The sequence below is a fragment of the Micromonospora sp. NPDC051006 genome, assembly GCF_044456245.1.
Lineage (GTDB): Bacteria > Actinomycetota > Actinomycetes > Mycobacteriales > Micromonosporaceae > Micromonospora.
In genome coordinates this window covers 1-113,427 of the sequence record NZ_JBITFP010000008.1, presented here as the reverse complement: position 1 = coordinate 113,427, position 113,427 = coordinate 1, and the positions used below count along the sequence as shown (strand labels likewise).

Annotated in this window: 100 protein-coding genes (1 of these 100 only partly in view); 62 read left to right on the top strand and 38 right to left on the bottom strand. The window is 74.0% G+C overall.

Annotated features, from left to right (window positions below; all coding sequences use genetic code 11):
• From shbA to ACIBBA_RS15645, 4 genes are all read left to right on the top strand, one after another.
• On the top strand, window positions 1–168 hold the 3' portion of the coding sequence (gene shbA, locus ACIBBA_RS15660) for an RNA polymerase sigma factor ShbA (protein WP_350870258.1). Its footprint begins 405 nt before the window's first position; the window shows 168 of its 573 coding nt (coding positions 406–573); the start codon falls outside the window, past its left edge; its stop codon occupies window positions 166–168.
• Complete coding sequence (locus ACIBBA_RS15655) at window positions 165–1,349, top strand: anti-sigma-D factor RsdA (protein ID WP_396697684.1); 1,185 nt, start codon at window positions 165–167, stop codon at window positions 1,347–1,349. The genes shbA and ACIBBA_RS15655 overlap by 4 nt, the downstream gene beginning before the upstream one ends.
• Before the next feature lie 138 nt (window positions 1,350–1,487).
• Window positions 1,488–1,895 (top strand): ChaB family protein, encoded by a 408-nt coding sequence (locus ACIBBA_RS15650; RefSeq protein ID WP_350871118.1) that lies wholly within the window; start codon window positions 1,488–1,490, stop codon window positions 1,893–1,895.
• A 160-nt stretch (window positions 1,896–2,055) separates the two neighbouring features.
• Complete coding sequence (locus ACIBBA_RS15645; protein WP_396697682.1) at window positions 2,056–2,472, top strand: nuclear transport factor 2 family protein; 417 nt, start codon at window positions 2,056–2,058, stop codon at window positions 2,470–2,472.
• 12 nt (window positions 2,473–2,484) lie between these two features.
• Here the strand turns inward: ACIBBA_RS15645 and ACIBBA_RS15640 are convergent, their stop codons facing one another.
• Entirely contained in the window at window positions 2,485–4,644 is a 2,160-nt protein-coding gene (locus tag ACIBBA_RS15640) for a glycogen debranching N-terminal domain-containing protein (protein WP_396697680.1), read from the bottom strand.
• 173 nt (window positions 4,645–4,817) lie between these two features.
• Here ACIBBA_RS15640 and ACIBBA_RS15635 point away from each other — a divergent pair, with 173 nt between their 5' ends.
• The 3 genes from ACIBBA_RS15635 to ACIBBA_RS15625 all read left to right on the top strand — a co-directional run bounded on the left by ACIBBA_RS15635 (window position 4,818) and on the right by ACIBBA_RS15625 (window position 7,173).
• Window positions 4,818–5,138: a hypothetical protein gene (locus ACIBBA_RS15635; RefSeq protein WP_396697678.1), complete on the top strand. Its 321-nt coding sequence runs from the start codon at window positions 4,818–4,820 to the stop codon at window positions 5,136–5,138.
• The gene (locus ACIBBA_RS15630; protein ID WP_396697676.1) at window positions 5,132–5,422 is read left to right on the top strand and encodes a hypothetical protein; all 291 of its coding nucleotides are present in this window, start codon (window positions 5,132–5,134) and stop codon (window positions 5,420–5,422) included. The genes ACIBBA_RS15635 and ACIBBA_RS15630 overlap by 7 nt, the downstream gene beginning before the upstream one ends.
• A 173-nt stretch (window positions 5,423–5,595) precedes the next feature.
• Window positions 5,596–7,173 carry a Na+/H+ antiporter gene (locus ACIBBA_RS15625; protein ID WP_396697674.1) on the top strand — a complete coding sequence of 526 codons (1,578 nt, stop codon included), beginning with the start codon at window positions 5,596–5,598 and terminating at the stop codon, window positions 7,171–7,173.
• A gap of 115 nt (window positions 7,174–7,288) precedes the next feature.
• On the opposite strand, the gene ACIBBA_RS15620 is transcribed toward ACIBBA_RS15625, so the two are convergent.
• Entirely contained in the window at window positions 7,289–9,340 is a 2,052-nt protein-coding gene (locus ACIBBA_RS15620) for a glycosyl hydrolase family 28-related protein (RefSeq protein ID WP_396697672.1), read from the bottom strand.
• A 72-nt stretch (window positions 9,341–9,412) separates the two neighbouring features.
• Complete coding sequence (locus ACIBBA_RS15615) at window positions 9,413–11,791, bottom strand: discoidin domain-containing protein (RefSeq protein ID WP_396697670.1); 2,379 nt, start codon at window positions 11,789–11,791, stop codon at window positions 9,413–9,415.
• A gap of 191 nt (window positions 11,792–11,982) precedes the next feature.
• Here ACIBBA_RS15615 and ACIBBA_RS15610 point away from each other — a divergent pair, with 191 nt between their 5' ends.
• A complete protein-coding gene (locus ACIBBA_RS15610) occupies window positions 11,983–13,173 on the top strand; it encodes a low temperature requirement protein A (RefSeq protein ID WP_396697668.1) in 1,191 nt (396 codons plus the stop codon).
• A gap of 60 nt (window positions 13,174–13,233) precedes the next feature.
• On the opposite strand, the gene ACIBBA_RS15605 is transcribed toward ACIBBA_RS15610, so the two are convergent.
• Window positions 13,234–14,418: a low temperature requirement protein A gene (locus tag ACIBBA_RS15605; RefSeq protein WP_396697666.1), complete on the bottom strand. Its 1,185-nt coding sequence runs from the start codon at window positions 14,416–14,418 to the stop codon at window positions 13,234–13,236.
• Between the two features lie 316 nt (window positions 14,419–14,734).
• Here ACIBBA_RS15605 and ACIBBA_RS15600 point away from each other — a divergent pair, with 316 nt between their 5' ends.
• The 11 genes from ACIBBA_RS15600 to ACIBBA_RS15550 all read left to right on the top strand — a co-directional run bounded on the left by ACIBBA_RS15600 (window position 14,735) and on the right by ACIBBA_RS15550 (window position 28,418).
• Window positions 14,735–16,933 (top strand): hypothetical protein, encoded by a 2,199-nt coding sequence (locus tag ACIBBA_RS15600; protein WP_396697664.1) that lies wholly within the window; start codon window positions 14,735–14,737, stop codon window positions 16,931–16,933.
• Between the two features lie 105 nt (window positions 16,934–17,038).
• Window positions 17,039–17,773 (top strand): YqjF family protein, encoded by a 735-nt coding sequence (locus ACIBBA_RS15595; RefSeq protein ID WP_396697662.1) that lies wholly within the window; start codon window positions 17,039–17,041, stop codon window positions 17,771–17,773.
• Window positions 17,774–17,929: 156 nt separating this feature from the next.
• Window positions 17,930–18,832, top strand: coding sequence for an alpha/beta hydrolase family protein (locus tag ACIBBA_RS15590; RefSeq protein WP_396697660.1), 903 nt, complete (start codon window positions 17,930–17,932; stop codon window positions 18,830–18,832).
• A 135-nt stretch (window positions 18,833–18,967) separates the two neighbouring features.
• Entirely contained in the window at window positions 18,968–19,753 is a 786-nt protein-coding gene (locus ACIBBA_RS15585; RefSeq protein ID WP_396697658.1) for an ABC transporter ATP-binding protein, read from the top strand.
• A gap of 76 nt (window positions 19,754–19,829) precedes the next feature.
• Complete coding sequence (locus ACIBBA_RS15580) at window positions 19,830–20,552, top strand: ABC transporter ATP-binding protein (protein ID WP_396697656.1); 723 nt, start codon at window positions 19,830–19,832, stop codon at window positions 20,550–20,552.
• A gap of 20 nt (window positions 20,553–20,572) precedes the next feature.
• The gene (locus tag ACIBBA_RS15575) at window positions 20,573–21,451 is read left to right on the top strand and encodes a branched-chain amino acid ABC transporter permease (RefSeq protein ID WP_396697654.1); all 879 of its coding nucleotides are present in this window, start codon (window positions 20,573–20,575) and stop codon (window positions 21,449–21,451) included.
• Entirely contained in the window at window positions 21,448–22,560 is a 1,113-nt protein-coding gene (locus ACIBBA_RS15570) for a branched-chain amino acid ABC transporter permease (RefSeq protein WP_396697652.1), read from the top strand. Before ACIBBA_RS15575 ends, ACIBBA_RS15570 begins: the two co-directional genes overlap by 4 nt.
• 71 nt (window positions 22,561–22,631) lie before the next feature.
• Entirely contained in the window at window positions 22,632–23,912 is a 1,281-nt protein-coding gene (locus ACIBBA_RS15565) for an ABC transporter substrate-binding protein (RefSeq protein WP_396697650.1), read from the top strand.
• 203 nt (window positions 23,913–24,115) lie between these two features.
• On the top strand, window positions 24,116–24,991 hold the full coding sequence (locus ACIBBA_RS15560) for an SDR family oxidoreductase (RefSeq protein ID WP_396697648.1): 876 nt from the start codon (window positions 24,116–24,118) through the stop codon (window positions 24,989–24,991).
• A 14-nt stretch (window positions 24,992–25,005) separates the two neighbouring features.
• Window positions 25,006–25,614 carry a TetR/AcrR family transcriptional regulator gene (locus ACIBBA_RS15555; protein ID WP_396697646.1) on the top strand — a complete coding sequence of 203 codons (609 nt, stop codon included), beginning with the start codon at window positions 25,006–25,008 and terminating at the stop codon, window positions 25,612–25,614.
• A gap of 68 nt (window positions 25,615–25,682) precedes the next feature.
• A complete protein-coding gene (locus tag ACIBBA_RS15550) occupies window positions 25,683–28,418 on the top strand; it encodes an AAA family ATPase (RefSeq protein ID WP_396697644.1) in 2,736 nt (911 codons plus the stop codon).
• Between the two features lie 122 nt (window positions 28,419–28,540).
• Here the strand turns inward: ACIBBA_RS15550 and ACIBBA_RS15545 are convergent, their stop codons facing one another.
• From ACIBBA_RS15545 to ACIBBA_RS15530, 4 genes are all read right to left on the bottom strand, one after another.
• Window positions 28,541–29,149, bottom strand: a complete 609-nt coding sequence (locus ACIBBA_RS15545; protein WP_396697642.1) for a hypothetical protein — start codon at window positions 29,147–29,149, stop codon at window positions 28,541–28,543.
• A gap of 774 nt (window positions 29,150–29,923) precedes the next feature.
• Window positions 29,924–31,009: an alcohol dehydrogenase catalytic domain-containing protein gene (locus ACIBBA_RS15540; RefSeq protein WP_396697640.1), complete on the bottom strand. Its 1,086-nt coding sequence runs from the start codon at window positions 31,007–31,009 to the stop codon at window positions 29,924–29,926.
• The gene (locus ACIBBA_RS15535; protein WP_396697638.1) at window positions 31,006–32,424 is read right to left on the bottom strand and encodes an aldehyde dehydrogenase family protein; all 1,419 of its coding nucleotides are present in this window, start codon (window positions 32,422–32,424) and stop codon (window positions 31,006–31,008) included. Before ACIBBA_RS15535 ends, ACIBBA_RS15540 begins: the two co-directional genes overlap by 4 nt.
• A gap of 46 nt (window positions 32,425–32,470) precedes the next feature.
• Entirely contained in the window at window positions 32,471–33,136 is a 666-nt protein-coding gene (locus ACIBBA_RS15530; RefSeq protein ID WP_396697636.1) for a TetR/AcrR family transcriptional regulator, read from the bottom strand.
• 143 nt (window positions 33,137–33,279) lie between these two features.
• Between ACIBBA_RS15530 and ACIBBA_RS15525 the strand changes: the two genes are divergently transcribed.
• The 4 genes from ACIBBA_RS15525 to ACIBBA_RS15510 are packed head-to-tail and all read left to right on the top strand — an operon-like array spanning window position 33,280 to window position 37,632.
• Window positions 33,280–34,428: an acyl-CoA dehydrogenase family protein gene (locus ACIBBA_RS15525; RefSeq protein WP_396697634.1), complete on the top strand. Its 1,149-nt coding sequence runs from the start codon at window positions 33,280–33,282 to the stop codon at window positions 34,426–34,428.
• Between the two features lie 26 nt (window positions 34,429–34,454).
• Window positions 34,455–35,627, top strand: coding sequence for an acyl-CoA dehydrogenase family protein (locus tag ACIBBA_RS15520; protein WP_396697632.1), 1,173 nt, complete (start codon window positions 34,455–34,457; stop codon window positions 35,625–35,627).
• Window positions 35,624–36,088 (top strand): MaoC family dehydratase, encoded by a 465-nt coding sequence (locus ACIBBA_RS15515; RefSeq protein ID WP_396697630.1) that lies wholly within the window; start codon window positions 35,624–35,626, stop codon window positions 36,086–36,088. Before ACIBBA_RS15520 ends, ACIBBA_RS15515 begins: the two co-directional genes overlap by 4 nt.
• Window positions 36,085–37,632, top strand: a complete 1,548-nt coding sequence (locus tag ACIBBA_RS15510; RefSeq protein WP_396697628.1) for a long-chain fatty acid--CoA ligase — start codon at window positions 36,085–36,087, stop codon at window positions 37,630–37,632. The genes ACIBBA_RS15515 and ACIBBA_RS15510 overlap by 4 nt, the downstream gene beginning before the upstream one ends.
• Before the next feature lie 54 nt (window positions 37,633–37,686).
• Here ACIBBA_RS15510 and ACIBBA_RS15505 read toward each other — a convergent pair whose 3' ends face one another.
• Window positions 37,687–37,953 (bottom strand): hypothetical protein, encoded by a 267-nt coding sequence (locus ACIBBA_RS15505; RefSeq protein ID WP_396697626.1) that lies wholly within the window; start codon window positions 37,951–37,953, stop codon window positions 37,687–37,689.
• Window positions 37,954–38,083: 130 nt separating this feature from the next.
• Between ACIBBA_RS15505 and ACIBBA_RS15500 the strand changes: the two genes are divergently transcribed.
• From ACIBBA_RS15500 to ACIBBA_RS15485, 4 genes are all read left to right on the top strand, one after another.
• Window positions 38,084–38,860: a DNA-formamidopyrimidine glycosylase family protein gene (locus tag ACIBBA_RS15500; RefSeq protein ID WP_396697624.1), complete on the top strand. Its 777-nt coding sequence runs from the start codon at window positions 38,084–38,086 to the stop codon at window positions 38,858–38,860.
• 85 nt (window positions 38,861–38,945) lie between these two features.
• Window positions 38,946–39,284, top strand: coding sequence for a PadR family transcriptional regulator (locus tag ACIBBA_RS15495; RefSeq protein ID WP_357057593.1), 339 nt, complete (start codon window positions 38,946–38,948; stop codon window positions 39,282–39,284).
• Window positions 39,281–40,108 (top strand): ATP-binding cassette domain-containing protein, encoded by an 828-nt coding sequence (locus ACIBBA_RS15490; RefSeq protein WP_396697622.1) that lies wholly within the window; start codon window positions 39,281–39,283, stop codon window positions 40,106–40,108. Before ACIBBA_RS15495 ends, ACIBBA_RS15490 begins: the two co-directional genes overlap by 4 nt.
• A complete protein-coding gene (locus ACIBBA_RS15485; RefSeq protein ID WP_396697620.1) occupies window positions 40,105–40,788 on the top strand; it encodes a hypothetical protein in 684 nt (227 codons plus the stop codon). Before ACIBBA_RS15490 ends, ACIBBA_RS15485 begins: the two co-directional genes overlap by 4 nt.
• Here the strand turns inward: ACIBBA_RS15485 and ACIBBA_RS15480 are convergent.
• The 4 genes from ACIBBA_RS15480 to ACIBBA_RS15465 all read right to left on the bottom strand — a co-directional run bounded on the left by ACIBBA_RS15480 (window position 40,785) and on the right by ACIBBA_RS15465 (window position 45,059).
• Window positions 40,785–42,005, bottom strand: coding sequence for an RNA polymerase sigma factor (locus ACIBBA_RS15480; protein ID WP_396697618.1), 1,221 nt, complete (start codon window positions 42,003–42,005; stop codon window positions 40,785–40,787). The genes ACIBBA_RS15485 and ACIBBA_RS15480 overlap by 4 nt on opposite strands.
• Before the next feature lie 4 nt (window positions 42,006–42,009).
• The gene (locus ACIBBA_RS15475; protein WP_357057601.1) at window positions 42,010–42,345 is read right to left on the bottom strand and encodes a YciI family protein; all 336 of its coding nucleotides are present in this window, start codon (window positions 42,343–42,345) and stop codon (window positions 42,010–42,012) included.
• Between the two features lie 117 nt (window positions 42,346–42,462).
• Window positions 42,463–44,217 carry a sulfatase gene (locus tag ACIBBA_RS15470; protein ID WP_396697616.1) on the bottom strand — a complete coding sequence of 585 codons (1,755 nt, stop codon included), beginning with the start codon at window positions 44,215–44,217 and terminating at the stop codon, window positions 42,463–42,465.
• The gene (locus ACIBBA_RS15465; protein WP_396697614.1) at window positions 44,217–45,059 is read right to left on the bottom strand and encodes a CDP-alcohol phosphatidyltransferase family protein; all 843 of its coding nucleotides are present in this window, start codon (window positions 45,057–45,059) and stop codon (window positions 44,217–44,219) included. Before ACIBBA_RS15465 ends, ACIBBA_RS15470 begins: the two co-directional genes overlap by 1 nt.
• Window positions 45,060–45,150: 91 nt before the next feature.
• Here ACIBBA_RS15465 and ACIBBA_RS15460 point away from each other — a divergent pair, with 91 nt between their 5' ends.
• The 8 genes from ACIBBA_RS15460 (at window position 45,151) to ACIBBA_RS15425 (ending at window position 56,895) form a co-directional block, all read left to right on the top strand.
• Window positions 45,151–46,131, top strand: a complete 981-nt coding sequence (locus ACIBBA_RS15460; RefSeq protein WP_396697612.1) for a zinc-binding alcohol dehydrogenase — start codon at window positions 45,151–45,153, stop codon at window positions 46,129–46,131.
• Between the two features lie 3 nt (window positions 46,132–46,134).
• Window positions 46,135–46,533 carry a 6-carboxytetrahydropterin synthase gene (locus tag ACIBBA_RS15455; protein WP_350870191.1) on the top strand — a complete coding sequence of 133 codons (399 nt, stop codon included), beginning with the start codon at window positions 46,135–46,137 and terminating at the stop codon, window positions 46,531–46,533.
• A 180-nt stretch (window positions 46,534–46,713) separates the two neighbouring features.
• Window positions 46,714–47,757 (top strand): glycosyltransferase family 4 protein, encoded by a 1,044-nt coding sequence (locus tag ACIBBA_RS15450; protein ID WP_396697610.1) that lies wholly within the window; start codon window positions 46,714–46,716, stop codon window positions 47,755–47,757.
• Window positions 47,754–48,572, top strand: coding sequence for a class I SAM-dependent methyltransferase (locus tag ACIBBA_RS15445; protein WP_396697608.1), 819 nt, complete (start codon window positions 47,754–47,756; stop codon window positions 48,570–48,572). Before ACIBBA_RS15450 ends, ACIBBA_RS15445 begins: the two co-directional genes overlap by 4 nt.
• 67 nt (window positions 48,573–48,639) lie before the next feature.
• Window positions 48,640–49,593 carry a YbhN family protein gene (locus tag ACIBBA_RS15440; protein WP_396697606.1) on the top strand — a complete coding sequence of 318 codons (954 nt, stop codon included), beginning with the start codon at window positions 48,640–48,642 and terminating at the stop codon, window positions 49,591–49,593.
• A 63-nt stretch (window positions 49,594–49,656) separates the two neighbouring features.
• Entirely contained in the window at window positions 49,657–50,310 is a 654-nt protein-coding gene (gene ribA / locus ACIBBA_RS15435) for a GTP cyclohydrolase II (RefSeq protein ID WP_396697604.1), read from the top strand.
• Between the two features lie 11 nt (window positions 50,311–50,321).
• Window positions 50,322–51,011, top strand: coding sequence for a RibD family protein (locus ACIBBA_RS15430; protein ID WP_396697916.1), 690 nt, complete (start codon window positions 50,322–50,324; stop codon window positions 51,009–51,011).
• Window positions 51,012–51,273: 262 nt separating this feature from the next.
• On the top strand, window positions 51,274–56,895 hold the full coding sequence (locus tag ACIBBA_RS15425) for a GH92 family glycosyl hydrolase (protein WP_396697602.1): 5,622 nt from the start codon (window positions 51,274–51,276) through the stop codon (window positions 56,893–56,895).
• A gap of 76 nt (window positions 56,896–56,971) precedes the next feature.
• Here the strand turns inward: ACIBBA_RS15425 and ACIBBA_RS15420 are convergent, their stop codons facing one another.
• The 3 genes from ACIBBA_RS15420 to ACIBBA_RS15410 form a co-directional block, all read right to left on the bottom strand.
• A complete protein-coding gene (locus ACIBBA_RS15420; protein ID WP_396697600.1) occupies window positions 56,972–58,072 on the bottom strand; it encodes an L-dopachrome tautomerase-related protein in 1,101 nt (366 codons plus the stop codon).
• A gap of 274 nt (window positions 58,073–58,346) precedes the next feature.
• Window positions 58,347–58,850, bottom strand: coding sequence for a hypothetical protein (locus ACIBBA_RS15415; protein WP_396697597.1), 504 nt, complete (start codon window positions 58,848–58,850; stop codon window positions 58,347–58,349).
• Window positions 58,843–60,171 (bottom strand): molybdopterin-dependent oxidoreductase, encoded by a 1,329-nt coding sequence (locus tag ACIBBA_RS15410; RefSeq protein ID WP_396697914.1) that lies wholly within the window; start codon window positions 60,169–60,171, stop codon window positions 58,843–58,845. The genes ACIBBA_RS15415 and ACIBBA_RS15410 overlap by 8 nt, the downstream gene beginning before the upstream one ends.
• A gap of 292 nt (window positions 60,172–60,463) precedes the next feature.
• Between ACIBBA_RS15410 and ACIBBA_RS15405 the strand changes: the two genes are divergently transcribed.
• On the top strand, window positions 60,464–61,525 hold the full coding sequence (locus ACIBBA_RS15405) for an NAD-dependent epimerase/dehydratase family protein (protein WP_396697595.1): 1,062 nt from the start codon (window positions 60,464–60,466) through the stop codon (window positions 61,523–61,525).
• A gap of 204 nt (window positions 61,526–61,729) precedes the next feature.
• On the opposite strand, the gene ACIBBA_RS15400 is transcribed toward ACIBBA_RS15405, so the two are convergent.
• A complete protein-coding gene (locus tag ACIBBA_RS15400) occupies window positions 61,730–63,166 on the bottom strand; it encodes a hypothetical protein (RefSeq protein WP_396697593.1) in 1,437 nt (478 codons plus the stop codon).
• 145 nt (window positions 63,167–63,311) lie between these two features.
• On the opposite strand from ACIBBA_RS15400, the gene ACIBBA_RS15395 reads away from it, so the two are divergent.
• The 3 genes from ACIBBA_RS15395 to ACIBBA_RS15385 are packed head-to-tail and all read left to right on the top strand — an operon-like array spanning window position 63,312 to window position 65,334.
• Window positions 63,312–64,010, top strand: coding sequence for a glycosyltransferase family 2 protein (locus tag ACIBBA_RS15395; protein WP_396697591.1), 699 nt, complete (start codon window positions 63,312–63,314; stop codon window positions 64,008–64,010).
• Complete coding sequence (locus ACIBBA_RS15390) at window positions 64,007–64,687, top strand: DUF2064 domain-containing protein (protein ID WP_396697589.1); 681 nt, start codon at window positions 64,007–64,009, stop codon at window positions 64,685–64,687. Before ACIBBA_RS15395 ends, ACIBBA_RS15390 begins: the two co-directional genes overlap by 4 nt.
• Window positions 64,684–65,334 (top strand): class I SAM-dependent methyltransferase, encoded by a 651-nt coding sequence (locus ACIBBA_RS15385; protein WP_396697587.1) that lies wholly within the window; start codon window positions 64,684–64,686, stop codon window positions 65,332–65,334. Before ACIBBA_RS15390 ends, ACIBBA_RS15385 begins: the two co-directional genes overlap by 4 nt.
• 59 nt (window positions 65,335–65,393) lie before the next feature.
• On the opposite strand, the gene ACIBBA_RS15380 is transcribed toward ACIBBA_RS15385, so the two are convergent.
• The gene (locus ACIBBA_RS15380; RefSeq protein ID WP_396697585.1) at window positions 65,394–66,413 is read right to left on the bottom strand and encodes a sensor histidine kinase; all 1,020 of its coding nucleotides are present in this window, start codon (window positions 66,411–66,413) and stop codon (window positions 65,394–65,396) included.
• Entirely contained in the window at window positions 66,406–67,098 is a 693-nt protein-coding gene (locus ACIBBA_RS15375; RefSeq protein WP_396697583.1) for a response regulator transcription factor, read from the bottom strand. The genes ACIBBA_RS15380 and ACIBBA_RS15375 overlap by 8 nt, the downstream gene beginning before the upstream one ends.
• A gap of 165 nt (window positions 67,099–67,263) precedes the next feature.
• Here ACIBBA_RS15375 and ACIBBA_RS15370 point away from each other — a divergent pair, with 165 nt between their 5' ends.
• Window positions 67,264–70,269 carry an Hsp70 family protein gene (locus ACIBBA_RS15370; RefSeq protein ID WP_396697580.1) on the top strand — a complete coding sequence of 1,002 codons (3,006 nt, stop codon included), beginning with the start codon at window positions 67,264–67,266 and terminating at the stop codon, window positions 70,267–70,269.
• Between the two features lie 23 nt (window positions 70,270–70,292).
• On the opposite strand, the gene ACIBBA_RS15365 is transcribed toward ACIBBA_RS15370, so the two are convergent.
• Both ACIBBA_RS15365 and ACIBBA_RS15360 read right to left on the bottom strand, forming a co-directional pair.
• The gene (locus ACIBBA_RS15365; protein WP_396697578.1) at window positions 70,293–70,730 is read right to left on the bottom strand and encodes a VOC family protein; all 438 of its coding nucleotides are present in this window, start codon (window positions 70,728–70,730) and stop codon (window positions 70,293–70,295) included.
• Window position 70,731: 1 nt separating this feature from the next.
• Entirely contained in the window at window positions 70,732–71,316 is a 585-nt protein-coding gene (locus ACIBBA_RS15360; protein WP_396697576.1) for a DinB family protein, read from the bottom strand.
• A 61-nt stretch (window positions 71,317–71,377) separates the two neighbouring features.
• Between ACIBBA_RS15360 and ACIBBA_RS15355 the strand changes: the two genes are divergently transcribed.
• The gene (locus ACIBBA_RS15355) at window positions 71,378–72,337 is read left to right on the top strand and encodes a helix-turn-helix transcriptional regulator (protein WP_396697574.1); all 960 of its coding nucleotides are present in this window, start codon (window positions 71,378–71,380) and stop codon (window positions 72,335–72,337) included.
• Here ACIBBA_RS15355 and ACIBBA_RS15350 read toward each other — a convergent pair.
• The 4 genes from ACIBBA_RS15350 to ACIBBA_RS15335 are packed head-to-tail and all read right to left on the bottom strand — an operon-like array spanning window position 72,334 to window position 77,551.
• The gene (locus ACIBBA_RS15350) at window positions 72,334–74,430 is read right to left on the bottom strand and encodes an alpha-galactosidase (protein WP_396697572.1); all 2,097 of its coding nucleotides are present in this window, start codon (window positions 74,428–74,430) and stop codon (window positions 72,334–72,336) included. The genes ACIBBA_RS15355 and ACIBBA_RS15350 overlap by 4 nt on opposite strands.
• 55 nt (window positions 74,431–74,485) lie before the next feature.
• A complete protein-coding gene (locus tag ACIBBA_RS15345; protein WP_396697570.1) occupies window positions 74,486–75,310 on the bottom strand; it encodes a carbohydrate ABC transporter permease in 825 nt (274 codons plus the stop codon).
• A complete protein-coding gene (locus ACIBBA_RS15340; RefSeq protein ID WP_396697568.1) occupies window positions 75,307–76,251 on the bottom strand; it encodes a carbohydrate ABC transporter permease in 945 nt (314 codons plus the stop codon). Before ACIBBA_RS15340 ends, ACIBBA_RS15345 begins: the two co-directional genes overlap by 4 nt.
• A 1-nt stretch (window position 76,252) precedes the next feature.
• A complete protein-coding gene (locus ACIBBA_RS15335) occupies window positions 76,253–77,551 on the bottom strand; it encodes an ABC transporter substrate-binding protein (RefSeq protein WP_396697565.1) in 1,299 nt (432 codons plus the stop codon).
• Window positions 77,552–77,696: 145 nt separating this feature from the next.
• On the opposite strand from ACIBBA_RS15335, the gene ACIBBA_RS15330 reads away from it, so the two are divergent.
• The 10 genes from ACIBBA_RS15330 to ACIBBA_RS15285 all read left to right on the top strand — a co-directional run bounded on the left by ACIBBA_RS15330 (window position 77,697) and on the right by ACIBBA_RS15285 (window position 86,078).
• Window positions 77,697–78,455 carry an SDR family NAD(P)-dependent oxidoreductase gene (locus tag ACIBBA_RS15330; RefSeq protein ID WP_396697563.1) on the top strand — a complete coding sequence of 253 codons (759 nt, stop codon included), beginning with the start codon at window positions 77,697–77,699 and terminating at the stop codon, window positions 78,453–78,455.
• 36 nt (window positions 78,456–78,491) lie between these two features.
• Window positions 78,492–79,202 (top strand): FadR/GntR family transcriptional regulator, encoded by a 711-nt coding sequence (locus ACIBBA_RS15325; protein WP_396697561.1) that lies wholly within the window; start codon window positions 78,492–78,494, stop codon window positions 79,200–79,202.
• A complete protein-coding gene (gene dgoD / locus ACIBBA_RS15320; protein ID WP_396697559.1) occupies window positions 79,199–80,344 on the top strand; it encodes a galactonate dehydratase in 1,146 nt (381 codons plus the stop codon). Before ACIBBA_RS15325 ends, dgoD begins: the two co-directional genes overlap by 4 nt.
• On the top strand, window positions 80,338–81,285 hold the full coding sequence (locus ACIBBA_RS15315) for a hypothetical protein (protein ID WP_396697557.1): 948 nt from the start codon (window positions 80,338–80,340) through the stop codon (window positions 81,283–81,285). The genes dgoD and ACIBBA_RS15315 overlap by 7 nt, the downstream gene beginning before the upstream one ends.
• Complete coding sequence (locus ACIBBA_RS15310) at window positions 81,282–81,902, top strand: bifunctional 4-hydroxy-2-oxoglutarate aldolase/2-dehydro-3-deoxy-phosphogluconate aldolase (RefSeq protein ID WP_396697555.1); 621 nt, start codon at window positions 81,282–81,284, stop codon at window positions 81,900–81,902. The genes ACIBBA_RS15315 and ACIBBA_RS15310 overlap by 4 nt, the downstream gene beginning before the upstream one ends.
• Window positions 81,899–82,834, top strand: coding sequence for a sugar kinase (locus ACIBBA_RS15305; RefSeq protein ID WP_396697553.1), 936 nt, complete (start codon window positions 81,899–81,901; stop codon window positions 82,832–82,834). The genes ACIBBA_RS15310 and ACIBBA_RS15305 overlap by 4 nt, the downstream gene beginning before the upstream one ends.
• Before the next feature lie 57 nt (window positions 82,835–82,891).
• Window positions 82,892–83,773: an SMP-30/gluconolactonase/LRE family protein gene (locus ACIBBA_RS15300; protein ID WP_396697551.1), complete on the top strand. Its 882-nt coding sequence runs from the start codon at window positions 82,892–82,894 to the stop codon at window positions 83,771–83,773.
• Window positions 83,770–84,342, top strand: coding sequence for a nucleosidase (locus tag ACIBBA_RS15295; protein ID WP_396697549.1), 573 nt, complete (start codon window positions 83,770–83,772; stop codon window positions 84,340–84,342). The genes ACIBBA_RS15300 and ACIBBA_RS15295 overlap by 4 nt, the downstream gene beginning before the upstream one ends.
• Window positions 84,339–85,169 (top strand): metallophosphoesterase family protein, encoded by an 831-nt coding sequence (locus ACIBBA_RS15290; RefSeq protein WP_396697547.1) that lies wholly within the window; start codon window positions 84,339–84,341, stop codon window positions 85,167–85,169. The genes ACIBBA_RS15295 and ACIBBA_RS15290 overlap by 4 nt, the downstream gene beginning before the upstream one ends.
• Window positions 85,170–85,235: 66 nt before the next feature.
• Entirely contained in the window at window positions 85,236–86,078 is an 843-nt protein-coding gene (locus ACIBBA_RS15285) for a S1 family peptidase (RefSeq protein WP_396697546.1), read from the top strand.
• Between the two features lie 139 nt (window positions 86,079–86,217).
• On the opposite strand, the gene ACIBBA_RS15280 is transcribed toward ACIBBA_RS15285, so the two are convergent.
• The 4 genes from ACIBBA_RS15280 to ACIBBA_RS15265 form a co-directional block, all read right to left on the bottom strand.
• On the bottom strand, window positions 86,218–88,287 hold the full coding sequence (locus ACIBBA_RS15280) for a penicillin acylase family protein (protein ID WP_396697544.1): 2,070 nt from the start codon (window positions 88,285–88,287) through the stop codon (window positions 86,218–86,220).
• Window positions 88,284–89,072, bottom strand: coding sequence for an ABC transporter ATP-binding protein (locus ACIBBA_RS15275; protein ID WP_350871111.1), 789 nt, complete (start codon window positions 89,070–89,072; stop codon window positions 88,284–88,286). The genes ACIBBA_RS15280 and ACIBBA_RS15275 overlap by 4 nt, the downstream gene beginning before the upstream one ends.
• A 62-nt stretch (window positions 89,073–89,134) precedes the next feature.
• Window positions 89,135–90,163 carry a FecCD family ABC transporter permease gene (locus ACIBBA_RS15270; protein ID WP_396697542.1) on the bottom strand — a complete coding sequence of 343 codons (1,029 nt, stop codon included), beginning with the start codon at window positions 90,161–90,163 and terminating at the stop codon, window positions 89,135–89,137.
• On the bottom strand, window positions 90,160–91,260 hold the full coding sequence (locus ACIBBA_RS15265) for a FecCD family ABC transporter permease (RefSeq protein ID WP_396697912.1): 1,101 nt from the start codon (window positions 91,258–91,260) through the stop codon (window positions 90,160–90,162). Before ACIBBA_RS15265 ends, ACIBBA_RS15270 begins: the two co-directional genes overlap by 4 nt.
• Before the next feature lie 70 nt (window positions 91,261–91,330).
• On the opposite strand from ACIBBA_RS15265, the gene ACIBBA_RS15260 reads away from it, so the two are divergent.
• From ACIBBA_RS15260 to ACIBBA_RS15235, 6 genes are all read left to right on the top strand, one after another.
• The gene (locus ACIBBA_RS15260; protein WP_396697540.1) at window positions 91,331–92,362 is read left to right on the top strand and encodes an ABC transporter substrate-binding protein; all 1,032 of its coding nucleotides are present in this window, start codon (window positions 91,331–91,333) and stop codon (window positions 92,360–92,362) included.
• Window positions 92,362–93,213, top strand: a complete 852-nt coding sequence (locus tag ACIBBA_RS15255) for a siderophore-interacting protein (protein ID WP_396697538.1) — start codon at window positions 92,362–92,364, stop codon at window positions 93,211–93,213. Before ACIBBA_RS15260 ends, ACIBBA_RS15255 begins: the two co-directional genes overlap by 1 nt.
• Window positions 93,214–93,317: 104 nt before the next feature.
• Window positions 93,318–94,856 (top strand): pyridoxal phosphate-dependent decarboxylase family protein, encoded by a 1,539-nt coding sequence (locus tag ACIBBA_RS15250; RefSeq protein ID WP_396697536.1) that lies wholly within the window; start codon window positions 93,318–93,320, stop codon window positions 94,854–94,856.
• 35 nt (window positions 94,857–94,891) lie between these two features.
• Window positions 94,892–96,181 (top strand): lysine N(6)-hydroxylase/L-ornithine N(5)-oxygenase family protein, encoded by a 1,290-nt coding sequence (locus ACIBBA_RS15245; RefSeq protein WP_396697534.1) that lies wholly within the window; start codon window positions 94,892–94,894, stop codon window positions 96,179–96,181.
• Entirely contained in the window at window positions 96,178–96,762 is a 585-nt protein-coding gene (locus tag ACIBBA_RS15240; RefSeq protein WP_396697533.1) for a GNAT family N-acetyltransferase, read from the top strand. The genes ACIBBA_RS15245 and ACIBBA_RS15240 overlap by 4 nt, the downstream gene beginning before the upstream one ends.
• Window positions 96,759–98,576 carry an IucA/IucC family protein gene (locus ACIBBA_RS15235; protein WP_396697531.1) on the top strand — a complete coding sequence of 606 codons (1,818 nt, stop codon included), beginning with the start codon at window positions 96,759–96,761 and terminating at the stop codon, window positions 98,574–98,576. Before ACIBBA_RS15240 ends, ACIBBA_RS15235 begins: the two co-directional genes overlap by 4 nt.
• Window positions 98,577–98,682: 106 nt before the next feature.
• On the opposite strand, the gene ACIBBA_RS15230 is transcribed toward ACIBBA_RS15235, so the two are convergent.
• The 3 genes from ACIBBA_RS15230 to ACIBBA_RS15220 all read right to left on the bottom strand — a co-directional run bounded on the left by ACIBBA_RS15230 (window position 98,683) and on the right by ACIBBA_RS15220 (window position 101,993).
• Window positions 98,683–99,168, bottom strand: a complete 486-nt coding sequence (locus tag ACIBBA_RS15230; RefSeq protein WP_396697529.1) for a GNAT family N-acetyltransferase — start codon at window positions 99,166–99,168, stop codon at window positions 98,683–98,685.
• Between the two features lie 75 nt (window positions 99,169–99,243).
• On the bottom strand, window positions 99,244–100,260 hold the full coding sequence (locus ACIBBA_RS15225; protein WP_396697527.1) for a phosphotransferase family protein: 1,017 nt from the start codon (window positions 100,258–100,260) through the stop codon (window positions 99,244–99,246).
• 179 nt (window positions 100,261–100,439) lie between these two features.
• Window positions 100,440–101,993 carry an NAD(P)/FAD-dependent oxidoreductase gene (locus ACIBBA_RS15220; protein WP_396697525.1) on the bottom strand — a complete coding sequence of 518 codons (1,554 nt, stop codon included), beginning with the start codon at window positions 101,991–101,993 and terminating at the stop codon, window positions 100,440–100,442.
• A 198-nt stretch (window positions 101,994–102,191) separates the two neighbouring features.
• Between ACIBBA_RS15220 and ACIBBA_RS15215 the strand changes: the two genes are divergently transcribed.
• The 4 genes from ACIBBA_RS15215 to ACIBBA_RS15200 all read left to right on the top strand — a co-directional run bounded on the left by ACIBBA_RS15215 (window position 102,192) and on the right by ACIBBA_RS15200 (window position 107,126).
• Entirely contained in the window at window positions 102,192–103,439 is a 1,248-nt protein-coding gene (locus ACIBBA_RS15215) for a hypothetical protein (protein ID WP_396697523.1), read from the top strand.
• A gap of 52 nt (window positions 103,440–103,491) precedes the next feature.
• Window positions 103,492–103,884: a hypothetical protein gene (locus ACIBBA_RS15210; RefSeq protein WP_396697521.1), complete on the top strand. Its 393-nt coding sequence runs from the start codon at window positions 103,492–103,494 to the stop codon at window positions 103,882–103,884.
• Window positions 103,884–106,379 (top strand): DUF4132 domain-containing protein, encoded by a 2,496-nt coding sequence (locus tag ACIBBA_RS15205; RefSeq protein WP_396697519.1) that lies wholly within the window; start codon window positions 103,884–103,886, stop codon window positions 106,377–106,379. Before ACIBBA_RS15210 ends, ACIBBA_RS15205 begins: the two co-directional genes overlap by 1 nt.
• Before the next feature lie 120 nt (window positions 106,380–106,499).
• Window positions 106,500–107,126: a GNAT family N-acetyltransferase gene (locus tag ACIBBA_RS15200; protein ID WP_396697517.1), complete on the top strand. Its 627-nt coding sequence runs from the start codon at window positions 106,500–106,502 to the stop codon at window positions 107,124–107,126.
• Here ACIBBA_RS15200 and ACIBBA_RS15195 read toward each other — a convergent pair.
• A complete protein-coding gene (locus ACIBBA_RS15195; protein WP_396697515.1) occupies window positions 107,097–107,678 on the bottom strand; it encodes a TOPRIM nucleotidyl transferase/hydrolase domain-containing protein in 582 nt (193 codons plus the stop codon). The two genes, ACIBBA_RS15200 and ACIBBA_RS15195, sit on opposite strands and share 30 nt — an antisense overlap.
• 122 nt (window positions 107,679–107,800) lie before the next feature.
• Entirely contained in the window at window positions 107,801–109,315 is a 1,515-nt protein-coding gene (locus ACIBBA_RS15190) for a chitinase (protein WP_396697910.1), read from the bottom strand.
• A gap of 158 nt (window positions 109,316–109,473) precedes the next feature.
• Here ACIBBA_RS15190 and ACIBBA_RS15185 point away from each other — a divergent pair, with 158 nt between their 5' ends.
• Window positions 109,474–109,872, top strand: a complete 399-nt coding sequence (locus ACIBBA_RS15185) for a type II toxin-antitoxin system Phd/YefM family antitoxin (protein WP_396697513.1) — start codon at window positions 109,474–109,476, stop codon at window positions 109,870–109,872.
• A gap of 212 nt (window positions 109,873–110,084) precedes the next feature.
• Here the strand turns inward: ACIBBA_RS15185 and ACIBBA_RS15180 are convergent, their stop codons facing one another.
• The 4 genes from ACIBBA_RS15180 to ACIBBA_RS15165 are packed head-to-tail and all read right to left on the bottom strand — an operon-like array spanning window position 110,085 to window position 113,195.
• On the bottom strand, window positions 110,085–111,152 hold the full coding sequence (locus ACIBBA_RS15180) for an ABC transporter ATP-binding protein (RefSeq protein ID WP_396697511.1): 1,068 nt from the start codon (window positions 111,150–111,152) through the stop codon (window positions 110,085–110,087).
• Window positions 111,149–111,988, bottom strand: a complete 840-nt coding sequence (locus ACIBBA_RS15175; RefSeq protein WP_396697509.1) for an ABC transporter permease — start codon at window positions 111,986–111,988, stop codon at window positions 111,149–111,151. Before ACIBBA_RS15175 ends, ACIBBA_RS15180 begins: the two co-directional genes overlap by 4 nt.
• Complete coding sequence (gene modA / locus ACIBBA_RS15170) at window positions 111,985–112,773, bottom strand: molybdate ABC transporter substrate-binding protein (protein WP_396697507.1); 789 nt, start codon at window positions 112,771–112,773, stop codon at window positions 111,985–111,987. The genes ACIBBA_RS15175 and modA overlap by 4 nt, the downstream gene beginning before the upstream one ends.
• The gene (locus ACIBBA_RS15165) at window positions 112,770–113,195 is read right to left on the bottom strand and encodes a molybdopterin-binding protein (protein WP_396697505.1); all 426 of its coding nucleotides are present in this window, start codon (window positions 113,193–113,195) and stop codon (window positions 112,770–112,772) included. Before ACIBBA_RS15165 ends, modA begins: the two co-directional genes overlap by 4 nt.
• Between the last annotated feature and the right edge of the window lie 232 nt (window positions 113,196–113,427).

Genomic DNA, 113,427 nt, shown 5'->3' with positions numbered 1-113,427 from the left:
GCGACCCACCGGGAGATCCTGGTCCTGCGCCTCGCGGTCGGCATGACGGCGGACGAAGTCGGTACGGTGCTGGGCATGACCGGAGGTGCCGTCCGGCTCGCCCAGCACCGCGCCCTCACTCGACTGCGCGCCCTCGCCGGCGACACTTTCGCCCGGGTGATCCTGTGACGACCGAGCTGCCACCGCCCCAGCCGCAGGACCCGGTGCTGCGCGACGACCAGCTTCTCGATGCGATCAGCCGTGGCGAGCCGGTCCCGTCCGAGCATCCGGTCGACGACCCGATCGCCGCGTTACTGCACCGCTGGCACTCCGAGGTGGAGGCCCAGGCGCGGCAACTCGACGCGGTCGGGGACCGGGTCCCCGGCCCGGCGCCGACTGCCGGGCCACCGCCTGCCCAGGTGCCGGCGGAAGGCGCCGGTGCCCGCCGGCCGGTGCCCACCCGGCCGGGTCGGGCGGGTCGGCCCCCTGCCGCCCGGCCCGTCGGCGCGCCCGGTCGACGGCGGCGCGTCACGGCGGCCGGCGTGGCCCTGGCCCTGGTCGGCGTCGCCGGCGGGCTGTGGCTCGGTGCTGTCCGCGCCGAGCCCGGCGGGCTGCTCTGGCCGGTCACCAGGCTGGTCTACGCCGACCGTGCCGAGTCCCTGGCCACCGAGCGGGAGATCGGCCGGGCGATCGAGCAGGCGCGGCGGGACCTCACCGACGGCCGGCATGCCGAGGCCCGCGAACACCTGGAACGGGCCGCGGCGCTGCTGGGCACGATCGGCGACGGCGACGCCGCGGCCCGGCTGCGAAGTGAACTCGACGACCTGCGGCGTCACCTGCCGCCCGTGGTGCCGGCCGATCCGACGCAGCCCGGTCCGCGGGCCGTGACCGACGTGCCCGCATCGTCCGTCCCTCAGCCGCCCACGTCGACCGGCCAGGACACCGGCGCAGCCGATCCCGCTCCGGCCAGCACTCCGGCGCAACCGGAATCCGAGGACCGGCCCGCCAACCCGAGCGGCCGGACGCCGGCCCCGGCGGACCGCATCCCGCCCCACCCGACGCCGGCGAACCGGCCCGCTGACCCGAGCGGCCGGACGCGGGCCCCCGCGCCGCCCGCCCCCGCGCCGCCCGCCCCCGCGCCGCCCGCCCCCGGGCAGGACCGGCCCCGGGAGCCGGCGGCGGAAACCGGTCCGCACCCGCCTCGGAACCCGCGGCCGCCCGGCACGATCCCGCCGCCCCGCAGCGCCGGCGCGCCGCCCGCCGGCGCACCGCGGGCGGACCCGCCCCGCTCAGGACCCGACGGCCACGAACTCGGCGGCCACGAACTCGGCGGTCGGGACGAGCGGACCGGCCGCCCCCGGGCCTCCTGACTCCGGCGGCGGACAGGCGCGGAGCGGGCGGCCCGACGGCATCCGCTGGCGTACCCCGACGGTGGCGGGGTACCCGTCCCGGGACGACGCCGCCCGAGGAGGTACGCCGTGCCGGACAAGCACGAGCAGGCCGAAGAGATGCGTGACGACGTGCCGTCGACCGTCGCCCGCTCCGACGACAAGGCGGTACGGACCTACAAGAAGACGCTCGAGTCGGCCGAGGAGACCTACGGCGACGGCGAGCGGGCCCACCGGACCGCGTACGCCTCGCTGAAGCACACCCACGAGAAGGTCGGCGACCACTGGGAGCCGAAGGAGCGTCCCGGGCCGTCCGATCCGCAGGCCGCGTTGGGCGGCCCCGCCTCCCGGTCCCGCCCCCGGGAGACGGCGCAGGGGGTGGACGCCAACGCGAGCAAGGAGCACCTCGACGAGGTGGCGCGGCGGGTCGGTGTCGCGCGACCGGAGGAGTTGGCGAAGGGCGACCTGGTACAGGCGATCGAGAAGGCGAACGCGCGCGCGACCGCACGGGCCCGGCGACGACGCTGACCCCGGGCGGGACCGCCGGTCCTGGCCGGGCGGTACACCGCGCTGCGCTGACCCGGCCTCGGCCGGCCGGCGCCGCCGATAAAGTGGCGGTGAGGCACCGGACGGCACGGGGCGGGGCGGTGCGATCGCCATGGTCGCAACCCGCGGAGAGGTGGGCGCCATGACGTCGAGCCGGGACATCGTCACCCGAGCCTTCGCGGACTGGTCCGCCGGCACCGGCGAGATCAGCGACATCTTCGCCCCTGACATGCGGTGGGAAGTGGTCGGCCACTCGGTGGTGGCGGGCACCTACCAGAGCGCCGACGAGTTCCTCACCCAGGCGATGCGGCCGTTCAACGCGCGGTTCGACGCGAACGCCCCGTACCGGCCGGTGGCCCTCCGGGCGATCTACGAGGACGCCGACGCGAACACCGTCATCGCGGTGTTCGACGGCGCGGGCGTCACCGTCACCGGCTCGACGTACGAGAACACCTACGCCTGGTTCCTGACCTTCCGCGACGGCAAGGTGGTCGACGCGACGGCCTTCTTCGACAGCCTGGCCTTCAACGAGCTCTGGAAGATCCCGCCGGCCGGCTGACGCGGGCGGCGCTCAGCCGGCCTCCCGGACGGAGGATCGGGTGCCGTCGGCGTCCAGGTCCCAACGGCGGCCGAAGGCCGGGCTTCCGGCCAACCGGATCCAGCCGAGCGATTCCGGTATGTGCGGGTCGAGGACCAGCTGGCCGTCGACGGCGTCGAGCCCGAGCAACGTACGCAGGAAGAGCAGCGGCGCCCCACTCGCCCAGGCCTGCGGGTTGCAGGCGGTGGGGTAGGGGACCGGTTGCCGGCCGAACGCCCGGTCGTAGCCGGAGAGGGCCTCGGGCAACCGGTGCTCGGAGTAGGCGGACGCCTCCAACATCGCGGTGACGATCCGGACCGCGTCGTCGCGGTGGCCGTAGCGGGCGAGGCCGGCGGCGATGAGGGAGTTGTCGTGCGGCCAGACCGTGCCGAGGTGGTATCCGATCGGGTTGTAGCCGTGGTCGCTGGTGGAGAGGGTGCGCACCCCCCATCCGGAGAACATCTCATCGGACATCAGCTGGGCGGCCAGCACGTCGGCCCGCTCCTGCGGGACGATGCCGCTCCACAGCAGGTGTCCCATGTTCGAGGTCATCGAGTCGATCGGGCGTCCGTCGCCGTCCAGGCCGATCGCGTAGTAGCCGCCCCGCTCCGGAATCCAGAAGTCCCGGTTGAACCGCTCCCGCAGCGCCGCCGCCTCCGTCCGGAGCCGCGCGGCCATCGCCGGGTCCTGCCAGGGGCCGTCGGCGAGCTCCGCCATCCGCAGCTTGGCGTCGTAGGTGTAGCCCTGCGTCTCGCAGGTCGCGATGGGCAGCGCCGGGATGGTGCCGTCGGCGAACTGTACGCCGTCGCGCGAGTCCCGCCAGCACTGGTTGCCCAACCCCTGCGAGGAGCGGGTCGCATAGCCGACGTAACCGTTGCCGTGCAGGTCGCCGAACTCGTCGATCCAGCGCAGTGCCGCCTCGGCGTTCGGTCGCAGCTTGCAGATCAGCTCGTCGTCGCGGGTCCAGCGCCAGTACTCGGAGAGCAGCACCAGCCAGAGCCCGGTGGTGTCGGCGCCGCCGTAGTAGGGCTGGTAGGGCTTCATGCCGAGTTGGGTCAGCTCCCCGGTGCGGTACTCGTGGAAGATCTTTCCCGGTTCCCGGTCGGTGAAGTCGTGGGTCTCACGGGCCTGGTGCGCGGCGAGCACCACCAACGCGCCCCGCGCGACCTGCGGGCCGAACGCCACGGTCTGGTACGAGGTGATCAGGGTGTCCCGGCCGAAGACGGTCATGAACCAGGGCAGCCCCGCCGCCAGCAGGACCACCGGCTCGCCGTGGATCCGCTTCTCGATCCGCATCGACACCAGGTCGGCGGCGGACTTCTGGTAAGCCGCGACCAGCCGGTCGGACGCGCTCTCCAGCATCGGCACCGTCGCCAGCCAGCGGCTGGACGGGTCCGCGGCGTCCCGCTCGAAGACGTCGCCGAAGCTGCGCGGCACCGGCTCGAAGTCCTCGTCTCCGCAGCGCAGGGGCACCCGCAGTTCGCAACGCCAGGCCTGGCCGCGGGAGAGCCGCAGGTGCCAGATGAGCGCGTCGCCGTCGACCTCGTCCGCGGCCGGGTCGGCCGCCACCCGTACCGCGGCGGCGTAGTCGCCGTTGCGGTAGGCGAAGCGGAGCGTCGACCCGTCCGCCTCGTGGTTCCGGGTGATCTCCGGGGTCCGGTCCCGCCCGGACTCCTTGATCTCGAACAGGTCGGCGAAGTCGGTGCCGACGTCGAGGCGCAGCCGGAGTTCGACCGGGTCGGCGCCGAAGTAGCGCAGCTCGATCCGCTCGTACATGCCGTCGCCGACGAAGCGTTGCCGACGGATTCCCACCCGGTTCGCCGGCAGGCCGAGCCGCTCGGAGTTGGCGAGGAAGAAGGCGGCCGAGAACGGGTCGACCGTTCCGGACCCGAGCACGAGCAGCGGCGCGTCGTTGATGCTGAGTTCCCACCGGTCGAGGAAGCGGGTGTCGTCGTGCAGCAGCCCGCCGATCGAACCCTTCGGCACGTCGCCCCGGGCGTTGGAGAACATGAAGGTCCGGCCCTCGAGCACGCCGACGGTGTTCGGCCCCAGCTCCGGCGGCAGGTCCCGGCAGACACCGCTGTGGGTCAGCAGCTCGCCGTCCTCCTCCGGCCACGGCTGAGCCGGGGTGCGTCGTCGTTCCGTAGCCGTCACGTACACCTCCAGCCGACGAACCGGACATGCCGTCACCGTCGATCAGCCTATGTGGCGCGGGCCGGACGCCGTGGTGGCATCGACCAACATGGGTGGGATCGGCGCCGGGATCAGCCATAGATCAAGGTCGATTACTTTGGTACCGTCGGCGGGTACCGACTCGGGGAGGTCAAATGCACCGTCGGAAAGCCTCGTCCGTCGCCGTTCTCGCGGTCGCCGCTCTGGCGGCCCCGCTCTCCGCCGGCGTCGCGCACGCCGACCCGGTGGTGCCCCGGCACGCCGTGGTCGTCTGCCAGAGCGCGAGCTTCTATGCCAACTACGACTCGGCCGGCGGCCCGCACGGGCTGAAGCGGGTGCTGGAGTACGGCAACAAGATCGGCCACACTCCCGGCGCCCACCCCGTCTACAACGGCTGGGCGGCAGCCTTCGACTTCGGCCCCAACGACTGGGGCTACCTGCGCATCGAGTGCATCGGAGGGTACGACTCGTGGTGAGACTGCTCCGGCGCGCCGGCGCCGTCTGCGCCGCCGCGGTGCTCGCGACCGCCGCCGCTCCGACCGGACCGGCACAGGCGGCCAACGGCACGATCGGCGAGCGGGAGACCGTCTGCGCGGCTGACCTGTTCGTCCGCACCGAGCCGAACGGCGCCTGGATGGGCACGCTGTACCGCGGCCAGACCTTCCTCGTCGAGGGCCCGCGCAGCGGCGGCTACGTGTACGGCTTCGCCTACGGACACATCAACCGCCGCGGCTGGGTCCAGGACGGCTGGTTCTGCTGAGGGCGCCGTCCCCCGCGCGCCGCGCCGGGCCCGTCCCGGCCCCGCCATCGATCCCGCCCCCGCCGCGCGGCTGAGCCCGTTCCGCCTCCGCGACCCGCCGACAGCCGCGACAGTGGAGTTGGCTGCGGGCAGGCCGCCAGGGCGACGGCGGGGGGTGCGACGTGAGAGGGGACGTGGCAGCGCTCGTGCTGCTCGTGGTGCTGGGCGCCACCGTGCTCGTCGGCACCACCATCGGGGGGCGTTACCGCGTCGCGCCACCGGTCCTGCTCATCGGCATGGGGGCGCTGCTGGCCCTCATCCCACCGCTGTCACACGTGGTGCTCAGCCCCGAGGTCGTGCTGGTGCTCTTCCTGCCGGCGATCCTCTACCGGGAGGCCCTGACCACCAGCCTGCGGGAGATCCGCAACAACCTCGTGGTCATCGCGCTGCTCGCCGTGGTGCTGGTGGGGCTCACGATGTTCACCGTGTCGCTGGCCGCCCAGGCGCTCGGCGTCAATCCCGCGGCGGCCTGGGTGCTCGGTGCGGTGCTGGCGCCGACCGACGCCGCCGCGGTCTCCGGTCTCGCGAAGCGGATGCCCCGCCGGCTGCTGACCACCCTGCACGCGGAGAGCCTCATCAACGACGGCACGGCGCTGGTGCTCTTCGCCGTCACGGTCGGCCTGCTCGCCGGCGGCGCCGTGCCGGGGCCGCTCGACCTCCTTGGAGAGATCAGCCTCTCCTTCGTCGGTGGCATCGCCGCCGGGCTGGCGGTCAGCCTCATCGTGGTGCTGGTGCGCCGGCACATCGACGACCCGCTGCGGGAGGGCGCGCTGAGCGTCCTCACGCCGTTCGCCGCCTTCCTGCTCGCCGAGGCCGCCCACGCCAGCGGGGTGCTGGCTGTGGTGGTGGCCGGTCTGGTGCTCGCGTACGCGGGCCCGCGGGTGATCCGGGCCCGGTCCCGGGTGCTGGCCCTCGGGTTCTGGGACCTCTCCACGTTCATGATCAACGGTGGGCTGTTCGTGCTGCTCGGAATGCAGATCCCCCGCGCGGTCCGCAGCGTCACCAGCGTCTCGACCCAACGCGCGCTGGTCATCGCGCTGGTGGTCACGCTCGTGGTGGTGGCGACCCGGCTGGCCTGGGTGTGGTTCACCCCGTACCTGTTCCGGCTCTTCTACCGCGGTGAGTCGCAGCGCGAGAACCGGCTGTCCTGGCGGGTGCGGACCGTGGCCGGCTGGTCCGGCTTCCGCGGCGCGGTCTCCCTCGCCGCAGCGCTGGCGGTGCCGCTGGCCATGACGAACGGCCGACCCGTCGAGGAGCGAGACCTGATCATCTTCTGCACCGCGGTGGCGATCCTGTCGATCATGCTGGTCCAGGGCACCACCCTGCCGCTGCTGGTTCGCTGGGCCGGCCTGACCGGCGACCAGCAGCGCGTCGACGAGGTGCGACTGGCCCGGATAAGGGCGGGCAAGGTGAGCCTCGCGGCGCTGCCGGAGGTGGCCAACGAGATCGGCGCCGGGGAGGACGTGGTCAGCCGGGTACGGACCGACTACGAGGCGCTGCTCGACGACATCCGCGCCGCGGAGCAGGAGGAGGGGGCGCCGCGGGCCCGCGAGGTGGAGCGGCAGCTGCGGCTCGGTCTGCTCGAACGCAAACGTCGCGAGATCACCCGGATGCGCGACGCGAACGAGATCGACGACGTGGTGCTGCGCGATCTGCAGGCGGTCCTGGACATCGAGGAGATCCGGCTGCTGGGCCCGGAGGCGCCGGACTAGTGCGCGGGCGCCGTCATGCGCGGCGGCGATCATGCAGTTGTGGTGGGGGACGCAGGTGTGAACCACTGCGTACCGGGCACCACAACTGCATGATCGACCGGGGTTGGGGTCTGGTTTACCAGGTGGTTGGTGGGGGTGGGGGGATGACCGGGGGGCGGTCGTCGCAGGTGATGGTGTTCGGCAGCTGCCAGTCGGCGAGCCAACCCCCGTCGTTACCGCCGAGGTCGTTCAGGCTGAACTCCGAGCCGGCCGGGGTGAAGTGGAACGACCCGCAGTTGTTGACCCCGACCGCGCCCACGTGCCGGGCGTCCACGTTCTCGAAGGACGCCGAGCCGGCCGAGCGGGCGCTCACCACCGACGTGCCGGTGCCGTCGACCCGGATGTCGCGGAAGTGCACGTTGCTGATCGAGTAGAGGTCCTTCACCGACCACTCGCTGACCAGCATGATCGCGTTGTAGGTGCTGTCCAGGTAGGTGTCGCCGACCACCTCGATCCGCGCGTCGATGCTGCGGTCGAGCGCGTAGAGCCAGATGGCGCCGAGGCCGATGTTCCAGTTCAGCTCGTACGTGCCGGCGCGGGCCGTGGTGTTGCCGGTGATCCACAGATGCCCGGTGAACGGCTCCGCCCCGAACCGGGAGCCGACCTGGATGGCGCTGCCCTCGCGGACCGGGTCGGCGATCAGGTTGTTCGAGACGGTGTTGTCCGTGCCGCCGTAGATCGCGATGCCGTTGGCCAGCACCGGCGACTGCACGGTGTTGCGGTCGAAGGTGTTGCGCGCGTTCGCCGTCGCCTCCGACCACATGGCCAGCCCGTCGTCGCCGGTGTTGCGGACGAAGTTCTGTGCCACCCGCGAGTCGGTGACGCCGGTGTGGAAGTTCAACGCGTCCGCGATCTGGTCGACGATGATGTTGTTGGTGACGCGCACGTTGCGCATCGGGCCGTCGAACCAGATCCCGACCTTGGTGTGCCGGATGTGCAGCCCGTCGATGGTGGAGTCGCTCATCGCGCCGCCGACGCCGTTGACCTGGTCGGTGTCGATCCGCTCCCGGACGTCGCCCTCGATGGCGAAGCCGGAGAGGTGCACGTTGCGGCTGCCGCCGTCAGCGGCGTCCTTGCCGTAGAAGCCGACGCCGGTGTGCACCGAGCCGTCCGGCGCCGGGGCGGGCAGCGTCACCTCACGGCCCTTGATGACGGTGTACCAGTTGCCGGCGCCCTCGATCCGTACGTCGTCGACGATGATGTGCCGGTTGACCTGGAAGGTGCCGGGCGGCAGGTAGACGCTCAACCCGGTGCGCTTGGCGAAGGCGATGGCCCGTTCGATCGCCGGGGCCGAGTCCCGGCGTCCGGTGGGGTCGGCGCCGAAGGCCAGCACGTTCGCGGCGAGCAACCGGACGCGCGGCGGGGCGACCAGTTCGGAGTCGAGCAGGTCGATCACCGTCCACGCGGCGTTGCTGCCCGCCGGCGCGGTGAGCCGGATCCGGTCGCCCGCACGGTAGGTGCGGTCGAGCAGCAGTCGCTGCTCGTCGTAGAAGTGGCTGGGCCGGAACGGCGTGGGGATGCTCGGGTACGGGGTGGTGGCGGCGGGCACGCAGGAGCACTCGGTGATCCACCAGTCCGGGTGCAGCAGCCCGGCGTTCGGGTCGTTGCTGAACGGGTACTGGTTGTAGAGCCACGCGTACTGCGAGGTCAGGGTCATCGTCCGGGTCCGCTTGCCGTTGACCGCGACGTCGAGCGGAGCGGTGATGCCGCCGCCCGAGGGCGCGTCCGGGATGCTGTAGCGCACCGTGATCGCGTTGGCCGCCGCCGGCAGCGTGAACTCGACGTACCGGCCGGGGACCAGCTTGACCGCCCGCCGGCCGGAGGCCTCCGACGGCAGCGTGTAGGCGCTCCGGTCCGGGCCGATGACCTCGCCGTTGGTCGCCGCGTTCTCCGCCTCCTGTTCGAGGAAGGCGACCTGGGCGCCGCGGCCGGCGACCAGCTTCGGGTCGAGGGCGGCGCGGGTCACCACCGGTGCGGCGCCGGCGTTGCCGGGCTGCTTGCCCGTGGCGGCACCGGCCGGCACGCCGGCCAGGATGCCGATCGCGGTGGCCAGCGCCGTGGCGGCGGCGACCGCCGCGGTGGGCCGGCGTCGGGTGCGCGGCAGCGCCGCGCGGATGCTCCGGGTCATCAAGGACTCATCTCTGTTCGGTGTGAGGTGGTGCGGCGGCCGCCCCCGACATTCGTTGGGAGCGGACGCGGTTCAGGCGGAATGGACCTCGAGCTGGGAGAGCTGGCCGGCGGGCCAGCCGGTGTTGGCGGTGATCCGGACCCGTACGTGCCGGGTGGCGACGGCGCCGAAGGTCAGCGTGACCTGGTTGCCGGTGGACGGGTCGAAGACCCGCCCCGCCGAGGCGACCAGGGTGCTCCAGGTGGCGCCGTCCGTGCTGCCCTGCACCGAGAGCGTCTGGGTCCGGGTCTGCCAGGCCGGTGACGGCGGCAGCCGGAGCACGACGCGCCCGATCGTGGCGGCCGAGCCGAGGTCGACCTGCACCCACTGCGGGAAGGCGTTGTTGGCGCTCTCCCAGTAGGTGTCGGGATTGCCGTCGACCACGTTGCCGCTGCCGTAGCTCTGGGTGTGGCCGCTCTCCGCGGTCGGCCGGCCCCGGGCGAGGTCGCCCTGGGGCGCCGGGTCGGTGGTCACGGTGACCGCGTTCGACGGCTGCGACTGCGCGCCGGTGGTGTCCAGCGCGACCACGGTGAAGGTGTACGCGCTGGCCGGGCTCAGCCCGCCCACGGTGGCCGAGGTGCCGGTGACCGAGGCGACCGTCTGGCCACCTCGGCGGACCTGGTAGCCGGCGATCCCGTCCGCGTCGGTGGCGGCGGTCCAGGCCAACGAGACGCTGGTGGCGCTCTGCGCGGTGACCGAGAGGCTGCCCGGTGCGGTCGGCGGGGTGGGGGTGGCCGTGCCCGCGTACACCTCGACCTGGCCGAGCTGTGCCGCGGGCCAGGCGGTGTTGCCGGTGATGGTCACCCGGACGTGGCGGGCCGTGGTGGTCGGCACGGTGACGGTGGCCGTGTTGCCGGAGGCGGGGTCGAACCGGATCCCGGCCGCCGGGGCGATGGTGGTGAAGGTGCTGCCGTCGGTGCTGCTCTGCACCGAGAGGGTCTGGGTGCGGGCCTCCCAACCGGGCGGTACGGCGAGGACCAACCGGTTGACCGGGTGGCCAGCGCCCAGGTCCACCTGCCACCACTGCGGGAAGGCGTTGTTGCTGCCCTCCCAGTAGCTGCCCCGGTCGCCGTCGACGGCGTTGCCGGCGGTGAACGATCCGTTCTGGCTGCTGGCGCTGGTGGGCCGGCCGGCGGCCAGGTTGCCGCTCGGCGGCGGTCCGCCGCCGAGCACCGGCGGCGTCGGCCGCACCGGCGTGAGCGCGAGCTGGCCCTTGAGCATCCGGCCGCCGTCGGCGGTGATCCGCAGGTAGTAGTCGGCGGAGCAGGGGGTGCCGTCCTCGTCGAGCGCCCGGATGCCCGCGCCGGCCGGCGTGGTCGCCTGCGTCTCGCTGGTCTTGGCGATCTGGTTGCCCTCGTTGTACTCGTCGAACATCGAGACGTAGAGGCCCTGCGAGCCGAGGCGGATCATGTTGTAGAGGTGCCGCCAGTAGAAGTCGCCGTGCCGGCGGTGCCCGGCCGACAGGTCGCCCGGCATGACGCAGGGCTGGTAGTCGATCCCGTGCGCCGCGCAGTCGGCCAGGTCGGGAGTGTTGACGTTGGTGTAGTAGTCGTCCAGGCCCTGGAGGGTGGTGGCCCGGTAGATCATCCACGGCGAGATCATGTGGAAGGCGTGGTAGACCTCGGAGAAGCCGGGCCGGGAGTCCTCGACGCCGCGTCGCCAGTGCGTCGGCACGCCGCCGATCACGTAGCAGCCCTGCGCCTTGAACCAGTTGACCACGTCGAGGCAGGGGGCCGGGGTGAACGGGCGGCCGGGGTCGTTGAAGCCGAATCCCCAGATGCAGACCACCGGCTTGCCGTTCTGCCGGGCGTACGCGGCCGACGCGGTGTGCGCCGACATCTTGGTCGTCCAGTCCTGTTTGATCTGCGACTGCATGGACGTCCAGTCGGTGACGTCGTACATGATGTAGAACTTGCGGCCGAACCGCTCCGCGGCGCTGCGCACCTTGGTCGCCATCGCGTCGCGGGTGGGGCCCTCGTCGCCGAACGGGTTGAACCGCTGCAACGCCGCGGTGTCGCAGCCGTGCTCCTGCATCCAGCGGAAGTGGGTGTCGACGGTCTGCTGGTCGTAGGAGGAGAAGAGCCGGGCCGGCTGGCCGTTGCCGAGGTTGGGGTACGCGGTGGTGTAGCCGTGGTCGTACTCCCGCATGTCCGGCCAGGAGATGATCGTGGTGTTGCTCGGTGAGGGTGGCTGGAACCGGTCCCGGCTCCAGTGCCACCAGCCGCCGATCGGCGCGCCGTCGCCTGGGCAGCTGAACCACCCCTGATAGCCGACGGTGATCTTTCCGACCACGTCGCCGGGCGGGCTGGCCGCGGCGGCGGCGGGGGTGAGAGCTGGGACCAGGTTGGGAAAGGTGGCGAGCGCGGACCCCGCCGCCACGGACCCGATCAGTGTGCGGCGGGTGAGCGCCATGGCAACCGCTCCTTCGGGGGTAGGAGGGAATTGACGGTCATCATGCCAGCCGTCGACACAGGACCGCAATACTCCGACTGCTCCATGAAAGATGACGGCTACAAGGCTGTAAGAAATGGATGGTACGGGCGATGAGGCTTGCCTCCCCGTAACGTCGGCAGGGACGGTGAGGCCGGGCCGGGTGGGGCGCGATGGCGATGACAGCGGACGGTGGCGCCGAGCCGGCGGCTACCACCACCTCACGGGGCCGTCCGGCCTTCCTCGAACTCTTCTTCGACCTGGTCTACGTCTTCGCGCTCATCTCCCTCGTGAAGACGCTGGCCGAGAACCTGACGTGGACCGGTTTCGCCGAGGTTCTGGTGCTGCTGCTCGCCTTCACCCTGGTCTGGGCGATCACCACGTGGGCCGCGGACAGCCTCGACCTCTCCCGGCCGCTGGTCCAGGTGCAGCTCATCGCGGTGGCGGCGGCCAGCCTGCTGCTGGCGGCCGCCGCGCCGGAGGCGTACGACGGGCGGGGGCTGCTCTTCGCGCTCACCTACCTGACCATCCACCTCGGCTCGTCCGGCTACTACCTGCTGTTCGACCGGAAAGCGCCCGAACCACGGCGCAGCGGAAGGATCGTCTTCTGGTACGCGATCGCCGCCGTCGGCTGGGTCAGCGGTGGACTGGCCGACGGCCCCACCCGGCTGGCGCTCTGGGTGGCGGCCGTGACGGTGGAGTACACCGCCGCCTCACTCGGCTGGCCGGTGCCCCGGTTCGGCCGATCCCAGCCGCAGGAGTGGCGGCTGATCGGCGAGCGGGTCGCCGAGCGGTACCGGCAGTTCGTCATCATCGCGCTCGGCGCGGCCCTCTTCGTCACCGGGACGATGTACAGCATGCACGACCACACGGCGGGCCGTGCCATGGCCCTGGTGGTGATGTTCACGGGCGTGGTGCTGATGTGGCGGATCTACATCTACCGGGCCGGGGAGTTGCTGACCGAGGCGATCGCCCGGTCGACGAACCCGTCGCTGCTCACCCAGAGCGCCGCGGTCACCCATCTGATCATGGTGGCCGGCATCGCCGGCATGGCGGTCACCGCGCATCTGGTCGTCGTCCGCCCCTTCGGGGCGACGCCGGCCAGCTGGGCGACGGTCATCCTCGGCGGACCGGCGCTCTTCCTGATCGGCAGGGGCGTGCTCGACTACACCGTGTTCGCCCGCATCTCCCGGTCCCGGCTCGTCGGGCTGGCGCTGCTGGGTGCCGTCGCGTCGGTCGCGACCCGGCTGCCGCCGGTCGGGGTCGCCCTGCTCGCGGTGGCCGTCCTGCTGCTCATCGCCGCCGCGAACCTGGTGAGCACCCGCCGTCACGCGCGCTCGCCCAGGCCACCCGCGCACGGCTGACGCTGACCACGCCGGCGCGGCCGCTCGCGCCGCCATTGTCCCGCGCCGGGCTGCCGACGCTCAGCGCGCCGGCGCGGTCGCGCCGAACAGCCGCAGCCGGGGAGCCCAGGTCTCCCCGACCAGGATGAGAAGCAGGACCAGGTTCGCGACGACCTGCGCGGCCAACGGCGGAAGCTGCGCCCCCGCGGGCGCCAGCCCACCCAGCACCACCACGCCGAGCGCCCGGGACCAGAGGAGCCGGCCGGTGACGACCGCGTCGAACAGTGCGCTGCCGAGCAGGAACAGCGCCGGCCCGCCGAGGATGACCGCCGCCCAGCTGGCCGGCGTCGGCCCGAACGGCCGCTCGGTGACCAGCGAGATGCTGGTCGACACCACCAGCACCCCGGCCACCATGACCAGGTGGCTGTACGAGGTGGAGGTGCCGGGGCGCACCCGCTCGACCACCGTGACGTTCGGCGGTGCGAGAAGCTGCCGTACGCGGTGGAAGTAGAGCAGGAACAGCAGTACCGCGCTGCCGAACCCGAGAGCGCTCGCCATCGTCTGGCCGGCCTGGAACTCGCTGAGGGACAGCCCTCGGCCGGTGGTCAGGACCAGCTCGCCCAGCGCGATGATGAAGATCGCCCGGTGCCGCTCGGAGAGGTGCGTCCCGGTGAAGATCTGGCTGGCCAACTCGGTACGTCCCATCCTCGGCGTCGGCCAGCCGAGCCGGGCCGAGCCGAGGTCGATAGCCACCGCGAGCGCCCAGAGGAGCAGCCGGGTGGTGCCCTCCACGAACACCCCGGCCACCCACGGCGTGGCGGTGACGCCGAACCAGAAGAAGACCCGGATGCTCCTGGCCTGGATCGGCGGGTTCACCCGGGTGCCGGGGATGAGCACGGCGTCGCGCACCAGGTGGATGCCGAAGTACGCCGCGACGAAGAGCCACCCGTAGCGGCCGAAGGCCTCCGGCACCGCGATCGCCATGAGGAGCGTGCCGAGCATGACCGCCAGGACGGTGGCCTGGATGATCGGCAGCCGCGGATTGAACAGGTCGGTGAGCCACGCGGTCAGGACCCAGACCCACCAGGCCGCCATCAGCAGGACGGCGGTCTGCGCCGCGCCCCGGAGGCTGAGATCCTGGGCGAAGCCGGCGGCGAGCCGGGAGAGCATGAAGATGTAGACCAGGTCGAAGAAGAGTTCCAGGAAGGTCGGATACTCCGGCTCGCCGCGCCGGCGCAGGATGCGGGGGAGTGGACTGGACGTCACCGCGGCTGCCTCCTCTGGCGGTGCGCCGGAGAAGCCGCGACCGGTCTCGGGCCACCTGCCACGCTAGCGAGCGGCTCGGCCGGTCGAGCCGGAACCGGCGGGTCGTCCCCGGAACGGGCGGCACGTCAGCCGCGCACCCGAGGGCATCGGCTCCGTTTTCCCACGGTTAGGCCAGATCTGGCCGGGTAGATCCGGGTCGGCCACGCGGGTGGCGGGCCGCTCCCGGCCGGATCGCGGGGCGGGGGCTACCGGGACGCCTCGGGGGGCGATGTCGGATGGACCAGCGCGGTTGAGCGGGCCAGGAGGGCCCGCCGGTGTGGTGGAGCTGCGGGTGCACGGGATCACCGGCGCGAGCGCCGAGCGGGCGTTGGACCTGCCACCGACGGAGCAGGTCGCGGGCGACCGGATCGGCGGCTTCTACCGGCCCCGGAGCCCGGGCGCCCGGGGCGCGGGTGAGGTGACGCGGGAGGCGTACCGCTGGGGGGATCTGCCGTCCGGGACCGTGCTGCGCACCCTGGCGCTGGTGTTCCTGCTGCCCTTCATGCTGGTCAACGTGGCGATCTGGATGCGTCCGGCGAGCCCCGGCTCGGAGGCGGTCGTCAGGTCCCTGTGCCGGCTGCTGGCCCTCACGCTCACCGCGCTGTACACGCTCGCCATCGCCGGCGTCGCCCTGGACCTGCTGGCGTGGAAGTGCCTGTCCACGCCACAGTGTCTGGCCGGGCGCAGCTGGCTGTCCTGGTTGGGCGGGCAGCCGGCCGGACCGCGGCTGGCGGAGCTCACGCTGGTCCCGGTCGCCGCCATCGGTCTGATCTGGTGGCTCAGCACCCGCCCGGGAAGAGCGTTCGAGGCGTTCCGCGCCCCTGAGGAGGACGTCTCCGGGCATCGGCTCGGCGCGGTCGGCCGGTGGGACGCCGAGCCGCTGGTGGGCCGGCTGCGCTCCATCCACGTCGCGGCGGCGTTCGCGACCCTGAGCGTCACCCTGCTCGCCGCCCGGGCCGCAGCCGGCGCCACGGCCGCCACGGTCGCGCTGGCGGTGCTCACCGGGGCGGTCCTGGCCGCCTGCGTGATCCTGCTCTGTACGCCTCCGCTGATCGACCGGGCCGCCGCCGACCGGCGACTCGACCGGATCACCCGCACGCTGCGGACGATCGCCATCGTCCTGACCGGCGTGGTCGTGGCCCACGTGCTGACCAGCCCGGCGCCGTGGCGCGAGGCGGCGAACCTGCCCGGCTACGAGTCGATCCTCGTCTGGCTGTTCGCCACCCAGACGGCGCTGCTCGCCGCCCTGGGCGCGATGCTGCTCTGGCAGCGGGACCGAGAGCCGGGTGCCAAACCGCTGGCAGGGCTGGGAGCGCTGGTGATGGCCGCCGCGGCGATCAGCCTGGCGGTGGCGTTCTCAGCCGAACTGGTCTACCGGGTGGCCGACTTCCTGGACCGCGACGCGCCGACCGGAGAGGGCATCGCCACCGGCCCGCCGCAGGCCTACACCTGGGCGATCTACGGCTTCTTCCGAGCGTTACTGCTGACCCTGATCGTCGTGGGCCTGGTGATCCTGATCTCCCGACGCGGACGGTACCGCGCCGCGGCGGCGATCGTCGCGCACGACTACCCGGACCCGCCGGCGGAGGCCGGACCCCGACTGCGGCAGGTACGCCGGGCCATCGCCCGGGCCCGGTTCACCGAGACCCTTGTCCCGCTCGCCGCGGTCTACGGCTGTCTCACCGGCCTCGGCACGGCCACCACCACCATCGCTCTGCTGCAGTGGTATCCGGGTGACCTCATCGAGCGGTTCGCCGGGGTGCCGGCGGGCCTGTTCACCTTCGGTATCGCGGCCGGCAGCTGGGCGATCGCGGCGGTCATCCTCGGCCTGATCATCGGCGCGATCTTCGCCTACCGGACCATCGAGTTCCGGCGCAACGTCGGCATCCTGTGGGACCTGGGCACCTTCTGGCCCCGGGCCGCCCATCCGTTCTCGCCACCCTGCTATGCCGAACGGGCTGTACCGGAGCTGACCCGACGGATCACCTACCTGGTCGAGAGCGGCAACGCGGTGCTGCTCACCGGGCACAGCCACGGTTCGGTCCTGCTCGCCGCGACGGTGCTCCAGTTACCGGCACGGGTCGGCAGCCGGGTCGCCCTGCTCACCTACGGGTCACCGCTGCGCCGGCTCTATGCCCGGCTCTTTCCCGCCTACATCGACAGCGCGGTGCTGCACGAGATCGGCGGCCGGATCGGCTGGCGGTGGGCGAACCTGTGGCGGGACACCGACCCCGTCGGCGGCTGGATCTTCTCCGCCCACCGGCCGAGCGCGCCGGACACCGTCGGCGGCCCGGCGGCCACGGTGGACCGCCGGCTACGGGACCCCCGAGACGTGGTGGCCCCACCCGGCGACAGCGTCCCACCCCCGATCCAGGGACACGGGCCGTGCGAGACCGACGAGCCGTTCACCCGGGCGGTGCGCGAGCTGGTGGACCGTCTCCGCGAGGCGGCGGACCCGGGCGCCGGGCCGACGTAGCGGACGGCGGGGCGGGCGCGTCTCCTCCGGATCGTGCCCCGGAACGGCGCGCCGCGCCGAGCGGCGCGGACGGACGACCGGCCCGGGCCGCGCGACAATGCCCGGATGGACGCCGAGGAAATCACGGCCGAGGCGATCCGGCCCCTGCGCCGGCCGGTGCTGGTCCAACGCTGGCAGGACCTGGCCTTCCTGCACTGGGCGGTGGACCCGGAGGTGGTGGCGCCGCTGCTGCCGCCGGGGACCCGGCCGGACGTCCTGGCCGGACAGACGTACGTCGGGCTGATCGCGTTCCGGATGGTGGGGCTCGGGCTGCTTTCAGGGCCGGGACTGCCCTACCTCGGCACGTTCTGCGAGACCAACGTGCGGGTGTACAGCGTCGACACCGCCGGGCGTCGGGCGGTGGTGTTCCGGTCCCTGGACGCCGCCCGGCTGGTGCCCGTCCTGGTAGCGAGGGCCAGCCTGCGGCTGCCGTACCTGTGGTCGCGGATGCGGCTGCGCCGCGACGGTGACCTGCTGACCTACACCTGCCGCCGGCGCTGGCCCGGGCCGCGCGGCGCGAGCAGCGAGCTGAGCGTGCGGGTCGGCGCCCCGCTCGCCGAGCCGAGCCCGCTGGAGCACTTCCTCACCGCCCGTTGGGGGCTGCACACCCGCGCCCACGGGCGGACCCTGCACCTGCCCAACGTCCACCCGCGCTGGCCGCTGCACCGCGCGGAGTTGGTGCACCTGGACGACCAACTGGTCCGCGCGGCCGGGCTGCCCGCGCCGGCGTCGGCGCCGGTGAGCGTGCTCTACTCGCCCGGCGTCCCGGTGCGCTTCGGCGCGCCCGCCGTCCTGCGCTGACCTGCGGCGGATCCTGCTCGACGGCGCGGGCGCGAAGGACGTTCCGGGCAGCCCGCCGGTGTCCGCGGGGACTGGTGATTTCACCGATGCGGCGCCCGGCAGCGCCGCCGAAGACTTGCACACGTCGATATATCCCACCGCTAGGGAGTGCCCGACGTGTCATCACCAACCACCACCCGTCCCCGTCCGTCCGCCGTCCGGGTCGCCCGGCTCGCGCTGGCCGCCGCCCTGGCCGCCGGTGCCGCGCTCGCCGCGCCGGCCGGTGCGGCCCAGGCCGCCGAGAACCCGTACGAGCGGGGACCGGCACCCACCGCCTCGCTGCTCGAGGCCAGCCGCGGCCCGTTCGCCACCGCCTCGCAGAACGTCTCGTCGTTGAGCGTCACCGGCTTCGGCGGCGGGGTTATCTACTACCCGACCAGCACCAGCGAGGGCACCTTCGGCGCCATCGCCATCTCGCCCGGCTACACCGCCGCATGGTCCAGCATCAGCTGGCTCGGGCCCCGGATCGCCTCGCACGGCTTCGTGGTGATCGGCATCGAGACGAACTCCCGGCTCGACCAGCCGGACAGCCGGGGCCGGCAGCTGCTGGCCGCGCTCGACTACCTGGTCGAGCGCAGCTCGGTGCGAACCCGGATCGACGGCAGTCGGCTGGCCGTGGCCGGTCACTCGATGGGCGGCGGGGGCAGTCTGGAGGCGGCCTCGGACCGGCCGTCGTTGCAGGCCGCCGTGCCGCTCGCGCCGTGGAACCTGGACAAGACCTGGTCGGAGCTCCAGGTGCCCACGCTGATCATCGGTGGCGAGTCCGACAGCGTCGCCCCGGTCTCGTCGCACTCGGTGCCGTTCTACAACAGCATCCCGTCGTCGGCGGAGAAGGCGTACCTGGAGCTTAACGGGGCGAGCCACTTCTTTCCGCAGACGGTGAACACGCCCACCGCGCGGCAGATGGTGGCCTGGCTCAAGCGGTTCGTCGACAACGACACCCGCTACGAGCAGTTCCTCTGCCCGGGGCCGAGCGGCACGCAGATCGAGGAGTACCGCAACACCTGCCCGAGCGCCTGACGGTGAGCAGCGGGGCGGCCGCCGCGGCGGCCGCCCCGTCGCGCCGGGATCGAAACATCGAAGGTATTGACGCGGTAACGCAGAAATGTACACTGCGAGTGTAAATAACACCCGCCATTGAGCGAGGGATGGCTGATGGACGACGGGCTCGCGCTGCACCACATCGGGGTGCGTTTCTCAGGCCTCATCGCCCTCGACGACGTCTCGTTGCGGGTGCCTCCCGGCCGGGTGGTCGGGGTGATCGGCCCCAACGGCGCCGGCAAGACCACCCTGTTCAACGTCATCTGTGGTTTCATCCGGCCGGAGGCGGGCTCGCTCACTCTGGACGGTCGGCCCCTGCGACCGCGACCGCACCAGCTCACCCGGCTCGGCATCGCCCGGACCCTGCAGGGCACCGGGCTCTTCGCCGGCCTGACGGTGCTGGAGAACGTGATGGCCGGGGCCGCGCACACCGCGCGGGCGGGCTTCCTGCCGGCCCTGCTCGGGCTGCCCGGCAGCGATCGCGACGAGGCGCGGCTGCGTCGGCACGCGCTCGACGTCCTGGCCGGGCTCGGCATCGCCGCGCACGCCGGCGCGATGCCGGGCACGCTGCCTTTCGCCGTACGCCAGCGGGTGGCGCTGGCCCGCGCGCTCGCCGCCAAGCCCCGGCTGCTGCTGCTCGACGAGCCCGCCGGCGGGTTGGGCGCCGACGACATCGCCGAGCTGGCCGAGCTGATCCGGCAGCTGCCCCGCCGCGACCCCGACCCGTGCGCGGTGCTCCTGGTCGAGCACCACATGGACCTGGTGATGTCCGTCTGCGACGAGCTCGTGGTGCTGGACTTCGGCCGGGTGATCGCCGCCGGCACCCCCGATGAGGTCCGCGACGACCCGGCCGTCACCGACGCCTACCTCGGCACCACCGTCGAGGAGTCGACGGCATGAGGGAGCGGAGCGAGCGAATCATCAGGCGCGGTGCGGTCGAGCCTCGTGCCGTCGGCGACCGAAGGGAGTCGACGGCATGAGCGGCGGGGACCTGCTGGTGGTGCGCGGGCTGGTCGCGGGCTACGGTGCCGCGCCGGTGCTGCACGCCGTCGACCTCACCGTCCCGGCCGGCACCATCGCGGCCGTGGTCGGCGCGAACGGCGCCGGCAAGACCACCCTGCTGCGCGCCGTCTCCGGCATGCTGCGCCCGTCGGCCGGCCAGGTCCTGCTCGAGGGCGACGACCTGCGCGGCACGCCGGTGGAGCAGTTGGTACGCCGCGGGATGGCGCACGTGCCCGAGGGGCGCGGGGTGATCGGTGAGCTCACCGTGGACGAGAACCTGCGCCTCGGCGGGCTGTGGCGGCGCGACCGGGCCGACGCGGGGCGGGCTCTCGACGAGGTCTACCAGCTCTTCGAGCCGTTGGCCCGGCGCCGACGGCACCTCGGGCACCAGCTCTCCGGCGGCGAGCGGCAGATGCTCGCGCTCGGCCGGGCGCTGGTCGGCCGGCCCCGCCTGCTCCTGCTCGACGAGCCGTCGCTCGGCCTGGCGCCGCGCGTGGTCGCTCGGGCGATGGCCCTGCTGCGGCAGCTGCGGGACACCACCGGCCTGACCGTGCTGCTGGTCGAACAGAACGTGCGCAGCGCGCTCTCGATCGCCGACCAGGGGGTGGTGATGTCCCTCGGCCGGGTGGTCGCCACCGCCCCCGCCGAGCGGCTGCGCGACGACGTCGAGCTGCGCCACGCCTACCTCGGTTTCTGACCACCCCGGAGGGAGAACTGTTGGACCGCTTCGTGTTCCTCACCCTGGACGGCCTGTCCCGGGGGGCGGTCTACGCCGCGTTCGCGCTGGCCCTGGTGCTGATCTGGCGGGCGGCGCGGGTCGTCAACTTCGCCCAGGGCGCGATGGCCGTCGCCGCCGCGTACGTCGCGTACGGCGTGGCCTCCGCGACCGGCTCCTACTGGCTGGGCTTCCTGGCCGCGCTCGCCGCCGGTCTGCTGCTCGGCGCGGTGGTGGACCGGGCGTTGATGCGGCACATCGACCACGCCTCGCCGCTCAACCCGGTGATCGTCGCGCTCGGGCTGGTGCTGCTGATCCAGGCCGTCCTCGGGATGGTCTACGGCAGCGAGTTCCGGCCCGCCGAGACGCCCTTCTCGCGGGGCGCGTTCACCGTGGGCGGGCTCGCCGTGCTGTCGCCGTACGACCTGTTCGTCTTCGCCACCGTCGGGGTGGTGGTCGGCGCGCTCGCCTGGATCTTCGCCCGGACCGCGGTCGGCCTGCGGATGCGGGCGGCGGCGTTCGCCCCCGAGGTGTCCCGCCTGCTCGGGGTGAACGTGGGCGGGATGCTCACCCTCGGCTGGGCGCTCGCCTCGGCGGTCGGCGCGCTGGCGGCGATGCTGGTCATCCCGACCGAGCTCGGCCTGCATCCGCACGCGATGGACCTGGTCTTCGTCTCGGCGTTCACCGCGGCCGTCGTCGGGGGGTTGGACAGTCCGCCCGGGGCGGTGGTCGGCGGGCTGGTGGTCGGCCTGCTGCTGTCGTACGTCAGCGGCTACGCCGGCAGCGACCTCACCCCGTTGGCGGTGCTGGTCCTGCTGCTGGCGGTGCTGCTGGTCCGGCCCGGTGGGCTCTTCGCCCCGGTCGCGGCGAGGCGGGTGTGAGCGTCACCCGGGCGGCCACCCCGCCCCGACAGCACAGCGCCGACGAGGCTCGGCAGGCCACCGAGCCGCGTCGCGGCGGCACCCTGCTGCGACACCTCGCCGTCGTCGCGGTCGCCGGGCTGCTGCTCTTCGGGTTGAGCTACGCGGTCGAGCCGTTCCGCAACTTCCAGCTCGCCACCGTGGCGGCCTACCTCTGCGCCACCGCCGGGCTCACCGTGCTGACCGGGCTCAACGGTCAGCTCTCGCTCGGGCACGGGGCGTTGATGGCGACCGGCGCCTACACCGTCGCCTTCGGCCAGAACGCGTTCGCCGACCGAGGGCTCACCGGCCACTGGCTGCTGCCGATCTCGCTGGCCGCGGCGGTGCTCACCACGGTGGCGATCGGTGCCGTGGTCGGCGTGGCCGCGGCCCGGCTGCGCGGGCCGTACCTGGCCGGGGTCACCCTGGCCGTGGCGGTGGTGGTGCCCGCCCTGACGGTCACCTTCGACGGCGTCTTCAACGGCGAGCAGGGGTTGTCGGTGCCGGTCGAGCCGCCACCGTTGGCGCTCGGCGCCTACTTCCCCTACGAGCGGTGGCAGCTCTGGATCGCCGCCGGCGCCACCCTGCTCGCCCTGCTGCTGCTGGCCAACCTCGTCCGAAGCCGCTACGGGCGCACGTTCCGGGCGGTCCGCGACGACGAGGTGGCCGCCCGTCTGGCCGGCATCCACGTCGCGCGTACCCAGGTCCTCGCGTTCGTGGTGAGCGCCGCGACCGCCGGGCTCGGCGGCGCGTTGCTCGCGGTGCTGGCGCAGAGCGTGTCTCCCGGCGCGTTCTCGCTGACCCTGTCGCTCTTCCTGCTGATGGCCGTGGTGATCGGCGGTCTGGGGCGGCTCGCCGGTGCGGTCTGGGGCGCCGTGCTGCTGGTCGCCCTGCCCGACCTGAGTCACTCGGTGACCGAGCTGCTCACCCTCTCGCCCGCGGCGGCGCAGCGGCTGGAGGGAAACCTGCCCCTGGCGATCTTCGGCGTCACCCTGATCGTGGTCATGATCGCGGCGCCCGGCGGCGTGCAGGGTCTGCTCGCCCGGCTCGGTCGCGCCCTGGTCGCCCGCCGGCCGGGCCGGCGGTCCTGATCCTTCGGTCCGGCCCCGGCCGGGCGCCCCACCTCACCACCACATCCAGATGACGAAAGGCCGGTGTTCCCATGCACCGCACGGCACGAGGCGGTCTCGCCATCGCCAGCACCATCGCCCTGCTCGTCAGCGCCGCCGCCTGCAGCGGTGACGGCGGGTCCAGCCCCGGACGCGGGTCCGTGCCCGGCGTCACCGACACCGAGATCGTGGTCGGCACCCACATGCCGCTCACCGGGCCGGCCTCGGCCGGCTATTCGAAGATCGCCCCGGCGACGAAGGCCTACTTCGACTACGTCAACGCCAACGGCGGCGTGCACGGTCGGAAGATCACCTACAAGATCATGGACGACGGCTACAACCCGGCGAACACCCAGCAGGTGGTCCGCCAGCTGGTCCTGCAGGACAAGGTGTTCGCGATCCTCAACGGGCTCGGCACGCCGACGCACACCGGTGTGCTCGACTTCCTCAAGAGCAACCGGGTGCCCGACCTCTTCGTCGCCTCCGGCAGCCGCAGCTGGGACCAGCCCGACAAGTATCCCGGCACGTTCGGCTTCAACCCGGACTACACGGTGGAGGGCAAGATCCTGGCCAACCACGTGAAGAGCGCACTGCCCGGCAAGAAGGTCTGCTTCCTCGGCCAGGACGACGACTTCGGCCGGGACAGCCTCGCCGGCGTGGAGAAGGTGCTCGGCCCGGTGGCGGTCAAGCAGACCTACGTCACCAGCAACACCAACGTCGCCCCGCAGATCGGCGCGTTCAAGGCGGCGGCGTGCGAGGTGGTCATCCTCGCCACGGTCCCCGGGTTCACCGCCCTCTCCATCGGCACCGCCGCCCGGCTCGGCTTCAAGCCGCAGTGGATGGTCTCCAACGTGGGCGCCGACCACCCCACGCTGGCCAAGCAGCTCGGTGAGGCCGCCCCGCTGCTGGAGGGCATGATCGGCACCAACTACCTGCCGATGCAGAACGACACCGCCAACCCGTGGATCCAGCTCTTCACGAAGGTCAACAAGGAGCACAACGGGAACGCGCCGTTCGACGGCAACACCGTCTACGGCATGTCGGTCGGCTACCTCTTCGTCCAGGTGCTGCTCGCCGCCGGCAAGGACCTCACCCGGGAGTCGGTGACTGAGGCGGTGAGCAAGGGCGGCTACCAGGGGCCCGGGCTGGCGCCGTTGCGCTTCTCGGCGACCGACCACTCCGGCTACGGCGGGCAGCAGCTGAGCCGGGTCAGCGGAGGAACGCAGAGCTACTTCGGCCCGGTCTACGAGACCGACGAGGCCGACGGGCCGGTGAACGAGTACACCGCGACGCCGGTGCAACCGCCGGCGAACGGGGTGCCGACCGCGTCCTGATCCACACCGATCGCCGGCCGGGTCCGGCCGTGGCACCGTCGCCACGGCCAGGCCCGGCCGGCCGTCGTGCCCTCGGGCCGGCGGCGGCGAGGTCGGCTATCTGCATCATCGATGCTGCTTTCTGAATTGCGTGGCGATGCGGTGTCCGTGATCGTGCCGGTCGATCGTTGACCCCGGTCGGTCGGACTCCTACTATCTGCACTGTGAATGCAGATTCAACTCGGTTGTCCGGCCGGGTCGCCCTCGTCACCGGCGCGAGCCGTGGCATCGGGCTCGCCATCGCCCGGCGGCTGGTGGCCGAGGGCGCGCGGGTCGGCCTCACCGCCCGGCGGCCGGAGACGCTCGCCGAGGCGGTCGCCGCGCTCGGTGGCCCGGCGCACGCCGTGGCCGTGCCCGGCCGCGCCGACGACGCCGAGCACCGGGCCGAGGCGGTGCGCCGGGTGGCCGAGGCGTTCGGGCCGATCGACATCCTGGTCAACAACGCCGGCATCAACCCGGCGTACGGGCCGCTCGCGACGCTCGACCTGACCGCGGCCCGCAAGATCCTTGACGTGAACCTGGTCGGCGCGCTCGGTTGGGTGCAGGAGGTCTGCGCCGCGGGCATGACCGAGCGGGGCGGCTGCGTGGTCAACGTTTCGTCGGTCGCCGGCCTCGCCCCGTCGACCGGCATCGCCTTCTACGGGGTGAGCAAGGCCGCCCTCAACCATCTCACCGCCTGCCTGGCTGTCGAACTCGGTCCGACGGTCCGGGTCAACGCGGTCGCGCCCGGAGTGGTGAAGACCCGCTTCGCGGCGGCCCTCTACGAGGGTCGGGAGCAGGAGGTCGCGGCCGCGTACCCGCTCGGCCGCCTCGGGGTGCCGCCGGACGTGGCCGCCGCGGTCGCCTTCCTGGCCTCGCCCGACGCGGCCTGGATCACCGGGCAGACCGTCGTCTGCGACGGCGGCGCGACGCTCACCGGCCGGGCTGCCGGGATGACCCCGCGCCGGCAGAGGGTCAGGCCCTCGCCCGGTGCCCCGGTGGCGCTGATCGCCGCGCGTCTAGACTCGCCGGTGCTGCCGGGTGGGCCGCGGCGGTGGTGAGGGGGCAGAGGCGAATGGGCAGGGCCGAGGCGCCGGTACGGGTCGACGGACGGACCGCCCGCGCCGAACGCACCCGGGCGGCGATCGTCGAGGCACACCTCGCCCTGATCTCCGAGGGGGACCTCCGGCCGACGGGCGAGCGGATCGCCGAGCGGGCCGGCATCTCGCTGCGCACGCTCTGGACGAACTTCAAGGACATGGAGACGCTCTTCGAGGCCAGCGGCGCCGAGGTGCTCCGCCAGCAGGACGCCGCCCACCGGACGATCTCGCCGGCGCTGCCACTGGCCAGGCGGGTCGACGCGTACTGCCGGCAGCGGGCCCGGCTGCTCCAGCTGATCGCACCGTCGGCGCGGGCCGCGCAGATGCGCGAACCGGTCTCCGACCAGCTGCACCGCAACCGGCTCAAGCACATCGGGCGGGTGCGCGACGAGGTCGAGCAGCTCTTCGCAGCCGAGCTGCCGCCGTCCGGGCCGGGCCGCAAGCAGTTGGTCGACGCGATCGTGGCGGCGAGCATGTGGCCGGCCTGGTCGATGCTCCGCGACGGCCTCGGGCTGGGGGTGGACCAGGCCCGCGCGGTGATGGCCCGCACGGTCGGCGCGCTGCTGGCCGCCGCCGACGACTGACCCCACGGACGCCTCTTTCCAACCGGTTACCTATAGGTAACACTGAATGCATGGTTACTGCATCAAGAGTGCAAATAACCGTGCTGCGGGGCCGGGACGAGGAGTGCCGGGCGATCCGCCGGCTGCTCGACGGCCTGGCCGACGGCGGCGGCGCCCTGGTGCTCCACGGCGAGCCGGGCTCCGGCCGGAGCGCACTGGTCGGCTACGCCCACCGGCACGCCGAGGGCTGCGCCGTGCTCGCCGCAGCGGGGCTCGCGGAGGAGGCGGCCGTGCCGTACGCCGGGCTGCAACGCCTCCTCGACCCGGTGCTCGACCGGATCGGGGCGCTGCCCCGCCCGCAGGCTCGCCTGTTGCGCCGGACGCTGGCCGGCGGCGGCTGCCCGACCGAGCGCCGGCTGGCCCTCTGCCTGGCCGTGCTGCGGCTGCTCGCCACCGTCGCCCGGGACCGTCCGGTGCTGTGCACGATGGACGACGTCGACCGGGGCGACCCGCCGACCGCCGAGACGCTCGCCTTCGTCGCCCGGCGGCTGCGCCGGCTGCCGGTCGCCGTCCTGCTCACCGCGGCGACCGCGTCGCCCGGCGGGCTGCCCACCCACCGGCTGCACCCGCTGGACGAGCGGGACAGCGCGGCCCTGCTCGCCGACCGGCTGCCGGAACCGCCCGCCCCGGCGGTGGCCGCGGCGCTGGCGACGGCGGCCGGGGGAAACCCGCAGGCCCTGGTCGACCTCACCGGCACGCTCAGCCACGACCAGTGCCGGGGTGACGCGCCGCCGCCCGTCGCGCCACCGGTCGACGGCGCGCTGGGCCGCGCCTACCGGGCCCGGCTGGACCACCTGTCCGGCGACACCCGCCGGGTGCTGCTGCTCGCCGCGCTGGACCCCGACGCGGACCCCGACACCCTGGTGCGGGCGGCCCGCGCCGGCGGGGCGGCGATCGCCGCGCTCGCGCCGGCCGAGGTGGCCGGCCTGGTCCGGGTCGAGGCGCACCAGATCGCCTTCCCGCAGCCGGTCGTCCGGGCCGTGGTCGCGGCCACCGCCCCGCTCGCCGAGCGACGCGCCGCGCACCTGCTGCTTGCCGGCGTGCTGGACGACCCCGCGGACCGATTGCGCCGGGCCCTGCACCACGCCGCCGCCGCGAGCGGTCCCGACCCGGCGCTCGCCGCCGAGCTGGAAGCCGCCGCGCTCACCGACGGAAGCGACCCGGCCGACGCGTCCGGCGCCCTCGAACGGGCCGCCGAACTCACCGACGAGCCGGCCCGCGCCGCCGAGCGTCGGGTCGCCGCCGCCCGCTACGCCTGGCAGGCCGGATCGCCGCAGCGTGCCCGGCTGCTCCTGGCGGGCCTCAGTGCCGGCCCGCTGTCGCCGTCCGTCGCCGGTCGAGCCGAGTTGCTCCGCGGCGAGATGGTGCTGCGGTGCGGCCCGCTCCCGGCCGCGGCACCCGCGCTGCTGGCCGCGGCGGAGGCGCTGGCCGGCACCGACCGGAGGCTGGCCCTCGTCGCGCTGGCCCGGGCCGGCGAGCTCGCCTCCTACTCGGGCCAGCAGTACCGCTACGCCGATCTCGCGCGCCGCTCCCGGGCGCTGGTCCGCCCCGGCGACCCGCCGGTCACCGAGCTGACCAGCGCCTACCTGAACGGGGTGGGCGCGACGCTGCGCGGCGACCACGAACACGGTGGCCCCGCGCTGCGCCGGGCCGTCGTGCTCGGCGGCCAGCTATCCGGGCCGGCGCTCACCCCGGCTGCGCTGACCTGGGCCGCGGCGGCCGGGCTTCTGGTGGCGGTGGACGGCCCGGCGCACCGGCTCGCCGACCGCGCCGTCGAGCTGGCCCGCAGCCGGGGTGAGCTGTCCGCGCTGCCCCGGGCCCTGGAGCTGCGGGCCGTCGCCGAGTACTGGCTGGGCCGCCACGAGGCGGCGGCCGAGACCTCCCGGGAGGGGCTGCGGCTGGCCCGCGCGACCGGGCAGAGCGCCACGGCCGGCGTCCACCTGGGCATGCTCGCCGTGCTCGCCGCCGTCCGCGCCGATCGGCAGACGTGCCTGCGCCGGCTCCGGGAGATCGGCGAGGCACCCGCGCCGCACAGCCGCCCCTGGGCACTGGCGCAGTGGGCGCTCGCGGTACTCGACCTGACTGACGGTCGGCACGGCGCCGCCGCGGCGCGACTGACCGGGCTGGCCCGCCCCGGCACCGGCCACGGGCAGGTCCTCGTCCAGGTGATGGCCACCCCGTACCTGGTGGAGGCCGCCGCTGTCGACCCGGTGCACCGACCCGCGGCGAACGCCGCGCTGGCCGTCTTCGACCGCTGGGCCAGCAGCACGGCGAGCCCGTCGCGGCGGGCGCTGTCGGCCCGGTGTCACGCCCTGCTGGCCCGCAAGGGCAGCGGGCAGGCCGAGGAACACTTCCACACCGCGCTGCGGCTGCACCCGGCGGACGCGGGCGCCTTCGAGCGGGCCCGTACCGCGCTGCTCTTCGGCCGGGAACTGCGCCGTGCCCGCCGACCCCGCGACGCCCGGTCGCACCTGCACGACGCCTGGGCCGCGTTCACCGTGCTCGGCGCGGACGCGTGGGCCGAACAGGCCACCGCCGAGCTGCGGGCCGCCGGCGAGTCCGTCGGCGCCCCCGACCCGGCCGCCGCCCGGCTGCTGACCGGCCAGCAGCTGCGGATCGCCCAACTGGTCGCCGAGGGCGCCACCAACCGGGAGATCGCCGCCCGGATGTTCCTCTCCACCCGGACGGTCGACCACCACCTGCGCAACATCTTCCACCGGCTCGGCATCCGGTCCCGGACCGAACTCGCCCGAGCGCTCGGCTGACTATTTGGCGTGCCCACAAGCGTGGACTGGCCGCGCGCCGAAGTGCGGTCGCGGTAGGTGGAGTCAGATCGAAGCTTTGGCGAGAACGCGAGGAACAGTCCCATGACCTGCCGCGCGGCTGATCAAGTGCCTGCCGCTCGAACGGTTGTCGGAAGCTCCGGTGCTGGCGAAGCGAGCCTTTGAAGGTCCACCCAGTACGTATTCCGCAGGCGGCGGTAGTCGAACTCCTTGCCCTGCGGGATCCGCCGGACGTTCAACAGGCCATATCCCTTGAGCTCCTTAGTCGCCCGGGTCCAAGTGTCATCGGACAGTCCGTACCGCTTGCGCTGCTCACCCGTGAGCCACGGTGGATTGTCAGGGCTCTTGCCACCCTGTATTTCCAGCAGTACCAACAGCGCCGCGACAGCGGTGCCGGAGAGTGCAAGGATCCAGCCCTGCGTCCAGAAGTCGAGCGGCAGTCTGATGTATCGGCTGGTGCTCCATCCATACCCGCGCCCGTCGCCAGAAGGACTAAGCAGCGTCACGTCCGGAGGGAGGCCCGGATTCCGGTCCAGCCGCAGCAGTTTGGCCCTGCCGAGCCAACTGAGAGCGTCAGCGATGCGGCGAGCACCGTTGATGTCAGGATCGGGGAGACCCAACAGCTCCGCCCACGCGCGGCCGGGCTTCGACCTGATGTCGAAGGGGCGGCGCGCGGCAAGGAGGGTAAGCGTCAAATAGAGCTTTAGTCGCACTCCTCCACCACGACCCCCGCGCATCATCTTCGCTAGCGGTGGGTCGCCGTCCCGATCGTCGCGAACGAAGTCCGGCGGGATCTGGATACCGGACACCCTTTTGGACTTGTCGACGAGACGGCGGAGTCGGGCCAGAGCCTCCGGGACGGGCGGCGTAGCCGACGGACTGGACAACGCGCCTACCTTAGCAGCGGGGAAACCAGGGGTACGGGGGTAAGGGGGTAAGGGGGGTTCACGACGTCCTTCCTATTAGCTTTCCGCCGTAAGCCCTAGGTGCGAAGGTAGCAGGCTCGACGTTATCCTGCAGAAGGGGCGGGTGTAGTTCCGCTGCGAGTTCGTTGTAGCTCCGCTGCAACCTCTAGGCGATGGGCGTTGACCTGCGAATACCTTGAAACGACCATGGAGTCCGCCGGGGAGCTCCCTCCCGGCGCGCCGTGAAGGGAACCCACTCCGTGGTTGATCAGCGTCATGACCGGTCCACAACGCAGCAGATTCCTGCTTCTCCTGAGCCCGATGTAATTCGACATCGCACCAGCCTGACCCGTGCGGAGACGCTCACCCTGGCTGCTGCCACCGCCCGCGGCATGGCCAGCGGAGTCCTCCATGCCGTTACTTCGTGGGTGATCAGGGCGATCGGAAGCGCCTGGTAGATCGGATTCAGACGCGGTGCCGGATGGGGCAGCAGGACAGCAGCCCCATCCGGACATGCGTCGGACCGACTCGATGTGGTGCGGTTCCTACTGACCGGCCATGCTGACAGGAGAGGAGGCCGAGCTAAGACTGGGGCCCAGGCAGGACGAGGGTACGCGCGCCTTCGCCCCGGGCCATCCGGTCGAACGCCTCGGCGGCGCCGTCCAGGGTGGTGCGGTCGGTGATCAGCGGGGCGAGGTCGAGGGTGCCGTCGAGCACCGCCCGAGCCAGCTCGGGCAGGTCGCGATCCGGGTCGGACGAGCCGTAGACGGAGGAACGCAGCGTCCGGGCCGAGTGGAAGATCTCCAGCGCGCTGAGCGGGACGAGGTCGTCCTTGGCTCCCATGCCCACCACGGTCACCTGCCCACCGCGCCGGGCGGACCGCCAGGCGGTGCGGATCGTGCTGCCCCGCCCCACGCACTCGAACGCGTGGTCCACGCCCCGGCCGTCGGTCCGCTCTCGAACCGAGCGGCTGAGCTTGTCGTCGGCGAGCAGGAAGTGGGTGGCGCCGGCCGCGATCGCCAGGCCGGCCTTGGCCGGCGAGACGTCGACGGCCAGCACCGGGTCCGCGCCGGCCGCCCGGGCGGCACCGACCACCGACAGCCCCACCCCGCCGAGCCCGATCACGGCGACCGACTCGCCGGGCGCCACCGTCGCGGTGCGGCGGACCGCGCCGACCCCGGTGAGCACGGCGCAGCCGAGCAGCGCCGCCGCCTCGAACGGCAGCGCGGCGGGGACCGGGATCACCGCGTTCTCGGGTACCACCACCTCCTCGGCGAGGGCGCCGAGGCCGAGCGTGACGTGCAGCGGCTCGCCGGCCTCCGTCCGGCCGCGGGGCGTGGAGGGCGACCCGAGGCCCGCGCAGAGCCACGGCTCGCCGTGCCCGCAGTACCAGCAGTTCCGGCAGGGGGGCGCCCAGTTCAGTACCACGTGCGCGCCGGGCGTCACCCGGGAGACGCCCGCGCCGACCTCGGTGACCACGCCGGCCGCCTCGTGGCCGAGCGCCAGCGGATACGACGGCGCGAGCGTGCCGTTCACCATGGACAGATCGGAGTGGCAGACCCCGGCGGCCCGGATGCCGACCCGCACCTCACCCGGCCCGGGCGCGGGCAGCTCGATCTCCTCCACCCGCAGCGGCGCCCCGACCTCGCGGACGACCAGCGCCCTCATCGCTGGATGGCCTTGGTCTGGAGGAACTCGTCCAGCCCGTGCCGGCCCAGCTCCCGACCGATGCCGGACTGCTTGTAGCCGCCGAACGGGGCGAACGGGTTGAACGGCGCGCCATTGATGTCCACCGCCCCGGTACGCATCCGCCGGGCCACCCGCACCGCGCGTTCCTCGTCGCCGGACCAGACCGCGCCGGCCAGCCCGTACCGCGAGTTGTTGGCGACCGCGACGGCGTGTTCGTCGTCGTCGACGGGGATCACCGCCAGCACCGGGCCGAAGACCTCCTCCTGGGCCAGCGCGCTTCCCGGGTCGACGTCGGCGATCACGGTGGGCGCGACGAAGAAGCCCCGGTCGGGGACCGGGGCGTCCGGGCCGCCGGCGACCAGTCGACCCCCGTCGGCCAGCCCGCGGGTCACGTGGCCCTGGACCCGCTCCCGCTGGGCGGCGGAGACGAGCGGACCCAACCGGGTGGCCGGGTCGAACGGGTCACCGAGCCGGTACCCCTCGGTGGCCTTGGCGGCCAGCGCCAGCGCCTCGTCGTAGCGGGACCGGTGCACCAGCATCCGGGTCCACGCCGTGCAGGTCTGCCCGGAGTTGAGGAAGGCGTTGCCCACCCCGACCTTGACCGCGGTGACCAGGTCGGCGTCGTCGAGGATGACGTTCGCCGACTTGCCGCCGAGTTCCAGCGCGACCCGGGCGATCCGCTCCGCCGTCAGGTGGGCGATCCGCCGGCCGGTCGCGGTGGAGCCGGTGAAGGAGACCATGTCGACGTCCGGGTGGCCGGCGATGGCCTCGCCGACCACCGGGCCGGTGCCGGTGACCAGGTTGACCACCCCCGGCGGGAAGTCGGCCTCGTGGATCGCGTCGAAGAGCAGGTACGACACCAGCGGCGTCAGCTCGCTCGGCTTGAGCACCACGGTGCAGCCGGCGGCGAGCGCGGGGGCCAGCTTCGCCACCACCTGGTGCAGCGGATAGTTCCACGGGGTGATCGCGCCGACCACGCCGACCGGCTCGCGGACCACCGTCGAGTTGCCCACCGTCTCGTCCGCCGGCGGGCGGGCGGCCAGCTCCACGTAGCTGTGCAGCACGGTGAGCGGCAGGCCGGCCTGGACGCGGGTGGCCAGCTTCAGCGGGGTGCCCAGTTCCAGGGCGATGGTGCGGCCGATCTCGTCGGCGCGGGCGGAGAGGGCGGCGTGCAGCCGGTCCAGGTGCGCGGCCCGCTCGGACGGCGCGGTCGCGGCCCAGCCGTCGAAGGCGGCCCGGGCGGCGGCCACGGCGCGGTCGACGTCGGCCGCCGTGCCGGCCGGTACGGTCGCGACGACCTCCTCGGTCGTCGGATTCTCCACCGGCAGGGTCGCCCCGTCCGGCGCGGTGACCCACCGGCCGTCGAGGTAGAGATCGGTCCGTGCGAGATCCATCGCGCCCCTCACGTAGGTCCCGAAACTAGCAGTGCAAGTTTGGACCCTAGTACGCCCCGGCGGCCGGCGGGAGGGGCGGCAACGGGCCGACGTGCTGTTCGTAGGTGCGGGACAGCCCGTCGATGAGCGCGTCGAGGCCGAGCACGAACGCCCCCTCGTCGACCTGCTGCTGGTGCTCGGCGAGTCGGTGCGCCTGGGTCAGGTGCGGGTACTGCTCGGTGTAGAGCCCGGGATCCTCGACGAAGCCGCGAGCGAACGAGCCCAGCGCCGACCCGGCGACGAAGTAGCGCATCAGCGCTCCGATGTGGGTGGCCCGGGCGGGCGGCCAACCGGCGTCGACCAACCCGCCGTAGACCGCGTCCGCCATGGCCAGCGCGGCCGGCCGCCGTCCGGGGCCGCGGGCCAGGTACGGCACGATGTTCGGGTGCGCCGCGAGCGCCGCCCGGTAGGAGTGCCCCCACCGGCGCAGCGCCTCCCGCCAGTCGACCTGACCGAAGAAGGACACGTCGACCTGCCCGGTGACACTGTCCGCGACCGCGTCGAGGATCTCGTCCTTGGTGGCGAAGTGGTTGTAGAGCGACGGCCCGCGCACCCCCAGCTCGGCGGCGAGCCGGCGGGTGGAGAAGGCCTCCAGTCCCTCGGCGTCGATCAGCGCGGCGGCGGCCTCGACGATCCGCTGCCGGCTGAGCAGCGCCTGTCGCGGCCGGGGCATCGCGTCCTCCTCCTGCTCGTGCTCCGCCGGAGGCGTGCCGCTCCGCGGAAGTGCTGGCTCGCCGGAGGCCTCCGGGGTCCGCGGGAAACTCTGCCACAGCCGGGTCTGGACGGACTTAAACTTGCACCGCTAGTTTAAGGGTCATGGATCTGCAGCTCTCCGCCGAGCAGGCCGCGGTCCGTCGGCTCGCCGCCGAGTTCGTCGACCGCGAGGTGCGGCCGCACGCGGCGGAGTGGGATCGGCGCGAGGCGGTCGACCCGGCCGTCGTCGGCGCGCTCGGCGAGCTGGGGTTTCTCGGCCTGACCATTCCCGAGGCCGACGGCGGCGCCGGCGGCGACCACCTCGCCTACTGCCTGGTCCTGGAGGAGCTGGGCCGGGGGGATTCCGCCATCCGCGGCATCGTCTCCGTCTCGCTGGGCCTGGTCGCCAAGGCGATCGCCGCCCACGGGTCGGCGCCGCAGCGGGCCGAGTGGCTGCCCCGGCTCTGCTCCGGCGCCGCCCTCGGCTGCTTCGCGCTCACCGAGCCGGACAGCGGCTCGGACGCCGCCGCGCTGCGCACCCGCGCCGACCGCGACGGCGACGACTGGCTGGTCACCGGCACGAAGACCTTCATCACCAACGGCACGACCGCCGACGTGGCGCTGGTCTTCGCCCGCACCGGCGGCCCCGGTCACCGCGGGATCACCGCCTTCCTGGTGCCGACCGGCAGTGCCGGGCTGACCCGGCGGGAGATCCACGGCAAGCTCGGCCTGCGCGCCCAGGCCACCGCCGAGCTGCGCTTCGACGGCGTACGGGTGCCCGACGCGGCCCGCCTCGGCGACGAGGGCGCCGGCTTCCGGCTGGCGCTCGGCACCCTCGCCAAGGGACGCATGTCCGTCGCCGCCGGCTGCGTGGGCATCGCCCAGGGCTGCCTTGACGCCGCCGTCGCCTACGCCGGGCAGCGCACCCAGTTCGGCGGGCCCATCGCCGGCCACCAGCTGGTGCAGCAGCTGCTCGCCGGCATCGCGGTGGACACCGCCGCCGCCCGGCTGCTCGTGTGGCAGGTGGCCGACCTGATCGACCGGGGCCAGCCGTTCGCCACCGAGGCGTCGATGGCCAAGCTCTTCGCCAGCGAGGCGGCCGTGCGGGCGGCCAACAACGCGGTGCAGGTCTTCGGCGGCTACGGCTACATCGACGAGTACCCGGTCGGCAAATACCTGCGCGACGCCCGGGTCACCACCCTCTACGAGGGCACCAGCCAGATCCAGCAGCTCCTCATCGGACGCGCGCTCACCGGCGTCAACGCCTTCTAGCAGCATCCCCACCACCCGGAGGAACCATGGACTTCGCGCTATCCGACGAGCAGCGGGCCATCCGCGACACGGCCCGCGACTTCATCGCCCGGGAGGTGATGCCGCTGGAGCAGGAGCTGCTGCGGCGGGAGCGGGCGCACCAGCCCGGGCTGGACCGCAGTGAGCTGCGTGAGCTGCAACTGAAGGCCCGCAAGTTCGGCTTCTGGGGACTGGCCACCGCCGAGGAGTACGGCGGCATGGACCTGCCCGCCGTCACCCAGTCGCTGATCTGGACCGAGATCGGCCGCTCGTTCGTGCCGTTCCGGTTCGGCGGCGAGGCCGACAACATCCTGTTCCGGGCCAACGAGGAGCAGCAGCGTGAGTACCTGCTGCCGACCATCGAGGGGGAGCGGCTCAGCTGCTTCGCGATCACCGAACCGGGCGCCGGGTCGGACGCGGCGAACATCAAGCTCAGCGCCCGCCGGGACGGCGGCGACTGGGTGCTCAACGGCGAGAAGACCTTCATCACCGGCGGCCACGAGGCCGACTTCGCCATCGTCATCGCGGTCACCGACCCGGAGAAGGGCGCCCGCCGTGGCGGCGCCACCGCGTTCCTGGTGGACCGGGAGATGGGCTGGCGGTCGGAGTTCATCCAGACCATGGGTGAGGGCGGCCCCGCGTCGCTCGTCTTCGACGACGTCCGGGTACCCGAGCGCAACATCCTCGGCGAGATCGGCCAGGGCTTCACCCTCGGCATGGAGTGGATCGGCAAGGGGCGCTACATCATCCCCTCGCACGCGATCGGCATCGCCGAGCGGGCGCTGCGGATGGCGATCGACCAGGCCAACAGCCGGGAGACGTTCGGCCGGCCGATCGGCGAGAACCAGGCGATCCAGTGGATGATCGCCGACTCGGAGACCGAGCTGGAGGCGGCCCGGTGGTTGGTGCTGCGGGCCGCCTGGACGGTCGACCAGGGCATGGACCCACGGCACGCCTCCTCGATGTGCAAGCTCTACGCCGCCGGCATGGTCAACCGGGTGGTGGACCGGGTGATGCAGATCCACGGCGGCATGGGCTACACCCGCGAGCTGCCCATCGAACGGTGGTACCGCCAGGTCCGCCTCTACCGGATCTTCGAGGGCACCGACGAGATGCAGCGGCTGATCATCTCCCGCGACCTGCTGCGTGGCTACACCCGGCTGGGCGGGCACCTGGCATGAGGACCTTCGCCTCCATCGACGACCTGGCCGCGGCGGTCGGCGAGACCGTCGGCCCCGGGCCCTGGCAGACCGTCGACCAGAGCCGGGTCGACCTCTTCGCCGACGCCACCGACGACCACCAGTGGATCCACGTCGACCCGCGGCGGGCCGCGGCCGGCCCGTTCGGCGGCACCATCGCCCACGGCTACCTGACCCTGTCCCTGCTGCCGGCGCTGGTCGGCCGGCTCTGCCGGGTCGAGGGGGTGGGGATGGGGGTCAACTACGGCCTGAACCGGGTGCGCTTCCCGGCCCCGGTGCGGGTCGGCAGCGCGGTGCGGGCCAGCGCGACCATCGCCGAGGTGTCCCCGGTGGACGGTGGGTTGCAGGTGGTCACCGTGGTCACCGTGGAGTGCGACGCGGGTGGCAAGCCGGCCTGCGTCGCCGAGACGGTCAGCCGCCTCTACCGGAGCGCGGCCCGATGACCGCCCTGTCGCTGGCCATGGTGCTGGCCGAGTCGGCGCGCCGGCACGCCGACACCGTCGCCGTGGTGGACGGGGAGATCCGGGTGACCTACGCCGAGCTGTGGCTGGAGGCCCGCAGCTACGCCGCCGGGCTGCGGGAGCTGGGCGTCGGACCGGGTGACCCGGTGGCCCTGCTCGCCCCGAACGTGGTCGACTTTCCCCGGGTCTACTACGGCGCCCTCGCCGCTGGCGCGGTGCTGGTCCCGGTGCACCTGCTGCTCACCCCGGACGAGGCCGGGCACGTGCTGCGTGACAGCGGCGCGAAGCTGCTGGTCTGCCACACCTCCCAGCTCGCCCTGGGCGCGGCGGCCGCGGAGTCCGCCGGCGTCGCGCTGGTGACGGTCGGCCCAGCCGCGACCGGTGTCGCGGCCCGCCGGCTGGAGGACGTGAGCGAGCCGCTGGCGCCGCTGCCGTCGTACGTCACCCGGGCCGCCGAGGACACCGCGGTGGTGCTCTACACCAGCGGCACCACCGGGGTCCCCAAGGGGGCCCTGCTCACCCACCTCAACCTGGTCATGAACGCCACCGTCAACGTCTTCGACGCCAACGACGCCCGGGAGACCGACGTGGTGCTCGGCTGCCTGCCGCTGTTCCACAGCTTCGGTCAGATGGTGGCGATGAACGGCACCTTCCGGATCGGCGCGACCCTGGTGCTGCTGAGCAGGTTCACCGGCCCGGAGGCGATCGACCTGATGCTGCGCGAGCGGGTGGACGTCTTCCACGGGGTGCCGACCATGTACGTGGCGCTGCTCGAAGCCGCCCGGGGGCGCACCGCCCTGCCCCGGCTGCGGCTCTGCGTCTCAGGCGGGGCGTCGCTGCCGCTCGCCGTCCTGGAGCGCTTCCACGCCGCCTTCGACACCACGATCTTCGAGGGGTACGGACTCTCTGAGACCTCGCCCACGGCGACCACCAACCAGCCGCACTTCGGCACCCGGGCGGGCACCATCGGGCATCCGGTCTGGGGCGTCGAGGTGGAAATCGCCCGCGCCGACCTGGACGAGCGGATAGAGCTGCTGCCGACCGGAGAGCTCGGCGAGATCGTCATCCGTGGGCACAACGTCTTCGCCGGCTACCACGGCCGGCCGGAGGCCACCGCCGAGGCCGTGGTCGACGGCTGGTTCCGCAGCGGCGACCTGGGCCGCAAGGACGCCGACGGGTTCGTCACCATCGTCGACCGGAAGAAGGACCTGATCATCCGCGGCGGCTTCAACGTCTATCCGCGGGAGGTCGAGGAGGCCCTCGCCCGGCACCCGGCGGTCGGCCAGGTGGCGGTGATCGGTGTGCCCGACCCGCGGCACGGCGAGGAGGTGTGCGCGGTGGTGGTGCCCGACCCGGCCGGGCCCGCGCCGAGCGAGCAGGAGCTGATCGACTGGGCGCGCGAGCACCTGGGTCGGCACAAGTACCCGCGTCAGGTCCGCTACGTCGACGCGCTGCCGATCGGGCCGAGTCACAAGGTGCTCAAGCGGGAGCTGCGCCGGACCCTCTCAGCCTCGCCGATCGAGTGACCGCGGCGACCGGTCCGGGACGCGAGGAAGGCTGCGTGCACGGGCGGTCTGCCGTCAGGGCCGGTGGTCCTCGTCGGCCGGGATGATCGACTCTCGCTGTTCGAGGGCGTCGGCCGGGTTGGCGTCCTCCGGCAGGAGCGTGAGCGAGTCCGTTTCGCCGGCCGGCGGCGCGCTCTGCTCGGCCACGTCCGCCTCGCTGGCTTCCACCGGGGTGCTGGTCGCGGTGACGTCCTGCTCCGCGTCGTCCACCACGGTCTGACGCTGCTCGATCGCGTCGGCCTCCGGTGGTTCGCGCAGCGGATCATCCGGGTTGACGGTCATCTCGCATCCTCTCGGCGGGCGGGCCACGGCACTGTTCGCACCCCTTAGTTCCCCGATGGCGGGCCGGAAACCCGGGCACCGGCGGGTAAACCGGGTGTTTTCCCGCAATGGCGCCGGGTACCCGCCGGGCATGCCCGAGGGCCACCTGATCCACCGGTACGCGCGAGAGCAGCACTCCGCGCTGGCCGGCAGCGTTCCGGCGCTGTCCAGCCCGCAGGGCCGATTCGACCCGCACCCGTACGCCGGGCGGACGCTGCGGGCCGTCGAGGCGTACGGCAAGCACCTGCTCTACCACTTCGACGACAGCCCGGCCCTGCACGTGCACCTCGGCATGCGCGGGCTCTTCCTGCGCCACGACGACCCCGCCGTGCCGCCCCGCGGGGGAGTGCGCCTGCGGCTCGCCGGCGAGCGCGTCGCGTACGACCTGATCGCGCCGATCCGGTGCGAGCCGCTTCCGGCCGACGGTGAGCGCGCGCTGCGCGCCTCGCTCGGCCCGGACCCGCTGCGGGCCGATGCCGATCCGGCCGAGGCGGTGCGGCGGATGTCCGCGGCCGGTGGCGCGATCGGCGCGGCCGTGCTCGACCAGGCGACCTGGGCGGGTATCGGCAACGCCTGGCGTGCCGAGCTGCTCTTCCTCGCCGGTCTCGACCCGGATGCGCGAGGGATCGGGCCGGCGCCGGCGCGGCGGCTCTGGGAGCTCGCGGTGCGCTATCTGGCGCTGGGCCGCGACGCCGGACAGGTGGTCAGTGACCCGACCACCCCCGACGAGCGCTGGGTGTACAAGCGCGACGAGTGCCGCCGCTGCGGCGCCCCGGTCCGCCGCTGGCAACTCGCCGCCCGCACCGCCTACGCCTGCCCCGTCGACCAGCCCGTCGCGGCGGTGAGGCACGACCGGAGGGCCGACTAGGTTGTTGCGCTACCTAGGTGGCGGCGCTATCGTCCCCACGTGATCTTTCGAGCGGCCCGCACCACCCGGTCCCGGTAGGGCCGGGATGGACCAGGAACGGCGGGCGCAGTGGCTGCGCGGGGTGCTCGACCTCTGCGTCCTCGCGCTGCTCAGCCGGGGGGAGTCCTACGGCTACCAGCTGTCCCAGGCGCTGCGCGCCCACGGGCTCGGCGCCGTGCAGGGCGGCACCCTCTACCCGGTGCTGCTGCGCCTGCAGCGCTCCGGACTGGTGAGTGCGCACTGGCGCGAAGGGGAGACCGGCCCGGCCCGCAAGTACTACCGGATCAGCCCGGCCGGCAGCGAGGCGCTGCGCACGACCGGCACCGACTGGACCGCCTTCGCCGCGAGCGTGGGCGCGATACTGAGCGAGGAGCAGATGCGGTGAACCACCACGCCTGGCTCGCCGCCCTCACCGGCGAGCTGCGCCGGCACGGGGTGGGCCCCGACCTGACCGGCCACGTCGTCGCCGAGGCCGCCACCCACCTGCGGGAGAGCGGGGAGCCGCCGCTACGGGTCTTCGGCCCACCCGAGACGTACGCCCGGGCGGTCGCCGACAGCGTCGGCGGGCCCGACCTGCGCCCGCCCCGCCGACAGCCGGGCCCGGTGCGGCTCGCCGCGCAGGGCATCACCAAGCGCTACCGCGGACGCACCGTGCTCGACCGGGTCGACCTGACCGTCCGCGCGGGGGAGATCGCCGCGGTGGTCGGCGCCAACGGCGCGGGCAAGAGCACCTTCCTGCGGATCTGCGCCGGCATGCTCAGCCCTGACGCCGGCACCGTGCGGGTGCACGGCACCCTCGGCTACTGCCCGCAGGACGGCGGCACCGCCGAGTTCCTCGACCCCGACGAGCACTTCGTACTCGTCGGGGCGGGCCGAGGGCTGGACCGGAGCGCGGCCCGGCGGTCCGGCCGCGCCGGGGCCGCCGCGCTGGACTGGGCCCCGCCGGCCGGCACGCAGACGCGACACCTCTCCGGCGGCACCCGACAGAAGCTGAACCTGGTGCTGGCCGGGCTGGGCGAACCCGACGTGCTGCTGCTCGACGAGCCCTACCAGGGCTTCGACCGGGGCACCTATCTCGACTTCTGGCACGAGGTGTGGCGGTGGCGCGACGCCGGCAAGGCCATCGTCGTCGTCACCCACCTGCTCAACCAGCTCGACCGCGTCGACATCGTGCTCGACCTGACCACCCCTCGGGAGCGCCGCGCATGACCAAGATCCTCGTGGTGGCCGAGTCCGCGCTGCGGGAACTGCTGCGCCGGCGTTCGGTGCTGCTGATCCTGCTGCTGTTGCCGCTCGCCTTCTACCTCAGCCGCCGCGGCGATTACCTCGGCCAGTCGATCCGCTTCGTCTGCCTGGGGCTGGGCTGGGCGCTGAGCACCGCGGCGCTCTTCGCCGGCAGCGCGGCGCGCGGGATGGAACCCCGGCTGCGGCTGTCCGGCTACGGCAGCCTGCACCTGGTGCTCGGGCGGCTGCTCGCCCTCTGGACGGTGGGCGTGCTGCTCTCCGCGCCGTACTTCGTGCTCATCCTCGTCGACCAGCACGACGTCCGGTACGCCGCCATCGCCCTGATCATGGCGCTGACCGTGGCGGTGGCCGCCCCGTTCGGCCTGCTGCTCAGCGCGGTGCTGCCCCGCGAGCTGGAGGGGACGCTGGTGCTGCTGACCGTCGTCGGCCTGCAGATGGTGATGGACCCGGCGAACAACATCACCCGGGCATTGCCGTTCTGGTTCAGCCGGGAGATCGCCACGTACGCCATCGACCACACCGGCGGTGGCTACCTGAGCCGGGGCCTCACCCAGGGGATCACGGTCGCGGTCACGCTCACCGTCCTGGTCGCGGTGGCCGGCGCCGTACGGCTGCGCCAGCGCCGCCACCTGCGGTTCGCCTAGCGATCGAGGGCCAGCTCGTCGGCCCGGTCGGTGAGCGCGCGTCGCTCGCTCGGCGCGTCGCTCATCGCCGCGGCGGCCCGGAACAGCCGCACGGCTCGGACCCGGTCGCCCTGGCGGGCGGTCAGCTCGGCCTCGGCGGCGAGCGCCGGCGGGTAGCCGTCCAGCGTGCCGCCGGCGCGTGCCCCGGCGAGCAGGGCCAACCCGGTCGCCGGCCCGTACGCGAAGCCGTGCGCCACGGCCCGGTTCAACTCCACCACCGGCGAGGCGGAGCGCCGCGCCAGCCGGTCGTACCAGCCGGCGATGGCCGGCCAATCGGTCTCGGCGCTGCTGCGGGCGGTGGCGTGACAGGCGGCGATGCGCGCCTGGAGCGCGTACGGGCCGTCCTCGCCGGCCCGGCGCGACACGTCGAGTCCCTCGGCGACGGCGGCGTGATCCCACCGGGACCGGTCCTGCCGGTCGAGCGTGAGCAGGTTGCCCGCGGCGTCGCGCCGGGTCGACCGGCGGGAGTGCTGGAACAGGAAGAGCGCGAGCAGCCCGGCGACCTCCGGCTGACCGGGCAGCAGCCCGTCGACCAGCCGGGCCAGGCGGATCGCCTCGTCCGCGAAGGCCGGCTCGCCGTCGGCGTCGTAGCCCCGCGTGAAGAGCAGGTAGAGCACGGCCAGCACGCCGGGCAGCCGCTCCGCCAGCGCCGGGCCGCTCGGCACCCGGTAGGGGATGCCGGCCTGGGCGATCTTCGCCTTGGCCCGGGTCAGCCGGCGGGTCATCGTCGACTCGCTGACCAGCAGGGCGCGCGCGATGTCGACGGTGGCCACCCCGCAGACGGTCCGCAGGGTGAGCGCCACCCGGGCCTCCATCGCCAGGGCCGGATGGCAGCAGGTGAAGATGAGCCGCAACCGGTCGTCCACCACGTCCTCCTCCCCGGCCCTCGGCGGCGCCACCTCCTGCTCGGTGAGCAGCGCCAACTCGCGCAGCTTGCGCCGCTCGGTGTCGGCCCGGCGCAGCACGTCGACGGCCCGGTTCCGGGCGACCGTCATGAGCCAGCCGCCCGGATTGCCGGGTACGCCGTCGCGGGGCCAGCGCTCCAGGGCGAGCGTCAGCGCCTCCTGGGCGCAGTCCTCAGCGAGCGTCCAGTCGCCGGTCACCCGGATCAGCGCCGCCACGATCCGCGGAAACGACTCCCGACCCGCGGCGGCCACCGCCCTGGACGCCTCCGTCACCGGATCAGGCGTCCAGGTCCATGAAGGGCCGCAGCTCGATCCGGCCCGCGTACGCCATCGGGTGGCTGCGGGCCACCTCGATCGCCTCGTCGAGGTCGGCGCACTCCAGCAGGTCGAAGCCCACGATCACCTCCTTGGTCTCGGCGAACGGGCCGTCGCTGACCAGCAGCTCACCGGCCCGGACCCGGACCGTGGTGGCCGCGGCCGGCGGGGCGAGCGCGTCGCCCTGCAGGCGCTGGCCCCGGGCGTCGCGCTCGGCCACCCACTGGTGGATGTCCGGCGCCGCGCTCGGGTCGGCGTCCGGCTCGGTGTCGGTGCAGACGAACATCATGTACTTCATGTCGTACTCCTCGGTGTGTGACTCCACCAGGGTGACGATCGGCGTGCCCCGTTCCGGACAGCGACCCGGGAAGAAATCTACCGGCGGCTTCGGCGCGGCTCCCGGCCCAGTGGCGGCTCACCGGGTCGGTCGGGCGGCGGCCGGGTTAACCGTCGGGCCGAACGCGGTGAGGAACCGGTCGCGGAACGCGTCCATCGGCCAGACCGGCGCGTCCGGGCCTGGCCGCAGGCCGTCCTGCCAGCCCCATCCGGCGATCCGGTCGAAGACCGCCGGATCTCGGGCGACGATGGTGATCGGCACGTCCCGGCTGGCATTCGGGCCGGTGACCACCGGGGCCGGCTGGTGGTCGCCGAGGAAGACCAGCACCAGGTCGTCGTCGCCGTACGTCTCGACGTAGGAGATCAGGGTCTCCAGCGAGTACCCGATCGACAGCCGGTAGCCGGCGCGTACCTCGGCCGTCGAGCGGCGGACGGTGTCTCCCGGTCCTTCCGTGCTGGCCGCCGCGTGGGCGAAGACCGAGCCGTCGCCCACGTCGTCCCAGCCGATCAGCCGGGGCACCGCCGTCCACGGGGAATGGCTGGAGATCAGCGGGATCTCCGCCATCAGCGGCGGCCGGTCGGCGCGGGCCCGCTCGGTGCGCTGGAAGGTGGCCAGGGTGTACTGGTCCGGCATCGGGGCGTAGCTGAACTTCGGGCCGCGGTAGCCGAGCCGCTCGGCGTCGTAGTAGCCGTCGTAGCCGAAGAAGGTCCCCTCCGGCCAGGGCTGGGTGGCGGCCGGCATCACCCCGACCGTGCGCCAGTCGGCCCGCCGGAACGCGCCGTTGAGGGTGAGCCGGTCGCTGGCCAGCAGGCTGCGGTGGCGCTGCTCGTTGTCGATCCACAGCCCGGAGAGCAGCGTGTCGTGGGCCAGCCAGCTCCCGCCGCCGGCCGTGGGGGAGGTGAGGAAGCCACTGCGGGCGGCGTACCCGTCGGCGCGCAGCCGGCGGTTGCCGGCGTCGAGCAGCGCGCCGATCTCCGGGGCGAACTCCGGGTCCTCGACCGCGTCCCGTCCGTAGCTCTCCACGAACGCGAGGATCACGTCCTTGCCCCGCAGCCCGGTCAGCAGCTGGTCGCCCGGGGTGTCCCGGAACGGGTCGGTGGCGATCTCGGCGGTGAACGTGGTGCGGTCCCGCAAGCGGGCGTGCACCTGGGCGACGTGTGCGCTGACCAGGGCACTCGCGCCGGTGTCCGCGACCGGCACGCCCGGCCCGACCCGCACCCCGAACGCGGCGCAGGCCACCCAGGCGACGGTCAGCGCGGCCACCGTCCGGGTCGCGGCCCGGTCGTGCCGGACCACCAGCCCGGTCAGCCGGCGCACCGCGAGCGTCATGAGCAGCAGCAGGCCGGCGGCGAGCAGCAGCGCGCCGATCGCCGCGCCGACCGCGCCGGCCCGGCCCACCGAGTCGGTGACGAAGCCGAACGCGTCGTCCAGCAGCGCCCAGTCCAGGACCAGGTCGAACGGCCGGGCCAGCGCGGAGTCGAAGCCCAGGTCGGCGAGCTTCAGCACCGCCAGCAGGCCGAGCAGCGGGCCGGCCAGCGCGACCGCCACCCGCCGCCCGCGCCCGGGCAGCGCCAGCAGCAGGGCGACGCCCAGCAACCCCTCCAGCGGGATACGCAGGAAGGCGCCGGGCGTCAACCGGTCCATCCGGTCCGGGCCGACCAGGGCGGCGAAGACCAACACGCCGGCCAGCATGGTGAGCAGCCCGGCCGCGACCGACCGCGCCACCCGCCACCCGCCGCCGGCGATCGGGGTACGCGACGCCGCCGCGTCGCCGACCGGCCGGTCCTCCGTGCGCTCGCCGGTGTCGGCGGACGGCTCTGCCTCGGCGCCCATCAACGTCCCCACTCGTCGGCGCGGGCGGCGCCGACGGCCAGCGCCGGCGGTCGGGCCGTCGCCCCGCCCGGCAGCACGCGCACCCGCTCCGCCACCAGTTGGACCGGAACCACCCCGGCGACGTGCCCGGTCGGGCGGGGGCGGGGCCGCAGGGGGCGGTGCCGCCACAACCAGAACACGTCGCGCGCGAACGACTCGACGAGCAGCGCCAAACCGCCGGCCACCAGCAGCGTGGCCCACCGGTGCGGCAGCACGCCGGCCAACGCGACCGCCAGGACGATCCCCTGCGCCGCCGCGGCCACCTTGCGCCACTGCCGGGCGGGCAGCGTCGCGCGCAGCCACGGCAGCGCCCAGCCGGCGACGACGAAGGCGTACCGCATCCCGCCGATGGCGAGCACCCAGCCGCCGGCGTTCGGCGCGACGTGCACGCTGAGCACCAGCAGGAGGAAGGCGTCGGCCTCCATGTCGAACCGGGCGCCGAGTGCGCTGGCGGTGCCGGTCCGCCGGGCGACCCGGCCGTCGACCGCGTCCAGCAGCAGCGCGACCACGGTGAGGGTGGTCAGCAGCCCGACCGGCGTGGGCCGGCCGATCGCCGCGTCCACGACCAGCGCGGTCACCCCGCCGGCCAGGACGGCCCGGGTCAGCGTCACCCGGTCCGCCGGTCCGAGGCGTACCGCGCCCGCGCGTCCCAGCCCGCGGCTGAGCGCGACACAGGTGACCAGGCCGTAGCCCACGCCGACCAGCCAACCCGGGCCGGTCAGCCCGACCGTGGCGGCCAGCGCGCCGAGCAGGACGATCTGGGCGGTCAGCCCGATCAGCGGACCAGTTCGAACTGTGGGCACCGTGCCTCCGTGTTTATGATCGACGACCCTGACAGGGAACACGGATGACGGGGCCGTTCGGTTCGGTCAGGCCCGAGGTGAGGAGCAGCCGGTGACCCGTGAGGCGCACGCCTTCTGGCTTCGGACGCCTGGTCAGGGGGAGATCCGGCCGGTCACGCTGCCGGCACCGGGGCCGGACGAGGTGCTGGTCCGGACCTGCTACTCCGGGGTCAGCCGGGGCACCGAGACCCTGGTCTTCGCCGGCCGGGTGCCCGCCGACCAGTACGCCGTGATGCGCGCGCCCTTTCAGGAGGGCGACTTCCCGGCCCCGGTGAAGTACGGCTACCTCAACGTCGGAACGGTCGAGCAGGGCCGGGCCGACCTGCTGGGCCGCAGCGTCTTCTGCCTCTACCCGCACCAGACCGGGTACGTGGTCCCCGCCAAGGCGGTCGTACCGGTGCCCGACGGGGTGCCGCCGGCCCGGGCCGTGCTGGCCGGCACGGTGGAGACCGCGGTGAACGCCCTCTGGGACGCCGCGCCCCTGCTGGGCGACCGGGTGAGCGTGGTCGGCGCCGGCATGGTGGGCTGCTGCGTCGCGGCCCTGCTCGCCCGCTTTCCCGGGGTGCGCGTGGAGCTCGTCGACACCGACCCGAGCCGGGCCGGGATCGCCGGCGCGCTCGGCGTCGACTTCGCGTCGCCGGCCGACGCGGCCACCGGACGCGACCTGGTGGTGCACGCCAGCGCCAGCGCCGCCGGCCTGCAACGCTCGCTGGAGCTGCTGCGCCCGGAGGGCACCGTCGTCGAGCTGAGCTGGTACGGCGACCGCCCGGTCGAGTTGTCGCTGGGCGGGGTGTTCCACAGCGGACGGTTGAGCATCCGTGGCAGCCAGGTCGGCACGGTCGCCCCGGCCCGGCGGGGGTCTCGGAGCTTCACCGACCGGCTGGCGCTCGCCCTGGACCTGCTCGACGATCCCGCCTTCGATGCCCTGATCACCGGCGCGTCCCGCTTCGCGGAGCTGCCGGACGTGCTCGGCCGCCTGACGTCGGGCGAACTGCCCGCGCTCTGCCACCTCATCACCTACGACGGGGAGTGATCCGTGTTCAGTGTGACCGTCCGTGACCACATGATGATCGCCCACAGCTTCCGCGGCGAGGTCTTCGGGCCCGCGCAGCGGCTGCACGGCGCGACGTTCGTGGTGGACGCCACGTTCCGCCGCGCCGACCTGGACGCGGACGGCATCGTGGTCGACATCGGCCTGGCCACCGAGCAGCTCAAGGCCGTCCTCGGTGAGCTGACCTACCGCAACCTCGACGACGAGCCCGCCTTCGCGGGAACCAACACCACCACCGAGGTGCTGGCCCGGACGGTCGCCGACCGGCTCGCCGAACGGGTGCACGCCGGTCAGCTCGGCGAGGGCGCGCGCGGCCTGGCCGGCATCACCGTCACCCTGCACGAGTCGCACGTGGCGTGGGCGAGCTACGAGCGATCACTGTGAGCGCGAGGAGTGAGCTTGCGAGCCCCGCAGTCGCGAACGAAAGGCCGGCACTGTGAGCGCGAGGAGTGAGCTTGCGAGCCCCGCAGTCGCGAACGAAAGGCCGGCACTGTGAGCGCGAGGAGTGAGCTTGCGAGCCCAGCTGGGCTCGCCGGCCCCGCGGTGAGGTTCGAGGCCGGGTCGGTGGGCGTTCGCGAGGTGCACGTGGTGCTGCCGAACGACATCGACGACCCGGCCACGCCGAGCGGCGGCAACCAGTACGACCGGCGGGTCTGCCGGGGGCTGGCCGAGCAGGGTTGGCGTGTGCACGAGCACGCCGTACCCGGTGACTGGCCGCAGCCGGACGCGACCGCCCGGGCCGCGCTGGCCGGGGTGCTCGCGGCGCTGCCGGACGGCGCGGTGGTCCTGCTCGACGGGCTGGTCGCCTCGCCGGCGCCGGAGGTGTTGACCCCGCAGGCGGCCCGGCTGCGGCTGGTCGTCCTGGTGCACATGCTGCTCGGCGACGACGCCGAGCAGCGGACGTTGACCGCGGCGAGCGCGGTGGTCGCCACCAGTGACTGGACCCGCCGGCGGCTGCTCGACCGGTATCCGCTGCCCGCGCAGCGGGTGCACGTCGCCGCGCCCGGGGTGGACCCGGCGCCCGTGGCGCCCGGCACCGGCACCGGCGCCGCGCTGCTCTGCGTGGCGGCGGTGACCCCGACCAAGGGGCACGACGTGCTGGTCGACGCGCTGGCGCTGGTCGCGGAGCTGCCCTGGAGCTGCGTCTGCGTCGGCGCGCTCACCCGCGATCCCGGTTTCGTGGCCGACCTGCGGGCCGGCCTGGCCCGCTCGGGGCTGGCCGACCGGGTCCGCCTGGCCGGACCGTGCACCGGGGCCGCGCTGGACGCCGCGTACGCCGCCGCCGACCTGCTGGTGCTCCCCTCACGCGGCGAGACGTACGGCATGGTGGTCACCGAGGCGCTGGCCCGGGGGCTTCCGGTGCTCGGCACGGCGGCGGGCGGGCTGCCGGAGGCGTTGGGCCGGGCGCCGGACGGCGAGCTGCCGGGGCTGCTGGTGGCCCCGGACGACCCGCCGGCGCTGGCCGCCGCGTTGCGCCAGTGGCTGGACGACGCCACGCTGCGCCGCCGGCTCGCCCACGCGGCCCGGGCCCGCCGGGACACCCTCGCCGGCTGGCAGGTCACGGCGACGCGGCTGGCGTCGGTGCTGAGCGGGGTGGGTGCGGCATGAGTACCGACGTACTGCTGTCGTTCGCGGCGTGGCTGCGACTGCGGGAGGCCGCCGACGCGGCGGCGCGCGCCGACGGACTGGTCGAGGTGGTCCGCCGTCGGCTGCCGGCCGCCGGGCCGATCGTGCTGCACGACCTGGGCAGCGGCACCGGGTCGATGCTGCGCTGGCTCGCCCCGCGCCTGCCCGGGCCGCAGCACTGGATCCTCTACGACCGGGATCCGGAGCTGCTCGCCCATGCCACGGCCGAAACGGTCACCTCGGCCGACGGTGCCCCGGTCAGCGTGGCGACCCGGTGCACCGACCTCACCCGGCTGACCGCCGCGGATTTCGCCGGCGCGGCCCTGGTCACCGCGTCCGCCCTGCTCGACATGTTCACCGCCGAGGAGGTCGAGCGGGTGGTGGCCGCCTGCGCCGCGGCCGACGCCCCGACGCTGCTGATGATCTCGGTCACCGGCCGGGTGCGGCTCACTCCGGCCCATCCGCTGGACGCGCAGGTCGAGGCGGCCTTCAACGAGCACCAGCGCCGTACCGTCGACGGCCGGCGCCTGCTCGGCCCGGACGCGGTCGACGCCACCGTGGCGGCTTTCGCCCGGCACGGGGTCGCCGTGCAGACCTGGGCCAGCCCGTGGCGGCTGGGTGCCGCGCAGGGCGAGCTGGCGGCCGAGTGGTTCCGCGGCTGGCTGGCCGCGGCCTGCGAGCAGCGGCCGGAGCTGGCCGTCCCGGCGGCCGGGTACGCCCGCCGTCGGCTGGCGGACGCGGCGGCCGGCCGGCTCGGGGTGGTGGTCGAACACCTGGACCTGCTCGCCGGCGGATGAACCCTTTGGGCGTCCGGCGCGTGCCTACCGGAGAGGGAACGATCTTTCGACGGGAGGGCCGGCGCGGATGTTCTGGGCCTGGGCGCGGGCGCTCGGCGGGATCGGGCTGCTCGGCGCGTTGCTGTGGCAGGTGGGTGGCGCGCCCTTCCTCGCCGGGCTGGCGCTGATCGACGGCGGGGCGCTTGCCGCGGCGCTGGCGATCGGGGTGCTCACCACGGTCTGTGGCGCCTGGCGGTGGACCCTGGTCGCCGGCGGGCTCGGGGTGCGGCTGCCCCTGGGCACCGCGGTGGCGCACTGCTACCGCGCGGTGTTCCTCAACGCGACGCTTCCCGGCGGGGTGCTCGGCGACGTGCACCGCGCGGTGCGGCACGGCCGCGACGCCGGTGACGTCGGCCGGGGCGTGCGGGCGGTGGTCTGGGAGCGGACCGCCGGCCAGGTCGTCCAGGTGGGCCTCGCGCTGGTGCTGCTCGTCGCCTTTCCGTCGCCGGTGCGGCCGTACCTGCCGGCCGCGGCGGCCCTGGTGGTGGCGGGCGGGCTCGGCGCGGTGCTGCTGGCCCGGGCGTTGCCTCGCGCCGGCGGGTCGCGCTGGGCGCGGACGCTGCGTACCGCGGTCACCGACGTGCGGGCGGGACTGCTCGCCCGCCGCACCTGGTTCGGGGTGCTGCTCGCCTCCGCGGTGATGGTCGCCGGTCACCTGGCCACCTTCCTGGTCGCCGCGCGTACCGCCGGCTCGACCGCGCCGCTGTCCCGGCTGGTGCCGCTGACCCTGCTCGCGCTGCTGGCGATGGGGCTGCCGCTGAACGTCGCGGGCTTCGGCCCGCGCGAGGGGGTGGCCGCGTGGGCGTTCGGCGCCGCCGGCCTGACCGCCGCCGAGGGGGTGGCCACCGCCACGGTGTACGGGGCGCTGGTGCTGGTGGCCAGCCTGCCCGGCGCGGCCGTGCTGCTCGCCCGCCGGCGCGGCGCTACCCGGCCGGCGGATCCGGCTCGCGCCGACGCGCGGGAAGGAGCCTTGCGTGGTTGAGTGTTGACACAGTGGTGAGCGGGAAGCGCGGCCGATCCGGGCCGCGCCGGACGAAGGAGACCCATGCCCGAAGCACTTCCTGTCGCGACGATCCGCACCCAGGTCACCGTGCCACTGCGCTTCCCGGATGGCTACGCCACCACCGCCCGCCTCTTCACCTTCAAAGGGCTCGTCGACGGTCGGGAGCACCTGGCGTTCGGCCTCGGGGACTGGACGGCGGCACTGGATCGGCACGCCGCGGGTGGTCCCGCGCCGCTGGTACGGCCGCACAGCGAGTGCCTGACCGGGGACGTGTTCGGCAGCCAGCGCTGTGACTGTGGCCCGCAGCTGCGTGAGGCGGTCGAGCGGATCGCCGAGGCCGGTGGCTTCCTGCTCTACCTGCGTCAGGAGGGGCGGGGCATCGGCCTGTACGCCAAGCTGGACGCGTACGCGTTGCAGGACGCGGGGCTCGACACCTACGAGGCGAACGTGGCGTTGGGGCACGGCGAGGACGAGCGGGACTACACCGTGGCGGCGCAGATGCTGGCCACCCTGGAGGTGCCGGCCATCGTGCTGCTCAGCAGCAACCCGGAGAAGGCGGTGCAGCTCGACCGGCTGGGGGTGACGGTGACCGAGCGGGTGCCCACCGGCCTGTACCTCTCCCCGGCCAACGCGGGCTACCTGGCGGCCAAGGCCAGCCGGGCCGCCCGTACCTCCGACCTTCCCGCCGTCCGATGACCTCCGGGCCGGTGCGGGCGCGGCCGTACGTGCTGCTCAGCTGCGCCACCTCGATCGACGGCTACATCGACGACGCCACCGAGCAGCGACTGGTGCTCTCCAACGCCGACGACCTGGCCCGGATCGACGAGGTCCGGGCCAGCTGCGACGCGATCCTGGTCGGCGCGGGCACCGTCCGCGGCGACGACCCGCGACTGCTGATCCGCTCGGCGTCGCACCGGGACGCGCGGGTCGCCCGTGGCCTGCCCGCCTCGCCCACGAAGGTGACCCTCACCGCCTGCGGCGACCTCGACCCGACGTCCCGGTTCTTCACCGCCGGGAAGGCGGAGCGGGTCGTGTACTGCGCGACGGGCGCGCTGGAGAAGACCGGGGAACGGGTCGGCGAGCTGGCCACGGTGGTCGACGGCGGCGATCCGGTGGATCTCGGGTTTGTGCTGGGCGACCTCGCCGACCGGGGGGTGCGCCGGTTGATGGTGGAGGGCGGCGGGACGGTGCACGCGCAGTTCCTCTCCGCCGGGCTCGCCGACGAGCTGCACCTGGTGATCGCGCCGTTCTTCGTCGGCGACTGCCGGGCGCCGCGCTTCGTGGGCGACGGCCGCTACCCGTGGCATCCGGGTCGTCGGGCCACCGTGGCGGAGGTCCGCCAGATCGGCGACGTGGTGCTGGTCCGCTACGCCCTCTCCGACCGCTGCCTGGGCTGATCGACCGGCCGCACCCCTGGGCGAGATCGTCGGCACCGTCGGCGATGGACTGTTTCGCTTTGATCAACCCGTTGACACGGCCGTGTCCTGCCCGGAACTATCAGCGACGTCCGATGGCCCGCCCTCGTGGTTCACGTGTCTCCATGTGACAACGATGTCAGTCATCCGCGTAGTCCCGCACCACGCTCCGCAGCAGCAACGGTCCACTCTGCCCACACGTTCGACGGACTCGACCCGGATCGAGTCGAAAGGCCCGGCCCCCATGGCGTACCCCTCAACCGCCCGCCCCTGGCACCGCAGCCTGTCCGCCGCGACAGCCGCGGTCCTGCTGCCGGCGGGACTGCTCGTCGCCGCACCCCTGGCGAATGCCGCACCAAGCTCGGCGCCGCCCGGCAACTTCAACTCCTCGTTCGAGTCGGCCGACCCGCGACCGGCGACGAGCACCGCCGAGGTCGGCACGGACGGAAAGCCGGTCCAGGCGAACCTGAGCGGGTCGGTCACCACCCTGCCCGGCAGCCTGCTCGGCAAGGTCAGCGCGGTGACCGCGAGCGCCGAGTACCCGCCGGCGGAGATCGCCGCCAATCTCAAGGACGACAATCCGTCGACCAAGTGGCTGGCGTTCAACCCGACCGGCTGGGTGACCTACCGGCTGGCCGAGCCGTCGGTGGTGCGGCGGTACGCGCTCACCTCCGCGAACGACGCGCCGACCCGCGACCCCCGGGACTTCGTCGTGCAGGGGTCGAACGACGGCAGCACCTGGAGCGACCTCGACCGGCGGACCGGTGAGAAGTTCGGTGGGCGCCTGGCCACCAACGTCTACAGCTTCACCAACAGCACCGCCTACGGCTACTACCGGCTGAACGTCACCGCGAACTCCGGTGACTCGATCCTGCAGCTCGGCGACTGGAACATCAGCGACGGTTCGAACGTCAGGCCGCCGGCCACCCCCATGGTCAGCGTCGTCGGCGCCGGCCCGGTCGGTGGCTACACCACCAAGCCGGAGGCCGGGTTCACCGGGACGGCCGCCCTGCGCTACGCGGGCGGCGCCGAGGCCGACGGCCGCTCGTACGCGACGAACAAGCTCTTCGACGTCGACATCCCGGTCGGGCCGAAGACCCGGCTCTCCTACAAGATCTTCCCCGAGTTCACCGGCCAGGACGCCCAGTACCCGTCCACCTACGCGGCCGTGGACCTGCACTTCACCGACGGCAGCTACCTGAGCCAGCGCTCGCCCGTCGACCAGCACGGCTACCCGCTCCCGGCGGCCGGACAGGGCGCGTCGAAGGTGCTCTACGCCGACCAGTGGAACGCGGTGCAGACCGACGTGGGCGCGGTCGCACGGGGCAAGACCATCGACCGCATCCTGCTCGCCTACGACAACCCGCAGGCCACGGAGAAGACGCGGTTCCAGGGCTGGCTCGACGACATCGAGCTGACCGGTGAGCCTGCGACGATCGACGGTTCGAGCCGGACCAACTACGTCGACACCCGACGCGGGACCAACTCGACGGGCGGTTTCTCGCGCGGCAACAACCTGCCGATCACCGCGGTGCCGAACGGCTTCAACTTCTTCACGCCGGTCACCGACGCCACGTCCAACTCGTGGGAGTACCAGTACCACCGAAGCAACAACGCGGCCAACCTGCCCACGCTGCAGGGCCTCGCGATCTCACACGAGCCCAGCCCGTGGATGGGTGACCGCAACCAGATGTCGGTCATGCCGGTCGCCGGCGACGGACCGCTCACCGGGCCGCCCGCCGGCCGGGCGCTCGCCTTCAGTCACGCGGACGAGACGGCGCGGCCGGACCTCTACCGGGTGCGGCTGCAGAACGGCCTGACCGCCGAGATGTCGCCCACCGACCATGCCGGGATCATGCGGTTCACCTTCCCGTCCGGGCAGGCCACCGGCAGTCTCGTCTTCTACAACGGCACCTTCACCATCGGCGCGGACGGCGGCTTCACCGGCTGGGTCGACAACGGAAGCGGCCTGTCGGCCGGTCGCAGCCGGATGTTCGTCTCCGGCGCCTTCGACCGGGCGCCCAAGGCGTCCTCCGCGACCTCCGCCAGCTTCGACGTCTCGGCGAACCAGCAGGTCACGATGCGCATCGCGACCTCGTTCCTCTCGGTCGAGCAGGCCCACCGGAACCTCGACCTGGAGGTCACCGGCAAGAGCTTCGACCAGATCCACGCCGCCGCCACCGCGGCCTGGCAGGACCGGCTCGCCCGCATCGAGGTACGGGACGCGACCGAGACGCAGTTGGTGACGCTGTACTCGAACCTGTACCGGCTGAACCTGTATCCGAACTCGCAGTCGGAGAACACCGGCACCGCCGCCGCGCCGCGCTGGCAGTACGCGAGCCCGGTGTCGGCGCCGACCGGCACGTCGACCGCCACGCACACCGGGGCCAAGATCGTCGACGGGGAGATCTACGTCAACAACGGGTTCTGGGACACCTACCGCACCGTGTGGCCCGCCTACGCGCTGCTGTACCCGGACGTCGCGGCCAAGATCTCCGACGGCTTCGTGCAGCACTACCGCGACGGCGGATGGATCGCCCGCTGGTCGTCGCCCGGTTACGCCGACCTGATGACCGGCACCAGCGCGAACGTGGCCCTGGCGCAGGCGTACCTCACCGGGGTCAAGCTGCCCGACCCGCTCGCGGCGTACGACGCGGCGGTCAAGGACGCGACCGTCGCCTCCGGACGCGGCGAGGTCGGCCGCAAGGGCATCGAGACCTCGCTGTTCCTCGGCTACACGCCGACCTCTACGGGCGAGTCGGTGTCGTGGGCGCTGGAGGGCTTCATCAACGACTACGGCATCGGCAACATGGGCGCGGCCCTGGCCAAGGACCCCGCCACGCCGAAGTCGGAGCGCAACCGGCTCAAGGAGGAGTCGCAGTACTTCCTGCAGCGCGCCCGCAACTACGTGCACCTGTTCGACCCGGAGACGAAGCTCTTCCAGGGCCGCGACGCCGCCGGTACGTTCCTCGCCGGTGACCCGCTGGACTGGGGTGGCGTCTACACCGAGACCAACGGGTGGAACTTCGCGTTCACCGCGCAGCAGGACGGCAAGGGACTGGCCAACCTGTACGGCGGGCAGCAGGCGCTGCGCGACAAGCTCGACCAGTTCTTCGCCACCCCGGAGAACGCCGACCGTCCCGGCGGATACGGCGGCATCATCCACGAGATGCTCGAAGCGCGGGCCGTGCGGATGGGTCAGCTCGGCATGAGCAACCAGCCGTCGCACCACATCCCGTACATGTACGACTACGCCGGCGCGCCGGCCAAGACGCAGGCGCTGGTGCGGGAGATCATGCAGCGCCTCTACGTCGGCAGCGAGATCGGCCAGGGCTACCTGGGCGACGAGGACAACGGCGAGATGTCGTCGTGGCACATCCTCAGCTCGCTGGGCATCTACCCGCTGCAGGCCGGGTCGTCGCACTGGGCCATCGGCTCGCCGCAGTTCACCCGGATGACCGTCCACCGCGAGAGCGGTGACATCGTCGTCAACGCGCCGAACAACAGCACGAAGAACATCTACGTGCAGGGTGTCGAAGTCAACGGCAAGAAGCAGCGCACGCTCTCCGTCGACGTGTCCGTGCTGGCCAGGGGCGGCACGATCGACTTCCAGATGGGCCCGAATCCGTCGTCCTGGGGGACCGGCAAGAACGACGGTCCGCCGTCGTTGACCAAGGGCGACGCGGCGCCGAAGCCGCTGCAGGACACCACCGGCCCCGGTCTCGGCACCGCGACCGCGACCGGCGGGCAGGACGCGTCGAAGCTCTTCGACGACTCGTCGACCACGCAGCTGACCTTCGCCTCGGCGACGCCGCAGGTCAGCTGGGCCTACCGGGGCGGCAAGCAGACGCCGGCGTACTACAGCCTCACCTCCGGGGCCGGTGCGGGCGATCCGGCGGACTGGCGGTTGCAGGGCTCCAACGACGGCGCCACCTGGACCACCGTGGACTCCCGCTCCGGCGAGGTGTTCGCGTGGCGTAACCAGACCCGGCCGTTCGAGATCGACAGGCCGGGGCGGTTCGCGCAGTTCCGCCTCGTCGTGACGAAGAGCGTCGGCGCCGCGCAGGCCAACCTCGCCGAGGTCGAGCTGCTCGCCGGCGGCGACCTCGATCTCGGTGGCGGGGCCATCACGGTGACCGCCGCGGACAGCGTGCACGCGGCCTCCGGCGCATCCGTGTCGGTGCCGCTGGCGACCGTCACCGGCGGCACCGCCAGCGGTTACCAGGCCACGATCGACTGGGGTGACGGCTCGCCGACCACCCCGGGCACCCTGACGCTCAGCTCGCGGGCGGTCTACAGCGTCAGCGGCACGCACACCTACGCCACGCCCGGTTACCACCAGGCGAGCGTCACGGTGACCGACGGCTCCGGCCAGGGCTCCACGACGGTCGGCGTCGACGTGGCCTACACGCCGAGCTCCGGGCTCACCGCGGCGTTCGACACCGTCTGCATCGGTGACGAGGGCATCCGGGCGGCCAACTGCGACGCGAAGTCGTGGGCGTACTCCCGGGCCGCCCTGGCGGCGGCCGGGGTGACCCAGGGCCAGCGACACCAGGTGCCGGGCACCGCGCTGCACTTCACGCTGCCGACGATCCCGGCGGGGCAGCCGGACAACGCCGCCGGCAACGGGCAGACGATCGTGCTCGACCTCCCGGACGACGCCAGGAGCATCTCGTTCATCGGCGCCGGCACGCAGGGCAACCAGGACAGCACCGGCACGGCGACGTTCAGCGACGGCAGCACCGCCAGCATCCCGATCCAGATGAGTGACTGGACGCTGGGCGGCAACGCCAACGGCACCCCGTCGTACGGCAACACGGTCGTCGCCAAGGCGGCGTACCGGCTGAGCGGCACGAGCCGGGACGGTGCCCAGCCGTTCCTGTTCGCCACCACGCCGTACCAGATCCCGGCGGGCAAGACGCTCGTCTCGGTGACCCTGCCGGCGCAGAGCGGTGACCCCGCCTCGGCGGGTCGGATCCACGTGTTCGCCATCGCCGACGACGGCACGCCGGCGCCCGCGCTGGCGACCGTCGCCCCGAAGGACCAGACGGCCACCGCCGGGCAGGTCCTCTCGGCGGACCTCGGCTCGGTCACCGGGGGCGTTCCCGACCCGGCGGGCTACCACGCGCGCGTCCAGTGGGGTGACGGCACGGTTCCGCAGGACGTCACCGTCGGCTCGTCCGGCGCGCTGACCGGGCAGCACACCTACCCGCAGGCGGGCACGTACACGGTGCGGGTGACCGCGTGGGACACGCGGTCGAGCAGCACGGCGAGCTTCACCGTGACCGTGGCGGGCGGCGGACGCCAGCCGACGGTCGCGCTGCCCGGGTCCACCATCGTCGCCACCGGTGACGCGATCACCGTCAACGGCAGCGGGTTCGCCGCCGGCGAGCAGGTGACCGTGACGCTCGGCACCAGCCCGGCGCGGAGCATGAAGGTCGCGGCCTCCGTGGCGGGAGCGGTCCGCGCCTCCATCGCGACCTCGGGTGACGCGCAGCCCGGCCGATACGCCGTCACCGTCACCGGGGCGTCGTCGCGTACCCCGGCGACGGCCACCGTGCAGGTGACCGGGGAGCAGGACGTGCCGACGAACCGTGCGCAGGTGGGGCTCTCCACCACGGCCGGGCCGCGCGGTACGGCGATCACGCTCGACGGTTACGGATTCGCGCCGAACGAGGCGGTCACGATCACCTTCGGTGACGGTCTCGCGAAGAGCACGGTGCGCGCGAATGGCGACGGCATCATCTCCGGTATGACGGTCAGCGTTCCCGGGGCGGCGCGGGCCGGCTCGACCAGCATCACGCTGGCGGGAGCCGACTCGAAGGCGCGGGTGCAGCTGCCGTTCACGGTCACCGGCTCGAACTGAGCCGGAGGCAATCCAGCCGCCCTGGGCGGGCCGTGCAGACGGCCCGCCCAGGGCGGAGTTGGTCCGCGGGGGCGGCTCAGCGCAGCAGGACCGGCCCGGCGTCGATCGGAGTGCGGAACAGGGCGTACGGCTTGCGGCGCAGGTCCTGACCGCCCTGGTAGTCGGCCTGCCGGTGCAGCTGGTTGGCGGTCACGTAGAGATGCCGGTCGACGGCGACCGACATGGTGTCCGGCCAGAGCAGCCGCGGATCGTGCACCACCGTCTCGAACTGCCCGTCCGGCAGCCGGCGCAGCACCGCGTTCTGCTCGTACGCGGTGAGGTACAGCCGGCCCGCGTCGTCGCTCTCCAGACCGTCCGAGCCGGTGCCCTTGTCGCCCTCGTCGATGACCGTGTCGGCGACCTCCTCCTCCGGCAGCGACGCGTCCGCCAGGGCGTCCGTGGAGACGCTGTGCCAGCGGCGCGACATCAGGGCGGAGTAGTACAGGCGGGAACCGTCGGCGGAGATGGCGATGCCGTCCGAGCCGAACGTCAGGGGCTTCGGCGGCCCGTCCGGTGGCCGCTGAAGGAACGGCCGCCCCTCGACCACCGGCAGGTAGCCGTGCAGCGGATCGGCCTTCGTGGACGGGTGGTCGTGCAGCCGCCGCCAGGAGCGGCCGCTGTGCAGGTCGACCACCACGATGCCGTTCGGGCCGCTCATGGCGGAGTCGGTGAGGTAGGCGAGGCCGGCCGAGCCGCGGCGCAGATCGAAGCGGACGTCGTTGAGGTAGCTGGTGGGCAGCGCCACCTCGGGCGGGAACGTGATCACCTGGGCGACGCTGTCGGTCGTCAGGTCGACCCGGACCAGCTTCGGGCCGCCGGGTCGGGTGGGCCGCATCATCGGGCTGCCGGTGTCGACCACCCAGAGCCGGTCGGCCGGGTCGACCACCACCGACTGCACCGAGACGAAGGCCTGCGCGTCGTCGTCGCCCGAGGGCGAGTTCCACCGCTCGTCCGGGTACGCCACCTCCCGGCCGTCGCGCAGTTCGGCCACCGTGGCAGGGGGCTGGTCGCCCCACTGGGGGAAGTTCACGAAGATCCGTCCGGTGTGGGAGACGGTCACCCCGGTCGGCATCGGGCCGGTGAAGGCGTGCACCAGCTCCAGCTCACCGACCGGCTCGACGCCCACCGGCCCGCTCACGCCGCACCCCCGGCGGGTGATCGGAGGGTCGCGGATCCGACGCGGCTACCCATGGACATACCCCCTCGGTGGTGGCGCGGCCCGTTGGCCGCACCGAACCGACCCGTGCTTCCCACCTCACCCCACCTGAAACCGAACCCCGCCCGCCCCTTCCCGCCGTCGATCATGCAGTCGTGGTGCCAGCCTCATCCACTTGTGCACCTTTCGTCACCCACCACAACTGCATGATCCACCGGGGCGGGGCGGGGCGGGGCGGGGCGGGGCGGGCGCTGGGTCAGGGGGTGGGGTTAGGGGGTCGGGGTGGGCGGAGGCGGCGGGGGCGGCGGAGGGCGTAGAGGGCGGCGCTGATCAGGAAGAGGGCGGCGGTGATGGCGAGCCAGCGGGTCAGGAGCGGTTCGCGCTGCTGGGCGGTGGCGGCCCGGTAGGTCTCGTCGCCCCAGCCCAGCAGCCCGGGCAGGTAGACCAGGAAGAGCAGCCCGGCGCCGAGCGCCGGCACCCGGATGTGGTTGAGCAGGGCCAGCCGGCCCGGCCCGGCGGGTCGCCGCCCGACGCCGAGCGCCCCGCGCAGCGCCCGGTCGAGCGCCGCGTAGATCGGAAAGAGCACCAGGTCGTGGGCGATCACCGCGCCGACGAACCAGAGCAGCATCCGGCCGGCCGTCGCCTCCCCGGCGATCCGCTGCGCGACCCAGCCGGTCAGCACGAAGCAGCCCAGCAGGACGAGCAGGTGCCGGGGGCCGGCGCCGTACCCGGCCCGCAGCCGGCCGATCGGGTCAGCCATCGGAGCGGGCCCGGAACTCGATGTCGGTCACCCACTTGGTGCAGTGCACGCCGGGCAGCGCCGGCACGATGATCCGCGCCGGGAAGCCGTGGTCGGAGGAGAGGTCGACACCGTTGACCCGCAGCGCGAGCAGCGAGTCGGCATCGAGTACCTGATTGGCCTGCAGGGTGGCCTGCCGGAACAGCCCGGCACGCTCCAGCGAGCGGACGTGCGCCGCGGCCGGGTCGGGTAGCCCGGCGAGGGCGGCGAGGTCCCGCAGCCGTACGCCGGTCCAGGTCTGCTGAGTTGACCACCCCTCGACGCAGGCGATGGGCAGGCTGGCGGTGTGCTGGGCCATCGCCAGCAGGCCGGCGCGGTCGAGCGTCACGGTACGACCGGCGGCGCGCAGGGTCAGCCGCCAGCCGGGCCCGGTGTCGGCGGCCTGGATGCCCGCCGCCGCGGCGCTCCGGTTGACCGGGAACCCGTTGGGCCCGCCGCCCGGGTCGCGGCCGCGCGGCAGCAGCAGGGCGGTGCGGCGCAGCGGCCCGTCCAGGCTCTGCCCGAAGGTCAGCGCGGCCAGCAGCAGCGAACCGCCGCCGACCAGCGCGACCGCGCCGCGGCGGCTGACCGTGGCCGGGCCGGGCCGGGGCGGCACCAGGCGGTCCGGGTCGGGCGGTTCGGGCCGGGTCCGCGCGCGCGGGGTACGCAACTCGGCCCGAGCGGGGCGGGACCGCAGCGCGGTGACCAGCCGGGGCAGCTTCAGCACCACGTGCACGACCAACGCGGCGGTGAAGACCCAGGCCCCGAAGTAGTGCGCGGTGTAGAAGTCGAAGCCGAAGAGGTACGAGTACTGGATGTTGAGCAGGCCGGTGGCGATCTGGAAGAGGATCCCGCCGACGAGCAGCAGCAACGAGAGCCGCTCCAGCAGCTGCGCCACCGAGCGGGCCGGTGGCCAGTCGAAGAGCTTCGGGATCACCGACCAGAGCTTGCCCAGCACCACCGGGATCAGCACGATGCCGAGCCCCACGTGCAGGCCCTGGGTGAGCCGGAACAGCCAGGACGGCCGGGTCGGCCAGTCGAACGGCGGCAGCCGCAACCAGCCCACGTCGGTCGGGAACGCCTGACCGAACTGCGGGCTGTAGGCGGCGTAGTCCAGCAGCCCGGTGACGATCACCAGGGGCAGGGTGACGAGCAGCGCCAGGCCGTACACCGCGGTCAGCCACGGGCCGCGCAGCGGGCTGCGCCAGCCGTGGGTGACCGCGTCCGTGCCGGGCGGCCGGCGTCGGTCGAGCGCTCGCCAGAACCGCCGGGGCGCGCCGTACCCGTCGGTCGGGTCGTCCACCGCCGGCCCGGGTCGGGCCGCGCCCGACGGTCCGGGGTCGCTCGTGGGCACCGGTCCTCCTTCGTGGTCTCGCCGCCGGCCGGCGGTCCGTGCGGCCGGTCGTTCCGGTGCCCGGCCCGGCGGGGTCCGTCGTCCTCCGCAGGCTATGCGCGGGTACGCCGGCCCGGTCGGGTTTGCCGCATTACCGAAGGCTTACCGCCGCGTCCCCGGACGGGGGCGACCTGTTGCGAACTCCTTACGGGATCGCCGAGCCGGCCCGCCGGCCGACCCGCCTGACCTAGCGTCACCAGACATGCGGGTACTGGTCACCGGCGCGGCCGGGTTCATCGGATCGCACGTCGCCGACCTGCTCGTCGACGAGGGGCACGAGGTCGTCGCGCTGGACGCGCTGCTGCCCCAGGCGCACGGCGACGCGGCACCCGAGTGGACCCGCCGGCACGACCTGGTGCCCGGGGACGTACGGGACGCCCGGCTGCTGGACCGGCTGCTGCCCGACGTCGACGCGGTCTGCCACCAGGCGGCGATGGTCGGGCACGGACTCGACCCGTCCGACGCCCCGGAGTACGCCAGCCACAACGACCTCGGCACGGCGGTGCTGCTCGCCGGGATGTACCGGGCCGGCGTGTCCCGGCTGGTGCTGGCCAGCTCGATGGTGGTCTACGGCGAGGGCCGGTACGTCTGCGCCGGCCACGGGACGGTCCGCCCGTCGCCGCGTCGGCCGGAGGACGTGGCCGCCGGCCGCTACGACCCGGCCTGCCCTCGGTGTGGCGACCCGCTCAGCCCCGCCCTGGTGCCCGAGGACGCGCCGCTGGAGCCGCGCAGCACGTACGCGGCCAGCAAGCTCGCCCAGGAGCACCTGGCGGCGGCGTGGGCGCGGCAGACCGGCGGCGGGGTCTGGGCGCTGCGCTACCACAACGTCTACGGCCCGCGGATGCCCCGCGACACCCCGTACGCCGGGGTGGCCTCGATCTTCCGGTCGGCGCTGGCCGCCGGGCGGGCTCCCCGGGTGCTGGAGGACGGCCGGCAGCGCCGCGACTTCGTACACGTCAGCGACGTGGCCCGGGCCAATCTGCTCGCCCTCACCGCGCCGACGCCGGAGGGTCTGGTGCCGGTCAACGTCTGCTCCGGCGAGCCGCACACGGTCGGCGAGCTGGCGCGGACACTAGCCGCCGCGATGGGCGGGCCCGCGCCGGTGGTGGCCGGCGGCGCGCGGGCGGCCGACGTGCGGCACGTGGTCGCCGATCCCCGCCGCGCCGCTGACCTGCTCGGCTACACCGCCCGGGTGAGCTTCGCCGAGGGGGTGGCCGGCTTCGCCACCGACCCGCTGCGCGAACCGGCGGCGCTCCCCGCCTGATTCCCGGCCTGCGGCGCTCTCCGTCCGCCTGCGCCGGCGTTCGGCCTGTCCCCGGCGGCAGCCTGCGCGGGGGCCTGTCCCGGTGAGCGTGATACCTCACAGGCATATTTATGCCTCTGAGGTATCAGCCTCGCGCGGACATCTGCCCCCGGCGCGGGCCGCGGGGCTGGCCGGTGGCCGTGCGCGGGGAGGTCCGCACCGCGGTCACGAGACCGTCCAGAGCAGGTGGTTGACGGCCAGCGCGGTCACCACCTGCCCGGCCAGCCACCAGCGGCGGTGACCGGCCGGCAGCAGCGCGGTGGCCGCCAGCAGCCACACCGCGAACGGCAGCCAGATCCGCTCCACCTCCGCCTTGCTCAGCCCGGACAGGTCCGCGCCGGCGACCGCCACGGCGGCGGCCAGCGGAAGCACGACCGTGGGCCCCGCCCCGCGTACCGCCGCGACCAGGGTTGCGACCCGACCGCCGGGTCGGGCCGCGCGCGCCCCGACCGGCGCGCCGGGTCGGCCCCAGCCGGCGCGGGCCGCGGCGGCGGCCGCCACCACCGCCCGGCGCAGCGCCGGCCCCAGCACCAGGCCGGCGCAGAGCAGCAGCGCCGCCAGGTTCGCCCACACCCAGTAGCCGTACGGCCGTTCAGCGGCCCAGCCCTGGTAGTAGCGCTCGACGACCAGCCGGTATCCCTCCCACCAGTGGAAGCCGGCGAGGGTGAACGCGAGCGTCACCGCGGCGACCCCGACGCCGGCGGCGAACAGCGAGCGGAGCCGGGCCGCCGGGCGCAGCGCGAGCACCGCCAGCGCCAGCACGCCGACCAGCACGAAGCCGTACGAGAGGAACAGCGCGAAGCCGAGCAGCACGCCGCCCAGCGCGGCGGCGCCCGGGCCGCGTACCGCCAGCAGGGCCAGGCCGGCGGCGACCACGCCGGCGAAGACGCCGTCGGCCGACGCCCCCACCCAGACCGCGCCGGGCAGCAGCACCAGGAACGGCAGCACCGCCCGCGCCGCCTCGGTGGCGCCGAGCGCCCGCAGGGCGACCGGCACCGACACCGCCACCGACGCCCCGACCAGCACGCAGGCGAGCCCGGCTGCCGCGCCCCCGCCCAGGCCCACCCGGTCCAGCCAGACGAAGACCAGCAGCGCGCCCGGCGGATGACCAGCCGTGTGGGTGGACCACGAGTCCGGCTGGAAGTCGAGGATCCGCCCGGTGAAGCCGGCCAGCATCGCCGGGATGTCGGTCACCCCTGGCACCTCGTGCAGGTACTCCGCCTGCGCGGTGAGTCGGCGGGCGAGCCCCGCCGACCAGCCGTCCACCAGGGCCAGGGAGAGTGTCCAGGCCACCGCCGTCAACCAGCCGGCGGCCAGCAGGACGCCCCACCGGGCGCGCTGCGCCCAGCGCATCCCCCAGCCGAGCACGACGACGGCGACCAGCACCGCCGCCGGGGTGCCCCAGCCCAGGTGTGGGCGCCAGGTGGCGTAGAGCGGCGCGGCGTCGGCGTACAGCCCCGCTCCGCGCGCGTTGAGCAGCAGACCCACCAGCACCGCGGCGGCGAGCAGCGCCGCCTCCACGGCGAGCACCAGCGCGTCGGCGCCGCCGCGCCGGACCGGGGTCCGCGCGGGGGCGGTGGTGAGCGTGGGAGTCGAGGCCATGACGATCGGACGGTACGGCCGGCGGGCGCCGCCCGCCGGCGGAACCGCCGGGACGTCACCGCACGGTAAGAATCGCCCGCGCGGTAAGCGTTCGGTAAGGACGTTCCCACCCCGGACGCCCTGGTCGCGCCCTAGCGTCGGCGATATGCCTGCCCCGATCGACAGTTCCCCGCCGATCGTCATCGACGTGGTGCTGCCCTGCCTGGACGAGGCCGCCGCGCTGCCCGGCGTGCTCGCCGCCCTGCCGCCCGGATACCGGGCCGTCGTGGTGGACAACGGCTCCCGGGACGGCTCACCGGAGGTCGCCGCCCGGCACGGCGCCCGGGTGATCCACGAGCCGCGCCGGGGCTACGGCGCCGCCGTGCACACCGGGGTGGAGGCGGCCGGCACGGAGCTGGTGTGCGTGCTCGACGCCGACGGCTCGTTCGACCCGGCCGACCTGCCGGCGCTGGTGGCCCCGGTGGCGGCCGGCACGGCGGATCTCGCGGTCGGTCGCCGGCGTCCGGTCGGCGCCGGCGTCTGGCCGTGGCACGCCCGGGCCGGTACGGCGCTGGTCGCCGCGCTGCTGCGTCGCCGGGGCGTGCCGCTGCGCGACCTCAGCCCGATCCGGGTGGCCCACCGCGACGCGCTGCTCGCCCTCGGCGTCACCGACCGGGCCTTCGGCTACCCCCTCGAACTGCTGATTCGGGCCGCCGCCGCCGGCTGGCGGATCCGGGAACTCGACGTCCCGTACGCGCCCCGGACCGCCGGCACCCGGTCGAAGGTCTCCGGCTCGGTCCGGGGCACCCTGCGCGCGACCCGCGACTTCGCGGGCGTGCTGCGCACCGTCGGCGGTCCCCGATGACCGTCCTGCTGGTGGTGGCGAAGGCGCCGGTGCCGGGCGCGGTGAAGACCCGGCTCTGCCCGCCGGCCAGCCCCGCCCAGGCGGCCCGGATCGCCGCCGCCGCGCTGCGGGACACCCTGGACGCGGTGCGGGCCACCCCCGGGGTGACCCCCGTGCTGGCCTGGACCGGCCGGTTGGACGGCGCCGTCGACGGGGCGGCGCTGGCCGAGACACTCACCGGCTGGACGATGCTGGAGCAGCGCGGCGCCGACCTGGGTGAGCGGCTCGCCAACGCGTACGCCGAGGTGGCCGCCGCGTATCCGGGCCGGCCGGTGCTCCAGATCGGGATGGACACCCCGCAGCTGACGCCGGCCCGGCTGGCCGCCGCAGTGCGCCGGCTGGACAGCGTGGAGGCGGTGCTCGGCGCAGCGCTCGACGGCGGCTGGTGGTCGCTGGGCCTGCGCGACCCGCGGCACGCGACGCTGCTGCGTACGGTGCCGATGTCCACCCCGGAGACCGGCCGGGGCACCTGGTCGGCGCTGGGGGAGCGGGGCCTGCGCACAGCCGCGCTGCCGGTGCTGCGCGACGTCGACGAGTGGCCGGACGCGCTGGCGGTGGCCGCGAGCGTGCCGAGCGGCCGGTTCGCCCGGCAGGTCGGTGCGGTCCGCCGCGACCTGGTCCCCCGGGGGCACGGATGAGCTCCGACGGGTTCGGCACCGCACTGCGCGACCGCGCGGACGGCCACTGGCTGGTGCACGGCGACGGGCGGCGCAGCCGCCTGCCGGTGCGCCGCTGGCACGGTCCGGCCGAGCCCGCCGCGGCCGACGTGGTGGCCCGCTGCGCCGGCCCGACGCTCGACCTGGGATGCGGTCCCGGCCGGCTCACGGTGGCGCTCGCCCGGGCCGGGATCACCGCGGTCGGCGTCGACGTCTGCGGGTACGCGGTGGCTGCCGCCCGGGCCCGAGGCGCGGTGGCGCTCCACGGTGACCTGTTCGACCCGCTGCCGGGTGAGGGGCGCTGGGCGCACGTCGTTCTGCTCGACGGCAACATCGGCATCGGCGGCGACCCGGTCGCCCTGTTGCGCCGCTGCCGGGCGCTGCTCGACCCGGCCGGCACCGTGCTGGTCGAGCTGGAACCGCCCGGGGCCGGGCTCTGGCAGGGACAGGCCCGGGTGGCCTCGCCGCGCCGGCCCGGTCAGCCCGCCCTCGGTCCGGCGTTCCGCTGGGCCCGCCTCGACACCCGGGCGGTGCACCCGGTCGCCAGCCGCGTCGGCCTCTCGGTGCGCGAGGTGTTCCAGCGCGACGGGCGCTGGTTCGGCGAGCTAGGCATGCCGTCCGGCGAGTGAGCTTCGCGGCAGGTGATGGCCCGACCTCACGCGGCCCTGGGGTTGCTGTGGCGGCCCGACTAGCTGGCTGTGGCCGGCAGTCGGACCACGAAGCGACAGCCACCCTCGGTGTTCTGCACATCCACCCGGCCGCCGTGCGCCTCGACCAGCCCCCGGACGATGGCCAGGCCCAACCCGCCGGAGCCCTCCCCGTTGGAGCGGGGGGTGCGGGCCGGCTCGCCGCGGAACGCCACGTCGAAGAGGCGGGGCAGGTCGTTCTCGGGGATCCCGCCGCAGGTGTCCGCTACGGCCAGCCAGGCGTCGTCCCGCTCCCAGCCGCCGTCGATGTGGACCGTGCCGTCCTCCGGGGTGTAGCGCACCGCGTTGAGCAGCAGGTTGCCGACCACCCGGGCCAGCTCGGGCTCGCTGGCCAACACGGTCGGCCAGCCCGACTCGGCGGCGACCAGCCGGATCCGCCGGGCGGCGGCGAGCGGCGCGGCGCCGGCGAGCGCGTCGGAGACCACCTCGCCGAGCGGCACCGCGCTCAGCGACAGCCGCAGCGCGCCGGCATTGATCCGGGAGAGTTCGAAGAGGTCGTCCACCAGCCGGGTCATCCGGTCGGTCTGGACCCGGATCCGCCGGTGGTACTCGGCCACCGTCGCCGGGTCGTCGACCACCCGGTCCTCCAGCGCCTCGGCCATCGCACGCAGCCCGGCCAGCGGGGTGCGCAGGTCGTGCGAGACCCAGGCGACCAGGTCCCGGCGGCCCTTCTCGATCCGGCGTTCCCGCTCCCGCGCCTGGTCGGCCCAGACCGCGGCGACGGCGAGCCGTCGGCCGAAGGACCAGCCGATCGCCAGGCTCACCGCCGCCGCGGCGGCCACGGTGAGCAGCACCACCTGCAGGTCGTGCGCGGACAGGAACATCGCCTGGGCGACCACCACCACGCCGGCCACCACCGCCGCCACGGTCACCGCCAGCAGTACGCAGACGTGCACGGTGATCGACCGGTGCCGGAGCAGCCGCAGCGCGAACGCGCCGACCAGGCCGACACCGAGCGCCGCCGCCAGCGCCATGACGAAGATCAGCGCGAGATCACGCATCGGCGGGTTGGTATCGGTAGCCGACGCCCCAGACGGTGACGATGCGGCGCGGCTCGGCCGGGTCGTCCTCGATCTTCTCCCGCAAGCGTCGCACGTGCACGGTCACCGTCGACTGGTCGCCGAAGTTCCAGCCCCAGACCCGCTCCAGCAGCTCCGCGCGGCGGAACGCCCGCGCCGGATGGCGCATCAGGTGGGCGAGCAGGTCGAACTCGCGCAGCGTCAGGGTCAGCTCCCGGCCGTGCAGGGTGGCCGACCGTGGCCCGGTCGCGACCTCGAGGCCGGCGTCGGCGAAGACCTCGGCCGCCGGGGGAGCGGGCTCGCCGGCCCGGCGCAGCACCGAGGTGACCCGCAGCACCAGCTCCCGCGGTGAGAACGGCTTGCCCAGGTAGTCGTCCGCGCCCAGTTGCAGGCCCAGTACCCGGTCCGCCTCGTCGCCGCGGGCGGTGAGCATGATGATGGGTACGCCGTCCGGCCGCTCGCGCAGCCGCCGGCACACCTGCAACCCGTCCAGCCCGGGCAGCATCAGGTCGAGCACCACCAGGTGCGGCCGGCGCTCGTGCACCGCGTCGAGCGCGGCGAGGCCGTCGCCGACGTGGCTCACCTCGTAGCCGGCGTGCTCCAGGTAGCGGCAGACCACGTCGCTGACCGTCCGGTCGTCGTCGACCACCAGCACCCGCTGCCCCACGCGCACCTCCCGGCCGCCAGCCTAGCCAGGCCGTCCGCCGGGCCCACGCGACAAGATGTTGCGGCTTCCTTACGGCGGCCGGTGCTGACCGGCCGGTCAGCACCTCGGCGGTGGCTGCGTACGATGCGGGGTCGACATCCCTCGTCGCGGCGGAGGTATCGGTAGATGGCAGGCCAGCACGAGGGCTTCGCCCTCGGTGTCGACCTCGGCACGTCCAACACCGTCGCCGTGCTGCGCTGGCCCGACGGTCGGACCCGTCCGTTGCTGGTGGACGGTCAGCCGATCATGCCCTCCGCCGTGTACGCCGACTCGGACGGCAGGCTGCACGCCGGTCTGGACGCCCGGCGGCTGGCGCAGGAGGACCCGGCGCGGTTCGAGCCGAACCCGAAGCGCCGGATCGGCGAGCAGGCCGTCCCGCTCGGCGACCGTGAGTTCGCCCCCGCCGAGCTGCTCGGCGCGGTGCTCCACGTGGTCGGCCGATCCGCGGTGGCGACGGTCGGCTTCCTACCCCCGGCCGTGCTCACCTGCCCGGCGGCCTGGGACGCCCCGCGTCGGCACGTGCTCAACGACGCGCTGCTGCGCGCCGGCTGGCCGCAGGCGGCCGAACACACCCTGGCCGGCCCCACGCCCCCCGGAACGCGGCTGCTGCGCGAGCCGGTGGCCGCCGCCCGCTACTACACCGAGGTGCTGCGTCGCCCGGTGCCGGTCGGCGAGGCGATCGCGGTCTTCGACTTCGGCGGCGGCACCCTGGACGTCGCCGTGGTCCGCAACGACGGCGCCGACCCGTGGGGTGACTCCGGCTTCACGGTGATCTCCTGCGGCGGCCTGCCCGACCTCGGCGGGCTGGACGTCGACCTCGCGCTCATCGGGCGCGTCGGCGAGCTGGTCGCCGGGCGGCACCCGGAGCAGTGGGCGCGGCTGGCCGGCCCACGCGACGCCCCCGGGCGGCGGGACCGCGTCCAGCTCTGGGACGAGGTACGGGGCGCGAAGGAGATGCTCTCCCGCGGCACCACCGCGCCGGTGGCGGTGCCCGGGATCGCCGAGGCGGTGCGGCTGACCCGCGACGACGTGGAGCGCGCCGCCACGCCGCTGCTGCGCCGCGCGGTGGCCGCCGCCCGTGAGGTGATCGCCGAGGCCGGCCTGACTCCGGAGCAGCTGGCCGGGCTCTTCCTGGTCGGTGGCTCGTCCCGGATGCCACTGGTGGCCCGGATGCTCCATGCCGACCTCGGGATCGCACCGACCGTGCTGGAGCAGCCGGAGCTGCCGGTGGCCGAGGGCGCGCTCACCGACCTGCCGCTGCGCCGCCCGGCCGGACGCCCGCCCCAGCCGATGCCCGGCCCCGCCGCGCCGGCCGCCGCGCCCGCCGTACCCGGCCAGGCCGCCCCGCCGTCCGCTGTCACGGCACCGACCGTGCCCGCCGCCCCGCCCGAGGCGGCGGACGACCCGACCCGGCCGGCCGCCGGTCCGGGTACGACGGTGCCGGCCGGTGCCCCCGCGGTGCCGGCGACCCTGGCGGCGACGATGCCGGCCGGTGTCGGCCTCGGACCCACGCTCGCCGACCTGGCCGAACACCCGACGGCGTTGCCGGAGCCCGCGGGTCCGGTCTCCGCGCCCCCACTCGGCGGCCCACCGCCCCTGCCGCCCTACGGCAGTCCCGCCGCGCCCTCGCCCGGTGGCCCGTCCGCCCCGGCGTTCGGTAGGCCGACATCCCCGGCGTTCGGCGGGCCGCCCGGGCCACCGTTCGGCGCCGCCGCGTCCGGCCCGCCGGGCGGCGGGCCGGTGTCGCCGGCTCGGCCCGGTGGGCGGGCCGGTCGTCGGCGGCGGGTCTGGTGGATCGCGCTGGGCGCGGTCCTCGCGCTCGCCGGGGTGGGCGCCGCGGCGGTGCTCTACCTGACGCGGGACCGCTACCCGGGGCTGGAGTGGCAGGAGGCGCTGACCGAGGTGGCCCGGCCGAAGGCCGGCGACGAGCGGCCCAGCGGAATGTGGACCGCGGTGCTCGGCGACCGCGCCTACCTGGCGTACCAGCGGGCCGACAACCAGCTTGAGGTGGTCGCGGTCGACGCTGGCACCGGTGACGAGCTGTGGCGCAAGCAGACCGGCTTCGTCGCGGACGACTGGGAGCGGCTGGTCGCCGTCCCGGGCGCGGTGGCGATCTTCGCCGACGCGCCCGGCGACAGCACCCCGCGCGAGCCGGTGATCCTGGACGGTGCGACCGGCGAGCGGCGCTGGAACCGCCCGGTGCGCGGCGACGACGAGGTCTTCTTCACCGAGCGGACCGCGGTGCTGGTCGACCGGACCGAGCACCGGCTGGTCGGCCTGTGGATGGATCACGGCCGGGAGCGGTGGAGCCAGCCCAACCCGAAGGAGCAGTACGGCAGCACCCGGACCGAGGTCCTGCCGGTGGGCACCGACGCGGGAGCCGGCGGGCCGGCGTACCTGGACGGCGGGTCCCGTGACCCGTGGGAGGACGGGCAGACGCGGCGGCTGGTGCAGGTCGGCGCGGACCGCTCGGTGCGACTGGTCGACATGGACACTGGCGGGATCGTGCGCGAGTGGGGCGCGGTCGCCGACCTCGACGACCTGCTCGCGGCCCACGAGGACCGGCTCTACGTGGCGAACAACGACAGCGGCTATCAGCTGCTCGCCTACGACCTGAACTCGTCGGCGAAGCCGGTGCTGCTCTACCGCTCCCCGGACGACCGGCGCCGGCCGAAGGCGCTGGTGGCCTGCGGCGAGCGGCGCGCCTGCCTGCTGGAGGTGCCGGATTCCGAGGCCGCGCGGACCGAGGTGGTGGCGGTCAACGAGAAGGGCCGGGTCAACTGGCCGGCCCCGAACGCGTCGACGCTGGTGCCACTCGGCGAGCGCCTGCTCGTGCAGCGCAGCGACCCGGCCACGACGAGCACCATCTTCGACGCCGAGGGCAAGGCGGTGCTGCGCGACCGTGACGGTGTCGGGGTGCGGATCGACGCCGGCAACGTGCTCGTCTTCGCCAAGCCGCCGAGCACGGTGCAGGACGACCGCAGCATGGCCGGGGTGTGGGCGGGCACCGGAGAGGTGGCCGAGCTGGGCCAGCTCAAGGACGTACGCAGCGCCACCTGCTCGTGGAACACCCGGGTCATCGCCTGCGGAGCGGAGAAGGACTTCGTGCCCTACCGCTTCGCCTCCGACTGACCCGGGTGGTCACGCGTAGCCGGTCAGTCGAGGCAGAATTCGTTGCCCTCCGGGTCGGCCATGATGATGTGACCGGCGCCGAGCGGGGGAGCGGGCTCGTGGCGCTCGAGCCGGGTGGCGCCACGCGAGACGAGCCGTTCGGCCTCCGCCTCCAGGGCGGCCATCCGCGCGTCTCCCTCGAGCCCCGGAGCGGCCCGCACGTCGAGGTGCACCCGGTTCTTGACCTGCTTGGGCTCCGGCACCCGCTGGAAGAACAACCGCGGCCCCGCGCCCTCGGGGTCGAGCAACGCCGAGGCCTCGTTGCGGCGCTCGGGCGGCACGCCCATCGCCTCCAGCGCCTGCTCCCACGACTCGAAGCCCGGGGGTGGGTCCTGTAGCCGGTAGCCGAGGGTGTCGGCCCAGAACGCCGCCAGCGCGGCCGGGTCGGCGCAGTCGAAAGTGATCTGTACGTCGCGGGCCATCTCAGCTCGCCTCCCGTCGGGTCTGCCGGTTGGTGTGCAGGTAGAGGTCGCGGAGCAGGCAGACCTCGGCCAGATGGTGGATCAGCTCGCGGTTGATGTGCAGCACCAGCGCCGCCATCGGGTGCTCGGCGTACGGCCCCTCCGCCTCCCCGCACGGGCGGGCGAGACCGGCTTCGCCGAGGGCCTCGACCCCGGCCTGCCAGGTGGCGTACTCCGTGTCGAGCTGGGCCAGCGCCGCCTTCGCGGTCGCAGCGTACTCGAACGACTGGTAGTCGGTGGGCGTGCGGCCGAAGTGCGCGGCGTTTCGCGCCGCGAGCACCCCGACGATCACGTGCCCGAGCCGCCAGGCGATCGTCGTGAACGGTGGCGGGTCGGGCTGCGACATCGCGAAGTCGATGGTCATCGCGCCGGACCCGGCCTGCACCGGTGCCGTGCCGGTGCCGCGCGGGCGCACGCTCCAGGAGCCGGGCGAGGGCTCCCAGAAGTACTCGTCGTCGGTGAGCCCGTCGCGGCGATCGCGTAACTGATTGGTCCAGTGCCAGGCGAGCTGGTCTCGGAGCAGGGAGTTCCAGGTCGGGTCGGTCATGGACACAGCCTGCCGCAGATAGCGGACAGGATCGTTCCGTGATCTGTGGAACCATCGACGCGTGACCGTCGAGGCGACGACCGAGCGGGTGCTGCGGTTGCTGGCGCTGCTGCAGCGCCAGCCGTCCTGGACCGCCGCCGAACTCGCCGTCGAGCTGGGGGTCACCGACCGCTCGGTGCGCCGCGACGTCGAGCGGCTGCGCGCGCTCGGCTACCCCGTACACGCGACGCCGGGCGTCGGCGGCGGCTACCAGCTCGGCGCCGGCACCCGGCTGCCGCCGCTGCTGCTCGACGACGAGGAGGCGATCGCGACGGCGGTTTCCCTGCGGCTGGCGTCGGGCGGCACGGTCGCCGGGGCGGGCGAGTCGGCGCTGCGAGCCCTCGCCAAGCTCGACCAGGTGATGCCGTCCCGGCTGCGCGCCGAGGTGCGGGCGGTCTACGGCGCCACCGACACCCTGGTCGGCCCCGGGGTCGAGATCGACGCGGAGCTGCTGGTCACCCTCGCGCGGGCGTGTCGCGACGCCGTGCGGGTCCGGTTCCGCTACCCCGGCCGCGACGGCGGGGAGGGCGAGCGCACGGTCGAGCCGGTGCGGATGGTGACCACCGGCCGCCGCTGGTACCTGATGGCCTGGGACGTCGACCGCGAGAACTGGCGCACCTTCCGGCTGGACCGGATGCGCGAGGTGGAGACGACGACCTGGCGCTTCCGGCCGAGGGAGCACCCCGACCCGGTCGCCTACGTGCAGCGGTCGGTGACCGAGGCGCCGTACCGCTATCTCGCCCGGGTGCGGGTGCACGCCCCGCCCGACCGGGTGCGGCAGCTGGTGCCACCCCAGGTCGGGCGGGTCGAGGGCGATCGCGACGGGTGGTGCGTGCTCGTCGTCGGCGGGGACGACCTGCACTGGCTCGCCGCGCACGTGGCCCGGCTGGGCTTCGAGGCGGAGGTGCTGGAGCCGCCGGAGCTGCGAGAGGCCGCTGCCGTGCTCGCCCGCCGCCTCGCAGCGATCGCCGGGACCGCCTAGTCGCGGTGCAGGACGACGAGTTCGGCGTCGTGGCTCGGGGTCCACTGCACCGGCAGGCCGACCGCGCCCAGGTGGCTGCCGGAGTAGCGCTGCTCGCCGTGTCGGTACCGCGCGTCCGGGTCGAGGCCGCGCAGCGGCAGCCGCACCGGACGCGACGGCAGCAGCCCGACGCCGTCCGACCGGCCGGTGTGCCAGGCCAGCACGACCACGGTCCGCCGGTCGGGCGAGGTGTACTGCACCGCGCAGCGGGCCTGGTCCGGCCCGCCGATCAGGTGCACCTCGCCGTGCGTGACCACCTCCCGGATCTGTTTGTACCGGGCGATCCAGCCGGCCGCCTCGGCCCGCTGCTCCGGGGTCCAGTGCCGGATGTCCGCGCCGATGCCGAGCACCCCGGCCATCGCCAGCACGAAGCGGAACGCCAGCGACCGGGGCCGCGGGTCGAAGATCCCGGGCGCGTCGGTCACCCACGAACTGAGCAGGTGCGGGGCGTTGGCGTGCAGGAAACCGTGCTGGATGGCCAGCCGGTCCATCGGGGCGGTGTTGTCGCTGGGCCAGAAGATGTCGGCCCGGGCGGCCATCGCCAGGTCGGTGCGGGCGCCGCCGCCCGCGCACGATTCGATCAGCACGTCCGGGTGGTCCCGGCGCAACCGGTCGTAGACGCGGTGCAGGGCGGCCACGTGCGCGCCGTCCAGGTCGACCGCGCCGTGGGCGCCGGCCCGGCCCGGTTCGGTCCGTGGCCGGTTGAAGTCCCACTTCAGGTACGCGATGTCGTAACGGCGCAGCAGGTCGTCGAGGGTGCCGTGGACGAACTCGGCGACCTCCGGGTGGCCCAGGTCGAGCAGGTACTGGTTGCGGATCGGGGTGAGCGGCCGGCCATCGACGCGGTACACCCAGTCGGGGTGCTCGGCGTAGAGCCGCGACTTGGGGCTGACACACTCCGGCTCCACCCAGAGCCCGAACCGCAGCCCCAGCGCGCGCACCTCGGCGATGAACGCCTCGAAGCCGTCCGGAAAGCTGGCCGGGTCGGGCGACCAGTCGCCGAGGCCGGTGGTGTCGTCGGTGCGGCCGAGGAACCAGCCGTCGTCCACCACGAAGGTCTCCACCCCGAGGTCGGCGGCGATCCGGGCGAGCGCGAGCTGGCTCTGGGCGTCGACCGCGAAGTAGGTCGCCTCCCACGAGTTGTAGAGCACCGGCCGGGGGGTCAGCCGGTCCCCGGCGAGCAGCCGCTGGTAGCGGTGCCAGACCCGGGCCAGCCCGTCCAGCCCGTCGGCGCTGTACGCCCCGGCGACCTCGGGCAGGGTCAGCTCGGCGCCGGCCGGCAGTTCCAGCGGCCCGTCGGCCAGCTGGCGGCCGGCCCGTACCCGGGTCAGCCCGCCGGTGTCGCGCTCCGCGGTGATCTCCCAGGAGCCGGTCCAGGCCACCGCGACGCCCCAGGTGGGGCCGTCCGGCGCGGCCCGGTCGCGCACGGCCAGCCACGGTACGTGCAGGTGGCCGGGGACGCCCTGGCTGCTGCCGATGGTGAACCCGCCATGGCCGAGGTCGACGTGGTCGAGTTGGAACTCCTGCGCCCACTGACCCCACTGGTGGCTGAGCACCGCCCCGTGCGGGGTCGGCACGGAGAACCCGGCCGAGCCGGCCCGGACCAGCCGCAGCGGCTCGGCGCCGGTGTTGGTCAGCTCCACCCAGCGTCGCACCACGTCGGTGCCGGTCGGGACGGCGTAGCGCAGCACGGCGCGCAGCCCGGTGACCGAATCGGCGAAGGTGACCGCGAGCGTGCCGGCGGCCGGGTCGTGCGCCGCCCCGGCGAAGTCGAACGCCACCCGCCGGTGCCCGGTGGTGGTCTCCACGACCAGGTCCGCGCCGGTGAACGGGCGGTCGGCGTCGGTGGCGTACTCGACCGGGGCGGCGTCGCCGGCGGTGAGGAACGGCACCGGCCCGTCGTACGCGACGGGGGAGGGCCCGTCGCTCACGCCGTGCGGGCCCCACGCGGACAGTTCCAACCAGCGCCCGTGCGCCGGCAGCGTCACGGTGTACTCGGTTCGCGCGCCGCGCAGCGTCCACCCCCGCGCCACGCCCTGCCCTGCCCCGCTCACTTGGCCTCCTTGGTTCGCGACTGCGGGGCTCGCAAGAGCGGCTCACTCCTCGCGCTCACTTGACCGCTCCGATCGCCAGGCCGGAGACGAAGTGCCGCTGGAACCGCAGGAAGACCGCCACCGTCGGGACCGCGGCGATGACCGTGCCGGCGGCGATGACGCTCCACGACGAGACGAACTGACCCTGGAGCGCGAGCAGCGCCGGGGTGACCGGCATCCGGTCGTCGGTGCGCAGCACGGTGATCGCCCAGAGCAGGTCGTTGAAGATCCAGGTGAAGGAGAGCGCGCCGAGCGCGGCCAGCGCCGGGCGGGTCAGCGGCAGCATCACCCGGGCGAAGATCTGCCACGGGCCGGCCCCGTCGATGGTCGCCGCCTCCTGGATCTCGCTGGGGAGGTCGCGCATGAAGCCGTGCAGCACGAACGTGTAGAACCCGAGCCCGAAGCCGACCTGCACCGCGATCAGCGCCCAGAGCGTGTCGTACAGGCCGGTCAGTTCGCTGAACTTCTGCACCGGGATCAGCAGGATCTGCGGCGGCAGCAGGTTGCCGGCGAGCATCAGCAGCAGGATCGTGCGCCGCCCGGGGATCCGGTAGCGGCTCAGCGCGAACGCCGCGACCGCGGCCAGCGCCAGGCTCAGCGCCACCGACGGGATGGTCACCAGCATGCTGTTGATCAGCGCCTGGAGCTCGCCGCCGTCGGTCCACGCCTGGCGGTACGTGTCGAGGGTGAACGAGTGAGGCAGGCTGCCCACGCCGTGGGCGGCGATGTCGTCGAAGGTGCGGGTGGACATCACGACCACCCAGAGCACCGGGGCGAGCCAGAGCAGCGAGAGCAGGATCATGCCGCTGTGGAAGGCCCCGGTGCGGAACTTCTGGATCACGCTTCCTCCCGGAACGCACGCACGAGGTAGCCGAGGATGACCGCGAGTGCGAGCACGAAGATCACCACGGCAATCGCCGAGGCGTACCCGAGCCGCAGGCTCTGGAAGGCCGCCGAGTACATGTAGGTGCTGAGCAGCTCGGAGGAGTGGTACGGCCCGCCGCGGGTCAACGACCAGACGATGTCGAACGAGCGCAGCGAATCGATCACGATGACCGACAGCACGACCGCGTTGACTCCCTTGAGCTGGGGCACGGTGACGTGCCAGAGCCGCTGCCACGCGTTCGCCCCGTCCATCCGGGCGGCCTCGTGCAGCGCCGGGTCGATCGCCTTGAGACCGGCGAGGAAGAGCACCATCACGTAGCCGATCTGCCGCCAGAGCGCCGGCAGGATCACCGCGTAGAGCGCGGTCTCCGGATCGGCGAGCCACGGCCGGATGAGATGCTCCAACCCGATCGCGCGCAGGATCGAGTCGGCCACCCCGTCGGGCTGGTAGAAGACCCGCCAGACCAGCGCCGTCACCACCAGGGAGAAGACCACCGGGGTGAAGAGGGCGGCCCGGTAGAAGCCGACGCCACGGCGGTCCCGTTGCAGCAGCAGCGCCATCCCGAAGCCGCCGACGACGGATAGCCCGCCGAAGAGCACCAGCCAGATGACCGTGTTGATGAGGGCGCCGCGGAAGGTGGCGTCGCCGGCCAGCTCGACGTAGTTGTCGACGCCGATGAACTGCGGCGGGGTCTGGCCGTCCCAGCGGGTCAGCGAGAACCAGAAGCCCTGTAGCGCCGGCCAGAACACCCAGATGCTCTCGACGGCGAAGGGCACCAGCACGAACGCCGCCAGCAGCGGCGACAGTCGAGCCGACCGTCGCCGCCGCCGGGGGGTGCCGGCCACACCGGACGCCGCCGTCCGGGGTGCCTCGGCCTTGGTGGACACGTCTGTCACGTCAGCCCTTGAAGACCTTCTCGGCGCCGGCCTGCCACTCGCGCAGGATCGCGTCGATCTGGTCCGGCTTGTCGATGAACTTGGTCAGCGCGGTGTCCGCCGTCGGCTGGAGCGCGTCGCTGGAGTCGCGGTTGAAGAACTGGGTCAGCTCCGCGGCGCTCTCCAGCATCGCCTTGCCCTTGCTCACCAGCGGGGAGTCGGCAGCCTTGGCCTTCGGGTGCGCCGGCAGCACGATCCCGGAGCTGGACCGGACGTACTCCTCCTGGGCCTCGACCGAGGCCAGGTAGCTCAGCAGGGCCTTGGTGCCGGTCGCGTTGCCGGTCTTGGCGCTCGCGAAGAAGCCGTCGGTCGGCGCCTCCTCGGCCACCGGCACCGCCGGGTCGATGATCGGGAACCGGAAGAAGTCCAGGTCACCCAGTGCGTCCTTGGGCGCGGCGTCGGCGAAGAAGGTGCCGATCAGGAACATCCCGGTCTTGCCGGCGAGCAGCGCGGTGGTCGCCTCCTGGAACGGGTACGCCTTGCCCTTCGGGTCGAAGAACGGCAGGGCCTCGCGCCAGCGCAGGAAGACCGCCTTGACCTTCGGGTCGTCGAAGCGCTGCTTACCGGCGAGCAGCTCGCGGTGGAACTGCGCGCCGTTGATCCGGATGTTGAGGTAGTCGAACCAGGCCGAGGCGACCCAGGGGGTGTCGCCGAGGCCGATGCCGATCGGCGGGACGCCCTTGCTCTGGATGGTCTGGCAGACCGACAGGAACTCGGCCCAGGTCTTGGGCTCCTGCACGCCCCACTTGGCGAAGTTGCTCTTGCGGTAGAAGAAGCCCCACCAGTAGTTGGTCATCGGCACGAAGACCTGCTTGCCGCTGGCGTCGGTGGAGAGCGTGCGCAGCGACTGCGGGTACTCGCCCAGCCCCTGCCAGACGTCCGAGACGTCGAGCAGCAGCCCCTTGCTGGCGTAGTCGTTGGCCACCGAGCCCGCGTACCAGGTGTAGAGGTCCGGCGGGTTCGCGGAGGTGAGGTAGGTCGGCAGCTGGGTGCGGAAGGTCTCCGAGGCGATCGTGTTGACCGACGCGGTGCCCTTGCCCTGCTTGTTGAAGCTGTCGATCAGCTTCTCGATCGCCGTCTTGGCCTGCGGCGACGAGAGGTTGGACTGGAGGGTCACGGCCTTGGAGCCGCCGTCGCCGCCCGCGGGCCCGCTGGCGGAGCTGGCGCAGGCGGTGAGCAACGGGCCGGCGCCGAGCACGCCCAGGCCGGCGAGCCCGAGGTGGCCGAGGAGCCGGCGGCGGCCGGGGTCGAAGTCGGTCACGCGGTGTCCCTTCCTCATCGACACGCTGCGTCACTCGCTTGTGTGTCGGTGGTGTGAACGATGTGACCAGAAGGTTGCATCCGAGCCGGCTGACTGTCAAGATGTATTCGTAATTAATGGTTAAACGGCTCGGTGTGAGGTGTCGATGAGTCCGGACGCGCGTCGGTTGGACGGTAGAACAGCGCTGGTCACAGGCGCGTTCGGGGGCATCGGTGCGGCGACGGCTCGACGCCTGGCCGCCGAGGGCGCCCGGGTCGCCCTGCTCGACGTCCGCGACTGCACACCGCTGGCCGAGGAGTTGACCGCCGCCGGAGGGCAGGCACTGTCCGTGCTGGCCGACGTCGCCGACGAGGCATCCTGGACGGCCGCGGTCGACCAGGTGCGCGCCGGGCTCGGCCCGGTCGACATCCTGGTCAGCAACGCCTACGCGGTCGAGGTCGCGCCCGCGCACCAGACCAGCCGGGCATCCTGGGACCGGCAGCTCGGGGTCAGCCTCACCGGCGCGTTCCTCGGCGTCCGGGCCTGCCTCGACGACCTGATCGCCCGCTGCGGCGCGGTGGTGTTGGTGTCGTCGGTGCACGCGCTGGTGGGCCTCCCCGGCCGGCCGGCGTACGCCGCGGCCAAGGGCGCCCTGGTGTCCCTCGGGCGCCAGCTCGCCGTCGAGTACGGGCCGCAGGTCCGGGTCAACAGCGTGCTCCCCGGCCCGATCCTCACCGGGGCCTGGGACGGCATCGACGAGGAGGACCGTCGCCGCAGCGTCGCCCAGACGGTGGCGCAGCGCTTCGGCACCCCCGACGAGGTGGCGGCGGTGGTGGCGTTCCTCGCCTCGCCGGACGCCGCCTACGTCACCGGCGCGAGCCTGGTGGTGGACGGCGGTTGGACCGCGGTGAAAGCCTCGGCCTGAGAGATCGAAACCGACGAGCGAAAAGGCGCGAATAGATTGGCACAGTACGCGGGCCGCGGCGTCCACGGGCAGACCGTCGAGGTGATCGCCCGCCGCATCCTCAGCGGCGAGATCGCCGAGGGCGCCACCCTGAACATCGCCGCGTTGCAGGAAGAGTTGGACGTCAGCCTCACCGCGCTGCGGGAGGCGCTGAAGGTCCTCACCGCCAAGGGCATCGTGGACGCCCGGCAGAAGCGCGGCACGTTCGTCCGGCCGCGGGCCGACTGGAACCTGCTCGACGGCGACGTGATCCGTTGGCAGTTCGCCGACGGCGCCGACCCGCGGCTGCTGGACAAGCTCCAGGAGGTCCGCGCCATCATCGAACCGGCCGCGGCGCGGCTGGCCGCCGCCCGGTCCACTCCGGAGGACGTGCTGACCCTCGACGCCGCGCTCGCCGAGATGACCGAGGCGCACGGCGACCCGAGCGCAGCGGTGGCCGCCGACCTCACGTTCCACCGGGCCCTGCTCGCCGCCACCCACAACGAGCTGCTGGTCCGGATGGAGGTGGTGATGGAGACCGGGCTCGCCGAGCGCGACCGGCTGGTGCACGGCCGTGACAGCGACGACGATCCGGTCCCGAGCCACCGCGCGGTGGTCGACGCGATCCGGGCGGGCGACGAGAGCGCGGCCGAGACAGCCATGCGCGACCTCCTGGCGAAGGCGGTACGGGACGTGGAAAAGGTCCGCGGACAGAAGGGCAGCCAGTGAGGATCGAACGGATCGAGACCTTCCTGGTGCCCCCGCGCTGGCTCTTCTGCCGGGTGGAGACCGACACCGGGCTGGTCGGCTGGGGTGAGCCGGTGGTGGAGGGGCGGGCCGAGGTCGTCCGCACCGCGGTCGAGGTGCTCGCCGAGTACCTCCTCGGCGAGGATCCGCTGCGCATCGAGCAGCACTGGCAGGTGCTCACCAAGGGTGGGTTCTACCGGGGCGGCCCGGTGCTCTCGAGCGCGGTGGCCGGGCTGGACCAGGCGCTCTGGGACATCGCCGGGCAGGCGTACGGGGTGCCGGTGCACGCCCTGCTCGGCGGGGCGGTCCGGGACCGGGTGCGGATCTACTCCTGGATCGGCGGGGACGATCCCGGTGAGATCGCCGACGCCGCCGCCGCGCAGGTCGCCGCCGGGCTGACCGGGGTGAAGATGAACGCTTCCGGGCAGCTCTCGCCCATCCCCACGTCGGCTGAGATCGACGCGGTACTCGGCCGGGTCGTGGCCGCCCGGGAGGTGCTCGGCGACGACCGGGACATCGCGCTCGACTTCCACGGTCGGGCCGGGTTCGCCGCGGTCCGGCGCATCCTGCCCGAGCTGGCGCCGCTGCGGCCGTTCTTCGTGGAGGAACCGGTCCTGCCGGACCAGGCTCACCACCTGCGCGACATCGTCGCCTGCTCGCCCGTGCCGGTGGCCACCGGCGAGCGCCTCTACGGGCGCGCGGAGTTCCTCACCCCGTTGCAGGCCGGGGTGGCGGTGGTCCAGCCCGACCTGTCGCACGCCGGTGGCATCTCGGAGGTGCGGCGGATCGCGGCGCTCGCCGAGACGTACGGCGCGCTGCTGGCCCCGCACTGCCCGCTCGGCCCGATCGCGCTCGCGGCGAGCCTTCAGGTGGCTCTCGCGACGCCGAACTTCCTCATTCAGGAGCAGAGCATCGGCATCCACTACAACGCCGATTCCGAACTGCTGGACTACGTCGTGGACCCGGAGCCGTTCCGGTTCGTAGACGGGCACATCGTCAAGTTCGACAGGCCCGGCCTGGGCGTCACCGTCGACGAGGCCGCGGTCCGCAAGGCCGCGAAGAGCCCGCACGCCTGGCGCAACCCGGTCTGGCGGCACCCCGACGGCTCGTTCGCCGAATGGTGACCCCGACCGACCCGCCGCCCCACCTGCCCCACCCCGCCCGGCCGACCGGCGCCGACGGCAACCCCGACGGTGACCAGGAGCCGGCCGCCCACCCGGCGTCCGGCGTCGAGCGGCCGGTGCCGCTGCGCGTCGGTGTCGACCTCGCACTCGGCGGACGCTGGACCAGCCTCGCCGGCGGCGGTCGGGAGTGGCTCTGGCGGGGGCCGCAGCCCGGCCGGGCCGCGGTGCGGCCCGGGGCGGCGTTCGTGGACGCCGGCGGGCTGGAGGAGTGCCTGCCCACCGTGCGCGGCCGGCCCGACCACGGCGACGTCTGGTCCCGGCCGTGGCGCGCGACCGGGCCCGACACCGCCGTCGTCGAGAGCCCGGACTTCACGCTCACCCGGCGGCTGGCCGAGCGGTCCGGCGCGGTCGTCGCCGACTACCGGCTCGCCGCCGCGCCCGGCTACCGCTTCGTGTGGGCCGCCCACGCCCTGTTCGACCTCTCGCCGGCGGCCCGACTCCAGGCCCCGGCCGGCACCCCCACCCGGCTGCACCCGGAGGCCGCCGAGCTGCTGCCGGGCGACTGGCCCACCTGCCAGCCCTGGCTGACCGGCGAGTGGCCCGCCCCGGCCGGGTTGACGCTGGACGCGCTCGGCCCGGACGACGGGACCGCCGTCGGCGCGGTGCTGGTCGACTGCCCCCGGGTCCGGGTGGTGGACGGGCCGGACCTGCTGACGCTGGAGCTGGAGTGCGCCGACCAGCCCCGGTCCACCGCGCTCTGGCGCAACCTGCGCGGCTGGCCGGCCGACCGGCCGTACCGCAGCGTCGGGGTGGAGCCGATGCTCGGCGCCGCCTTCGACCTGGCCGACGCCGGGCCCGGGGACGCGGCGGTGGTCCCGCCCGCCGGCGAGGTCACCTGGCGACTGACCGTCTCCGCCCACCGAAGGGGAGGACCCCGATGAACCTGACCGACGCCCTGCGTACCCATCGACTGCTCGCCATCGTGCGCGGCCCGGACCCGGACGCGGCACTGGCCGCGGTGCTGACCCTGGCCGAGAGCGGGGTGGCGCTGATCGAGGTGTCGCTGACGGGCGCGGACGCGCTCGGCACGATTCGCCGGGCCCGGGCCGCGCTCGGCCCGGAGTTCCACCTCGGCGCGGGCACCGTGCTCACCGTCGACGACGCCCGGGCCGCCGCCGACGCGGGCGCGACCTTCCTGGTCACCCCGGCGATCGCCGACAGCCTGGACGAGGCGCCCCGGCTGGGGTTGCCGGTGCTCGCCGGCGCGCTCACCCCGAGCGAAGTGGTCCGCGCACGGGCCGCCGGCGCCGCCGCGGTCAAGCTCTTCCCCGCCTCGTTCGGCGGGCCGGACTACCTCGCCGCGCTGCGCGACCCGTTCCCGGACACCCCGCTCGTGCCGGTCGGCGGCGTCGACGCCGAGGGCGCCCGGCGCTACCTGGAGCGCGGCGCGATCGCCGTGGGCGTCGGATCCCCGCTGCTCGGCGACGCCGTCCGCGGCGGCGACGCCGCCGCCCTGCGGCAGCGGGCGGCGGCCTTCCTGGCGGCGGTACGCGCGTGAGCGACGTGCTCACCCTCGGCGAGACGATGGCCGCCTTCCGGGCCACCGGCGCGCTGCGCCTCGGCGGCACCGCCGGCATCTCCATCGCCGGCGCCGAGTCCACGGTGGCGATCGGGCTGGCCCGGCTCGGCCACACCGTCGGCTGGGTCGGGGTCACCGGCGCCGACGAGCCGGGCGCGCTGGTCCGCCGCACGCTGCGCGCCGAGGGCGTCGACCTGACCTGGTCGCGGGTCGACCCGGACGCGCCCACCGGGCTGATCCTCTTCGAACCCCGGGTGGCCGACCTCAACCGGGTCACCTACCACCGGGCCGGGTCGGCCGGCTCGCGGCTGACCCCGGCCGACGTCGACCGCGCGTTCGACGCGGCGTCACCCCGGGTGCTGCACGTCACCGGGATCACCTGTGCCCTCGGCCCCGGCCCGTACGCGGCGGTACGCACCGCCGTCGAGCGGGCCCGCGCCGCCGGCGCGCTGGTCTGCCTCGACGTCAACCACCGCAACCGGCTCTGGTCCGTGGCCGAGGCCGCGGCGGCGCTGCGGCCGCTGCTGCCCTGGGTCGACCTGGTGGTCGCCTCCGCCGACGAGCTGCCCGTGCTCACCGACGCGGACGACCCCGCCGCCGCGCTGCGCGCCGGGGGCGTACGCGAGGTGGTGGTCAAGCTCGGCGTCGACGGGGCGACCAGCCACCACGAGAGCGGCACCGTGCACCGCCCGGCCCGCCGGGTGCCGGTGGTGGAGACGATCGGCGCCGGGGACGCCTTCGTCGCCGGGTTGCTCTCCGCGCTGCTCGACGGGGCGGACGTCACCGGCCGGCTGGATCGCGCGGTGACCACCGCCGCCTTCGCCGTCGCCACCCGTGGGGACTGGGAGGGCCTGCCCGAGCGGGCCGAGCTGGCGCTGCTCGACCACGAACCGGGTACCGCGCTGCGCTGACCGCCGTCGCGGCCGCACCGGGCGGGCCCGCACCGCGTTGTCGTTGGAGGAGGAGAGATGGAGCTGACCGAGCCCACCGCCTGGAGCGCGGACCGCCTCGAGCTGGGCGAGGGCGCCCGTTGGGTGGACGACCGGCTGGTCCTGGTCGACCTGCTCGCCGGCCGGCTGCTGAGCACCGGTGGGGACGGCCCGGGACCGCTGCGTGAGCTGACCCGGCTGGACGTGCCGCTGGGCGCGGTGGCGCCGGTGGCGGGGCGGCCGGGGGAGTGGCTGGCCGTGGCCGGCACCGGGATCGCCCGGCTCACCGCCGACGGTGGGCACCGGACGGTCGCCGACCTGGAGGGCGGCCGGTCCGAGCCGGCCCGGATGAACGACGCGGTGGCCGACCCGCACGGCCGCTTCTGGGCCGGGAGCATGACCTACGCCGGGGTGCCCGGCGGCGGCTCCCTCTATCGGCTGGACCCGGGCGGCGCACCGGTCGCGGTGGTGACCGGGCTGACGATCGCCAACGGGCCCGCCTTCGACGGCGCCGGCACGACCATGTACCTGGCCGACACGCCGCGCGGGCACGTCGACCGGTTCACCGTGGACACCCGCACCGGCGAGCTCGGCGCCCGGGAGCCGTTCCTGCGCCTCGACCCGGCCGAGGGTGCCCCCGACGGGATGACGGTGGACGTGGCCGACCACCTCTGGGTGGCGCTCTGGGGCGGCTCAGCGGTACGCCGCTACCGGCCGGACGGCACGCTGGAGCGGGAGGTCCGGCTGCCGGCGGCGCAGCCGACCAGCGTCTGTCTCGGCGGGCCGGGGCTGAGCCGGCTCTTCGTGACCACCGCCCGGTACGGGCTCACCGATCCCGGGCCGCTCGACGGCGCGCTGCTCGCGGTGGACGTACCGGCCGCCGGCCGGCCCGCCCGGGCGGCCCGTACGATTCGCGGGTGATTCTTTCCGGTGACATCCGACCCGACGTGCCGTTGGTCGTGCTGGCCGTCGAGGAGGAGGCCGCGTACCTCGATTCCGGGCTGCCGGTGCTGCTCACCGGCATGGGCAAGGTCAACGCGGCGGCCGCGCTGGCGGGGGTGCTGGCCGCCGGCCCGAAGCCGAGCCTGGTGCTCAACCTCGGCACCGCCGGGGCGCTGCGTCCGGGCTGGGCGGGCATCCACGAGATCGGCACGGTGCTCCAGCACGATCTCGACACCGACCTGCTGCGGACCCTCACCGGGCAGACCTACGGCGCGCCGCTGACCCTGGGCAGCCGGACCGCGGTGCTGGCCACCGGCGACGCGTTCATCGCCGACGAGGCGGCCCGGGCCCGGCTGGCGCGGCGCGCCGACCTGGTCGACATGGAGGGGTACGCCATCGCCTGGGCCGCCGCCCAGGTCGGGGTGCCGTGCCGGTTGGTTAAGCGGGTCAGCGACGAGGCGGGCGAGGGCGCGGACCGGGCCTGGCGCGACACGGTCGACGACTGCGCCCGGGACCTCGCCGACTGGGTGCGGGCCGAACTCGGGTGAGCGCCGGGCGGCTGCTCGCGGTGAGCGACCTGCACGTCGGGTACGCGGAGAACCGGGCGGTCGTGGACGGGCTGCGCCCCGGCTCCGAGGAGGACTGGCTGATCGTCGCCGGGGACGTGGCCGAGCGCTTCGCCGACATCCGGTCCACCCTGGCCCTGCTGCGTGCCCGGTTCGCCACGGTGGTCTGGGCGCCCGGCAACCACGAGTTGTGGACGATGCGCGACGATCCGGTCCAGCTGCGCGGTGACGCGCGCTACCGGGAGCTGGTCGCGATGTGCCGGGAGCTGGGGGTGCTCACCCCCGAGGACGACTATCCGGTCTGGTCCGGCCCGGACGGTCCGGTGACCGTGGCTCCGCTCTTCCTGCTCTACGACTACTCGTTCCACGCACCCGGCACCAGCAGCAAGGAGGAGTCGCTGCGTCGGGCGTACGACGTGGGGGTCGTCTGCACCGACGAGGCGCTGCTGCACCCCGACCCGTACCCGAGCCGGGACGCCTGGTGCGCGGCCCGGGTGACGGCGACCGAGCGCCGGTTGGCCGCCACCGATCCGACCCGGCCGACCGTGCTGGTCAACCACTTCCCGCTGGTCCGCGAGCCGACCCTGGTGCTGCGGCACCCCGAGTTCGCGCAGTGGTGCGGCACGGTGCGGACGGCCGACTGGCACCGGCGGTTCCGGGCCACGGCGGTGGTCTACGGACACCTGCACATCCCGCGTACCACCTCCTACGACGGGGTCCGGTTCGAGGAGGTGTCGCTGGGCTACCCGCGCGAGTGGCGGCGACGCGGCGCCCCGACCGTGCCCCGGGTGATCCTGCCGGGGTCTTGAATGCGCGGTGGGACCGGCGGATGCTGAGGGAGCACATCGACATCTGCCGATCAATCGGAGGTCCGGATGCGCCGTCTCCCGCTCGTCGCCCTCGTCCTCGCCGCGCTGGTGCTCGGCACCCCCGCCGCCGCCCAGGCCCGACCCGACTCGGCCGGCGCGGCGGCGGTGCTCGCCGAGGTGCGCACCACCGGCACCACCTGGGGGCTCGACCCGGCCACCGGCCGGATGACCGTCACCGTCGACGACACCGTCACCGGGCGAGACCTGGCCGCGCTGCGGGAGACCGCCTCCCGGGCCGGCGCGCAGCTGCGCCGGGAACCCGGACGGCTGAGCACCCTCATCGCCGGCGGCCAGGCGATCTACGGCGGTGGCGGTCGCTGCTCGCTCGGCGCGAACGTCCGCAGCGGCAGCACCTACTACTTCGTCACGGCCGGGCACTGCACCACCCTCGGCGCCACCTGGTACGCCAACAGCGCCCAGACCACCGTGCTCGGCTCCCGTACCGGTAGCAGCTTCCCCGGCAACGACTACGGCCTGGTCCGCTACACCAGCACGGTCGCCCACCCCAGCGCCGTCTACACCTACCCGGGTCTGCTGACCATCAACGGCGTCACCGGCGCCTACGTCGGTCTGGCGGTCTGCCGCAGCGGCTCGACCACCGGCGTACGCTGCGGCACGATCACCGGCCTGAACCAGACCGTCAACTACTCGCAGGGTTCGGTCGCCGGCCTGATCCGCACCAACATCTGCGCCGAGCCGGGCGACAGCGGCGGCCCGCTCTACGTCGCGTCGACCGGGCGCATCGTCGGCATCCTCTCCGGCGGCAGCGGCAACTGCACCTCCGGCGGCACGACCTTCTACCAGCCGATCCAGGAGGTCCTGGCGGCGTACGGCCTGACCATCCCCTGACCCACCGCGCCCCGGCACTGTCGGGCCCGGCGGCGGTGGTCCGCACGAGCGTGATACCTCTGCGGCATATTGATGCCGCAGAGGTATCACCCTCACCGGAGGCACGGTGGCGGCTCACCGCCCCCGCGCGGTGCGGCGGTCAGTCCTCCGCTCGCGCCTCGGTGAGCTGGTCCCAGTCGGTGGTCACCGGCAGCAGGTCGCCGGCCAGCCAGGCCGGCGTCTGGTCGTGGTGGTGCGGGTCGCCGGGCACCCCGGACGCGCCGTGCGGCACCACCCAGCGGCTGCGCGCCCGGTCGGCGAGGTCCCAGACGTAGCGGGCCGCCGGGCCACGCACGCTCAGGTGGGTGAGCCCGGGGACGCTGGAGGTCGAGAGCACGCAGTCGTGGTCGCCGGCCAGCCGGGGGCCCGGGCCGGCGTCCGGGTCCGGCAGCGCCCGCCACGGGGTGAGCCGGTGCAGCTCACCCCAGGCTGGCAGCCCGACCCCGGCCGCCGCCACCTCCTCGACGGCCGCGCGCAGCAGCGCGTCCGGGTCGACGCCGGGCAGCAGTGGAGTTTCCAGCAGCGTCGTCAGCGCGAGCGCGACCCTCGGGGTCAGCGCTAGCCAGGGCTGGAACACCTCCGGGTACGGCGGCGGGTCGGCCAGGGTGGCGAGCGCCGGGTGTGCGGCGAGTCGGCGTACCAGGGCCGCCCGCACCAGGGCGAACCCGGCGGCGTCGGTGCTCTCGGCGGCCATCCGGCGGTCCCAGCGCAGCAGCCGGTCGCGCAGCGCCGCGGCGGCCGGGCCGAGCCCGCTGAGGCCGGCCAGCCGGGCGAGCAGCGGGGCGGCGGCGGCGAGATGCGTGTCGGTGTGCACCACCGCCATCTCCTCGGCCGTCCATTCCCGGCCGCCGTCGAGCAGCTCGCGGATCCGGTCGGCCCGGTACGGCGGGGCGAACTCGACGCCGAGCGGGGCGGCCAGCCCGCGGGCGTTGGCCATCACCGCGCAGCCGTCGACCTCGGCCCGCGGCATCGGCGCGTACCAGCCCTGCCAGGCGTGCTCCGCCGCCCAGGCCGGCACCATCCGCAGCCGGTTGGCCGGGTGCCGCACCGGCACCACGCCGGCCACCCGGTGCAGCAGACCGCCCCGGGTGTCCGCCGCCTGAAGCACGTTGACCGGCTCGACCCAGTGGTCGACCGCCGCGTCCACGTCGGCGACGGTACGCGCGCGCAGCAGCGCGGGCAGCGCGGCGAAGCCGAGCTGCGCCAGAACCCGGGGCGGGTAGCGGAGGCTGATCGCCGACTCCTCGTCCGGCCCGCCGGCGATCACCGGTCCGCGCGGAGTCTCGACCACCTCGACGTCGACCGGGTCCCCTCCGGCGACCTCCACGGTCTCCGTGTGCGCCGCCGCCGTCTCCCAGCCGTCCGGGCCGTACGCCTGCACCACCCCGTCCCGGCGGCGCAGCCGCTCGGCGTAGAGGTCCTGGTAGTCGGCCATCGCGTTGGTGATCGACCAGGCCACCTCGCCGGCGTGTCCGAAGTGGGCGATGCCCGGCACGCCCGGCACGGCCAGGCCGACCACGTCGTACTCGGGGCAGGCGAGCCGGATCTGCTGGTACACCCCGGGGGCCTCGATGATCCGGTGCGGGTCGCCGGCGAGCAGCGCCGCGCCGGTCGCCGTCCGGTCGCCGGCCAGCAGCCAACCGTTGCTGCCGGCGGTCGCCGGGTGGTCGGCGGCGAAGAGGGTCGTCGCCGCCTCACCGAACTGGCGGGCGACCTGCTCGCGCCAGAACTTGTTCGGGAAGCCGGCGAAGAGGATGTGGTGGGTCAGCCACACCGCCAGCGGTGTCCACGGCTCCCACCGGCCGGGGCTGAGCCCGACGGCGGCGAACTCGGGCGCCCGGGCCGCACCGGCGGCCAGGCCGGCGTTGACCCCGTCCACGTAGTCGCGTACCCACTCGGCGGTCGCCGGGTCCAGGGCGGCGTGGCACCGCCGGGCGGTGTCGTCCAGCCGGGCCTGCCGGGCGAACCGGTCCCAGCCGACCGCGTCCGCGCCGAGGAAGGACGCCGTGCTTCCCAGGGACCGGTGCCGCTCCACCTCCAACTGCCAGGCCCGGTCGTACGCGGTGACCCGGCCCTGGGCCACGGCGAGCGCCCGCGGGTCGGCCGCGCGCAGATGCGGCACACCCCACCGGTCCCGGAACACCCGCGCGCCGCCGTGCCCGAAGGTCATGCCGGCTCCGGGGCGAGCACGGCGGCCCGGCGGCGGCCCGCCGGGACGACCAGCGGGGTGCCGGTCTCCGGGTCCTCGATCACCCGGCAGGGCAGCCCGAAGACCTCCGCCACCAGCTCGGCGGTGACCACCTCGCCGGGCTCGCCCGCGGCGACGACCCGCCCGTCGCGCATCGCGATCAGGTGGGTGGCGTACCGGGCGGCGTGGTTCAGGTCGTGCAGCACCGCGACCAGGGTGCGGCCCTGCTCCTCGTGCAGTCGGGCACAGAGGTCGAGGATCTCGATCTGATGGGCGATGTCCAGGTACGTGGTCGGCTCGTCCAACAGCAACAGCGGAGTCTGCTGGGCCAGCGCCATCGCGATCCACACCCGCTGCCGCTGCCCGCCGGAGAGCTCGTCCACCGCCCGGTCGGCCAGGTCGGCCACCCCGGTCGCGGTCATCGACTCGTCGACCACCCGCTCGTCCTCGCGCGACCACTGCCGCAGCAGCCCCTGGTGCGGGTAACGGCCGCGGGCCACCAGCTCGGCGACGGTGATGCCGTCCGGGGCGATCGAGGACTGCGGTAGCAGGCCGAGGGTGCGGGCCACCTGGCGGGCGGGCCGCCGGTGGATGTCCTCGCCGTCGAGCAGCACCGCGCCGGCGGTCGGCTTGAGCATGCGGGACAGCGCCCGCAGCACCGTGGACTTGCCGCACGCGTTGGGCCCGATGACCACCGTGAACGACCGGTCGGGCACGGCGACGCTCAGCCCCTCGGCGACGACGCGCCGGTCGTAGGCGAGGGTCATCCCGGTGCCGCTCAGCCGTGTCGTGCCGGTCTCCATCGATGCTCCGTTCTCGTCGCGGGCACTCATAGCCGCCCCGCCCTTCGTTCCATCGCCAGCAGCCAGACCAGGTAGGCCCCGCCGAGCGCGCCGGTGACCGCCCCGACCGGGAGCTGGTGGTCGGTGAACGCCCGCTGGGCCAGCAGGTCGGCTCCGACCAGCATGGCCGCGCCCACGCACATCGAGGGCAGCAGGTTCGGCCCCGGCGCCCGGGTGAGTCGCCGGGCCAGGTGCGGCGCGGTCAGCGCCACGAACGACACCGGCCCGGCGGCGGCCGCGGCGAAGGAGACCAACAGCACCGCCGCGGCGAGCAGCACCAGGCGCAGCCGCCGCACCGGGACGCCGAGCGCGCTGGCGGTGTCGTCGCCCAATTCCATCATCCGCAACGCCGGGCCGCAGCCGAGCAGCACCACCGGCGTCAGCACCGCCAGCACGGTGAGCAGCGGCAGCGCGTCGGACCAGCCGCGCCCGTCCAGGCTGCCGGTGAGCCAGAGCATCGCCCGGGCCGCGTCCATCAGCGGCGCACGGGTGAGCAGGTAGCCGTTGATCCCGGTGAGGATGGCCGACATCCCGATGCCGACCAGCACCAGCCGGTAGCCGTGCACGCCGTTGCGCCACGCGATCGCGTAGATCAGCAGGCCGGTGGCGAGGCCACTGACCACCGCCGCGCCGGAGAGCGCCAGGCTGCTGCCGCCGAGCACGACCACCACCAGCGCGCCGGTCGCCGCGCCCTGGGTGAAGCCGAGCATGTCCGGGCTGCCGAGCGGGTTGCGGACCAGGGCCTGGAACACCGCGCCGGCCAGTGCCAGCGCCGCGCCCACCAGCAGGGCGGTGACCAGCCGGGGCAGCCGCAACTCGGTGACGATGAACTCCTCCGCCGGCGTGCCCCCGCCGGTGAGGGTGCGCAGCACGTCGGTGGGGGTCATCGGGTAGTCGCCGCCCGCGATGGCCAGCACACCCAGCCCGGCGGCGAGCACCGCGAAGCCGGCGCCGACGGCGAGCGCGCGGGGGCGGAAGCGCAGCGAGAAGCCGCCCGGGGTACGCAGCACGGTCATGGCTTGCCCACCCTGCGTCGGGTGACCAGCCAGAGGAAGAGCGGGCCGCCGAACACCGCGGTGACCATCCCGACCTGGAGCTCGCCGGGTCGGCCGAGCACCCGGCCCAGCACGTCGGCGCCGAGCAGCAGCACCGGCGCGAGCAGCGCGCAGTAGGGGAGCAGCCAACGCAGGTCCGGCCCGGTCAGGGCGCGGACCAGGTGCGGCACGAGCAGCCCGACGAAGACGATCGGACCGCAGGCGGCGGTGGCCGCGCCGCAGAGCAGGGTGACGGCCACGATGACGGCCGCCCGGATCAGCGCGGGCCGCGCGCCGAGCGCACGGGCCGCGTCGTCGCCCAGCGCGAGGGCGTTGAGCGGACGCGCGGTGGCCAGCGCGACCAACAGGCCGGCGAGCAGGAACGGCAGCACCCGGTTGACCGTCGCCGAGTCGGCGGTGGCCAGCGAACCGACCGTCCAGAACCGGAGCCGGTCCAGCGAGGCGGAGTCGAGCAGCATCACCGCGCTGACGTACGAGAAGAGGGTGGCGTTGAGCGCCGCGCCGGCCAGCGCGAGCCGGGCCGGGGTGGCCCCGCGCCCGCCACCGACCGCGTAGACCAGCGCGGTGACCACCGCCGCGCCGAGCAGCGCGAACCACACGTAACCGTTGAGGGCGGTCACGCCGAGCAGCGCGGAGGTGGCGACGGCGGCGGAGGCGCCGGCGTTGATGCCGAGCAGCCCGGGGTCGGCCAGCGGGTTGCGGGTCAGCGCCTGCATCACCGCGCCCGCCACCCCGAGCGCCGCGCCGGCGAGCAGGCCGAGCAGGGTGCGGGGCAGCCGCATCCGGTGCACCACCGCGTACTCGGTGGAGTCGGAATGCAGCAGGCCCGACCAGACGTCGGCGAGCGGGAGCTGTTTCGCGCCCACCGCGATGCTGAGTACGGCGACGGCGACGAGCAGCAGCACGGCGGCGACCAGGCCCGCGCTACGGGTGGCGACGCGGCCCCGCCTGGGTGTGGGCGGTGGGGGCGCCAGCGCGGGACGGCCACCCTCGGGTGGTGACTCGATGACGGACAGTGTGAACTCCGGGGTGGGGAAACGCCGAACAGGACTTGACAGCGAATTAGGTTAGGTTAACCTAACCCCGCTGTCCATGGTCACCCCCCGACCCTGATCGAAAGTCGACCCCATGCCTGATTCCGTATCTTCCCGTCGCCTGACCCGTCGTGGCCTGCTGGCCGGCGGTGCCGCCACCTTCGCCGTCCTGATGACCGGCTGCGGAGGCGGGGAGAAATCGCCCGAAGCGGCGGCGGGCACCAGCGGGGGCCCCTGGTCGTTCACGGACGACCGGAACGAGAAGGTGACCGCCGGCAGCCGGCCGGCCAGGGTGGTGGCCTTCACCGGCACCGCCGCGGCGCTGGTCGATTTCGGACTCGACAAGCAGATCGTCGGCGTGTTCGGCGAGACCAAGCGGGCCGATGGCAGCGTCGACCCGCAGGCCGGCGAGCTCAACGTGGAGAACGTGGAGATCCTCGGCAACGTGTGGGGGGAGTTCAGCGTCGAGAAGTACGCCGCCCTGCGCCCGGAACTGCTGGTCACCCACATGTACGACCCCGGCGCCTTCTGGTACGTGCCGGACGAGAGCAAGAGCAAGATCCTCCCGCTGGCCCCGAGCGTGACGATCACCACCGCCCGGGTGCCGATGACCAAGCCGATCGAGCGCTACGCCCAGCTCGCCGAGTCGCTCGGCGCCGACCTGTCCGCGAAGAAGGTCACCGATGCCAAGGCCCGCTTCGAGGCGGCGGCCGAGTCGGTCCGCCAGGCGGTCAAGGCCAACCCCGGCATCAAGGTGATGGCGGCCTCCGGCAGCCCCGACCTGTTCTACGTCTCCAACCCGAAGGTCAGCACCGACCTGATGTACTTCGCCGAGTTGGGCGTCGACATCGTGGTGCCCACCAAGCTCGAGAGCGGCGACTACTTCGAGGCGCTCAGCTGGGAGAACGCCGGCAAGTTCCCGGCCGACCTGATCCTGCTCGACAACCGCAACACCGCGTTGCAGCCCAAGGACCTCGGCGCCAAGCCCACCTGGGCGCAGCTGCCCGCTGTCAAGGCCAACCAGGTCACCCCCTGGGACGCGGTGCCCCGCTTCTCGTACGCCGGCGCGGCCCCGCTGCTGGAGAACCTCGCGAACGCCATCCGCGCCGCGAAGAAGGTGAGCTGATGGCCCTCGGCGGTGCGCTCGCCGTGCAGTACCGCCTCTACGCCGCGCAGGTCGCCGGCGTGCGCCGGATCGGCGCCAGCACCATCCGCGTCACCTTCGGCGGCGCCGAGCTGGCCGGTTTCGACGGCGGCGGGCGCGACCAGAGCGTCTCGCTCTTCCTGCCGCACCCCGGCCAGGACGCCCCGGTGCTCCCGGCCGAGGCGGGCGACGACTGGTTCGGCGCCTACCGGGCGCTCGACCCGCAGACCCGGGCGGTGATGCGGTCGTACACCATTCGGGCGCAACGCCCGGAGCGCGCCGAGGTGGACATCGACTTCGTCAGCCACGGCGACGTCGGTCCCGCCTCCCGCTGGGCCGGGCGGGCCCGGCCCAGCGACCGGGTGGTGCTGCTCGGCCCGGCGGCCGCCGACAACCGCAGCGTCTGCTTCCGGCCGCCCGCGGAGACCGACCTGATCGTGCTCGTCGCCGACGAGACCGCGCTGCCCGCCGTCGGCGGGATCCTCGACTGGCTCCCCGCCGACACCCCGGTGCGGGCCTGGATCGAGGTGCCCGACGCGGCCGACATCCAGCAGCTTCCGGTCGGGGCACGGGCCGAGGTGCGCTGGATCGTGCGGGGCAGCACCCCGCCCGGCAGCGGCCTGCTGGTCGACGCGGTCCGCGCCGCCCGCCTGCCGGCCGGCACCCCGTACGCCTGGGTGGCCGGCGAGTCCTCGATGGTCCGTGCCGTGCGCCGGCACCTGGTCGGCGAGCGGGGCCTGGACCGCCGCCGGGTCACCTTCTCCGGCTACTGGCGACAGGGCGTCAGCGAGGACGCCCTGCGCGCGGAGGCACTGGCCGACGCCGCCGCCTGAGCGCCCCCGATCCACCGCAGCCCCGTGCCTCCGGCGCCCCGCCGGAGGCGGGTTCCGGCTGCCCTCATCCACTCCGTCCGCAACCGAGCGTGGAGGACCTGCCCATGACTCTGCCGGCACACACCGTGGAGGCCCTCCCGGCCTCGCCGGGATCAACCGCCCGCGCCCACCTGCTGAACGGCGACTCGGTCGCCCGCTACCGCGCGGCGCTCGCCGACGGCGTCGACCGGGTCGCCCGCCGGGTGGCCGGCGCGGAGCGTCCGTTCACCGGAATCACCCCCGACGCGTTGGCCCCGCAGATCGCCGGGATCGACCTGGACCGGCCGCTCGGCGACGCCGGCGCCGCCCTCGACGAGTTGGACGACGTCTACCTGCGCGACGCCGTCTGGTTCCACCACCCCCGCTACCTGGCGCACCTGAACTGTCCCGTGGTGATCCCGGCCCTGCTCGGCGAGGCGGTGCTGACCGCGGTGAACTCCTCCCTGGACACCTGGGACCAGAGCGCCGGGGCGACGCTGATCGAGCGCCGGCTGATCGACTGGACCGCGACCCGGATCGGGTTCGGCCCGGCCGCCGACGGGATCTTCACCAGCGGCGGGAGTCAGTCCAACCTGCAGGCGCTGCTGCTGGCCCGGGAGGAGGCCTGCCGGTCCGCGTCCACCTGGGACGCCCGGCGCGAGCTGCTGCCCCGGCTGCGCGTCATCACCTCCGCGGCCGGGCACTTCAGCGTGCAGAAGTCCGCCAAGCTGCTCGGGCTCGCCCCGGACGCGGTCATCACCGTCGAGACCGACCCGCAGCGGCGGATGGTGCCAGCCGCCGTGCAGCGCGAGATCGCCCGCTGCCGGCGCGACGGCCTGGTGGTGATGGCGGTGGTGGCCACCGCCGGCACCACCGACTTCGGCTCCATCGACCCGCTCGCCGAGATCGCCGCGATCTGTGCCACCGCCGGGGCGTGGCTGCACGTCGACGCCGCGTACGGCTGCGGGCTGCTGGTCTCGCCGACCCGCCGGCACCTGCTCGACGGCATCGAACGGGCCGACTCGGTGACCATCGACTACCACAAGTCCTTCTTCCAGCCGGTCAGCTCCAGCGCCGTGCTGGTCCGCGACGGCGCGGTGCTGCGCCACGCCACCTACCACGCCGACTACCTCAACCCGGCCCGGATGGTCGAGCAGCGGATCCCCAACCAGGTGGACAAGAGCCTGCAGACCACCCGCCGCTTCGACGCGCTCAAGCTCTGGCTCACCCTGCGGGTGATGGGGCCGGACGCGCTCGGCGCACTCTTCGACGAGGTGGTCGACCGGGCGGCCGGCGCCTGGGAACTGGTCAGCGAGGACCCCCGGTTCGAGGTGGTGACCCGCTCGTCGCTGAGCACCGTGGTGTTCCGCTACCTGCCCACCGGGCCGGGTCGTGAGCTGGCCGACGCGGCCAACCTTTACGCGCGGGAGGCGCTGGCCGCCTCCGGGGCCGCGCTGGTCGCCGGCACCACGGTGGACGGCCGGCACTTCCTGAAGTTCACCCTGCTCAACCCCGAAACCACCCTCGACGACGTCGGGCACGTGCTGGAACTCATCGCGGAGCACGCGAGCCGGTACGTGCGCGAGCGGACCACCGCCGCCGACCTCACCTGCCAGGTCGGCTGACCGCGTCAGCCCCGAACCCGCGCCTGGAGGGCCGGATGTCCACACACGACTTCATCGCCATCGGCCTCGGCCCGTACAACCTGGGCCTGGCCTGCCTCACCGCGCCGATCCCCGAACTGGACGGGGTGTTCCTGGAGTCCCGACCGGGCGTCGACTGGCACCCCGGCATGCTGCTGGAATCGGCCCGGTTGCAGACCCCGTTCATGGCCGACCTGGTCAGCCTCGCCGACCCGACCTCGCCGTTCTCGTTCCTCAACTACCTCAAGGAGATCGGCCGGCTCTACCCGTTCTACATCCGGGAGAGCTTCTATCCGCTGCGCAGTGAGTACGACGGCTACTGCCGGTGGGCCGCGGCGAAGCTGCCCAACCTGCGCTTCGGGCACCGCGTCACCACCGTGGAGTACGACGAGGCCGACGGCTGCTACACCGTGCGCGCCGAGACCTCGGACGGGACGAGCACCTATCGGGCCCGGCACCTGGTGCTCGGCACCGGCACCCCGCCGTACGTCCCGGAGGCCTGCGCGGGCCTCGGTGGCGGCCTGATCCACAACTCGCGGTACCTCGAGCACCGCGACGCGTTGCGGCTGAAGCGGAGCATCACGGTGCTCGGCAGCGGGCAGAGCGCGGCGGAGATCTACCACGACCTGCTCGGCGACATCGACACCTACGGCTACCGGCTGAACTGGATCACCCGCTCGCCCCGGTTCTTCCCGCTCGAATACACCAAGCTCACCCTGGAGATGACCTCACCGGACTACGTGGACTACTTCCACGCGCTGCCGGAGTCGACCCGCTACCGGCTGGAGACCGAGCAGAAGGGCCTGTTCAAGGGGATCAGCGCCGACCTGGTCGACGCCATCTTCGACCTGCTCTACGAGCGCAGCGTGCCCGGCCCGGTGAACACCCGGCTGCTCACCAACACCGAGCTGGTCACCGCCGAGTACGACGAGGCCAGCGACGCGTACACGCTGGGGCTGCGCCAGGTGGAGCAGGAGCGCGACTTCACCCTGCGCACCGAGGGGCTGGTGCTGGCCACCGGTTACCGCTACCGCACCCCGGCGTTCCTGGAACCCGTCCGGGACCGGATCCGCTGGGACGCGCACGGCCGCTTCGACGTGGCCCGCAACTACAGCATCGACCACACCGGCCGGGGCATCTTCCTGCAGAACGCCGGCACCCACACGCACAGCATCACCTCGCCGGACCTCGGCATGGGCCCCTACCGCAACTCCTGGATCATCCGGGAGCTGCTCGGCCGGGAGCACTACCCGATCGAGAAGAGCATCACCTTCCAGGAGTTCGGCGCTCCGGCGGGGGTGTCATGACCGACGTCTTCACCCGGGTCGACCCGGGGCTGGGCGAGTTCACGCTGCGGCCCGTCGACCCGGACACCGACGCGGTGCTGCTGCACCGTTGGGTCACCCACCCCAAGGCCGTGTTCTGGCTGATGCAGGACGCCGACGAGGCCGGGGTCGCCGCCGAGTACCGGCGGATCGCCGAGCACCCGCACCACGAGGCGTACCTCGGATCCTGGTGTGGCCGCCCGGCCTTCCTCGCCGAACGGTACGACCCCGCGCACGTCGAACTCGTCGGACTGTACGACGCCCGCCCCGGCGACGTGGGCATGCACTTCCTCTGCGCGCCCACCGACGACCCGACGCACGGCTTCACCCACGCGGTGATCACCACGGTGCTGGTCTGGATCTTCGCCGATCCGGCCACGCACAGAGTGGTGGTCGAACCGGACGTGCGCAACACCGCGGTGCACGCCTTGAACGCCGCCGTCGGCTTCGAGGTCGTCGGCACCGTCGCCAAGCCCGAGAAGGACGCCCTGTTGAGCATCTGCACCCGTACCCGATTCCTGGCCGCCACCGGCGCGCCCATCCCCTCGGGAAACCCGGCGTGAGCGCCGCCGACCCGGTCGCCCACCTCGCCCCGGCGAACTGGGCGCGGGCCAACCGGCTGCTGGTCCGCAAGGCGCTCGCCGAGTTCGCCCACGAACGGCTGCTCACTCCCGAGCCGACCGCGCCGCCCGCCGGCGTGCCGGCCGGCGAGGGCCGCCGGTGGTACGCGGTACGCAGCGACGACGGCGCGGTGACCTACCGGTTCGCCGCCCGGGTGCTCACCCTGGAGCACTGGCAGATCGACGCCGACAGCATCACCCGGTGGCGCGGCGACGAGGAGCTGCCGCCGGACGCCGTCGACCTGGTCATCGAGCTGCGCACGGCGCTCGGCCTCTCCGCCCGGGTCCTGCCGGTCTACCTGGAGGAGATCACCTCCACGCTCGCCGGCATCGCGTACAAGCTGGACCGGGCGCCGGTGCCCGCCGCGCAGCTTGCCACGGCCGATTTCCAGACCATCGAGACCTCGATGACCGAGGGTCACCCGTGCTTCGTGGCCAACAACGGCCGGCTCGGCTTCGGGATCGACGAATACCACCGGTACGCTCCGGAAGCGGCTCAGCCGGTCCGGCTGATCTGGCTGGCCGCGCACCGCGACCACGCCGCGTTCAGCTGCGCCGAGGACCTCGACTACGACACGCTGATCCGCGGCGAACTCGGCGCGGAGACGCTGGCCGAATTCGCGCAGAGCATGGCCGGGCTCGGCCTCGACCTCGCCGACTACCTGCTGATCCCGGTGCACCCCTGGCAGTGGTGGAACAAGCTGGCGGTCACCTTCGCCGGCGAGGTGGCCCAGCGCCGGCTGGTCCACCTCGGTCCCGGCCCGGACGAACACCTCGCCCAGCAGTCCATCCGCACCTTCTTCAACCGCTCCGAGCCGGGCCGGCACTACGTCAAGACCGCGCTCTCGGTGTTGAACATGGGCTTCATGCGGGGCCTGTCGGCCGCGTACATGGCGGCCACCCCGGCGATCAACGACTGGCTCGCCGAGCTGATCGCGGCGGACGAGGTCTTCAAGGCCACCGGGCTCACCATCATCCGGGAGCGGGCCGCCGTCGGCTACCGGCACCGGCAGTACGAGGCCGCCACCGACCGGTACTCGCCGTACCGCAAGATGCTCGCCGCCCTGTGGCGGGAGAGCCCGGTGCCCGGCCTGGAACCGGGCCGCCGGCTGGCCACCATGGCCTCGCTGCTGCACGTCGACACGGACGGCAACTCGCTCGCCGCCGCGCTCATCGAGCGGTCCGGGCTCGCGCCCGAGACGTGGCTGCGCCGCTACCTGGACGCCTACCTGACCCCGCTGCTGCACGCCTTCTACGCGCACGACCTGGCGTTCATGCCGCACGGGGAGAACGTCATCCTGGTCCTCGACGAGCGGGACACGGTCGAGCGGGTGATCTTCAAGGACATCGCCGAGGAAATCGTGGTGATGAGCGCCGACCTGCCGCTGCCGCCGGCGGTCGAGCGGATCCGGGCCGACGTCCCGGAGGAGATGAAGCTGCTCTCCATCTTCACCGACGTGGTGGACTGCTTCCTGCGGTACCTGAACGCGGTCCTGGTCGAGGCCGGGGTGCTCACCGAGGAGACGTTCTGGCGGACGGTCGCCGCCTGCGGGGCCGACTACCTGGCGAGCGTGCCCCAGTTGACCGAGCGGGCCCGCCGCTACGACCTGTTCGCCGACGAGTTCGCGCTCTCCTGCCTCAACCGGCTCCAGTTGCGCGACAACCAGCAGATGGTCGACCTCGCCGACCCGTCGGCCGCGCTGCAACTCGTCGGCACGCTGGCCAACCCACTGGCGCCCTACGCCCCGGGGCGCTGAGCCGGGCGGGCGTCGACGACCGGGCGCCGGCCCCGACCACGCGGGCGAACCGGGCGGTCCACCTGGACCGTCGGTTCCCCGGGTGCCTCGGGGCCGGCGTGCCCGCTCAGAACTCCCGGTACATGACGTGCAGGCCGACCCGGCCGAGGCTCGGGTGGCGGAACGCCCCGGGTACGGTGCCGATCACCGTGAAGCCCTCCCGCAGGTACAGCTGCACGGCCGACCGGTTCGTCTCGACCACCGCGTTGAACTGCATGCCCGCGTAACCGTTGCGGCGGGCCCAGTCCACCGCGTCCCGGCACAACGCGGTGCCGACGCCCCGCCCGCGCCCGTCCGCGGCGACCATGAAGCTCGCCGTGGCGACGTGCGATCCGGGGCCGGGCCGGTTGGCGCCCATCTTCGCCGTGCCCAGCACCCGTTCGCCGTCGACCGCGACCACCGTGCGGCCCGGCGCGGCCTCCACCCAGATGCGGTACGCCTCGTCGGCGCTCAACGCGGGGTCGTAGGGGAAGGTGTCCCCGGCGCGCACGACCTCCTCGACGATCGACCACACCTGGTCCCAGTCCTGCGTCGCGAACTCCCGGATCTGCACGGTGGGCATGCTAAGGAGCGCCACCGATGCCCGGCAACGGGTTTGCCACCGCCGCCGACCATTCACCGGCACGGCTCAGTCGCCGCCGAGCGCGTCGAGTTCGGCGTCGAGCAGGTCGGCGAGACCGGCGTGCCGCTCCGGGTGGGTCTGCGGAGTCATGCCCCGGCTGGGCATCTCCACCGTCATCAGCAGATAGAGGTGCAGCCGGTAGAGGCTTAGCCGGCGGCGGGCGCCGGCGTCGAGGTCGAACGGCTCGGCGCTGGCGCTGCGGTAGCCGCGCAGCACCGGATGGCCGGGCTCGTCCTCGGCCCGGCGCAGCAGCAGCGGAGAGACCAGGTCCAGCAGCGGGTCGCCGTAGAGGAAGCGCTCCCCGTCGACCAGGCCGGTCATCCGCAGCCGGCCGTCCGGGCCGGGCGCGGCGAGGACGTTGCCGTCCCAGCAGTCGAAGTGCAGCAGCGCCGGTCGGCGTACCGCGTCCAGCGCCGCGGCGTGCCGCCGGAGCAGCGCGCGGACGCGATCGGGCCCGCCCGGCAGCCGGACGTCCCAGTCGGCGGCGTCGGCGAGCAGCGCGTCGACCATCGACGTGAAGGCCGCTCGCCACGTCGACCCGGACGGCCGCGCGTCGTCGTAGCCGAACCGGGCGCCGCTGACCCGGTGCAGCGCGGCCAGCGCCACCCCGAGATCGTGCCGGGCCGGCGCGTCGTCGGCTCCGCCGTCAGCCGCCAGCTGGGCCAGTGACCGGCCGGGCAGCATGCCGGTGACCAGCCACTCGCCGTACGTCGGGTCGATGCCGTGGTGCAGCACGGGCGGCACCGCCACCCGCGGGACGCGTTCGGCCACCAGCCGGAAGTAGCGGGCCTCGGCGGCGCAGAGACCACGCTCGTAGCGCAGCAGCCGCACCCCGCCCGGCGGCGCGACCTTCAGCACCACCCGGCGGCCGTCGTCGAGGCGTACCGCCCAGACCGCGGCGAACCCGCCGCCGGCGAGCGGGCCGCACTGCGCCACCGTCGCGCTCGGGCCGAACGAGGCGTGGATCAGCCGGGACACGTCGTCCGGGGTGAGGGAACGCTGGGTGGGGCTCGGCGCGCTCATCCGGCACCGTCCGGCCGCGCCGTGACCCGCCGGTGCGCCGTCGAAACCCGCCGCATGGGGGCCAGGGTAGTCGGGCTCCCGCCGTCCGCGCCGCCCCGCGACCGCCGGCCGCAGCGATCGCGCCCCGAGCGCCGGTCTCCCGGTCGCTGGCCACCCTGCCGCTCGGCCGGAGCGCCGTTTCAGGCCAGCGGCACCTGGGCCGGAGGCTCGGTCACGGTCCGCCCGTCGCCCGGCACGGCGGCGCCGGCGCGGATGGTCCGGCTCGGTACGACCGGCGCGTCCCGGCCGGTGCCGTGCCGCCCGGGACGGTTGGTGGCCTGCTCGTGGTAGTCCTGCTCCACGTTGACCGACCAGACGTCGTGCGCCGCGCCGTCCGCGATGTTCTCGACGGTCAGCATCGCGGTCAACATCGAGTGGTCCTGGTTGTTGTACCGGTGCATGCCGTTGCGCCCGACCGGGTGCACGTTGGGCACCTCGCGGGCCAGCCAGGCCCGGATGACGTCGATGTTGTGCTGGTAGCGCTCGTCGTACACCGGATAGGCCTTGGGCATCCGCACCACGTAGCCGGCCTCGACGGCGCCCGGCCGGACCAGGCCGAGCCGTTCCAGCTCGGCGGTCGCCATGGCCACCAGGTCGGCGTCCGGGGTACGCCACATCTCGTCGCCCTCGAACACGAAGTACTCCAACCCGAGGCAGGTGCGCCCGTCCTTCACCAGGTGCGGTGACCACGAGCCGAAGTTCTGGATCCGGCCGACCCGGACCGCCGGGTCGTGCACGTAGATCCAGTTGTCCGGGAACGAGAACTTCGCCGGCACCACCAGCGCCACCGTCAGGAAGTCGCGGTAGCGCAGGTCGGCGGCGCAGGCGAGCACCTCCGCCGGCGCCGCCGGGCGCAGCGCGGCCACCAGCTCGGAGATCGGCATCGAGGAGATCACGTGCTCGGCCGGCTCGGACCGCTGGCCGCCCCCGCCGTTGACGGTGACCGCGACGGCCCGCCGCCGGGCCGGATCCCGGTGCACCGCGGTCACCCAGGTCCCGGTGTCGATCCGCCCGCCGCGGCCGCGCACCTGTTCGGCGCAGCGCTCCCACATCATCCCCGGGCCGTACTTCGGGTACTGGAACTCCTCGATCAGACTTGTCACGTCCTCGCGGCCGCGCCCGAACGGCAGCGCGTTGCGGACCGCCTTGGCCAGCGACAGGTTCTTGATCCGCTGCGCGGCCCAGTCCGCCTGGAGCTGGTCCGCGGGCATGCCCCAGACCTTCTCGGTGTACGTCTTGAAGAACATCGAGTACAGCCGCCAGCCGAAACGCGCCGACACCCAGCCCTCGAAGTGCGACTGGTCCCGTGGTGGGCGCAGCCGGGCCCGGGCGTACGAGCCCATGCAGAGCGCCGACTCCCACAGGCCCAGGTTGCGCAGGGCGTTGAGGGCGCTGAGCGGGTAGTTGAACAGCGCCCCCCGGTAGAAGATCCGGCTCATCCGGGGCCGGAGCAGGAAGTCCTCGTCCGGCAGGATCTCGTGCCAGAACGCCTCCACCCGTGGCACCTTCGTGAAGAACCGATGCCCGCCGATGTCGAAGCGCCAGCCGTCGCGCTCCACCGTGCGGCTGATGCCGCCCACCACCTCGTCGGCCTCGAACACGCGTACCGGCTCGCCCCGCCGGAGCAGCTCGTATGCCGCTGTGAGGCCTGCCGGCCCCGCGCCGATGACCACCGTGCCGTGCTGCTCGCCCATTCGTCGCGCTCCCTGTAGCCGGGCCGCTGTCCAGGCGCGCCGCCTACCCGGTATCCGGGCGATGTCACCCGGCGGAGCCGACGAACCCCACCGGGCGCCGGTGCTCACTGCCGTGCCGGAGGTGTCAACGGCGCGGCAAAGGGGATCCGGCGGGACGTTCGCGGCCTCACGGGTCGGCCGCGGACCGCGGGGGACACCATGGCCGAGCGGTGGCGGAACACCACGGGCGCGCGGCGTCGCGTGGCGGGCCAGCGCGCCCGGCTGGCGGAGTTCTCCGCCCGGGCGGCCCGGGTCGGCCGCCGGGTGCCGGCGCCGTGGCCCTTCGTCCTGGGGCTCTTCGTCGGGTCGAAGGTCGTGCTCACCCTGGTCGGGCTGGTCGTCCTGCACGCCTGGGACGGTGTCCCCGGCGCTCCTCCGGCCGACGAGACGCTGATGTGGGCCCAGCAGCGGGACGTCTCCGGACACCGCTGGGTCTCGCTCTGGTTCGCCTGGGACTCGTTTCTCTACCTGCGGCTCACCGAACTCCCGCTGACCGAACCCTGGCGCGACTTCGGCTTCCCGCTGCTCTACCCGTTCCTGGCCCGGCCGGTCGGGGCCGTGCTGGGCGGAGACAACGCCCTGGCGCTGCTGTTGATCAGCAACGTCGCGTTTCTGTTCCTGCTGTACTTCGGCTACCGACTGGGGGAGCGGCTGCTCGGCGACGATGCTGCGGCCCGGCGATTTCTCCGCTATCTGCTGCTCATGCCGACGGCCTTCCTCTTCCACGCGGCGCTGACCGAGTCGCTCTTCCTCTGTCTCGCCCTGGCCGCTTTCCACTACGCCGAACGACGGCGATGGCTGGTCGTCGGCGTGGTGGGCTTCTTCCTCGCGCTCAGCCGGTCGGTCGGGTTCTTCGTGGTGCTGCCACTGGCCCTGCTGCTGCTGCGACAGCACGGCTGGCGGTTCGACCCGCGGTCCTTGCGGGGGTACGTCCGCACCGGCTGGCCGCTGCTGCTGCTCCCCGCCGGCTGGCTCACCTTCATGGCGTTCTGCCGGTGGCAGAGCGGCGACTGGTTCGCCTACCAGCACGCCCAGCAGACCGGCTGGGGAATCCGGGTGCAGAACCCGTTCGGGGTGTTGGCCGGCGGGCTCGTCGCGGGGCCGCTCGACGCCGTCCGGGTGTGCTTCGCGATCGCCGTGCTGGCGGTCCTGGTCGTCGGGCTGCGCCGGCGCGAGCTGCCCTATCTCGTCTACGGGCTGCTCATGGTGCTGGTGCCGCTCTCGATGGGCCCGCCCGTGTACAAGAGCCTGCTGCGGTACCTGCTTGCCGCGTTCCCGGTGTGCCTGGTGCTGGCCCGGTGGGCCCGCAACGCCACGCTCGACGTCTGGCTGACCGCCGTCCTCGCGCTCGTCCAGGGCGCCCTGTTCGTGCTGTGGCTGACCTACTGGACGCACGTCGTCATCTGAGCGGCCAGCGGTGACGCCCTCCTGTCGGTGCCCGTCCCTAGACTCCGCGGCCATGGTGATGGTGAGGTTCGTCGACGAGACCACGGCCGGCTCCCGGGCCGACGCGTGGCACCTGGAGATCTTCGAGGAGCGGCTGGCGCTGCGGGAGCTGATCCGCCGCCGGGTCTTCCAGGAGGTGGCCGAGTACAACGCCCGGCAGCCCGAGGTCTTCCGCGGACTGGTACAGCCCGGCGGCGCCGAGAAGACGCTCAACGGCTACCGGCTGCGCCAGCCCCGCCGGGTCGACGCCGAGGAGCAGTTCACCCGCGCCGTCGAGGCGTTCGGCCGCAACGGCTTCGTGGTGCTCGTCGACGATCGGCAGGTCGACCAGCTCGACGCCGAGGTGCAGCTCAGCGCCGGCACCGAGGTCTGCTTCCTCAAGCTCGTCCCGTTGGTCGGTGGCTGATGACCACCACCTCCTTCTACCCCGAGCGCGTCGAGGCCGTCCGCCGGCACGCCGCTGACGACGACACCGCCGCGCTGGTCGCGGAGCTGGCCGAGATCGCCCGCCTCAACGGTGGCCACTGGGGCTACGACGGCCGGGCGGTCACCGACGTGCTCGACGGGCTCCCCACCGACCGGCGGATCCGGCTCGCCACCGCGCTGGTCGACCGGCTCGAGGCCGGCGACCCCGACGACGGCACGTCGCTGGACACCCTGCTGACCATCCTGGTCCGGCACCTGCGCGCGGTGGTCCCGGTCGCCGACGCGCGGCGACTGCTCGGGTACGCCGCGCGGCAGTGGACGTGGTGGCCGGCCGACGAACTCGGCGGGCTCGCCCGGGTGGTCCACGACGCCGACGGGACACTGCCCGGGCAGCTCGTCGCGGTCCTGCGCCGCACCCTGCTGGACGTCTACGACAGCGGGGCCGTCCTCCAGGACCTCGTCCGGGAGGTCCGCGAACCGCTGCTCAACCCGGGCGAGGCGTGGGCCGACCGGGTGCTCGCCGAGCTGCCCGGCCTCGGCGCCGGCTGGCCGGAGCTGGTGGCCCACACGCTCACCGCCACCGCGGCCCGGCCCACCGCCAAGTGGGAGCGGCAGGCCGGCACGCTGCTCGACCGGGTCGGCCGCGACGCGTACCGCGACGTCGCGCTCGGCTGGCTGTCCCTGGTCGGCCGGCCGCGCACCGCACCACTGCGGCCCGCCGCCTTCGGCTACGACATCTCCCAGGCGTACGACCCCTACAATGCGACCGCGCTGCGCGGCCTGCTCTGGCTGCTCGCCCTGGCCGGAGCCGACGACGCCGGCGCCACCCGCGAGCTGGGCCGGCTGGTGGAGACCTCGCTGCGCAAGGTGCCCGGCCTCGGGCCGCGCAGCCCGAAGGTGGCCAACGCGGCGGTGCACGCGCTCTCCCGCCTCGACGGCGAGCACGCGCTGGCCCAGCTCGCCCGGCTGACCGCCCGGATCACCTACAAGGGCACGCTCAAGGAGCTCAACGCGGCGCTCGACCGGCGGGCCACCGCGCTCGGGCTGTCCCGGGCCGAGGTGGAGGAGCTGGCGGTGCCCGCGTACGGCCTGACCGAGGTGGGGCGCCGCGTGGAGACGCTCGGCGACGCCACCGCGGAGCTGGTGGTGGAGGCCGGTGGGGTCGCGTTGCGCTGGCGCAACGCCGCCGGCCGTCCGGTCCGGACGGTGCCCGCCGCGGTGCGCCGCGACCACGCCGACGAGCTGCGCGAGCTCAAGGCGGCGGTCAAGGACGTCGACAAGATGCTGGCCGCGCAGGCCGAGCGGCTGGACCGCCATTTCCTCGCCCAGCGGTGCTGGCGCTTCGCCGCCTGGCGGGCCCGCTACCTCGACCATCCCCTCGTCGGCACGCTCGGGCGGCGGCTGATCTGGCTGGTCGACGGCGTGCCGTGCGGCTTCGCCGAGGGCGCGCTGCGCACCGTCGACGGTGCCGCCGTGGCGCCGGGCGACGACGCCGAGGTGCGGCTCTGGCACCCGATCGGCCGCGCCGTCGCCGAGGTGCTGGCCTGGCGTGAGTGGCTGGAGCGGCACGCCGTCGTGCAGCCGTTCAAACAGGCCCACCGGGAGGTCTACCTGCTCACCGCCGCCGAGGAGCGCACCGGCGTCTACTCCAACCGGTTCGCCGCGCACGTGCTGCGCCAGCACCAGTTCCACGCGCTGGCGGCGGTGCGCGGCTGGCGTAACCGGCTGCGCCTGATGGTCGACGACACCTATCCGCCGGCCAGCCGGGAGCTGCCCGAGTGGGGCCTGCGTGCCGAGTACTGGGTGGAGGGCGCCGGCGACGAGTACGGCACGGACACCACCGAGGCGGGCGCCTACCTGCGGTTGGTGACCGACCAGGTGCGCTTCTACCCGTTGGCCGCGCCGGAGAACAACGCGCACGCCGGTGGCGGTGGCTACGAGCAGTGGGTCCGTCCGGGCGCGGATCCGGTTGCGCCGCTGCCGCTGGAGCAGATCCCGCCGCTGGTGTTCAGCGAGGTGATGCGCGACGTCGACCTCTTCGTCGGGGTGGCCAGCGTGGGCAACGACCCGACCTGGCAGGACGGCGGACCGGCCGGGCGATACCGGGAGTACTGGCACTCGTACGGCTTCGGTGAGCTCTCCGGCACCGCGGAGACCCGACGGGACCTGCTCGTCCGGCTGGTGCCACGGCTGGCGATCGCGGACCGGTGCCAGGTCGAGGGACGGTTCCTGCTGGTCCGGGGCGACCTGCGCAGCTACCAGATCCACCTCGGGTCGGGCAACATCCTGATGAGCCCCAACGACGAATATCTCTGCATCGTGCCGCAGCAGTCGGTGGCGGTCGGGACCGGCGACGTGTTCCTGCCGTTCGAGGGCGACCGGATGCTCGGCGTCATCCTCAGCAAGGCGCTGCTGCTCGCCCGGGACACCGAGATCACCGACCCGACGATCCTCGCCCAGCTGCGCCGCCGCTGAGCGGGCGCGCCGACCGCGTCCCCGCCCGGCCCGGGTCTGCTCCAGGTCGGGCGGGGACGGCAGGATGAAGTCCCGGGTCGACCGCCCCGTCGACCCCTCGACCACCCACCGGAGGTCCGGTTGTTCGCGTTGCCCCTCACCACCGACGTCGAGCTGCGCCCGCTCGAACCGTGGCGGGCCGAGGAGTTCCTCGCCCACCTGGACCGGGCCCGGGAGCACATCGCCCCCTGGGTGCCGGCCACCTTCGTGGCCACCGACCTGGCCGCGGCGCGCGCCGTGCTCCAGCGCTCGGCCGACGCCTGGGCCCGCGACGCCGGTGGCGTCTGGGGGCTCTGGTGGCGGGGGACGCTGGTCGGCGGCGTCATGCTCGTCTCGTTCGACGTGAGCCGGGGCGTCTGCGAGGTCGGCTGCTGGTCGGAGCCGGCCGCGCAGGGGCGGGGCATGGTCGGCCGCGCGGTGCGTGCGCTCGTCGACTGGGCGGTACGGGAGCGCGGCATCCAGCGGGTGGAGTGGCGCACCAGGGCGGACAACGTCCGCAGCATCGCCCTCGCCCGCCGGCTGGGCCTGCGCCGCGACGGTACGCTCCGGCAGGTCCTTCCCGGCCCGACCGGCCGGCTCGACCTGGAGATCTGGTCGGTGCTGGCCGACGAGTGGCAGGCCACCTCGCCCACCGGCGAGCAGCGGGCCGGGTCGCCGGCCGGCGAGCGGGCCGCTGACTCAACCCGGGGCGAGCACGCCGTCGAGTGACCGGGGTGCCTGGTCCAGGTCCAGCGCCTCGACCAGCGCCCGCGCGTACGCGCTCTTGCGCCCGGAGCGGGTCCCGAGGAAACGGCGGAGCTGGGCCGCGGTGTCTCGACCCCGCTGGGCGGGCTGCCGTTGGAAGAGCCGGAACGAGCGCAGCTCACCCTCGGCGGCCACCACCTCCTGCACCCCGGCGACGCCGACCGCCCGGATCAGCTCGTCCTCCAGGTCGGCGACGCAGACGTGGAAACCGAGGGCGGCCAGCGCGTCGCGCGACAGGTCGGCCCCGAACCCGGCCCGTTCCAGGCCGCGCCGGACAAAGCCCTCCTCGGCGTGGTCGTAGAGGCCGGTGAGCCGCAGCCCCCGGCCGGCCGGGCCGAACCGGTCGAGGAAGTGGCCGATGTTCGTGATTCCGCCCATCGGCAGCACCTGCACGCCCTCCGCGGTCAGGTCCCGGCCACGCCGGGCGGCCAGCGTCTCGACGGCGACCCGGTCGCTCACCCCCTCGACCAGCACCACCGTTCGCACGTCGGGGCCGGCGATGGTGTCGATGAGCACGGGCGCCTCCAGGGTTCGGGGGCCATCATCCCGCGCCCGGATCGGGGTGCCCAGCGCATTTCGCCGCCGGCGACGTCGTGCGGCGCCGGTGGCCCGCCCCGCGTCGGGCGGGCCACCGGCGGTCAGGTCAGCGCCTTGAGGAAGGGCCCGTGGTTGAGCCGGAACTCCCAGTTGTAGTAGCGGTCCCAGTTGATCGACCAGGTCATCAGGCCGCGGAAGGCGGGGTTGGTGCCGCTGCGCGGGGTGTAGCTGCCGCAGCTCTGGCCACGGACGAGGCAGGTGACGGCCGCCTGCACGCCGGCCGGGGCGAGATAGCCGTTGCCGGCGCTGACCGAGGAGGGGGCGCCGAAGGCGACCTGGTCCTCCCGCAGCGGGGGGAAGACCGCGGCCGTGTTGCCGGCCACCGGGAAGCCGGCGAGGAGCATGTCGGTCATCGCGACGTGGAAGTCGGAGCCGCCCATGGTGTGGTACTGGTTGTCGAGCCCCATGATCGGACCGGAGTTGTAGTTCTGTACGTGCAGCACGGTGAGGTCGTCGCGCAGCGCGTGGATCACCGGCAGGTACGACCCGGCCCGCGGATCCTGCCCACCCCACGGCCCCGGCCCGTAGAACTGGTAGCCGAGCTGGACGAAGAAGGTCTCCGGGGCCATGGTCAGCACGAAGCCCGCACCGTAGCGCTGCTTCAGCGTGCGGATCGCCGAGATCAGGTTGACGATCACGGGGGTGCTCGGGTTGCGGAAGTCGGTGTCCCCGGCGTTCAGATAGAGCGAGTGCCCCTCGAAGTCGATGTCCAGCCCGTTCAGCCCGTACCGATCGATGATCGCGGCGACGGACCGGACGAAGGTGTCCCGGGCGGCGGTGGTGGTGAGCTGCACCTGGCCGTTCTGTCCGCCGATGGAAAGTAGCACCTTCTTGCCCTGCTGCTGTTTGGCCCGGATCGCCGCGGTGAACTCCGCCTCGGTCTCCACCCCGGGGCACTCACTGGCCGGGCAGAGCTGGAACCGGATGTCGCCGGAGGTCACCGAGGTGGGCTCGCCGAAGGCGAGGTTGACGATGTCCCAGTCGGCCGGGACGTCGGCCATCCGCAGGTAGCCCGAGCCGTTGGCGAAGCTGGCGTGCAGGTAGCCGATCAGTGCGTGCCGGGGCAGGCCCGTCGCCGGGGGAGTGGTCGGCGGCGGTGTGGTCGGTGGCGGGGTGGTGGGCGGCGGCGTGGTCGGCGGGGGTGTCGTGGGCGGAGGAGTGGTCGGCGGGGTGGTGCCACCGCCGCACGGGGCCCCGTTGAGGGTGCAGTCGGCGGGCGAGCCCGACCCGGTGGCGAGGAAGCCGAAGGTGACCGAGGCGCCCGGGGCGATGGTGCCGTTCCAGGACCGGTTGCTGAAGGTGTGCCGCTGGCCGGAGCTGCTCACCGTGGCGTCCCAGTAGGAGCCGAGCGTGGTGCCGGAGGGCAGGGTGAAGGCGACCTGCCAGCCGGTGAGCGTGCCGGCCCCGCCGTTGGTGATGGTGTATCTGCCCTCCCAACCGGTGCCCCAGTCGGCGGTCTTGGCGAAGGTGGCGGTCGGCCCGGCGGCGCGCGCCGGCCCGGCCAGGGTGAGCGTGGTGGCAGCGGTGGCGAGCGCCGCCACCGCGGCTAGCAGCAGGGTTCGGGCATGGCGGCGCATCCGGACCTCCCGGGGCGAGGGCCGTCTGATCGACGGATGCACAATTATTAGGATTGTTAACTGTCAATGTCCAGCCCCGGCGCGCGCATCGTTCTGTCGTACCCCGACGGCAGCATGCATTCATGGCTGTCCCCGCGTTGACCCCTCCATCCGACCAGCCGCGCACTGTGCCGCTGCGCGAGGCGCGCACCCGGTTCACCCAGCTCGTCGCCCTCGCCGAGCTGACCGACGCCGTCACGGTGCTCACCCGCGACGGCGATCCCCGTCCGATCGCCGCGATCGTGCCGGCGGCCGCCGCCCGCAGCGCCGCCCAGGCGCGGGCCGACGCCGACCGTCTCGCCGCGGTCACCGCCGGCTGGGCCCGCCGCCTCGACGAGCAGCACCGGCAGAGCGCTCGCCGGCACTCCGCCGAGCTGCGCGCGGTGCGCGCCGCGCTGGCCGAGGCCTGGGCCGAACTCGACCGCCGGGTCGCGCCGGGCGGCGATCCGGCGCTGGCCCGGCTCCGAGCCGCCCACGCCGACCTGCTCGCCGACTGAGCCGCCCCGGCCTCGGCCCAGCGGGCCAGCGGGCCAGGGCCGGACGGCGGGTCCGGGCCGCCCGGCCTCGGCACGGCGGCGGCCGGGCAGGTCCGGACGGCGGGCCCGGGCCGCCCGGCCTCGGCACGGCGGCGGCCGGGCAGGTCCGGGCTGCGGGCCCAGGGCGCCTGGCCTCGGTCCAGTGGCGGCCGGGCCACCTCCGGGCGGCGGGCTCAGCCGGTGGCCGGATAGGCGTGCGTCTCGGCCGCTTTCACCGCAGCCCAGACCGGCTGGCCCGGAGCGAGCCGCAACTGGGCGGCGGCGGCCGGGGTGATGTCCGCGGCCACCACGATCGGGCCGTCCAGCCGCACCCGTAGGTAGTCGCCGTGCCGTTGGATGCCGCCGACCGTGGCCGGCCACGCGTTGCGCGGGCTGCCGTCCGGGCGGGTCGGGTGCACGGCCACCGCGGCCGGCCGGAACGCCACGAACGCCTCGCCGTCGACCCGGTCGGCCACGGTGAGGGTCAGCTCCTCGGCGACCCGCACCCGGCCGGCGCTGGCCCGGCCCCGGTGCAGGTTCAGCCCGACGAGCCGGGCCACGTAGTCGGTGCGCGGCTGGGCGGTGACGCTCGCTCCGTCGCCCTCCTGCACCACCCGGCCACCCTCCACGATGACCAGCCGGTCGGCCAGGGCCAGCGCGTCGAGCGGATCGTGGGTGACCAGCAGGGTCGCGCCGGGGTGCGCGGCGAGGTGGCGGTGCAGCTCGGCGCGGGTCTCCAGCCGGGTCCGGGCGTCCAGCGCGGCGAGCGGCTCGTCCAGCAGCAGCAGCGACGGCGTCACGGCGAGCGCGCGGGCCAGCGCTACCCGCTGCGCCTGCCCGCCGGAGAGCTGCCGTGGTCGGCGGTGCGCCTGCTCGGCCAGCCCGACCCGGTCAAGCCACTCCCGAGCGGTGCCCCGGGCGGCACTGCGCCCGGCGCCGTGCCGGCGCGGGCCGAAGGCCACGTTCTCCAGCGCGCTCAGGTGCGGGAAGAGCAGGTAGTCCTGGAAGACCACGCCGATCGGGCGGCGTTCGGTGGGCACCCAGGCGGCCCGCGCCGGCCGGTCGAGATCCGCGCCGCCGAGGGTGACGTGCCCGTCGGTGAGGGGTTGCAGGCCGGCGAGGGCACGCAGCGCCGTGGTCTTGCCGGCGCCGTTCGGCCCGAGCAGCGCGACCACCTCGCCGGCGGCCACCCGCAGCGGCACGTCGAGGCGGAACGCGCCCCGGTCCACCACGAGCCGGGCGTCGAGCAGCGGGCCGCTCACGGGGCGGTGATCCAGCGGTCACGCAGCGCGGCGAGGATGGTGACCGAGACGGTCAGCAGCACGAGGCTGAGCACGATCGCGGACTCGAGGTCGGTCTCCAGCGCCAGGTAGACCGCCAGCGGCATGGTCTGGGTCCGGCCCGGGTAGTTGCCCGCGAAGGTGATGGTGGCGCCGAACTCGCCGAGCGCCCGCGCCCAGCAGAGCACCGCGCCGGCCGCCAGCCCCGGCCCGACCAGCGGAAGCGTCACGTGGGTGAAGGTGGTCCAGCGGCCGGCGCCGAGGGTGGCGGCCGCCTCCTCGTAGCGCGGGTCGGCGCCGCGCAGCGCCCCCTCCACCGCGATCACCAGGAAGGGCATCGCCACGAACGCCTCGGCGAGCACCACGCCGGTGGTGGTGAACGGCAGGGTGACCCCGAACGTCGAGTCGAGCCAGCCGCCGAGCAGCCCCCGTCGGCCGAAGACCAGCAGCAGGGCCACCCCACCGACGACCGGCGGTAGCACCAGCGGCACGGTGACCAGGGCGCGTACCAGGCGGCGGCCGGGGAACTCGACGCGGGCGAGCAGCCAGGCCAGCGGGACGCCGAGCAGCAGGCAGAGCAGGGTGGCCAGGGTCGCCGTCTGCAACGACAGGCGCAGCGCGGTCAGCACCCCCGGCTCGGTGAGCCGCTGCGGCAGCGTCGACCAGGGCGCGCGGACCACCAGCCCGGCCAGCGGCAGGACCAGGAAGAGCAGCCCCAGCCCGGCCGGGAGCAGCAGGGGCAGCGGCACCCGGGCGCGCCGCCTGGCCGTACGCCGGTCGGCCGGGACGGCGGGCGGAGCGTCGGTCGTCGTGGTCACGGGGCCTGGAAGCCCGCCTCGGTGAGCACGGCGTGGCCCGCCTCGGAGCGGACGTATCCGACGAACGCCTGGCCGCCGGCCCGGTTGGGGGCGTCCTTGAGTAGGACGATCGGGTAGTCGTTGACCGCCCGAGCGGACTCGGGGAACTCGACGCCGGTCACGTCCCCGGCCGCGGCCTTCGCGTCGGTGCGGTAGACCAGGGCGGCGTCGACCTCGCCGAGTCGCACCTTGGCGAGCGCGCCCTTGACGTCCTGTTCGAGGGTGACCGGGGTCAGCTTCACCGCGGCCGCGTCGAGCGCGGTGCGGGCGGCCGCGCCGCACGGCACCTGTTCGGCGCAGAGCGCCACCTTGGTGCCCGGCCGGGTGAGGTCGGCCAGGCTGGTGATCCCCTTCGGGTTGTCCCGGGCGACGGCGATGACCAGCTGGTTGCGGACGAACACGCTCGGCTCGCCGTCGGCGTTGCCGGCCTCGGTGACGGTCGCCATGTTGCGGGGCGCGGCCGAGGCGAAGACGTCGGCCGGCGCGCCCTGGTTGATCTGGGTGGCCAGGGCGGAGCTGCCGCCGAAGTTGAACACCACCGTCGTGCCCGGGTGGGCGGCCTCGAAGTCCTTGCCGATCCGGGTGAACGACTCGGTCAGCGACGCGGCGGCGAGCACGGTGACGGTGCCGGAGACGCCGGAGCCGCCGGCCGCGCCGGCGCTGTCGTCGCCGTCGCCGCACCCGGTCAGGGGCAGAGCCAGGGCGAGCGCCGCGGCCAACGCCACCCGGATCGGTCGGTTGCTCATGCGCCGGCCCTCCCTCTCGCCCCGGCGGTCGGGGCGGCCCGTTCCACCACGACCGTGGTCGACTTGATCACCGCCACGGCCACCGAGCCGACCCGCAGGTCCAGCTCCTCGACGGCCTCCCGGCTCATCAACGAGACGATCCGGAACGGTCCGGCCTGGATGTCGACCTGGGCCATCACGGTGTCCTTGAGCACGTTGACCACGATGCCGCGCAGGCGGTTGCGGGCCGAGGAGGAGTTGGCGCCCTGGTCGGGGTCGGCGCCCTGGCTGCGGGCGAACGCGGCCAGGTCGACCCCGTCGATCAGCCGGTGCCCCTGCGCGTCGCGGCCGGCGGGCAGTCGGCCGGCGTCGATCCAGCGGCGCACGGTGTCGGTGCTGACGCCGAGCAGCTCGGCGGCCTCGCCGATCCGGAACCGTCCCATGGGGTCACCCTAGCTTCCGCAGCTGCGAGTGCGAAAGACCACACGATCTGGCTTCTGCGGCATCGCGTTCCGGAAAGCGACCGCAGCTGCGAAGGCTCTGGCGACCGGCCGGGCCGGACAGCGACCGCAGCTGCGGCGGGGGGGGGGGGGGGGGGGGGGGGGGGGGGGGGGGGGGGGGGGGGGGGGGGGGGGGGGGGGGGGGGGGGGGGGGGGGGGGGGGGGGGGGGGGGGG

Bases quoted from the DNA above. Each gene is read 5' to 3' on its own strand.
- ACIBBA_RS15650 (WP_350871118.1), top strand. From the start codon at position 1,488: ATGCGTGACGACGTGCCGTCGACCGTCGCCCGCTCCGACGACAAGGCG.
- ACIBBA_RS15645 (WP_396697682.1), top strand. From the start codon at position 2,056: ATGACGTCGAGCCGGGACATCGTCACCCGAGCCTTCGCGGACTGGTCC.
- ACIBBA_RS15635 (WP_396697678.1), top strand. From the start codon at position 4,818: ATGCACCGTCGGAAAGCCTCGTCCGTCGCCGTTCTCGCGGTCGCCGCT.
- ACIBBA_RS15620 (WP_396697672.1), bottom strand. From the start codon at position 9,340: ATGACCCGGAGCATCCGCGCGGCGCTGCCGCGCACCCGACGCCGGCCC.
- ACIBBA_RS15615 (WP_396697670.1), bottom strand. From the start codon at position 11,791: ATGGCGCTCACCCGCCGCACACTGATCGGGTCCGTGGCGGCGGGGTCC.
- ACIBBA_RS15610 (WP_396697668.1), top strand. From the start codon at position 11,983: ATGGCGATGACAGCGGACGGTGGCGCCGAGCCGGCGGCTACCACCACC.
- ACIBBA_RS15595 (WP_396697662.1), top strand. From the start codon at position 17,039: ATGGACGCCGAGGAAATCACGGCCGAGGCGATCCGGCCCCTGCGCCGG.
- ACIBBA_RS15585 (WP_396697658.1), top strand. From the start codon at position 18,968: ATGGACGACGGGCTCGCGCTGCACCACATCGGGGTGCGTTTCTCAGGC.
- ACIBBA_RS15580 (WP_396697656.1), top strand. From the start codon at position 19,830: ATGAGCGGCGGGGACCTGCTGGTGGTGCGCGGGCTGGTCGCGGGCTAC.
- ACIBBA_RS15565 (WP_396697650.1), top strand. From the start codon at position 22,632: ATGCACCGCACGGCACGAGGCGGTCTCGCCATCGCCAGCACCATCGCC.
- ACIBBA_RS15555 (WP_396697646.1), top strand. From the start codon at position 25,006: ATGGGCAGGGCCGAGGCGCCGGTACGGGTCGACGGACGGACCGCCCGC.
- ACIBBA_RS15540 (WP_396697640.1), bottom strand. From the start codon at position 31,009: ATGAGGGCGCTGGTCGTCCGCGAGGTCGGGGCGCCGCTGCGGGTGGAG.
- ACIBBA_RS15535 (WP_396697638.1), bottom strand. From the start codon at position 32,424: ATGGATCTCGCACGGACCGATCTCTACCTCGACGGCCGGTGGGTCACC.
- ACIBBA_RS15530 (WP_396697636.1), bottom strand. From the start codon at position 33,136: ATGCCCCGGCCGCGACAGGCGCTGCTCAGCCGGCAGCGGATCGTCGAG.
- ACIBBA_RS15525 (WP_396697634.1), top strand. From the start codon at position 33,280: ATGGATCTGCAGCTCTCCGCCGAGCAGGCCGCGGTCCGTCGGCTCGCC.
- ACIBBA_RS15520 (WP_396697632.1), top strand. From the start codon at position 34,455: ATGGACTTCGCGCTATCCGACGAGCAGCGGGCCATCCGCGACACGGCC.
- ACIBBA_RS15515 (WP_396697630.1), top strand. From the start codon at position 35,624: ATGAGGACCTTCGCCTCCATCGACGACCTGGCCGCGGCGGTCGGCGAG.
- ACIBBA_RS15510 (WP_396697628.1), top strand. From the start codon at position 36,085: ATGACCGCCCTGTCGCTGGCCATGGTGCTGGCCGAGTCGGCGCGCCGG.
- ACIBBA_RS15505 (WP_396697626.1), bottom strand. From the start codon at position 37,953: ATGACCGTCAACCCGGATGATCCGCTGCGCGAACCACCGGAGGCCGAC.
- ACIBBA_RS15500 (WP_396697624.1), top strand. From the start codon at position 38,084: ATGCCCGAGGGCCACCTGATCCACCGGTACGCGCGAGAGCAGCACTCC.
- ACIBBA_RS15495 (WP_357057593.1), top strand. From the start codon at position 38,946: ATGGACCAGGAACGGCGGGCGCAGTGGCTGCGCGGGGTGCTCGACCTC.
- ACIBBA_RS15485 (WP_396697620.1), top strand. From the start codon at position 40,105: ATGACCAAGATCCTCGTGGTGGCCGAGTCCGCGCTGCGGGAACTGCTG.
- ACIBBA_RS15475 (WP_357057601.1), bottom strand. From the start codon at position 42,345: ATGAAGTACATGATGTTCGTCTGCACCGACACCGAGCCGGACGCCGAC.
- ACIBBA_RS15470 (WP_396697616.1), bottom strand. From the start codon at position 44,217: ATGGGCGCCGAGGCAGAGCCGTCCGCCGACACCGGCGAGCGCACGGAG.
- ACIBBA_RS15445 (WP_396697608.1), top strand. From the start codon at position 47,754: ATGAGTACCGACGTACTGCTGTCGTTCGCGGCGTGGCTGCGACTGCGG.
- ACIBBA_RS15440 (WP_396697606.1), top strand. From the start codon at position 48,640: ATGTTCTGGGCCTGGGCGCGGGCGCTCGGCGGGATCGGGCTGCTCGGC.
- ribA (WP_396697604.1), top strand. From the start codon at position 49,657: ATGCCCGAAGCACTTCCTGTCGCGACGATCCGCACCCAGGTCACCGTG.
- ACIBBA_RS15425 (WP_396697602.1), top strand. From the start codon at position 51,274: ATGGCGTACCCCTCAACCGCCCGCCCCTGGCACCGCAGCCTGTCCGCC.
- ACIBBA_RS15415 (WP_396697597.1), bottom strand. From the start codon at position 58,850: ATGGCTGACCCGATCGGCCGGCTGCGGGCCGGGTACGGCGCCGGCCCC.
- ACIBBA_RS15405 (WP_396697595.1), top strand. From the start codon at position 60,464: ATGCGGGTACTGGTCACCGGCGCGGCCGGGTTCATCGGATCGCACGTC.
- ACIBBA_RS15400 (WP_396697593.1), bottom strand. From the start codon at position 63,166: ATGGCCTCGACTCCCACGCTCACCACCGCCCCCGCGCGGACCCCGGTC.
- ACIBBA_RS15395 (WP_396697591.1), top strand. From the start codon at position 63,312: ATGCCTGCCCCGATCGACAGTTCCCCGCCGATCGTCATCGACGTGGTG.
- ACIBBA_RS15390 (WP_396697589.1), top strand. From the start codon at position 64,007: ATGACCGTCCTGCTGGTGGTGGCGAAGGCGCCGGTGCCGGGCGCGGTG.
- ACIBBA_RS15385 (WP_396697587.1), top strand. From the start codon at position 64,684: ATGAGCTCCGACGGGTTCGGCACCGCACTGCGCGACCGCGCGGACGGC.
- ACIBBA_RS15380 (WP_396697585.1), bottom strand. From the start codon at position 66,413: ATGCGTGATCTCGCGCTGATCTTCGTCATGGCGCTGGCGGCGGCGCTC.
- ACIBBA_RS15370 (WP_396697580.1), top strand. From the start codon at position 67,264: ATGGCAGGCCAGCACGAGGGCTTCGCCCTCGGTGTCGACCTCGGCACG.
- ACIBBA_RS15365 (WP_396697578.1), bottom strand. From the start codon at position 70,730: ATGGCCCGCGACGTACAGATCACTTTCGACTGCGCCGACCCGGCCGCG.
- ACIBBA_RS15360 (WP_396697576.1), bottom strand. From the start codon at position 71,316: ATGACCGACCCGACCTGGAACTCCCTGCTCCGAGACCAGCTCGCCTGG.
- ACIBBA_RS15330 (WP_396697563.1), top strand. From the start codon at position 77,697: ATGAGTCCGGACGCGCGTCGGTTGGACGGTAGAACAGCGCTGGTCACA.
- ACIBBA_RS15315 (WP_396697557.1), top strand. From the start codon at position 80,338: ATGGTGACCCCGACCGACCCGCCGCCCCACCTGCCCCACCCCGCCCGG.
- ACIBBA_RS15310 (WP_396697555.1), top strand. From the start codon at position 81,282: ATGAACCTGACCGACGCCCTGCGTACCCATCGACTGCTCGCCATCGTG.
- ACIBBA_RS15300 (WP_396697551.1), top strand. From the start codon at position 82,892: ATGGAGCTGACCGAGCCCACCGCCTGGAGCGCGGACCGCCTCGAGCTG.
- ACIBBA_RS15285 (WP_396697546.1), top strand. From the start codon at position 85,236: ATGCGCCGTCTCCCGCTCGTCGCCCTCGTCCTCGCCGCGCTGGTGCTC.
- ACIBBA_RS15280 (WP_396697544.1), bottom strand. From the start codon at position 88,287: ATGACCTTCGGGCACGGCGGCGCGCGGGTGTTCCGGGACCGGTGGGGT.
- ACIBBA_RS15275 (WP_350871111.1), bottom strand. From the start codon at position 89,072: ATGACCCTCGCCTACGACCGGCGCGTCGTCGCCGAGGGGCTGAGCGTC.
- ACIBBA_RS15270 (WP_396697542.1), bottom strand. From the start codon at position 90,163: ATGACCGTGCTGCGTACCCCGGGCGGCTTCTCGCTGCGCTTCCGCCCC.
- ACIBBA_RS15260 (WP_396697540.1), top strand. From the start codon at position 91,331: ATGCCTGATTCCGTATCTTCCCGTCGCCTGACCCGTCGTGGCCTGCTG.
- ACIBBA_RS15255 (WP_396697538.1), top strand. From the start codon at position 92,362: ATGGCCCTCGGCGGTGCGCTCGCCGTGCAGTACCGCCTCTACGCCGCG.
- ACIBBA_RS15250 (WP_396697536.1), top strand. From the start codon at position 93,318: ATGACTCTGCCGGCACACACCGTGGAGGCCCTCCCGGCCTCGCCGGGA.
- ACIBBA_RS15245 (WP_396697534.1), top strand. From the start codon at position 94,892: ATGTCCACACACGACTTCATCGCCATCGGCCTCGGCCCGTACAACCTG.
- ACIBBA_RS15240 (WP_396697533.1), top strand. From the start codon at position 96,178: ATGACCGACGTCTTCACCCGGGTCGACCCGGGGCTGGGCGAGTTCACG.
- ACIBBA_RS15225 (WP_396697527.1), bottom strand. From the start codon at position 100,260: ATGAGCGCGCCGAGCCCCACCCAGCGTTCCCTCACCCCGGACGACGTG.
- ACIBBA_RS15220 (WP_396697525.1), bottom strand. From the start codon at position 101,993: ATGGGCGAGCAGCACGGCACGGTGGTCATCGGCGCGGGGCCGGCAGGC.
- ACIBBA_RS15215 (WP_396697523.1), top strand. From the start codon at position 102,192: ATGGCCGAGCGGTGGCGGAACACCACGGGCGCGCGGCGTCGCGTGGCG.
- ACIBBA_RS15210 (WP_396697521.1), top strand. From the start codon at position 103,492: ATGGTGATGGTGAGGTTCGTCGACGAGACCACGGCCGGCTCCCGGGCC.
- ACIBBA_RS15205 (WP_396697519.1), top strand. From the start codon at position 103,884: ATGACCACCACCTCCTTCTACCCCGAGCGCGTCGAGGCCGTCCGCCGG.
- modA (WP_396697507.1), bottom strand. From the start codon at position 112,773: ATGAGCAACCGACCGATCCGGGTGGCGTTGGCCGCGGCGCTCGCCCTG.
- ACIBBA_RS15165 (WP_396697505.1), bottom strand. From the start codon at position 113,195: ATGGGACGGTTCCGGATCGGCGAGGCCGCCGAGCTGCTCGGCGTCAGC.